General features: G+C 50.8%; 80 protein-coding genes, 2 tRNA genes and 2 riboswitches (1 of these 84 only partly in view). Of the genes, 44 read left to right on the top strand and 38 right to left on the bottom strand.

Annotation, left to right across the window (positions count from 1 at the left end; translation table 11 throughout):
- Positions 1-684, bottom strand: partial view of a D-2-hydroxyacid dehydrogenase gene (locus tag EKM91_RS01050; protein ID WP_125748381.1) — the 5' portion only. Its footprint begins 312 nt before the window's first position; only the first 684 of its 996 coding nucleotides appear in the window; it begins with the start codon at positions 682-684; its stop codon lies beyond the left edge, outside the window.
- Between the two features lie 206 nt (positions 685-890).
- On the opposite strand from EKM91_RS01050, the gene EKM91_RS01055 reads away from it, so the two are divergent.
- A complete protein-coding gene (locus EKM91_RS01055; RefSeq protein WP_125748384.1) occupies positions 891-1,949 on the top strand; it encodes a D-alanine--D-alanine ligase family protein in 1,059 nt (352 codons plus the stop codon).
- A 217-nt stretch (positions 1,950-2,166) separates the two neighbouring features.
- Here the strand turns inward: EKM91_RS01055 and EKM91_RS01060 are convergent, their stop codons facing one another.
- Positions 2,167-3,123, bottom strand: a complete 957-nt coding sequence (locus EKM91_RS01060; protein WP_125748387.1) for a WxLIP family cell surface protein — start codon at positions 3,121-3,123, stop codon at positions 2,167-2,169.
- 10 nt (positions 3,124-3,133) lie between these two features.
- Positions 3,134-3,778, bottom strand: coding sequence for a WxL domain-containing protein (locus EKM91_RS01065; RefSeq protein ID WP_125748391.1), 645 nt, complete (start codon positions 3,776-3,778; stop codon positions 3,134-3,136).
- A gap of 384 nt (positions 3,779-4,162) precedes the next feature.
- Between EKM91_RS01065 and EKM91_RS01070 the strand changes: the two genes are divergently transcribed.
- The gene (locus tag EKM91_RS01070) at positions 4,163-5,923 is read left to right on the top strand and encodes an ABC transporter ATP-binding protein (RefSeq protein ID WP_125748394.1); all 1,761 of its coding nucleotides are present in this window, start codon (positions 4,163-4,165) and stop codon (positions 5,921-5,923) included.
- Between the two features lie 70 nt (positions 5,924-5,993).
- Here the strand turns inward: EKM91_RS01070 and EKM91_RS01075 are convergent, their stop codons facing one another.
- The 8 genes from EKM91_RS01075 to EKM91_RS01110 all read right to left on the bottom strand — a co-directional run bounded on the left by EKM91_RS01075 (position 5,994) and on the right by EKM91_RS01110 (position 16,414).
- Positions 5,994-7,283, bottom strand: coding sequence for an adenylosuccinate synthase (locus tag EKM91_RS01075; protein ID WP_125748397.1), 1,290 nt, complete (start codon positions 7,281-7,283; stop codon positions 5,994-5,996).
- 192 nt (positions 7,284-7,475) lie between these two features.
- Entirely contained in the window at positions 7,476-8,633 is a 1,158-nt protein-coding gene (locus EKM91_RS01080) for a hypothetical protein (RefSeq protein ID WP_125748400.1), read from the bottom strand.
- A gap of 45 nt (positions 8,634-8,678) precedes the next feature.
- Positions 8,679-10,058: a replicative DNA helicase gene (gene dnaB, locus EKM91_RS01085; protein WP_125748403.1), complete on the bottom strand. Its 1,380-nt coding sequence runs from the start codon at positions 10,056-10,058 to the stop codon at positions 8,679-8,681.
- A 182-nt stretch (positions 10,059-10,240) separates the two neighbouring features.
- Complete coding sequence (gene rplI, locus EKM91_RS01090; protein ID WP_125748406.1) at positions 10,241-10,696, bottom strand: 50S ribosomal protein L9; 456 nt, start codon at positions 10,694-10,696, stop codon at positions 10,241-10,243.
- 15 nt (positions 10,697-10,711) lie between these two features.
- The gene (locus EKM91_RS01095) at positions 10,712-12,718 is read right to left on the bottom strand and encodes a DHH family phosphoesterase (protein WP_125748410.1); all 2,007 of its coding nucleotides are present in this window, start codon (positions 12,716-12,718) and stop codon (positions 10,712-10,714) included.
- Positions 12,719-12,949: 231 nt separating this feature from the next.
- Positions 12,950-14,014: an aspartate-semialdehyde dehydrogenase gene (locus EKM91_RS01100; RefSeq protein ID WP_125748413.1), complete on the bottom strand. Its 1,065-nt coding sequence runs from the start codon at positions 14,012-14,014 to the stop codon at positions 12,950-12,952.
- 26 nt (positions 14,015-14,040) lie between these two features.
- A complete protein-coding gene (gene dapF / locus EKM91_RS01105) occupies positions 14,041-15,036 on the bottom strand; it encodes a diaminopimelate epimerase (RefSeq protein WP_125748416.1) in 996 nt (331 codons plus the stop codon).
- A gap of 1 nt (position 15,037) precedes the next feature.
- A complete protein-coding gene (locus EKM91_RS01110) occupies positions 15,038-16,414 on the bottom strand; it encodes an aspartate kinase (RefSeq protein ID WP_125748419.1) in 1,377 nt (458 codons plus the stop codon).
- Between the two features lie 185 nt (positions 16,415-16,599).
- A riboswitch (Lysine riboswitch) is annotated at positions 16,600-16,777 on the top strand.
- A gap of 87 nt (positions 16,778-16,864) precedes the next feature.
- Here EKM91_RS01110 and lysA point away from each other — a divergent pair.
- Genes lysA through dapB form a run of 5 tightly spaced genes read left to right on the top strand, consistent with a single transcriptional unit; the run spans position 16,865 to position 21,726 of the window.
- Positions 16,865-18,154 carry a diaminopimelate decarboxylase gene (gene lysA, locus EKM91_RS01115; RefSeq protein WP_125748422.1) on the top strand — a complete coding sequence of 430 codons (1,290 nt, stop codon included), beginning with the start codon at positions 16,865-16,867 and terminating at the stop codon, positions 18,152-18,154.
- 22 nt (positions 18,155-18,176) lie between these two features.
- Positions 18,177-18,887 carry a 2,3,4,5-tetrahydropyridine-2,6-dicarboxylate N-acetyltransferase gene (gene dapD, locus EKM91_RS01120; protein ID WP_125748425.1) on the top strand — a complete coding sequence of 237 codons (711 nt, stop codon included), beginning with the start codon at positions 18,177-18,179 and terminating at the stop codon, positions 18,885-18,887.
- Between the two features lie 2 nt (positions 18,888-18,889).
- Positions 18,890-20,035, top strand: coding sequence for an N-acetyldiaminopimelate deacetylase (locus EKM91_RS01125; RefSeq protein WP_125748428.1), 1,146 nt, complete (start codon positions 18,890-18,892; stop codon positions 20,033-20,035).
- A gap of 22 nt (positions 20,036-20,057) precedes the next feature.
- Complete coding sequence (gene dapA, locus EKM91_RS01130) at positions 20,058-20,942, top strand: 4-hydroxy-tetrahydrodipicolinate synthase (RefSeq protein ID WP_125748431.1); 885 nt, start codon at positions 20,058-20,060, stop codon at positions 20,940-20,942.
- Between the two features lie 16 nt (positions 20,943-20,958).
- Positions 20,959-21,726 carry a 4-hydroxy-tetrahydrodipicolinate reductase gene (dapB, locus tag EKM91_RS01135; RefSeq protein WP_125748435.1) on the top strand — a complete coding sequence of 256 codons (768 nt, stop codon included), beginning with the start codon at positions 20,959-20,961 and terminating at the stop codon, positions 21,724-21,726.
- A gap of 81 nt (positions 21,727-21,807) precedes the next feature.
- Here dapB and EKM91_RS01140 read toward each other — a convergent pair whose 3' ends face one another.
- The gene (locus tag EKM91_RS01140; RefSeq protein WP_125748438.1) at positions 21,808-22,827 is read right to left on the bottom strand and encodes a sugar kinase; all 1,020 of its coding nucleotides are present in this window, start codon (positions 22,825-22,827) and stop codon (positions 21,808-21,810) included.
- A 148-nt stretch (positions 22,828-22,975) separates the two neighbouring features.
- Here EKM91_RS01140 and EKM91_RS01145 point away from each other — a divergent pair, with 148 nt between their 5' ends.
- The 3 genes from EKM91_RS01145 (at position 22,976) to EKM91_RS01155 (ending at position 25,620) form a co-directional block, all read left to right on the top strand.
- Positions 22,976-23,620: a bifunctional 4-hydroxy-2-oxoglutarate aldolase/2-dehydro-3-deoxy-phosphogluconate aldolase gene (locus EKM91_RS01145; RefSeq protein WP_125748441.1), complete on the top strand. Its 645-nt coding sequence runs from the start codon at positions 22,976-22,978 to the stop codon at positions 23,618-23,620.
- Between the two features lie 275 nt (positions 23,621-23,895).
- Positions 23,896-24,711 carry a 2-dehydro-3-deoxy-D-gluconate 5-dehydrogenase KduD gene (gene kduD / locus EKM91_RS01150; protein WP_379896413.1) on the top strand — a complete coding sequence of 272 codons (816 nt, stop codon included), beginning with the start codon at positions 23,896-23,898 and terminating at the stop codon, positions 24,709-24,711.
- A 153-nt stretch (positions 24,712-24,864) separates the two neighbouring features.
- Positions 24,865-25,620: an IclR family transcriptional regulator gene (locus tag EKM91_RS01155; protein WP_125748444.1), complete on the top strand. Its 756-nt coding sequence runs from the start codon at positions 24,865-24,867 to the stop codon at positions 25,618-25,620.
- A gap of 95 nt (positions 25,621-25,715) precedes the next feature.
- Here the strand turns inward: EKM91_RS01155 and EKM91_RS01160 are convergent, their stop codons facing one another.
- Both EKM91_RS01160 and EKM91_RS01165 read right to left on the bottom strand, forming a co-directional pair.
- The gene (locus EKM91_RS01160; RefSeq protein WP_125748447.1) at positions 25,716-26,693 is read right to left on the bottom strand and encodes a sugar kinase; all 978 of its coding nucleotides are present in this window, start codon (positions 26,691-26,693) and stop codon (positions 25,716-25,718) included.
- A gap of 189 nt (positions 26,694-26,882) precedes the next feature.
- The gene (locus tag EKM91_RS01165) at positions 26,883-27,872 is read right to left on the bottom strand and encodes a LacI family DNA-binding transcriptional regulator (protein WP_125748450.1); all 990 of its coding nucleotides are present in this window, start codon (positions 27,870-27,872) and stop codon (positions 26,883-26,885) included.
- A gap of 126 nt (positions 27,873-27,998) precedes the next feature.
- On the opposite strand from EKM91_RS01165, the gene EKM91_RS01170 reads away from it, so the two are divergent.
- The 3 genes from EKM91_RS01170 to EKM91_RS01180 all read left to right on the top strand — a co-directional run bounded on the left by EKM91_RS01170 (position 27,999) and on the right by EKM91_RS01180 (position 30,718).
- Entirely contained in the window at positions 27,999-28,451 is a 453-nt protein-coding gene (locus EKM91_RS01170; protein ID WP_125748453.1) for an NUDIX hydrolase, read from the top strand.
- Between the two features lie 219 nt (positions 28,452-28,670).
- On the top strand, positions 28,671-30,281 hold the full coding sequence (locus EKM91_RS01175) for an Nramp family divalent metal transporter (RefSeq protein WP_125748456.1): 1,611 nt from the start codon (positions 28,671-28,673) through the stop codon (positions 30,279-30,281).
- The gene (locus EKM91_RS01180) at positions 30,281-30,718 is read left to right on the top strand and encodes a universal stress protein (protein WP_125748459.1); all 438 of its coding nucleotides are present in this window, start codon (positions 30,281-30,283) and stop codon (positions 30,716-30,718) included. Before EKM91_RS01175 ends, EKM91_RS01180 begins: the two co-directional genes overlap by 1 nt.
- 99 nt (positions 30,719-30,817) lie before the next feature.
- Here the strand turns inward: EKM91_RS01180 and EKM91_RS01185 are convergent, their stop codons facing one another.
- Both EKM91_RS01185 and EKM91_RS01190 read right to left on the bottom strand, forming a co-directional pair.
- On the bottom strand, positions 30,818-31,372 hold the full coding sequence (locus EKM91_RS01185; RefSeq protein WP_125748462.1) for a ferritin-like domain-containing protein: 555 nt from the start codon (positions 31,370-31,372) through the stop codon (positions 30,818-30,820).
- 11 nt (positions 31,373-31,383) lie between these two features.
- Positions 31,384-31,614: a heavy-metal-associated domain-containing protein gene (locus tag EKM91_RS01190; RefSeq protein ID WP_125748466.1), complete on the bottom strand. Its 231-nt coding sequence runs from the start codon at positions 31,612-31,614 to the stop codon at positions 31,384-31,386.
- Positions 31,615-31,794: 180 nt separating this feature from the next.
- Between EKM91_RS01190 and EKM91_RS01195 the strand changes: the two genes are divergently transcribed.
- Both EKM91_RS01195 and EKM91_RS01200 read left to right on the top strand, forming a co-directional pair.
- Entirely contained in the window at positions 31,795-32,946 is a 1,152-nt protein-coding gene (locus EKM91_RS01195; RefSeq protein ID WP_125748469.1) for an aminotransferase class I/II-fold pyridoxal phosphate-dependent enzyme, read from the top strand.
- A 1,162-nt stretch (positions 32,947-34,108) separates the two neighbouring features.
- Positions 34,109-35,332: an MFS transporter gene (locus tag EKM91_RS01200; RefSeq protein ID WP_125748473.1), complete on the top strand. Its 1,224-nt coding sequence runs from the start codon at positions 34,109-34,111 to the stop codon at positions 35,330-35,332.
- Positions 35,333-35,379: 47 nt separating this feature from the next.
- On the opposite strand, the gene thiE is transcribed toward EKM91_RS01200, so the two are convergent.
- From thiE to thiM, 4 genes are read right to left on the bottom strand one after another with little or no spacing between them, the layout of a single operon-like run.
- Positions 35,380-36,027, bottom strand: coding sequence for a thiamine phosphate synthase (gene thiE / locus EKM91_RS01205; protein WP_125748476.1), 648 nt, complete (start codon positions 36,025-36,027; stop codon positions 35,380-35,382).
- Positions 36,002-37,165 carry a putative hydroxymethylpyrimidine transporter CytX gene (gene cytX / locus EKM91_RS01210; protein ID WP_125748479.1) on the bottom strand — a complete coding sequence of 388 codons (1,164 nt, stop codon included), beginning with the start codon at positions 37,163-37,165 and terminating at the stop codon, positions 36,002-36,004. The genes thiE and cytX overlap by 26 nt, the downstream gene beginning before the upstream one ends.
- Positions 37,155-37,976: a bifunctional hydroxymethylpyrimidine kinase/phosphomethylpyrimidine kinase gene (gene thiD, locus EKM91_RS01215; protein WP_125748483.1), complete on the bottom strand. Its 822-nt coding sequence runs from the start codon at positions 37,974-37,976 to the stop codon at positions 37,155-37,157. Before thiD ends, cytX begins: the two co-directional genes overlap by 11 nt.
- Before the next feature lie 23 nt (positions 37,977-37,999).
- Positions 38,000-38,803: a hydroxyethylthiazole kinase gene (thiM, locus tag EKM91_RS01220; protein ID WP_164508407.1), complete on the bottom strand. Its 804-nt coding sequence runs from the start codon at positions 38,801-38,803 to the stop codon at positions 38,000-38,002.
- Positions 38,804-38,878: 75 nt separating this feature from the next.
- Positions 38,879-38,984, bottom strand: a riboswitch (TPP riboswitch).
- Between the two features lie 90 nt (positions 38,985-39,074).
- On the opposite strand from thiM, the gene EKM91_RS01225 reads away from it, so the two are divergent.
- A complete protein-coding gene (locus EKM91_RS01225; protein WP_125748489.1) occupies positions 39,075-40,139 on the top strand; it encodes an Mbeg1-like protein in 1,065 nt (354 codons plus the stop codon).
- Between the two features lie 85 nt (positions 40,140-40,224).
- Positions 40,225-41,010 (top strand): sulfite exporter TauE/SafE family protein, encoded by a 786-nt coding sequence (locus EKM91_RS01230; protein WP_225419422.1) that lies wholly within the window; start codon positions 40,225-40,227, stop codon positions 41,008-41,010.
- Between the two features lie 23 nt (positions 41,011-41,033).
- On the opposite strand, the gene EKM91_RS01235 is transcribed toward EKM91_RS01230, so the two are convergent.
- Positions 41,034-41,528 carry a TetR/AcrR family transcriptional regulator gene (locus EKM91_RS01235; RefSeq protein ID WP_125748492.1) on the bottom strand — a complete coding sequence of 165 codons (495 nt, stop codon included), beginning with the start codon at positions 41,526-41,528 and terminating at the stop codon, positions 41,034-41,036.
- 130 nt (positions 41,529-41,658) lie between these two features.
- Here EKM91_RS01235 and EKM91_RS01240 point away from each other — a divergent pair, with 130 nt between their 5' ends.
- From EKM91_RS01240 to EKM91_RS01260, 5 genes are all read left to right on the top strand, one after another.
- Positions 41,659-42,126, top strand: coding sequence for a Dps family protein (locus EKM91_RS01240; RefSeq protein ID WP_125748495.1), 468 nt, complete (start codon positions 41,659-41,661; stop codon positions 42,124-42,126).
- A 193-nt stretch (positions 42,127-42,319) separates the two neighbouring features.
- The gene (locus EKM91_RS01245) at positions 42,320-43,309 is read left to right on the top strand and encodes a LacI family DNA-binding transcriptional regulator (protein WP_125748498.1); all 990 of its coding nucleotides are present in this window, start codon (positions 42,320-42,322) and stop codon (positions 43,307-43,309) included.
- Positions 43,310-43,327: 18 nt separating this feature from the next.
- Positions 43,328-44,491, top strand: coding sequence for a galactokinase (locus tag EKM91_RS01250; protein WP_125748501.1), 1,164 nt, complete (start codon positions 43,328-43,330; stop codon positions 44,489-44,491).
- Between the two features lie 38 nt (positions 44,492-44,529).
- Entirely contained in the window at positions 44,530-45,522 is a 993-nt protein-coding gene (gene galE / locus EKM91_RS01255) for a UDP-glucose 4-epimerase GalE (protein WP_125748504.1), read from the top strand.
- Positions 45,522-46,985 carry a UDP-glucose--hexose-1-phosphate uridylyltransferase gene (locus EKM91_RS01260; protein ID WP_125748507.1) on the top strand — a complete coding sequence of 488 codons (1,464 nt, stop codon included), beginning with the start codon at positions 45,522-45,524 and terminating at the stop codon, positions 46,983-46,985. Before galE ends, EKM91_RS01260 begins: the two co-directional genes overlap by 1 nt.
- 245 nt (positions 46,986-47,230) lie before the next feature.
- Here EKM91_RS01260 and rpsR read toward each other — a convergent pair whose 3' ends face one another.
- From rpsR to dnaA, 11 genes are all read right to left on the bottom strand, one after another.
- Positions 47,231-47,467, bottom strand: coding sequence for a 30S ribosomal protein S18 (gene rpsR, locus EKM91_RS01265; protein ID WP_057894633.1), 237 nt, complete (start codon positions 47,465-47,467; stop codon positions 47,231-47,233).
- Between the two features lie 27 nt (positions 47,468-47,494).
- The gene (gene ssb, locus EKM91_RS01270; protein ID WP_125748510.1) at positions 47,495-48,100 is read right to left on the bottom strand and encodes a single-stranded DNA-binding protein; all 606 of its coding nucleotides are present in this window, start codon (positions 48,098-48,100) and stop codon (positions 47,495-47,497) included.
- Positions 48,101-48,146: 46 nt separating this feature from the next.
- Entirely contained in the window at positions 48,147-48,443 is a 297-nt protein-coding gene (gene rpsF / locus EKM91_RS01275; RefSeq protein WP_125748513.1) for a 30S ribosomal protein S6, read from the bottom strand.
- Positions 48,444-48,627: 184 nt separating this feature from the next.
- On the bottom strand, positions 48,628-49,314 hold the full coding sequence (locus tag EKM91_RS01280) for an MgtC/SapB family protein (RefSeq protein WP_225419423.1): 687 nt from the start codon (positions 49,312-49,314) through the stop codon (positions 48,628-48,630).
- 78 nt (positions 49,315-49,392) lie between these two features.
- On the bottom strand, positions 49,393-51,993 hold the full coding sequence (gyrA, locus tag EKM91_RS01285) for a DNA gyrase subunit A (RefSeq protein WP_125748516.1): 2,601 nt from the start codon (positions 51,991-51,993) through the stop codon (positions 49,393-49,395).
- A 73-nt stretch (positions 51,994-52,066) separates the two neighbouring features.
- On the bottom strand, positions 52,067-54,028 hold the full coding sequence (gyrB, locus tag EKM91_RS01290; protein WP_125748519.1) for a DNA topoisomerase (ATP-hydrolyzing) subunit B: 1,962 nt from the start codon (positions 54,026-54,028) through the stop codon (positions 52,067-52,069).
- 33 nt (positions 54,029-54,061) lie between these two features.
- The gene (gene recF / locus EKM91_RS01295) at positions 54,062-55,180 is read right to left on the bottom strand and encodes a DNA replication/repair protein RecF (RefSeq protein ID WP_125748523.1); all 1,119 of its coding nucleotides are present in this window, start codon (positions 55,178-55,180) and stop codon (positions 54,062-54,064) included.
- Complete coding sequence (gene yaaA, locus EKM91_RS01300) at positions 55,177-55,395, bottom strand: S4 domain-containing protein YaaA (protein ID WP_125748526.1); 219 nt, start codon at positions 55,393-55,395, stop codon at positions 55,177-55,179. The genes recF and yaaA overlap by 4 nt, the downstream gene beginning before the upstream one ends.
- Before the next feature lie 193 nt (positions 55,396-55,588).
- On the bottom strand, positions 55,589-56,878 hold the full coding sequence (locus EKM91_RS01305; RefSeq protein ID WP_125748529.1) for a hypothetical protein: 1,290 nt from the start codon (positions 56,876-56,878) through the stop codon (positions 55,589-55,591).
- Between the two features lie 96 nt (positions 56,879-56,974).
- The gene (gene dnaN, locus EKM91_RS01310) at positions 56,975-58,114 is read right to left on the bottom strand and encodes a DNA polymerase III subunit beta (RefSeq protein ID WP_125748533.1); all 1,140 of its coding nucleotides are present in this window, start codon (positions 58,112-58,114) and stop codon (positions 56,975-56,977) included.
- A 175-nt stretch (positions 58,115-58,289) separates the two neighbouring features.
- Positions 58,290-59,645 (bottom strand): chromosomal replication initiator protein DnaA, encoded by a 1,356-nt coding sequence (gene dnaA / locus EKM91_RS01315; protein WP_125748536.1) that lies wholly within the window; start codon positions 59,643-59,645, stop codon positions 58,290-58,292.
- 613 nt (positions 59,646-60,258) lie between these two features.
- On the opposite strand from dnaA, the gene rpmH reads away from it, so the two are divergent.
- The 6 genes from rpmH to mnmG all read left to right on the top strand — a co-directional run bounded on the left by rpmH (position 60,259) and on the right by mnmG (position 66,008).
- Entirely contained in the window at positions 60,259-60,399 is a 141-nt protein-coding gene (rpmH, locus tag EKM91_RS01320; RefSeq protein WP_003568442.1) for a 50S ribosomal protein L34, read from the top strand.
- A 130-nt stretch (positions 60,400-60,529) separates the two neighbouring features.
- On the top strand, positions 60,530-60,886 hold the full coding sequence (rnpA, locus tag EKM91_RS01325; protein ID WP_164508408.1) for a ribonuclease P protein component: 357 nt from the start codon (positions 60,530-60,532) through the stop codon (positions 60,884-60,886).
- An 84-nt stretch (positions 60,887-60,970) separates the two neighbouring features.
- Positions 60,971-61,753, top strand: coding sequence for a YidC/Oxa1 family membrane protein insertase (locus EKM91_RS01330; RefSeq protein WP_125748623.1), 783 nt, complete (start codon positions 60,971-60,973; stop codon positions 61,751-61,753).
- Positions 61,754-61,816: 63 nt separating this feature from the next.
- Positions 61,817-62,527: an RNA-binding cell elongation regulator Jag/EloR gene (jag, locus tag EKM91_RS01335; RefSeq protein WP_125748542.1), complete on the top strand. Its 711-nt coding sequence runs from the start codon at positions 61,817-61,819 to the stop codon at positions 62,525-62,527.
- A 172-nt stretch (positions 62,528-62,699) separates the two neighbouring features.
- Positions 62,700-64,079 carry a tRNA uridine-5-carboxymethylaminomethyl(34) synthesis GTPase MnmE gene (mnmE, locus tag EKM91_RS01340; RefSeq protein ID WP_125748545.1) on the top strand — a complete coding sequence of 460 codons (1,380 nt, stop codon included), beginning with the start codon at positions 62,700-62,702 and terminating at the stop codon, positions 64,077-64,079.
- Between the two features lie 27 nt (positions 64,080-64,106).
- On the top strand, positions 64,107-66,008 hold the full coding sequence (gene mnmG, locus EKM91_RS01345) for a tRNA uridine-5-carboxymethylaminomethyl(34) synthesis enzyme MnmG (RefSeq protein ID WP_125748548.1): 1,902 nt from the start codon (positions 64,107-64,109) through the stop codon (positions 66,006-66,008).
- A 53-nt stretch (positions 66,009-66,061) separates the two neighbouring features.
- Here mnmG and EKM91_RS13755 read toward each other — a convergent pair whose 3' ends face one another.
- From EKM91_RS13755 to EKM91_RS01355, 3 genes are all read right to left on the bottom strand, one after another.
- A complete protein-coding gene (locus EKM91_RS13755) occupies positions 66,062-66,238 on the bottom strand; it encodes a hypothetical protein (protein ID WP_164508410.1) in 177 nt (58 codons plus the stop codon).
- A 3-nt stretch (positions 66,239-66,241) separates the two neighbouring features.
- Complete coding sequence (locus EKM91_RS01350; protein WP_125748551.1) at positions 66,242-66,502, bottom strand: hypothetical protein; 261 nt, start codon at positions 66,500-66,502, stop codon at positions 66,242-66,244.
- Between the two features lie 552 nt (positions 66,503-67,054).
- Entirely contained in the window at positions 67,055-67,762 is a 708-nt protein-coding gene (locus tag EKM91_RS01355) for a glucosamine-6-phosphate deaminase (protein ID WP_125748554.1), read from the bottom strand.
- 232 nt (positions 67,763-67,994) lie between these two features.
- On the opposite strand from EKM91_RS01355, the gene EKM91_RS01360 reads away from it, so the two are divergent.
- From EKM91_RS01360 to EKM91_RS01375, 4 genes are read left to right on the top strand one after another with little or no spacing between them, the layout of a single operon-like run.
- Positions 67,995-69,809 carry a PTS mannitol transporter subunit IIBC gene (locus EKM91_RS01360; protein WP_125748557.1) on the top strand — a complete coding sequence of 605 codons (1,815 nt, stop codon included), beginning with the start codon at positions 67,995-67,997 and terminating at the stop codon, positions 69,807-69,809.
- A gap of 24 nt (positions 69,810-69,833) precedes the next feature.
- Positions 69,834-71,891, top strand: coding sequence for a BglG family transcription antiterminator (locus EKM91_RS01365; RefSeq protein ID WP_125748560.1), 2,058 nt, complete (start codon positions 69,834-69,836; stop codon positions 71,889-71,891).
- A gap of 5 nt (positions 71,892-71,896) precedes the next feature.
- Complete coding sequence (locus EKM91_RS01370; RefSeq protein WP_125748563.1) at positions 71,897-72,340, top strand: PTS mannitol transporter subunit IIA; 444 nt, start codon at positions 71,897-71,899, stop codon at positions 72,338-72,340.
- A gap of 1 nt (position 72,341) precedes the next feature.
- Complete coding sequence (locus tag EKM91_RS01375; RefSeq protein ID WP_125748566.1) at positions 72,342-73,487, top strand: mannitol-1-phosphate 5-dehydrogenase; 1,146 nt, start codon at positions 72,342-72,344, stop codon at positions 73,485-73,487.
- 69 nt (positions 73,488-73,556) lie between these two features.
- Here the strand turns inward: EKM91_RS01375 and EKM91_RS01380 are convergent, their stop codons facing one another.
- Positions 73,557-74,504 carry an alpha/beta hydrolase gene (locus EKM91_RS01380; protein WP_125748569.1) on the bottom strand — a complete coding sequence of 316 codons (948 nt, stop codon included), beginning with the start codon at positions 74,502-74,504 and terminating at the stop codon, positions 73,557-73,559.
- A 4-nt stretch (positions 74,505-74,508) separates the two neighbouring features.
- Positions 74,509-75,303 (bottom strand): tyrosine-protein phosphatase, encoded by a 795-nt coding sequence (locus tag EKM91_RS01385; RefSeq protein WP_125748572.1) that lies wholly within the window; start codon positions 75,301-75,303, stop codon positions 74,509-74,511.
- A 114-nt stretch (positions 75,304-75,417) separates the two neighbouring features.
- Here EKM91_RS01385 and EKM91_RS01390 point away from each other — a divergent pair, with 114 nt between their 5' ends.
- The 3 genes from EKM91_RS01390 to EKM91_RS01400 all read left to right on the top strand — a co-directional run bounded on the left by EKM91_RS01390 (position 75,418) and on the right by EKM91_RS01400 (position 76,960).
- Positions 75,418-76,350 (top strand): ribose-phosphate diphosphokinase, encoded by a 933-nt coding sequence (locus EKM91_RS01390; RefSeq protein ID WP_125748576.1) that lies wholly within the window; start codon positions 75,418-75,420, stop codon positions 76,348-76,350.
- A gap of 105 nt (positions 76,351-76,455) precedes the next feature.
- Positions 76,456-76,528, top strand: a tRNA-Lys gene (locus EKM91_RS01395).
- Between the two features lie 243 nt (positions 76,529-76,771).
- Positions 76,772-76,960, top strand: a complete 189-nt coding sequence (locus EKM91_RS01400) for an ATP-binding cassette domain-containing protein (protein ID WP_238475768.1) — start codon at positions 76,772-76,774, stop codon at positions 76,958-76,960.
- 218 nt (positions 76,961-77,178) lie between these two features.
- Here EKM91_RS01400 and EKM91_RS01405 read toward each other — a convergent pair whose 3' ends face one another.
- Positions 77,179-77,724, bottom strand: coding sequence for a TIGR01440 family protein (locus EKM91_RS01405; protein WP_125748578.1), 546 nt, complete (start codon positions 77,722-77,724; stop codon positions 77,179-77,181).
- A gap of 299 nt (positions 77,725-78,023) precedes the next feature.
- Here EKM91_RS01405 and EKM91_RS01410 point away from each other — a divergent pair, with 299 nt between their 5' ends.
- From EKM91_RS01410 to EKM91_RS01445, 9 genes are all read left to right on the top strand, one after another.
- The gene (locus EKM91_RS01410) at positions 78,024-79,208 is read left to right on the top strand and encodes an Nramp family divalent metal transporter (RefSeq protein WP_225419424.1); all 1,185 of its coding nucleotides are present in this window, start codon (positions 78,024-78,026) and stop codon (positions 79,206-79,208) included.
- Between the two features lie 366 nt (positions 79,209-79,574).
- On the top strand, positions 79,575-80,522 hold the full coding sequence (locus EKM91_RS01415; RefSeq protein ID WP_125748581.1) for a dihydrodipicolinate synthase family protein: 948 nt from the start codon (positions 79,575-79,577) through the stop codon (positions 80,520-80,522).
- A gap of 170 nt (positions 80,523-80,692) precedes the next feature.
- Positions 80,693-81,691, top strand: coding sequence for a LacI family DNA-binding transcriptional regulator (locus EKM91_RS01420; RefSeq protein ID WP_125748584.1), 999 nt, complete (start codon positions 80,693-80,695; stop codon positions 81,689-81,691).
- Positions 81,692-81,781: 90 nt separating this feature from the next.
- Complete coding sequence (locus tag EKM91_RS01425) at positions 81,782-82,162, top strand: YxeA family protein (RefSeq protein ID WP_164508411.1); 381 nt, start codon at positions 81,782-81,784, stop codon at positions 82,160-82,162.
- A gap of 89 nt (positions 82,163-82,251) precedes the next feature.
- A tRNA-Lys gene (locus EKM91_RS01430) sits at positions 82,252-82,324 on the top strand.
- 92 nt (positions 82,325-82,416) lie between these two features.
- A complete protein-coding gene (locus EKM91_RS01435) occupies positions 82,417-82,992 on the top strand; it encodes a TetR/AcrR family transcriptional regulator (protein WP_125748591.1) in 576 nt (191 codons plus the stop codon).
- A 102-nt stretch (positions 82,993-83,094) separates the two neighbouring features.
- Positions 83,095-83,220, top strand: a complete 126-nt coding sequence (locus EKM91_RS14030) for a methanol dehydrogenase (RefSeq protein ID WP_191987978.1) — start codon at positions 83,095-83,097, stop codon at positions 83,218-83,220.
- A gap of 18 nt (positions 83,221-83,238) precedes the next feature.
- Positions 83,239-84,933, top strand: a complete 1,695-nt coding sequence (locus EKM91_RS01440; RefSeq protein WP_125748594.1) for an oleate hydratase — start codon at positions 83,239-83,241, stop codon at positions 84,931-84,933.
- Between the two features lie 261 nt (positions 84,934-85,194).
- Positions 85,195-90,863: MucBP domain-containing protein (locus EKM91_RS01445; protein ID WP_164508412.1), on the top strand; the 5,669-nt coding region annotated here is incomplete at its 3' end.

The raw sequence follows: 90,863 nt of genomic DNA on the forward strand, positions 1-90,863 counted from the left end.
CAGCGCATCGGATTTCATCTGTGCCAATGCTTGGGCGTCAATCAAATGCGTGTTGGCCGCGATCCCAGGTACATGCAAATCGATCACGTCGCTTTGTTGAAATAATTCCGGCAATGACACATAGGTGCCAGGCAGATCAGGCGCCGGGGTCGGGTGGGGATCATATATCAATACCCGCGCCCCAAAGCCCGCAAATAACTTGATCGCCGCGCGTCCGATCCGGCCGGCACCGATCACGCCAACGGTTTGTTGCGCGAGTTCGCGCCCAATGAAAGTTGTCGCCTTAGGATAATCTCCTGCACGCAAGGCGGCAGCCACCGCACCTAATTGACGCAGCAGATTCAAGGTCAACGTCACCGCAAACTCTGCGATCGCATTGGGCGAATAAGCCGGCGTGTTGGCGATCTTCACCCCGGCACGCGCCGCGGCTGCAAAATCAATATTATCAGTGCCAACATTGCGAATCGTCAAATACTTGATCCCCAACTGGCCCATCTTGGCGAACAATTGCGCTGAATAAGGCGTCGTCTGCAAGCAATTAAGGCCATCATAGCCAGCTGCCAAGGCGACCGTTTCAGCGTTCAATAATTCCGGCCGGATCGTTAATGCGATCGCATGCGTTTTTGCCCATTGGCGTAAATAGGGGATCTCATCGACCCGTGCACCAAACACCATTATTTTCATGATGACGCCTCCTCGTGATAAATGAATAGCTTCTGGTCTCAATAACTTTTAGCATACGTGTTGCCCACCGCAACTGCATGAAAAAAGGATTAAGGTTCATGAAGAACAACCGTTAAGATTTTTTGAAAGCGATTTCTTATTCTATCGTTTTCTCGTTGATGTGTGGTACACTTAAGGTTCTAAAAACTTACGGAGGTTTTATACCTATGAAGATTGTCGTTTTAGCTGGCGGGCGCAGCACCGAGCGAAACGTCTCTATCTCGAGTGGCTACCGACTCACCAACGCATTGCGTGAAAAGGGACACGACGCCACTTTTATTGATTTATTTTTAGGTTATGATCTGCACGGTGCCAAACCGGTGACCGCGTTTGATGATGCCAACACCAGCAAGAACCTGCTGATCTCAGACGCCGTGTTAACGGATGACGATATCAACGCCTTGCGCGGTGATGGCACCACGCAATTGTTCGGCCCTAACGTCTTAGCGATTTGCAAAGAAGCGGATATCGTCTTCCTCGGCTTGCACGGCGGCGATGGGGAAAACGGTAAAGTACAAGCTGTCTTGGATCTGAATAACATCAAATATACCGGCAGCGGGGCTACCGCTTCTGGGATCACAATGAATAAGGTCTACAGCAAAGAGATCATGTTGTATCACCAAATCAAAACAGCGGCCTTTGTTGAGATCACCAAAGATCAAGGCACCACTGGTCATCATCTTCCATTTGCTTATCCGGTCGTCTTGAAGCCGACTAGCGGCGGTTCTTCAGTCGGTACACATATCGTGCATGATGATGCCGAGTTGCAAAGCGGTTTGGTCGATGTCTTCCGCTTCGATAATTCGGCGATCATCGAAGAATTCATTCAAGGCCGGGAATTTTCCTTAGGCGTCGTCAACGGTCACGCCTATCCTGCCATTGAGATCAAAGTCCATGATGGTTGGTATGATTTCGAACACAAATTCCAAGAAGGATACACGGATTTTGTCACGCCGCCTGATGATCTTGACGATGCGATCCATGAAGAAATGAAGCGTGTTTCGATCCAAACGATGAATGTCTTAGGCATGCAAAATTATGGCCGAGTCGACTTCTTCACCAACGCGGACGGCGTGTGGGTGATCGAAGCCAACAACCTGCCTGGCATGACGCCGTTGTCACTGCTGCCGCAAGAAGCTGAAGCTGAAGGCGTCGCTTACGGTGATTTGGTCGAAGATATCGTCAACGGCAAATTAAAATTGTACGCAGATGGTATGAATAACTGATCCTGCTACCCGCATCGAAAACAGCGTCACAGTTCACCACGACTTGGTCGCTGATCTGTGACGCTGTTTTTGTTGACGAATGCGGCTGGACATGCGATACTACGGACGGTGCCAAACCACGGTGGAGGTACGCGATCGGCGCGAAAGCGTTCAGAAGGTCGCCGCACTTCACCACAAGAGACAGCCTTGCGCGGAACGCAAGGCTGTTTTTTTATGCCTAGCGACGCTGCCGCAACACACGATACCCCCAAATCAAGCTGCCGATCAAAACGATGCCCATAGCGATGATCCGCCAGTTGGCGAACGCCTTTGCTTGAATCGGCGGGAGCTTCTTTTTAGCCGCCTCCGGGACCAAAAGGCTTTGCTGCAGCTGCCAATGATACTGACCCGCTTGCGCTGTGATCACCACCTGATAACGTCCCGGCGCCAGTGTTTGTTTTAATGGCAGCTGCTCAGCCAAAACCGAATTCGGTGCCATGGCCAGTGCTTTGCTGGTCGTTTGCATGATCGTTTGTCCAGTGGCTTCTGCGCGCACTTGATTCTTCAACGTCAGCCCGCCAAACAGCCGCGGCGCCGAGTTTTCGATCCTAGCAACGATTTGTTGCGGCCCCAATTCGACGCTCGCCAGCTTTAACTTGGGGGCCACTAAAGTCGATGAAGTTTGCAATTGAACGGCAACGATCATGGCAAACTGCTCGACGATCACCAACCCGCTATCTGCCGTTTTTTCTTTTCCAGGTTCTTGTTGGACATAAATGGCGCCTAATAGCTGCCCGTCAAACCCGCTTGCAGGCGGGGTCACGTGAAAACTGACCGTTCGCGCTTGCCGCGGCTGGATAGTCAACGTTACCGGCGGCGAACCGATCTTAGTCAATCGTACCAGCCCTTTTTGTTTTGGCGGTGTTTGCGGATCATACCCGATCTGGCCATTGGTTTGCGTATACGCATCAGTCAGTTGCGCTTTAAGCCGCTGCGGCTGATCGGATCGATTAGCGATCACCACGGTTAGCGCCTGTTGTCGGCCTGGGGTGACGAGTAAATTGAAATAGCCAAGATTGCCGCCCAGTTGATTGGCCGTGAGTTGCGGCGTCACGGTAATCGCAGCGCCTGCCGCTGAAACTGGCAGCGGCCGCCACCACCATACCAAGAACAAAATCAGCCACCACTTGCGCATGCGTTCCTCCTTATGGCTGAGTCGCCTGCGGTGCAGCCGTCAGCGTCCAATCGATCGTGGCCTCGTAATTGCCGGCAAGGATCGTCACGTCTTGCGGTAACGTCAAGGCCGCTGCGGCGATCTTGGCGCTGGTCTGACCGCTGCCTTTACCTTGAGGTGCGGCTAACACAGTATTGGCGATACCGCTAAAGTTCTTTGAATCGATCGCCAGTGTCGCGGTATTATCACCCGTCACCGTGGCTTGCCCCAGCTGGATCGAATCGGCGATCAACTGTCGATCTGCGGCGCCAGTTAATTGAAACGCGCCTAATTTAGCCGTCACTTGCCACCCCGCATTGCTCCCGCGATAATCGTTCACCTGCAGTTGCGGCGTAAGTTCCCCTTGAGTCTTCAATGTTTTCGACCCGTTGATCAGCTCCTCCACCGATGCCCGCTCAAAATGCAGCACAGGCACCGCCACTAGCGCCAAGGTGCCACCTTCTAAGTCAAAATCGGCAACACTATTGGCCGTCGTTGCGTCACCATTCGCCGCCGCTCCCGCCCCAACCGTCGTTTGCTCTGGCGTGTCTTCATCAGCAGCGGCCACCGGTATTGTTGGACCAGCAGCTAATCCGGCGGCTAATGCCAGCAGCCACCAACCATTCCATTTCACCATTTCGTTCACTCCTTTGATCTGCGATCACTTAGAGGTGCTTTCGCCTCCGTTATATAAGTTTGCATTTTAGGATCAAACTCCTGGTTACTTTTAGTTAGGGTTGATTTATTCACTGGAACTGACTATACTGGGCGCGTTCAAATGTTAGGTTGACGATCAAGCCCTTAAATGACTGGCGATACTCAAGCACTGCTGACTGAACAAAATGGCATTACAGCCGCAATAATCGCCAAAAAACTCGCGCTGTGTCCCCGCTTGGTACCAGCGCTAGTCAAGAAACCGGCGGCTTAAAAAACAAGCGGGCTGGTCTTCAAGCAGCGCACCAATGGCAACCATCATGCCCCGCGGGTTAAGCGGGAGCCTTTTCGTCGTTAACGCACATTCATGAGAAAGAAGGTCAATGCCATGACATCACGGCCTACCCCTGCAAAATTTGACCTGAAAGCATTTATCCATTTGATCGCCAGTATTCATCCGCGTTATGGACAACTGGCTGCCGGCCTGGGGCTGGGCATCTTGGCCACAGCCGCGAACCTGTTGGTGCCTAAATTTGCCCAGACGTTGATCAATCAACTCAGCCACCAGCTAAATGTCACCCTTTTACTTGGCGTCGTGGGAATCTTTATCCTTAGTGCCGCCATCTCCGCAGGGTCAGGAACGATCCTAGGCTTTTTTGGTGAAGACGTGGTGGCCAGCCTTCGCCGCTTATTATGGGATAAGCTGCTGAAACTGCCCGTCAGCTATTTTGATGAGCGCAAGTCCGGTGAGATCTCCTCACGCTTGGTCAATGACTCCACGCAAGTCAAAGACCTGCTTGCCAATGGCTTTCCTAACGTCGTCACCAATCTGTTGCAGCTTTTTGGTGCATTAGGGTTAATGTTGATCATGGATTGGAAAATGACCGCCATCATGTTCGTCACCGTGCCTTTGATGATGCTGGTCATGATGCCCATCGGCAAGCGTGCGCGTCGCATCGGCCACGCCCGTCAAGATGCCTTGGCGGCTTTTAATGGCGAAGCCGGCGAGATCTTGAGTGAAGTCCGCTTGATGAAATCCTCTAACGCTGAAGCCCAAGAAACCAACGCTGGCCACGCCCAAATCAATACGCTTTACCAGATCGGCTTAAAAGAAGCCATTTATGATTCGATTGCCGGCCCAGTGATGAGCGGTGCCATGATGGCAGTGGTGATCGGCATCTTGGCTTATGGCGCCCATCGTGTGCTCACTGGCACGATGAGCATGGGGACCATGTTCAGTTTCTTGATGTATCTTTTTCAGATCATCGGTCCAGTCGGCAGTTTAGGGCGCTTCATGACGACAGTAGCCAAAACCAGCGGTGCCACCGAGCGGATCCAAGAACTGCTGGCAGAACCAGTCGAAGACTTGACGCATGGCGACGCCTTGCCGCTAGATGGGCAAATCCTATCCATGCAACATGTCGATTTTGCCTATGATGCCGGCAAGCCGGTTTTACAAGATGTGAATTTTGAAGCTCGGCCTAACTCTGTCGTGGCCTTTGTCGGCCCGTCTGGCGGCGGCAAATCGACTATTTTCAGCTTGCTGGAACGCTTTTATCCGCCCACTAAAGGCCAGATCTTGGTGGGGCATCAAGATAGTGCCGCGATCGCCTTAAAAGATTGGCGGCAACAGATCGGGTTGGTGTCACAAGATTCTGCCATCATGGCCGGGACGATTCGCTATAACCTGACTTATGGCCTCACTCGAGAATTCGCTGACGAGCAGCTTTGGCACGTTTTGAAACTGGCTTATGCCGAAGATTTTGTTCGTAAAATGCCGCAAGGACTGGATACGCAGGTAGGTGAACGCGGGGTAAAGGTCTCTGGCGGCCAAAGACAGCGCATCGCGATCGCCCGCGCTTTTTTACGCGACCCCAAGCTGTTGATGCTGGATGAAGCCACCGCCAGTCTTGATTCTGAATCGGAAATGATGGTCCAAAAAGCGCTGGAACAATTGATGCGCGGCCGCACGACTTTAGTCATCGCCCATCGCTTATCAACGATCGTTGGCGCAGACGATATCTATTTCGTCGAAAATGGCCATATTTCTGGCCACGGTCCACATGCGCAATTGGTCAAAAATCACGCGCTATACCGCGAATATGTCCACAATCAATTTGCAGCTTAACGCGCTTGTCATCAAAAAAGGGAAAAACCACCGCCGTGGTTTTTCCCTTTTTAGTCTGCGTTCAAACTGATTAAAACTTATCCCAGATATTGGCTAAGATATTGGTTTGGTCGCGGTCTGGGCCAACCGAGAAGGTCAACAAGTCGACCCCGATCAACTCAGCGATCCGCGATACATAGTTGCGAGCGGCTTCTGGCAAGTCTGCTAATGTCTTAGCCCCGGTGATATCCGTATCCCAGCCAGGCATTTCTTCATATACCGGCTGGCATTCAGCCAATTGCTTTAGCGATGCCGGGTAGTGATAAAGCTTCTCACCATTACGCTCATAGGCGGTACAGATTTTAACGGTTTTGAGTCCGGTCAACACATCAATGGAATTTAAGCACAGATCAGTGATCCCAGCGACCCGCCGCGCATGGCGTACGACGACGGCATCAAACCACCCGATGCGCCGTGGGCGGCCAGTAACGGTACCATATTCATGGCCGGCTTCGCGAATAAAATCACCATCTTCATCGAATAATTCTGTTGGGAATGGGCCATCACCGACCCGAGAGGTATAGGCTTTGGCAACGCCAACGACCCGATCGATCTTGCTGGCGCCAACACCGGCGCCGATAGTCACCCCACCGGCCGGATTGGAACTGGTAACAAAAGGATATGTCCCTTGATCGATATCCAGCATCACCCCTTGGGCCCCTTCAAACAACACATGCTCGCCAGCGTCGATCGCATCGTTTAAGACCACCGACGTGTCACAAACATACTGCTTGATCTGTTGCCCATAGGCATAATATTCATCGAAAATATCGTCAAACTGCATTGGTTGTGCACCGTACAACTTGGTGAATTGTTCATTCTTTTCCGCTAAATTAGCCCGCAAGCGTTCAGCAAAAATCTCTTTGTCTAACAAATCAGCGATCCGGATGCCGACGCGAGACGCCTTGTCCATATAAGCCGGGCCGATGCCGCGATTGGTCGTGCCGATCTTATTATCGCCTTTAGCCGCTTCTTGCAGCTTATCTAAGGCAATATGATATGGCAAGATCACATGCGCACGATCCGAGACCCGCAAGTTGTCGCCAGCGATCCCTTTTTCCTGCAAATAAGCCAATTCCTCAACTAAACTCTTCGGATTGACCACCACACCGTTGCCGATCACAGATAACTGATGCGGGTAGAGGATACCAGATGGGATCAAACGCAACTTATAGACCTGTCCGTCACTATGGATCGTATGGCCGGCATTGTCACCGCCTTGATACCGGCTGATGATCTTCGCCCCTTGACTAAGAAAATCTGTGATCTTCCCTTTGCCTTCATCGCCCCATTGGGTCCCAACAACTACGACTGTTCCCATGCCTATCGCTCCTTGGTGTGTCGGTTCACCCGACTATTGTACGGCGCTAACCGCCACTGGTTATTCTACCAAGTTGTCGCAACGGAAACAAGGCAAAACACGAATAATGTTTATAAATCGACATATCAAACTACAAAAACCCGAACAAAAAGTGTTCGGGTTTTTGATAGTTATTAAATTAACGAATGATTCTCAATCACGCTGCAACCGACGCTCTTGCAGATAGGCGTAAATATGCCCAAAGGCGATCTCTAAAACTTGCGTATTATCCACGGTAATTTGTTCGCCCGCTTCATCACCCACCAAGTTCAGCACAAAACTCGTTGCCGTCACCTGGGTAGGAAAGCCGAGAAAATGTTCTTCTTCGTCAGTGATCCGGATCCGGATCACCCGTTGAAACGCCGCGGCGGAACTGATGATCCCCGCGATCAAGTCATCTGAGCTATCAAATTCGCGATCAGCGTTTAAAACCGGCTGTTGCGTGAAGTGGTGTTGCCTATCCCACTGGGCATAATACGCGATCGTTTGCAGGTAATCACTAGCAGTGGTGAGACTTTGGATCGCCGGCAAGCGAATCGCCAAGTACCCGCCAAACTGTGCCGCCATATCCTTAAGGCTCAACACCACCACATCATCATGCAGCGCCTTGACCGTCCCGACGAAGAATTGATCATCATGCCCCTTGGGGATCACCGCCAACAATTGGTCAGCCACGCGCGCTTGCTCAAACACAGCCGCTAATTGGCCATCGTTTGGGACCAAGGCTGATTTGACGTGTTGTAGCTGCTTGCGCTGGGCGACCAGCGCCGTTTCTTGGCGCAGATCCAGCCCTTGAAATTCGATCACTAAAACATCTGAATTATCCACTTGCATCGTGCGCACGTCGGTATAGTTAAATTTGTTGAACACATTCAAAGTAAACTGATCGGGTGCGACCGCAGTAACTTGCCCTTCCAAATACGCATCGTCATCGGCTAAGATCACCATCACCATTTGCTGACTGGCTTGCACTTGGGTCACCAGCTGATGCAGCAAGTCTTTAGTCGCATCAAACTGCAACGCCTGTTCTTGCCCAGCAACCGTCAGAAAATGCTCTGCTTTAGCCACACCGATTCGAAATTGCATATCGTCAAGATCTGTCCCGGCAAATTCAACTTGGGCAATAGCGGCAAAATTGATCAACACGGCGCCATCTGCGATACCCGCGTCGTTATAAGTCGCCAAAATCACAGCGTTATTGCCTAACGCCTGCACATACCCGGTATAAAAATCATCCGTGTCTCGCTGATAAACGTTGATCAACAATTGTTCATTCAATGCGGTCATCAGACTCATCAATATGGCATCCAAGTTATCTAGCCACCTTTCATCGTGGTATATTTCCCAGGAAATAAATTATGGTTCGGGATGATATGCGATCGAACTAAATTTGTTATACGACTTTACGAACAAGAGTTTCACCGTGCCGCGTGCTCCGGAACGATTCTTTTCGATAATGACTTCGACTTCACCCACATCATTATCTTGTTCATCTTGCGGCGCGCCGCCATCATCGTCATCCCCGTCTTCATCGCGATAATAATCGTCACGGTATAAAAAGGCCACAATATCAGCATCTTGTTCGATCGAACCTGATTCACGGATATCAGATAGTACTGGCCGCTTATCTTGACGCTGCTCAACACCACGAGAAAGCTGCGACAATGCGACGACCGGACAACCTAATTCCTTGGCGAGCTTCTTTAACCCTCGAGAAATTGCGGAAACTTCTTGTTGGCGGTTTTCTTGGCCAGAGCCTTCGATCAGTTGTAAATAATCGATGATGACCAGCCCTAGATCTTGCTCTTGTTGCAGCTTCAAACACTGCGAGCGGATCTGTGCCATCCGCACTCCTGGCGTATCATCGATATAAATATTCGCTTTGCTCAAACTCCCCATGGCAACCATCAAATTCTGCCATTCTTCTTCGTTGAGCTGCCCGGTGCGCAAATGGTTGGCGTCGATGCTGCCTTCTGAACACAACATCCGGTTCACCAGCTGTTCAGCGCCCATTTCCAAACTGAACATTGCGACCGTTTTATCGGTTTTGGTCCCTACGTTTTGAGCGATGTTCAAAACAAAAGCCGTTTTCCCCACCGCAGGCCGCGCGGCTAAGATCACCAACTCCCCTTCGTGCAAGCCGGTGGTGATCTTATCTAAGTCCTTGAAGCCCGTTGGCAGCCCCGTGATCTCTTGATCATTTTGATAGAGTTTATCGATTTCTTCTAACGCCTGGTTCAAGACGTCTCTGATCGGACGAAACCCAGAGCGCTTAGTGGTGTCGGCGACTTGTAAGATCTCGTCAGAAGCCGTCTCCAACAACGCCGGTACGTCAGTTTGATCATCATACCCGCGCGCAGCAATATTTTCAGCCGTATCGATCAGCCGCCGCAACTGGGCTTTTTCCGCCACGATTTTGGCATAGTAAACCATGTTCGCCGCAGATGGCACTGCGTCGGCAAGTTCGATGACATAGCCGACACCGCCAATATCTTCGAGTTGATTGTGGCTTTGAAGATAGTCTTGAACGGTGACGACATCGATGCTGACTTCTTCTTCTTGCAAAGCCGTCATCGCACCATAAACTAAGCGATTGGCACGCATATAAAAGTCGTCTGCGGCAACGTACTCAGCCGCATCGACGAACTTCTTTGGATTCAAAAAAATACCGCCTAAAACGGCTTGTTCAGCTTCTTTGCTAAACGGCGGGGTCCGCCGAATCTGCTGATTATCCATGCTTTTGTGCTCCTTAATTCAACCGGTCGACATTCTTATCCAGTGTACTTTACGAATCCAAACTTGGCAAACTGACGCTTCGCCGAAATACAAAAGCGGCTTCGCATCGCCAGTTACACCGGTCATGATACGAAGCCACTTGTATGAAGGTTGGATAAAAAGATTTTTAAGGCGGTTTGAGATCAGCCTTGTGCCGTGATGTGCACGCGAATCGTCGCATCAACGCCTGGATATAAGCTGATCTTCACATTGCGATAGCCTAATGCCTTGATTGGCTCTGGCAAGTCGATCTTGCGCTTATCAACTTTGATCTGATATTGCTTTTCCAATGCTTGAGCGATTTGCTTGCTAGGGATCGACCCAAAAAGGCGAGAATCTTCGCCAGCTTTAGACTGGATCTGCACGACCGTTTGATCGTCTTCCAGCTGCGCTTTGACCGCCACTGCTGCGGCTTTGGCTTCGGCTTCTTTCTTTTCTTCAAGGCGTTGTTGCCCGCGCAAAGCACTCATGGCTTGTGCAGTCGCCGCTTTGGCCTTGCCGTTTTTGATCAAAAAGTTCTGAGCATAGCCGTCTGGAACGTCTTTGACCTCGCCGCGCTTGCCCTTACCGCGTACATCTTGTGTAAAGATAACTTTCATGATGGGTCCTTCTTTCTACTCGGAATCTTCTGTCGCGTCGATCGTTTTCAACAACATGTCTTTGGCCTCGGCAACGGTATGTCCTTGAATCTGTGTTGCAGCATTGCTGAGATGCCCGCCGCCGCCAAGCTCTTCCATGATGACTTGGACATTGATGTCGCCTAGCGATCGCGCAGAGATGCCGATACGCCCGTCGGGACGCCGCGTGATCACAAAACTCGCATCGATATCACTCAGCGATAATAATGTATCTGCCGCTTGTGCTGCGATCACGGGATCGTACGGGGTATCGTCTTCACCAGTACATAATGCCATATTCTCACTGATCATTTCAACGCTGTCGATCAGATGATTCTTTTGAATATAACTGGCGACGCTTTCTTTCAATAAGTTCTGGGCTAACAAACCATCAGCTCCAACCGAACGTAAGTAGCTGGCCGCATCGAAAGTCCGCGTCCCGGTACGTAATGAAAACGACTTGGTATCAACCGTGATCCCAGCCAACATCGCCGTCGCTTCCAGCTTATTGATCGAGCCGTTATTAGTTGGCTGATATTCAAACATCTCGGTGATCAACTCACAAGTCGAACTGGCATAAGGTTCGATATATACCAACATCGGGTTTTCTGGAAATTCTTCGCCACGCCGATGGTGATCGATGATCACGGTACGTGCGGCTAAGCGGTCGTATAATGCCGGCGCCGACGTGATCGACGGTTTCGAATGATCGACCATGACCAACAAGCTTTGGTCCGTTACTTGCGATAACGCCGCTTCTGGCGTCACGATCGAATTGGCGATTTCCGGATCTTGACCGACCCGACTCATCAATCGCTCCACATCAGAGTGCAAATGGTCTGGATCGACCACCACATAACAGTCTTTACCATTCATCTGCGCGATCCGGCGAATCCCTAACGCTGCCCCGATGGCATCCATATCTGGGCGCGAATGCCCGACCACAAATACTTTATCGGTTTGCTTGAATAACTCTTGCAAGGCTTGGGCGATCATCCGGGCACGGACGCGCGTGCGTTTGGCCATCGGATTGGTTTTACCGCCGTAAAAGCGTGCCTGTTCCCCTTTAGCCCGCACGACGACTTGATCGCCGCCGCGACCTAGCGCCAAGTCAAGATTAGATTGCGACGTGATCGCCAGTTGCGCCAAATTGGCATCCCCGTAAGCGATCCCCACGGATAACGTCAGCGGATAATTTTGTTTGGACGTTTCTTCTCGAATCGTATCCAAGATCTTAAACCGATCCGCCTCAACCACCTGCAACGCTTGCACATAAGCGACTAACAAGAAGCGATCATTGGCGATCCGGCGCACATACATCCCGTATTCATTCGCCCAATTGGTCAATTGATTGGTCACATAAGAATTCAGGTTAGTCACAGTTTGGTCATCAAGCGTTTGCGTGATCTCATCATAGTTGTCCAAGAATATTTGGCCGATCACGACACGTTCATTTTCTGCTTGGGCTTCGATCTTGGCATAGCGGGTAATGTCCATTAAGTAAGCGACACCGATGCTCTTTTGGATGATCATCTCAAATTGATGATCACCCCAAGTGATCGTTTGCGATTCGTTAGAATCTTGATTGGACGACACCAACTTCGCCAAATCGGCATCGATCGCACTCAGCGGTTGTCCTAACAGTTCAGCATCACCAAAATATTGCTGTAAATACGGATTCGCCCATTCAACGGTCAGGTCTTTATCATACAACAAGATCCCCACTGGCATCTTGATCAAGGCTTCTTGCTCACCACGCTTGATGCGATAAGCGAGATTGGAAATGTACTTGTTGGTATTTTTGGTAATTGCTTCTAGACCGTAGAAAATCGCGGCGACTAAACCGATCAAAAAAAGCAACATTAAGCCCGCCAGCCATGGGCGGATGAAACTGGCAACGATTATGTCGATAACGGCCAGTATCACCATAACACCGGCAACATACCGCAAGCGGTAGTCTTCCAAGAATGCCGGCAACTGGATCTTGGCTAGTAGTTTCTTCATCGTATACATTCGCTCGCTTTCGCATTGCGGAATCAGATTAACAAATTCTTAAGCTATTTTAGCATACTTCCCTCATCATCGCCGATTTCACAAAAATTTGCATCCGTCTGCTGGCAACGCCAGCAAAAAAAGCCTTGAGGCCATGATTCACAAATGAATCACGGCCTCAAGGCCTCATGTGACAGGCTAAAATCGCTTGCCGGCGCAGTCTTCAAGCGGTTCAGCTGCTGCTTACTTTGGCTGGATCAAGCCCATGTCATGCATGGTTTCAGCGATTTGCATACTGTTCCAAGCGGCGCCTTTCAACAAGTTGTCAGACACATTCCACATATGGAAGAACCCGGAATTTTCTTCATCAGGCCGGATCCGGCCGACAAAGACATCGCGCTTACCTTCAGCATTGGCTGGCTGTGGATAAACTTGATGCGCTGGGTCATCTTGGACAACGACCCCAGGGGCTTGGGCCAACACCGCGCGGATCGCATCGGCATCCGCATTGGCATCTGCAACTTCAAAATACACTTCTTCACCATGCGCGATCGGCACTGGGACCCGGACACAAGTGGCAGTGACCTTTAATTCGGGATCATCCATGTCGCCCATCATGATCTTCTTGGTTTCGTGGATCATCTTCCACTCTTCGTGGGAATAACCGTCGTCTTCAAACACATCGATTTGCGGCAAGGCATTAAACGCCATTTGGTAATGCTTTTTGTCCCCGCCAGTCGGTAAGATCTCAGGCGTTACCTTCGTCACGTCACCATCAAGATAAGCTTGTGCTTCTGCAAATAATTCATTCAACGCGCGCTGCCCGGCACCGGAAACGGCTTGATAAGTCGAAACCATCACCCGCTTCAAGCCAAATGCCTTGCGGATCGGCTCTAATGCCGTCACCATTTGGATCGTCGAGCAGTTAGGGTTGGCAATGATGCCATGATGCTGCCGTAATGCTTCTGGGTTAACTTCAGGAACGACTAATGGGATTTCGGGATCCATCCGAAATGCACTGGTATTGTCAACAACGATCGCTCCTGCTTTGACCGCACTAGGGGCAAACCGCTTGGAAACGGCTCCACCAGCAGAAAACAGCGCAATATCGACACCCGCAAATGAATCATCTGTGGTTTCTTCTACGGTCAATTCTTGATCACCGCACTTAACGGTTTTGCCGGCGGAGCGCTTGGAAGCCAAGGCCTTGACAGATGCGATCGGTAAAGGACTTTGGGCCACCATTGCTAACATCCGCGTGCCAACTGCACCAGTGGCCCCGACAACTGCTACGTGATATCCATTCATGCTTGATTTCCTCCTGAAAAAATGTGTTATACCGCGGCAACAATATCGCGATAAGGTAATTGTTCGACAAAATTGGTATACTGCGTGGTTTCGCCAGTTGGGGTACTGCTGGCCCCAGAGAATGTCCCTGCTTTTAAGCTGGCTTCTGGAATGCTGATCTGGTCTGTGACCGTCGCATTGCCGATCAATTCGATCCAATAGCGACCATCATCTTGATGGACGATCGTATTGACCATGCCGCCTGGGTTATACACCGTTAAGGGCACTGCTAAACTGGCCGCTTCCGGATGCGCCAAGACTAACGCCAAGCTTGTTGCCGACATTCCTGTGCCACACGCGTTGGTAAAACCAACCCCGCGTTCATAGGTGCGGGCAAAAATGGTATTGGGCCCTTCAATGGCAGCAAAGGTCACATTCACCCCTTCTGGGAAATATGGGTTCTGCGCGTTTAAACGCTCGCCTAATGCCCTTAGCGTATCGCTTTTAAGTTCACTTTCATCAACAAAGGCGATCAAGTGCGGATTAGGCACGGCCACCGCAGTAAATCGCAGTGTCGGATGCAATTGCGGCAATACCGTATCAATGATCTGTTCATGTCCCAATTGCGCAAAAGGCAAGTCTGCGGCCGCAAAGCTGACGGGTGAGATCTCTACGCCAAACGCAGGCACCCCTTCAGCAAATGCCGGCGCTTCGTGCACTTGCAAGCGCGCTTGCGCCGTTTGCACCGCAAAGCTTTTAGCCCCGGTTTTTTCGCTGAGATAACGGCTAACCGTCCGCAGCCCATTGCCGCACATCTTGGCAATAGAGCCATCTGCATTGATGACCGTCATCCGCCCGGCTGCAGCCGGATCGGCTGAAACCACTAACATGCCATCTGCGCCGCCTAACAGCCCGGTGTGCCGATCCGTGATGCGCTGGGTCAGGCGGGTCAGCGTCGCCAGTGGTAATGGCGCCGTCAGTGCCGTTTGATCAAGCAAGAAAAAATTGTTGTCCGATCCATGGACCTTGAATAATTCAGCCATACTATCCCTCCAATTGTTGATTGACTGGAATGAAGAATGCGTTATAGATCGCCCGCACAGCCGCATTGGCTTGTGTTTTGGACGTTCCCAACATTAACGAGATCTGGCTGGCGCCTTCGTTGATCATCGTCACATGCACATCAGCTGCCACTAATGGCTGCAAGACGCGTTGGATCAAACCGATGCGTTTGGCCATCCCTTCGCCAACGACCATGGTGATCGCATAATCATCGATCCATTGCAAGACATCTGGTTGCATCTTTTCTTGGATCTCTTGGCACAAGGTCGTTCGTAGTTCAGGCGTCAGCTGCCGGTTGTCGATAATGACCGTCAGATCGTCGATCCCACTGGGCATGTGTTCATAATTGATCCCATGATCGTAAAAAATCTGCAATAAGCGCAAAGTGAAGCCAACTTCTTTGTTCAGCAAGTAGCGGTGGAGATAAATGGCACTAAAATGATCAGAACTCACGATCCCGGTAACCGCGTGTTGAGGGGTGAAGCCGGTTTCTGGCACGATCATGGTCCCAGGATGATCCGGCTCATTGGTGTTTTTCAAATTGATCGGGATCTGCCCAGCAATGGCAGGTAAGATCGCTTCATCATGGAAAACCCCAAACCCGCCATACGAGAGTTCCCGCATTTCACGGTAGGTCATTTTTTCGATCGCCGCAGGATGGCGGACAACGCGCGGATCAGCGGCGAAGACCCCATCGACATCGGTAAAGTTTTCATACAAATCAGCGCCAAAGCCGCGCGCCAAGATCGCTCCAGTAATGTCGCTGCCGCCGCGAGAAAAGGTTGCGATCGCCCCATGATCGGTATACCCGTAAAAGCCAGGAACAACCAAGATCCCTGCTGGCCGTTGATAGGCATTGAGATGGGCATACGTGGCTGCTAACACTTCTGCATCATTGGGATCATCTGTCACCGTCAAGCCGATCAGCTTAGGTTCCCCATAAGTCGCCACACTGCCGCAAGCATTGAGCACCGCCGTTAGGAGATAGCCATTGAGTTTTTCGCCATGTGCTTTAAACGCCGCCATTTGGTGCGCTGAGTCGTTAAACGCTTCATGTTGAAGCTGGACGATTTCAGCTTCGATATGCGACATCACGGTGTCTGCTAATTCAAAATGTGTGGCGATCTCTTGATACCGCGCCACGATCGCAGCGATCGTGGCCGCAGGATCGATCCGGTTTTGCACCTGAGTCGCATAGGTGATCAATAAGTCGGTCACCTTTGTATCACCGTGGTCACGCTTGCCCGGCGCGCTGGTGACAACCACCTGACGCTCAGCATTGGCTTGCATGATCGCCACCACTTTTTCAAATTGATTGCCATCGGCCAAACTTGAACCGCCGAACTTGACTACACGCACGAGAATCGCCCCTTCATGAGTAAATGATGTGAGTTTTGTTATTTTGAGATGAAGTCTAGCACATATTATCGCTCAGGCAAAGCATGATTATCATGAATTTACTCGGATTTTCGCGGCATTATTAGTACGAAAAGAATTCACAAATAAAATTTGACGTACGTTCGTTTTTATTATAAACTCATGACAAATGAGATAGAGGTTGCGACCAACAAGAGTAACCCAGATGAGCAGTCCACGCTGTGTTGAGTCTGAGTGAAAGGGGCGGTCGCCGAAACGCTGACGCGGTGGAACGTCAGTTGTTGGGGTAAGTGCGAATAGCGCCTACACTGTCGCCGCAAATAGCGGCGGGGCGCTATCCAGACGATTCGACCCAAAATGGGACCCTTTTGTTTGGTAGCTGCCAAACAAAAGGGCCTTATTTTTTTATCACACTCAAAGGGAGTTAAGCTTATGTCTATTCAAACTAATGCAGCTGGTCACTTGACCATCGGCGGCGTCGATGCCTTGACGCTGGCGCAAGATTATCAAACGCCGCTTTACGTCTATGATGTTGAAGCGATCCGCAATCAGATCCGGGCCTTTAAGGCTGTTTTTGAAGCTCAAGCCGTGCCTTACGCGGTCAGCTATGCCAGCAAAGCATTCGCCACGATCGCAATGTATCAAGTGGCTGCACAAGAAGGCTGCCATGTCGATGTCGTTTCTGGCGGGGAGCTTTACACCGCTCAACAAGCTGATTTTCCTATGGCAGACGTTTCATTTCACGGCAACAATAAAAGCCGTGAAGAATTACAAACAGCCTTAAACGCCGGTGTCGGCACGATCATCGTGGATAACTTCTACGAGTTGCAATTACTCGGCGAACTGCTCGCCGCCACACCTGATCGTCATCAAGCGATCCTCTTGCGGGTCACCCCAGGGATCTCTGCACATACCCACGCTTACATCTCAACTGGTCAAGTCGACAGCAAGTTTGGCTTTGATGTTGATTCTGGCCAAGCACTGACCGCAGCACGCCAAGCCCTTAGCAATCCACAGCTTGACTTGCTGGGGATCCACGCCCACATTGGCAGCCAGATCTTTTCTGTCGCCGGATTTGAAGGGGTCACCACGAAGCTGTTGGCGATCTTGACGCAATGGCACGATGAGCTCGGCTTCGTCCCGCAAGTGTTGAATGTCGGCGGCGGCTTTGGGATCCGCTACACGAAAGAAGATACGCCGCTGCCAGCGGCTGACTTTGTTGAAGCGATCGTGACGACGCTCAAACAAGCCAAACTGCCATTTGCCTTGCCGGCGGTATGGATCGAACCTGGCCGCTCGATCGTCGGCCCTGCCGGCTATCAGCTTTACAGCGTCGGCAGCCGCAAAGATGTCCCTGGGCTGCGCCCCTTTGTCGCAGTAGACGGCGGGATGGGCGACAACATCCGCCCAGCGCTATATCAAGCCGAATACGAAGCCGTCAAGGCCGCTGAACCCACCGCTGCCGCGACAGAAGATGTCCGTTTAGTCGGCAAGTATTGCGAGTCTGGCGATATTTTGATCGATCACGCCCACTTGCCAAAAACCCAGCCTGGCGATATCGTCGCAGTGTTAGCGACCGGGGCTTATGGGTATTCAATGGCCTCCAACTACAACCGCAACCCGCGGCCAGCAGTGGTTTTTGTCGAAAATGGTCAAGCCAAACTCGTGGTTGCCCGCGAAACATACGCCGACTTGACCCAAAATGATCGTCCCTATATTTAATAAGGAAAGAAAGGAACTCACCATGCCAGAATTCACGACTCAAGATGTCATCAACACCATCGCCAACTCCAAGAAAACGACTCCGGTCAAAGTTTATCTCAAAGGCACCCTCAGCCAGTTGCAGTTCCCCGACACCGTCCATACCTTCTTACAAGCCACAGTCGGTACCGTCATCGGCGACTGGGCAGAGATCCAGCCGGTGCTTTCTGCCCACCAAGATGCCATCAACGATTCTTTCGTTGAAACCATCGGCCGCAATACCGGCGTGGCCTTACTGGATATTCGCCAAACTAACGCCCGGATCGAACCTGGCGCGGTGATCCGCGACCAAGTCGCCATTGGCGAAAATGCGGTGATCATGATGGGGGCAGTGATCAACATCGGCGCAGAAATCGGTGCCGATTCCATGATCGATATGGGCGCGGTGCTTGGCGGCCGAGCAAAAGTCGGCAAGCATTGCCATATCGGCGCCAATACGGTTTTAGCTGGGGTGATCGAACCAGCCAGTGCAGAACCTGTCCGCGTTGGTGACGGCGTCTTGATCGGCGCGAATGCAACCGTACTTGAAGGCGTCCAAATCGGCGCCGGTGCCGTCGTGGCAGCCGGGGCAGTGGTCGTTGAAGACGTGCCGGAAAATGCCGTGGTCGCCGGAGTCCCTGCCAAGGTGATCAAACTCGCCAATGACCAGACCCGTTCCAAGACGGCTTTGGTCGATGCTTTAAGGAAGCTGTAACCATGTTTAATCAAGCCGATTTGATCAAGATCCGCCGCCACCTCCACCAGATCCCTGAGCTGGCATTACATGAAACGCAAACGCATGCCTACTTGCAGCAAGTCGTCCAAAGCTTGCCGCAAACTTGGCTGACCATCAAGCAGCCAGCCGTGCTGCCTACTGCATTGCTCGTTAAGGTGCATGGCACCGCTGCAAAACGCGTGATCGGCTACCGGGCAGACATCGATGCCTTGCCGGTCACTGAAGCCACTGGCTTGCCTTTTAGTTCGACTCATCCCGGCGTCGCCCATGCATGCGGCCATGACATGCATATGACCGTTGCGTTAGGCGTCTTGAGTTATTTTGCCGAACACCAGCCGCAAGATGATCTGCTGTTTTTCTTCCAGCCTGCTGAAGAAGCAGAATATGGCGGCAAGCGCGCTTATGATGCTGGGGTGTTTACCGGCGATTGGCATGTCGATGAATTTTACGGCCTCCATGATCGCCCGGATCTGCCTGCTGGCGCGATCGGGTGCACCAATGGCACCTTGTTTGCCGGCACCACAGAGATCAACATTGATTTCATCGGCCAAGGCGGCCACGCTGCTTTCCCGCAAAATGCTAACGATGCCGTGGTCGCTGCCGCGTATTTTGTCACTCAAGTCCAAAGCATCATTTCTCGGAATGTGGCGCCAACAGATAGCGCCGTGATCACCTTAGGCAAGCTTCAAGCCGGAACGATCCGCAATGTGATCGCCGATCACGCGCGGATCGAAGGCACCTTACGCGGCTTCACCCAAGACGCGATCAGTTTCTTGCAACAACGCATTCGTACCGTTGCTCAAGGTGTGGCCACCAGCTGCGGCTGCCAAGTCGAAGTTGCGTTAAATCAAGGCGGTTATTACCCCGTTGAAAACGACCCCGCCTTGACCGCAGCGTTTATCGCGTATATGCAAGCTCAACCAGACGTTAACTTCATTGAAACCCCTGGGGTAATGACTGGTGAAGACTTCGGCTACTTATTAAATAAGATCCCTGGTACCATGTTCTGGTTAGGCGTCAACGATGACCACGAATTGCACTCCGCGCAGCTCAGCCCTGACGAAGCGGCATTAAGCCGCGGCGTTAAGGCGATCACCGGGTTTTTAGCCCACCGGATGCAGGCTTAATTTAAGAAAGAAGGCACTGCTTATGTTAGATGCAGAATTGATCACGGCGATCATCACGCCGTTTGATGCCAATGATGAAATTGATTATGCGGTGTTGGCCAATTTGACCGAGCACCTCTTACAAGCCGGCAGTGACGGGTTCGTCATCGGTGGCACCACTGGTGAAGGTCCTACCTTGTCGCAGGAAGAAAAGCTGACTTTGTTCACGCGCTTTGCTGACATCGTGCACGGCCGCGCCGTTGTGATCGCTAACGTTGGGAGCAATAATACCCGCCAAAGCGCTGCTTTAGCTGAACAAGTGAGTGCCATTGCTGGCGTTGACGGCTTGCTAGTGGTTGTGCCTTACTACAACAAGCCTGATCAATCCGGGATGATCGCCCACTTTACCGCCGTGGCCAACGCCGCCACCAAGCCGGTAGTGATCTATAATATTCCTGGCCGTACCGGTGTTGACATGCAAGTGGCGACGGTCGCAACTTTGGCCAAGCACCAAAACATCGTCGGCATCAAGCAATGCGGTGATTTGAATACCTTTGCCGCCATTGTTGATCAAACTCCGGCAGATTTCCATGTATGGACCGGCGAAGATGCCCAGTTCATCCAAGTGCAAACTTTAGGCGGCGCTGGGGTCATTTCCGTTGCCAGTCACTTATACGCCGACGAAATGGCGCATGCCCTGGCGGCGTTACGGGTTGGCGACTTAGCCACTACCGCACGTTTACAGCGGGCGCTATTGCCGAAGATGGCAGCATTGTTTGCTTGGCCTTCCCCAGCCCCGACCAAAGCGGCATTAAACGCCACTGGGTTTGCCGTTGGTGCACCGCGCCTGCCGTTGCTGCCACTGACGGATGAACAACAACAAACACTGATGTACCGGCTTCAATTGAAGACTGGCGCAGCCTTGTGATTTTAGGAGGATTTTCATGATCAATGTAATCGTCGCTGGTTTTCCTGGTGCCATGGGGCAAAAAGTCGTCAAGATGCTTGCCCAACATGACGATTTTAAGCTCACTGCAATTTTCAACCCACTGGTCACTGACACTGATCCGGCAAGCTACCAGCTCGCTTCAGATGTGCAGATCTTGACCGATTACGCTCAGATCCACCCAGGGCTCGCCGATGTTTGGGTCGACTTCACCACCCCAAAAGCAGTCGCTTCAAACATCACCGCCGCCTTGAACGCAGGGATCCATCCTGTGGTGGGGACTAGCGGCATGGCTGCCGACGATCAACAGCGCCTAGCCGCGTTAGCAAAAGCCAAGCACATTGGCGGGTTGATCGCGCCTAATTTTGGGATCTCTGCCGTCTTATTGATGCAATTTGCCGCGCAAGCCGCAAAATACTTCCCAGACGCGGAAGTGATCGAAATGCATCATGAAGATAAGTTAGACGCGCCTTCTGGTACTGCCAAAGCGACTGCTGAAATGATCGCCAAAGCGCGTGTCGCCCAACCGCAACCGACAACCGACGATCCGGCCCATGGTGAAAAAATTGCCGGGGTCCCAGTCCATGCCGTGCGCTTGCCTGGTTACGTGGCGCATGAACAAGTCTTGTTCGGTGCGCCTGGTGAAGCCTTGACCATTCGCCAAGACTCTTTTGATCGGGAAAGCTTCATGTCTGGCGTGGCCGTCGCGATCGCCAAAGTCCAAACCCTAGACACGCTAGTCATTGGCCTTGAGCATCTCTTATAATGGGTCCGGCGCCAGCAAAAAACGCCTTGAGCAACGATTCATTTTGAATCGACGCTCAAGGCGTTTTTGTGATGGCTCAAATCAACGGTTGACGCCGCCGGCACTGTGCATGGTCGCGCGAATGTCCGCATCCGAGATCAAATTCAAGTCGCCGCTGATGGTCAGTTTCAACGCACTGGCGGTGTCCGCGTAGTCGATCAAATCTTGCGGGTCAAATTCATGGATCAACCCGTGGACAAGTCCGGCACCAAACGCATCCCCAGAAGCAACGCCTTCATAGACGTGCATCTGATACACTGGGCCTTGATACGTTTGGCCGTTTTGCCAAAGTAACGCCGTGCACTGATGATCTTCCACCGAGTGAATGTTGCGCACGACGCTGGCGATCGTGTGGATATTCGGGTACTTTTGGGCGACTTTAGCCATCGCGGCTTTAAAGCTGTCGAGTTGATCGATCCCGGTGCGCATATCTCCATCAAAAGCCGGGATCCCTAAGCTGGCTTCAAAATCTTCATCATTAGCCAAGAAAACGTTGACGTAAGGCATGAGCTGGCTCATCACCTGTTGCGCTTTGGCTGGCGACCACATCTTGCCGCGGTAGTTGGCATCGACGACCACCGTGATGTGGTGCGCCTGGCAATATTTAACGGCATCAAGCATGGCTTGCGCGAGTTCATCTGATAACGCTGGGGTGATCCCAGAGAAGTAGAAATAATCTACCCCGGCAAACAAACTGTCCCAATCAAATTCTGCTGCTTGCGCCAAGGCAAAAGAACTGCCGGCACGGTCATAAACCACATTGGTGCTGCGAATAGAGGCCCCTTTTTCAAAGAAGTAGATCCCTAAGCGCGGGCCGCCCCATAATAGCTTCGTCGTATCAACGGCATATTGGCGCAGCGTGCCTGCGGCCATTTGCCCTAATGCGTTATTCGGTAACTTCGTCAAGTATTGTGCGTCATCGCCAAGCAACGCCAAGGAGACGGCGACATTGGCTTCAGAGCCACCATAATTGGCTTCGAAGGTGTTGGCTTGCAGGATGCGTTGATGGTCTTGCGGCTTCAGCCGCAGCATCATTTCCCCTACTGTCAAAACTTTTGTCATGGAGAATACCCCTTTTCATCTACGCCAGTAAGCGTTGTTATATTCAAGTACATTCTAACATATTTTGGGGTAAACGGTTTCCTCTTTTGAAAAAAAGTGTATAATGAAACTGTAAAAGTCTGTCATCACATCTTAAAGGAGTATCCACATGCAAAAAGTAGAAAACTTGTTGCGGTTGCAAAAAGCTGGCGTTGTCGCCGTTGTTCGTGACGACAATCCAGAAGGCGCTTTGAAACAAAGCGACGCTGTCATTGCCGGTGGCGTGACCGCTATCGAATTAACCTTCACTGTGCCGCAAGCCGACAAGGTGATCGCTGAATTGACGAAGAAATACGCTGATGACCAGTCAGTGATCATTGGTGCTGGGACAGTGCTTGACCCTGTAACGGCGCGCTTGGCGATCATGGCAGGCGCAGAATTCATCGTTAGCCCATCCTTTAACAAAGAAGTCGCCACGATCTGTAACTTATACGCGATCCCGTATACCCCAGGTTGCATGACGCCAACCGAGATCCAACGCGCTTTGGAAACCGGTTGCGATTTGATCAAGCTGTTCCCTGGCTCCGCAATGCACCCAGGGATGGTCAAGGCCGTCAAGGCCCCATTCCCACAATTATCGATCATGCCAACCGGCGGTGTTGCGCTGGATAACATGGCAGAATGGTTTGCCGCTGGCGTTTCCTTAGTCGGCGCCGGCTCTAACTTGACCGCAAAAGCCAAGACTGGCGACTATGCTGGGGTCACCGAAACTGCTAAGGCTTATAAAGCCGAACTTGATCGCATTCGCGGTTAATCAAGTTTGACGCATGCGTTACCTGCCAACCCTTCTGGTGGCGGGTAACGCTTTTTTTGATGCGGTCAGAATGTGGCGGCTGTCAGCGCGCTTGCCAGTCTCGGCGCCATGCGATTAGGGAAATTGTTTTCCAGAAATTTCACGAAAGCGCTTGATTTATCGGATGTGCAGGACTATATTAGAAACGTGATTTACTTGAAAGAAATAAAGTTTCTTTTTGAGAAATCAACTGCTGTTTACGCATTCAACAAATAAAGGAGAGACTCACATTGGTATTGAATCAATCTGCAGAAGAAATTAAGGCAAACGAAGCCGCTTTGGACCAGTTCAACATGGACTTCTTCAGCCTTAAAGGCAAAGTTGCGATCATCACTGGCGGGAACACTGGCTTAGGCCAAGGTTACGCAGTCGCATTGGCAGAAGCCGGCGCGGATATTTTCATCCCGACTTTTGGTCAAGACGAATGGGACAACACGCGTGAAATGATCGAAAAGCGCGGTCGCAAAGTCGAATTCATGGACGTCGACCTCACCCAAGCAGGGATCGCTGATAAAGTCATCGCCAAGGCCCTTGAATTATTTGGCCACATCGACATCTTGATCAACAACGCTGGGATGATCAAGCGCAACCCGATCCTTGAATCCAAAGATTCCGACTGGGACAAGGTGATCAACATCAACTTGAACGCCGTTTATCACATGTCCATGGCCGCTTCTAAGGAATTTGCTAAGCAAAAGTCTGGCAAGATCATCAACATCGGTTCCATGCTTTCCTTCCAAGGTGGCAAGTTCATTCCTTCTTACACCGCTTCTAAGCATGGCGTTGCCGGTTTGACCAAGTCCTTCGCTTCTGAAATGGGTGCTTATGGCGTCCAAGTCAATGCGATCGCACCTGGTTACATCAAGACTGCCAACACCGCACCGATCCGTGCTGACAAGCAGCGCAACGACGAGATTTTAGGCCGGATCCCTGCAGGCCACTGGGCAGAACCTTCCGAATTAATGGGCGTTGCGGTCTTCTTGGCTTCCAAGGCGGCTGATTATGTCAATGGTCACATCTTGGCTGTTGATGGCGGCTACTTAGTTCGTTAAACCTAACCATCCTTTCTTACGTCGAATCATCTGCAAATTTGAGCGTTTGCGAGCTCCTGGAATTCGTCCGGGAGCTTTTTTATTGCTCACGATCACCCCTCGGTGTATGATAGATGGTATAATTTCTATATCGTAAACGCAGGAGAAAGAAAAATGATTGACGAAAAGCTTTATGGTACGGCTTTGATCAAGGGGAAGGCCATTTTAGACTTCATCCTCGCTTGTGATCATGCCCCAACTTTGGCTGAGATCACCGCTGGCACCGCCGCATCCAAACCAACGACCTTAAAGTTACTAACGACCTTGTCCGCCTTGCAACTGGTTCGGCGCGAAGAAGTGGGTAAACGCTACTACCTCGGCACCCAAATGCTGAGTTATGGTGAAAAGGCCGCCGATTCATTCGACATCACGGCATTAGCCCGGCCATATCTGCAACAGTTGCGAGACGAAACCGGCGAAACGGTCAACCTAGGCGTCGTCAGTGACGGCCATATCGTGTTGATCGAAAAGCTCGAAACGCCGAATAGTATCAAGTTGCGGTCGGTGATCGGCGGGACGATGCATATGTATTCATCGGCAATGGGCAAGGCGATCTTAGCCGAGTATCAAGCGCCTTTGTTGAGCCAATATTTTGCCCATCATGAGCTGAAACATGTCACCGCGCACACCTTGACCACGCAAGCGGCTTTGCGCGCGGATCTAAAAACCGTGGCCCAAACTGGCGTTGGCATCGATGATGAAGAAACCGAACCGGGCGTCTTTTGTATTGGTGCAGCATTGAAACGCAATGCGCACATTATGGGGGCTTTTTCTGTGAGCTCACCCAAGTATCGCCTCACCCCTGAGCGCTGCGATGAATTTGTGCAGGCGATCTTGCACACGCAACAAGCCATCGAAAGTAAATTCTAACCACCGGTTGAGCGTTTAGACCATCACAAAAACGTCCGCAGACTGCGATCCATTCTTGGAATCGTCGTCTGCGGACGTTTTTATCTGGCCATGACTTAGTCAACGAGCTGATCGACTGAGCTGGCATTTGCTTGCATGAAGGCTGCCAAGGCCGCTGGTGTGGGATAGCCATCGTTATCGCCTGGGTGTTGCACCGCGATCGCCCCCACGGCGTTGGCCCGCTGTACAGCTTCTACCAGTGGCAAGTCGTCAAGGATGCCGGTCAACAAACCTAAAGCGAAGCCGTCACCAGCGCCAACCGTATCGACCACATGGTCAACATGAAAACCTGGAACCATAGTGGTTTGCCCGGCTTTAGTTTTGACCAATGCGCCTGCTGGGCCTAGTTTGACCACAACTGCTTGGCAATTTTTTCCTTGCGTCAGGTAAAAATCAGCGATTGCTTCCGGGTCACGCGTTTTGGCTAACTGTTCGCCTTCACCGATCCCTGGTAAAACGATCGTCGCTTCGCGAGCCAGCGCATTTAATGTGGTCACCATTGTCTCGTGATCCGGCCATAAGCTGGGCCGGATATTGGGATCAAACGTAAATGGGATGTGGTGGGCTTGCAGCATTAATATCAACTGCTGCACAGTGGCTAATGCCTGGTAGGAAATCGCCGGATATATCCCGGTCAAATGTGCCCAGCGCACCCCAGTCAAATCAACTTGCCGCAAACTCGTCGGCGTCATGTGTGCTGCGGCCGAGCCAGCGCGAAAATAAGCCGTCGCCGGGTCGCCATGGCTGACTTTATTCTTGAACTGCAACCCGGTCCAATGCGCCGGTGATTGCGTTAAATAATCGATCCCGACATGGTTGGCCTGCAGCTGCTCGCGAATAAAATCCCCAAACGCATCTTGGCCCACCTGCGACAAATATTGCACACTATGGCCCAATCTGGCTGTCCCGACTGCGACATTGACCTCTGCGCCTGCTAAATACTTTTGAAAATGCGTCGCGGTCGTAAGACTCTCATCTAGGTCTGTGGCAGCAAATAAGGTGATCGGCTCACCGATCGTTAGTAGTTCACTCATCGTATTAACCCGCCTTTCGCCGTAAGCGATTACATCTGTTTCAACGCCGACATCTCGACTCTACGGCAAGCCGAGAAGCGGTTGAAACATGAGAGAAATGATCGTTCGTACACGGATTGGGGAAATCGGTTTCCCCAATAACTTAACTATAAGGCGGCGACCCCATAAAGTCAACCGCCTTGCACTGTTCTATAACGATTCACGGATATGCACTTCCGCAGGGACTTCAGTACGCCCAACGAAAACTTCTTTGCCTGCGATCAATTGTTCCAGCCGCAGCGCGACTTCGCGACCGATCTTCTCCGGGTTTTGATTGACAACGGCCAGTGGCGGGTTCGCCAATTCCCCCCAATTCCAATCATCATACCCGCACAATCCCACTTGCTTTGGCACCGCGATCTGTTGTTGCTGCAGCCAGCGCAATGCCGCCATCAATAAGATCCCATTCGTGGCAAAAATCACTGACTTCATGCTTTGCGCAGCATCCAAAGCGGCCCGCAACCCAGACACATCATCTGCATCCTCAACTTCTAATAAGTTGATCGGGATATTGGCGCCGCGGCATACCGCGGCAAATGCGCGGTAACGCTCATACCGTACCGTCGCTTGATCCACCGGATGCGACAAGACGATGACATTTTGATACCCTTTTTCCAAGGCTGCTTGCGCCAACAATTTACCAGAAGCCGTGTCATTGGACGTCACGCAAGGAAACAACAGCGGCCGCAACAAGCGGTCGACTAACACGACAGGGACCCCAGCGTCCTTTAAAAATTGATAGCCGCTGGCATCTGGACGTGCCGGTTGCAAAATGATCCCGTCGACATTTTGCGACAGCAGGTTTTTGATCGCCACCGTTTCTTGTTGCGGATCTTCACCGCCATCAGCGATCAAAATCTGATCTTGCCGTGTGCGGGTGACACCAGAAATCCCCTTGATCAAAAAAGTCGAATAAACGTTAGACACATCCCCGACGACCACCCCGATTTGGTGAGAACGTTTGGATTTTAAAGCACTCGCATTATAATTTGGGACGTAGCCTAAGTCTGCGATCACCGCTTTGATCTTGCGGCGGGTCGCTAAAGACATCCGCTCAAAGCGACCATTCAAGTAGCGCGAAACTGTCGCCTTGGAAACGCCGGCGGCTTTTGCCACGTCATTGATTGTGTATTTTGCCATCTATGCTCCTCATTTCGCCATGTTGTTAATGTTATTGTACACTTAATGACCGCATTCTTGAAACCGGTATCCCAATTGCATCCCGCAAGCGCTTCCGGTACAGTGAAAACAGAAAGGAATGATTCGATGACTTATGGGTATATCAAACAATTACGGGCACTCGTTGGACACACCCCACTGATCCTCAACTGCACCGCTGGCATTTTAGTGAATGAACGCAAGGAAGTGTTATTGAATCTCCGCACCGACACCCGTAACTGGAGTTTACCCGGCGGCTATCTTGAATATGGCGAAACTTACGCCGACTGTTTAACGCGCGAATATAAAGAAGACAGCGGCTTAGACGTGAAAATCGTCCGCGAGCTGCACTTGTTTGATCGCGGCGAAACGCGCTACCCCAATGGTGATGTGGCGCAAACGATCGCCATGCTGTATTTGGTGCAGCCTGTCGGCGGGGCCCTATTGACCACCGCAACGGAGGAAACTTTGGCACTGAAATATTGGCCTTTTAACGCACTGCCGCCTTTATTGAATCAACAAAATGCCGATATGCTGGCTTTTGCTGCTGCCCATATTTAAGGATAAGGTTAGTCTGCCCTTAATCAATGGCGCTTAATAGCGGTGGAAATAAACTTAGCTGACACGAAACCCGTATCTGGGATTCGTGTTTTTTTATTGTATAAGCCTATATAAAGGTACGAATATAGGGAATAAAAGATTAGGTAGTGCTAATTTCCACTTTACTTATGGAAAAATTCGGGTACACTAAAAGTGTCATTTGAAAGGAGTGTGTTGACATTGAAAAACCAACAAAATGACCCTAAACGGCATAAACTGATCGAGTATGCCAATGGCCCGTCGCTGGAAGAGATCAACGGTACCGTTGAGGTGCCAAAAGACAAAGGGTTTTGGCGCACCTTATTGGCTTATTCGGGACCTGGCGCATTAGTCGCCGTCGGGTATATGGATCCTGGCAATTGGTCGACCAGCATCACTGGGGGCCAAAATTTCCAATACTTACTGATGTCTGTCATCTTGGTTTCCAGTTTAATCGCCATGCTATTGCAGTACATGGCGGCTAAACTGGGAATTGTCACCCAAATGGACCTCGCCCAAGCGATTCGCGCCCGGACGAGCAAGGCATTAGGCATCATTTTATGGATCATGACCGAATTTGCCATCATGGCGACGGATATCGCGGAAGTCATCGGCGCGGCTATTGCGTTATATCTGCTATTCAATATTCCCCTGGTCATCGCCGTTTTCATTACCGTTTTTGACGTCTTGCTCTTATTGCTGTTAACAAAAATCGGGTTCCGCAAGATCGAAGCGATCGTCGTTTGCCTGATCTTAGTGATCTTGCTGGTTTTCGTCTACCAAGTGGCGTTATCTGACCCAGACTGGGGCGGCGTGATCAAGGGCTTGATTCCTTCAGCCGCAACCATTGCCAGTCACCCGAGTGTCGCTGGGATGAACCCGCTTTCCGGAGCGCTAGGGATCATTGGCGCGACGGTGATGCCGCACAATTTGTATCTGCACTCGGCAATTTCACAAACACGCAAGATCGATCACAGCGATGATGATGCCGTGGCCCAAGCGGTGCGCTTTTCTGCTTGGGATTCTAACATCCAATTATCCTTAGCCTTCATCGTGAACTCGCTGCTTTTGATCATGGGAGTTGCCGTCTTCAAATCTGGCGCCGTGAAGGATCCTTCCTTCTTCGGCTTGTATGAGGCCCTCTCGAACACTTCAATGTTGTCTAATAGTGTGTTGATCGCTGTCGCTAAGTCTGGGGTACTTTCTGTCTTGTTTGCCGTCGCCTTGTTGGCCAGCGGGCAAAATTCGACCATCACTGGTACTTTGACTGGTCAAGTGATCATGGAAGGTTTCGTGCACATGCGCATGCCGTTATGGGCCCGGCGCTTGGTCACCCGGTTGATCTCGGTCATTCCGGTGTTGATCTGTGTGGCGTCAACTTCCCGCTTAAGCGTGATCGATCAACATACCGCTTTGAATAATTTAATGAATAATTCGCAGGTCTTCTTGGCCTTCGCCTTACCGTTTTCCATGTTGCCATTGTTATTGATGACCGATTCCAAAGCCGAAATGAGTGACCGCTTCAAAAATGTGCTCTGGGTCAAGATTTGCGGCTGGATCTCGGTGATCGGGTTGACTTATCTTAACTTGATCGGGCTGCCCGATTCTTTTGCCGGCTTCTTAGGTGATCATGCCTCTGCGGCGGAAATCAACATGGCGCATCTCGCCGCTTATGTCGCGATCGTGTTAGTCCTCGCCTTGCTGGCATGGTGTACGGTAGACTTATATCATGGGGATAAGCGCCTAGCACAGGCGCAAAAAGCCAGCGGTGCCACGCACGCAATGCCAACTTATGCAGGAGGACAAGACTGATGACGAGCAAAGATTACCAAAAGATATTAGTAGGGGTAGACGATTCAGCAGATGCGTTAGCGGCTTTTCGGTATGCGATCCATCGTGCCAAAGCTGACCATGCCGCATTGATCATCACCAGCATCCTGGAATCTGATGATTACTCCGTTTACCAAGCGTTGAACAAAGATTATGTCCATGGTGAACGCGCGGAGTTAGAACGCCATATTCAAGAATATCGCCACTTAGCCGAAAAAGCTGGGATCCAAGACGTGCGCGCTGTGATCGCAGAAGGCGACCCTGGTGAAACCATTGTTAAAACCCTGATCCCGAAATACCAACCGGATTTGTTGATCATCGGTGCTGAAGCCAAAAAAGGCCTCAAAAGACATTTTGGCAGCCAAGCGGCCTATATGGCCAAGTACGCCCCGATCTCTGTATTAGTCGTGCGCGAATAAGTGCGCTTTGCACGCAATCGAGCCAAAAACAGGCTTCAAGCACAATGGATCGTGCTTGAAGCCTGTTTTGATGTGAGTTCGATCAACTATTGACCAAACCTAATCGTCATCGTCGTCATCGTCTTCTTCAACTAAGCCTTCCCAAGCGGTCTTGCCTAAAAGCGCCTGCAATTGTCGAATGTTGCGATTGTTTGCGCCGCGCAGTTTCGTCAAGTAAGCCGCCATGGCTGGGCGTTCTTCTCGTTGTGCCAACTTGATCGCCCGATCGATGAACAGATTGGCAAAAGTCAGATCATGCGCCGTCGTATCGATCATCGTGTCTGCAGATTCATATTTCAATCGCGGTTCTTCTTCGATCTTCGTATACCGGGTATATTCATCGACTGTACTTGGCGGCAGTTGATTTTCGTCTAATAACACCGCACCCAACTCATCGATCTGCGCGCGATTTTGGGCGATCAGCGCTTGATAAAGGTGCTGCAACGCTAAAGTTTGTGGTCCTTTAACAAACCAGAGAATTTGATGATATTTGACATCCAGATACCACATATTCGCCACGATATGTCCGGTCATGGCCCCAGCGGTGGGCTTGTGATGGTCGAGATCGGCTTGCTTTACTTCTGCTTGATATTGCGCTTCAATCGTTTCATTCATTGGTTTTCCCCCTATAGATCCTTCACTTTGACTTTTTGGACTTCGTAGCCAAGTTTGGTGACGACGTCTGCTAATTGTTCTGCTGAGTTTTGACTGTCATCAAAATCTGCTTTCACTTTAGCAGCATTGAAGAGGACTTTAACATTTGCGACCCCTGGTTGCTGCTTAACTGCAGATTCGATTTTAGTCAAGCACGACGGGCAGGTCAGTGCATCTAGTTGTAAGGTAACTTTCTTCGTCATGATGATTCCTTCTTTCTCTTGTTTACAAATACAGTTTACGGCGGGCAGCCGCAATAGAACTTGACCTAAATCAAGTTTTTGACAAAAGGCTGATTTATTTTTTGCTGCGACGGCGGTCGATTTGACAAACCTAGCAGCAAAAGCCAAACTAAATGCAATCACAATCCAAAGGAGCGGCCTATGAACCCAGCTTTGAATCAAATTGCCATCAGTGGGATCCGGCGTTTCAATGACGCCGTCAACGGGATCCCTGACATGGTTCGCTTGACCCTTGGCGAACCTGACTTCAATACCCCTGAACATATCAAGTTAGCCGCGATCGAAGCGATCCAAGCTGATTTTTCCCATTACACTGCCAACGCCGGCGATCCCGAGTTGCGCGCTGCTGTAGCGGCCACTTGGCAAAGCAAATATAACCTAACTTATGATCCGGCTGACGAGATCTTGGTGACTGTCGGCGCAACTGAAGCGATCGCCATTGCGTTGCAAGGACTATGCGCTCCTGGAGATGCTGTTTTGGTCCCGGCTCCTGTTTATCCAGGCTATATTCCCTTGTTGACCCTGCATCAAGTGACTCCGATCATCATTGACACTCGTGCTAACGACTTCAGTTTGACGCCTGCAATGATCGACCAAGCGATCGCTGCCCACCCTGAAGCACACATCACCGGGATCATTTTGAACTATCCCAATAATCCTACCGGCATTACCTATCGTGAAGAGGCGTTGCGCCTTTTGGCCAGCGCTTGTGCCCGTCATGACCTGTTTATCTTAGCGGATGAGATCTATGCGGAATTAACTTATGGCCAAGCACACGTATCGATCGCGCGCTTCGCTCGTGATCGCACGGTGATCATTTCCGGATTATCCAAATCCCACGCCATGACCGGCTGGCGCATCGGCTTCTTATTAGCTCCTGCACCGATCACACAAGCCTTGAAGAAGATCCATCAATACACCGTCACTGCAGCCACGACCATCGCCCAGCGGGCTGGGATCGAAGCGCTGGTGAACGGGGCAGATGATGGTGCGAAGATGCGCGTGATCTACCAACAACGCCGAGATTTCCTCCTGAAGGCCCTCGCGGAGATCGGCTTTAGCGCCATTGCGCCTGAAGGGGCGTTTTATCTCTTTGCCAAACTGCCTGCACGCTTTGCCGCTGATAGTGCTGCATTTTGTACCGACTTGGCACATGCTGATCATTTAGCACTCATTCCCGGCTCCGCCTTTGGCCAAGCAGGCGAAGGCTATGTCCGCTTGAGCTATGCGGCCAGCGACGCACAATTACACGCTGCCATCACGCGACTGCGCCATTACGTTGCTACCCATTAACCGTCTAGGCCTGGATAACTTGCAGCGATCAAAAACAGCATATATATATATTATATTATTAATGGAAAAGTCTGGTTCCATTTTCATCGGCATTCCTATCCCCACAGGTTTGTAAAAACTTTGTAAAAGTAAGCAAAGTGGTTTACATCTGTGGGAAAAGATGGTATCTTGATCGAACGATCATGTGGCTGGGTATGGTGGTGCGCACTCCATAAGTTTTCCCAGACATCGACAGTGGGGCAGCCAGCCGGGGCAACCTGGGCCTCACACACGCTAAGGGGTACATCCCGAAGATGGCCTGGAAAGACTCGGGCAAGGGCGAGACACTGGCGTACCACCCTCAAAGCAGGATCAAACCTGCTAAGAGGTCCGCAACGGCCAAGCCCTGAGCGCAAACTCAGGCATCGTATCCCAACAAACCGCGGTCCGGCAACCGCGCCTTGCACCTAAAGGAATCGCCCGAGACACGTCAGCACACACTGGACGTGTCTTTGTCGTGAGAGCGTGACTAATCGCGGTTTTAGGTGAGTGTCTCAAGCAGCGTGGCGGGTTTCGGCGCAGCCGGAGCACGGCGCGATGTTTGAGACGCCTCACCGTTGCGATTAGGAGCGCGTTTATGTGAGAGCGTGACTAATCGCGCTTTTAGGGGTGTGGGTAAGGCAGCCTGGGTGCGTCGCGGCACGCGGCGTGACCGGGATGACTTACCTGCGACCCCGTTGCGATTAGGAGCGCTTTTAGATCAGAGTGTGACCCAAGGCGCACTTAGGGGTTCGGCTAATCGGGCGTGGCGGCAGTCGGCGCAGCCGGCGGACGACCGACCATTAGCACGCACCCCCGTTGCCTGGGTGAGCGCGTTTAGTCAAAGCGTGACGAATCGCGGTTTTGGGGGTGTAGGTAAGTGCATTTCGTCCCTTCACCCCGCTTACTGCGTTGAACGATCCGCTGCTTTCACAGCTTGCGCGATCAGCTATGAAAACTGATCCTATATGCGCTAGTGAGAATGAAAGCGACAATGCCCCACTTGAAAAAATGCTGGCAAAAAAACGCCTATCCATCAGGCTTTAACGCGACTATGGCAACCTTTTTGGTCCCTAGACTATTAACTGAGGTTGACAAGCGTGCCATAATAGTAGGATATGGAAATTACTAGGAGGCGAATCTGATGGATGACGCAACTCGGGCAAAAGGCCCGTGGAAGCGGAACTTATATGTGCTATGGTTTTGTACATTTGTCGCCGGTATCGCCTTTAGCGAGATTATGCCGTTTTTATCCTTATACGTTGGTGAAATGGGCGACTTCAGCAAGCAGCAATTGACGTTTTGGAGCGGCGCGATCTATGCGGTCACGTTCTTGATCACCGCGATCGTTTCTCCGTTATGGGGCAACTTAGCCGACCGCACGGGGCGCAAGGTGATGCTGATCCGAGCGAGTCTTGGGATCGCAGTAGCGATGCTGTTGATGGGCCTATCGACCAATGTTTGGGAATTATTTGCTTGTCGTTTTTTCCAAGGCTTCTTTTCCGGCTATATTCCTAACGCTCAAGCTTTAGTCGCGTCTCAGACGCCAAGAAAAAATGCCGGGGTCGCCTTGGGGACTTTAGTGACTGGATCGACTTCAGGGATGTTATTCGGTCCGATCGTCGGCGGCTTTTTAGCGCAAGTCTTCTCGATCCGCAATACCTTTTTCATTACTGCAGGCTTGTTGACCGTCGTTTGTTTGATGTCCGCCTTTATGGTTCAAGAGTCCTTTATCCCGATCCAAAAAAATCCCGACGCTCCCAAACAGCGTTTGTTGGATAAAATTGCCGATCCGAAGTTGATCATCATCTTATTGTGTTCGACCATGATCGTCCAAACTGGGAATGCGTCGATTTCGCCGATCATCAGCTTATACATCAAGGAATTGATGCACAACCACGGTGCGATCACCGTGGTTGCCGGCGTGATCGCCGCGCTCCCTGGGATCTCCAATATTTTAGCGGCGCCTCGGCTTGGTCGTTATGGCGACAAGCATGGCTCTGGCCGCGTATTGATCGGCTGTTACTTATTCGCGGTAGTCGTCTACTTCCCCCAAGGTTTCATTGGCAGTATCTTAGGACTGGGGATCTTGCGGCTGTTAGTCGGCGTTTCTGACGCTGGTTTATTCCCGACGATCCAGACCTTATTAACCAAAAACACCCCACCGGAAGTGACCAGCGCGATCTTTTCTTGGAATCAAAGCTTCCAGGCCTTAGGCAATATGTTCGGTGCCTTGATCGGTGGTGCTTTAGCCGGGTGGTTTGATTATAACGTGGTTTTCATTTCCACTGCGATGTTGCTCTTGATCAACTTCTTAGTCTTACGCTTTGCAGAACCGCAGTTATTGGCGCGGACCGATCGCGCTTGAACCTAAAAAATAACCCTGCCAAAATTTTGGCAGGGCTATTTTTGCGGCTAAAACGCCTTAGGGGATAATTGCGCCGATAATTGCGCTAATTGGGCCGCATGGGTCTGAATGTCAGCTTGATCAAAGAGCTCTGATACCAATGCCACCCCAACGATCCCGGTATGTTGCAACTGCAATAAGTTTTCAGCGTGAATGCCGCCAATAGCTACCACTGGGATCGTCACCGCTGCCGTGATCGCTTGCAAAGTCGCGATCGACACTGAGACGGCATCGGTTTTGGTGGCCGTCGGAAACACTGCGCCGACACCTAGATAGTCTGCGCCTGCAGCTTGAGCCGCTTGGGCTTGGGCAACAGTTTGAGCTGAGACCCCGACGATCTTGTTTGGTCCCCATTGCGCTTTGATCGCAGCCGCGTCTAAGTCCGCTTGCCCAACATGGATCCCATCAGCATCCACCGCTTGCGCGACTGCCAGATCATCATTGATCAAAAATGGGACTTGAAAAGTCTGACACACTTTTTTGATGGCGCAAGCTTCTGCGATAAAGTCTGCTTGGGCCATGTGTTTTTCTCGCAACTGGACCATTGAGACCCCGCCAGCAAGCGCTTTGGTGACACAATCAACTAATGTGCGGCCGGCTAACCAATGGCGATCCGTGACCGCATATAACTTAAGCTGTTGGGTCAAATTTGGCATGTTGTCGCCTCCAATTCACGAGCAAAGTCAAGATCGCCATGATCACGACTACCGGGAGCGTACTGCCCACCGGCGTCTCATGGGCCAAAAAGACGCGGTACAAGGCGACCCCGACGGCCCATAAGCCGAGATTGGGCCAATCCCAGTGGCCATGCGCGCGCTGGCCAAGAAAAAACGCCACGATCTGCACTACCGCCAGCGGCACGAAAATCGACGAGATCCAGTATAAAAAGTCGGCATACGCACTTTGCGGCACAAACACCGCCACCAGCGTCCCTAACACCGTCACTGCGATCGCCAGCCAACGGAGCGACTGGCCTAACAGCAATGCCGCACTGACCCCTGCTGAATAAACATCTAAAAACGTGGTGGTGATCGTCGATAAGATGATCACGATCAAAGCCACGATCCCGAGGCCAAACCCTTGCATCAAGCCGGCGATGGCGGTTTGTCCAGTGATCATCGCCCCGACTAACCCGATGCCAAACATCCAAATACTGGTTAAGTTATACACCCCAACACTGACGGCATTGGCTTTTTGCGGCGCCTGTGCTTGACTCGTATAATCCGCGATCAACGGCAGCCAAGACAGCGGCATCGCGATCGCCAATTCAATTGCCGCACCAAAACTCAACGCACCGCTGGCTGCAGGGTGTGCCGGCTGCATCAAAAATTTTCCCGTTAAGTAAAGTCCAGCGATCAATAACGCCAGCATCGCCACTTGGTTCATTCGGCCAAGCTCTTGCAACCCGATCGCCAGCCACACCACGGTGATCGCACCGATCACCACTGCCCAAAACCCTAACGATACCGGCAAGAACACTTGGCAAGCCTGCGCACCGGTTAAAACCATCACCGCCGTCCACCCTAACAGTTGCAGCACATTCAAACCGGCAAACCAGCGGCTGCCGTTTTGACCAAAAGTCAACGCAGTCGTCGCCATTGCAGGTAATCCTGTCGTTGCGCCGATCACCCCGCAGCCAAACATCAACAGCCCACCGATCACATGGCCCAACACAATGGCCAGCAAGCCTTTGGCCAACCCTAATGGCGCAAATAAAGTCCCGGATAAGATCTCAGCCAATGAGATCGCGGCTCCAAACCACAATAAGGCGTTGTCGCCAACACTAGTCTTCATCACGATCCTCCGGGTACGCCCAGTGATTCAACGGGCCATGACCATGACCGACCAAGATACCGTCAGTGATCGCTTTTTCCACATACGCTTTACCTGTCCGGATCGCACTTGGCAGTGAGCGCCCCTTCGCCAATTCAGCCGTAATGCATGCGGATAAGGTGTCTCCGGTGCCGTGCGTGCGCACAGTGTCCACGCGCCGCGCCGGCAGCCAAAAATCACTGCCGTCAGCTAATAAAACATAATCATTGGCACTATCGGCGTGGGTCAAATGCCCGCCTTTGACGATCACATTTTGCGCTCCGAGTGCTTGCAGGCGTTTGGCTGCAGTGCGCATCGCCGCTTGATCTGTGATCGTTAAGCCGCTCAATTTTTCTGCTTCAGGTAAATTCGGGGTGACCAAAGTCGCCAGCGGCAATAACTCATCTCGCACCACGGCGATCGCGTCTTCTGTCAACAAAGGCGCCCCGCCTTTAGCAATCATCACCGGATCCACCGTCAATGGGCCAAAATCATACCGCTTGAGGTTGTTGACCACCGCTTTGACCGTCGCCACATCAGCTAACATGCCGGTTTTGCACGCGCGGATCTGTAAATCAGCGGCTAACGACGCGAACTGCGCATCGATCATCGCCGTTGGTAACGCTAGCGATTGTTGAACGCCAAGCGTGTTTTGCGCGGTGATCGCCACTAATACGGTCGCGGCAAAGACATGGCGAGACTGGATCGTCTTTAAATCAGCTTGCATTCCTGCGCCGCCACCGCTATCCGAGCCTGCGATCGACAACGCTTGGGGAAATTGTTCTTCTGTCATCTTTGCACCTCTTATTCGATTGGCTAAGCTCTGCGGGCTTCTTCATAACGCGCTTGGGTGTTGAGTTGTTCCACATCCAAAGCCGCTAAGCGATCCAATAGCACCGACGCAAACGTTCCGCCTTGCGTCGCTTCCAAATGCGCCGCAGCCGCTTCACCAGCGACGCCTAACGTCACTGCCCCAAGCAATGCCGCATCAAATGGATCTTCGGCGATCCCAGCATAGGCCCCAATGATCGCAGACAAAAGATCCCCGGAACCGACAACCGCTGGTAACAGCGATGTTTCATTATACACAGTCGCCAGGTTGTGGCCTTGGGCGATGATATCCACTTTCCCGCTGACCACGACGGTACAGTTATAACGTTCGGCACACCGTTGCGCCAGCGTGGCCGGGCTAGTCGCATTGGCCCCAGCATCGATACCTTTGGCCTGGGTTTTGATCCCTGCCAAAAAGGCGATTTCACTGGCATTGCCGCGGATCACCGCGATCGGATAATCGCCTAATAGACGCTTGGCCGCCGCTGCTCGAAAGGCCGTAGCGCCGACTGCTACCGGGTCTAAAATGATCGGCTTGGCAAATTTTGTTGCGGCCTTGGCCAATGCCAGTACCATGGGCATATCAGATGCGTTGATCGTGCCAAGATTCAAGACTAGCGCATTGGCCGGAGTCATTAATTCACTGGCTTCTTCTTGCGCTAAGGTCATGATCGGTGACGCCCCTAATGCATTCAGCCCATTAGCCACAAACTGCGGCGTCACAAAATTAGCATAATTCACCACCAGCGGCTGTTGCGCCCGTAAGCGGGCAAAAAGTTCAGTATCCAACTCTATCACTCCTTCACCACGCACACTAAGCGGTCCCTAGACGCAAATAAGCGCCGCGAGAGTCCGCGACGCTTACCAAAAAAAGCGACACTTTCCTACGCAAGTTTGAACTTACAGGTTCGAAGGGATCGCGCCGATCATGCGCATCTCAGCTCCTATGGGAACACCCCTAGTGTACAATGAGTATTAAGTTGACCTCATGATAACACATCCCAAGCCGTAGTGAAAACGATTTACATCAACGTGCTTAAAATTGACTGGAGGCAAGCAAATGGCAAATTTACTCGATTATTTAGCCCAATATGGGGACCGGCCCTTTTCCAGTCGGCCCTTGACTATCGTAGACGCGGCGATTTTGGCGCAGCTTGCTTATTGCCCACTGCACGGCAGCGGCCAGCTGGCCAGCTTATCCCCGCAGCAACAAACGGCACTGGCAGCTGGCACTTGGGCACAAGCCGACAATCGCCGCTTGTTGGCGCAAGTCACTACCTGTCGCCGCTATCGCCAAGTTGCATGGTTAGCCCCAGTCGCGTTGAACGATCCGGCACAAGAACAAGCATTTTCAGCGATCACTTGGCAATTGGCGCCTGAATTATATTACTTAAGCTTTCGCGGCACGCGTGCCACGTTTGTCGATTGGAAGGAAGACTTCAACATGACCTTCCTCACCGCGATCCCGTCACAAACCGCAGCCAGCCGCTATTTTACCGACATCGCCGCAGCGTACCCTGGTGAATACTACCTCGGCGGCCACTCCAAAGGCGGTACCTTGGCAACCTACGCCGCCGTGCATGCTAAAGCGGCCTTGCAGCCAAAAATCCGCATGGCTTATAACTTTGATGGTCCTGGCCTGCAACAGCCCTTGCCGATGAACGGGCATTACCTCAAACTTGTACCGCAAAATTCATTGATCGGCATGATCTTAGACCCTACCCAAGATTTTGGCGTCGTGGCCAGCCAGGCATCCGGCATCCGGCAGCATGATCTGTTTACCTGGCAAACTCACCAAACAGACTTTGTTTATTTATCTGCCACTGACCGCTCCTCTCAACAGCTGCAAAAAATGCTCGCCAACTGGCTGGCGAGTCTGGATGATGCCACGAAACAACAAGCGTTAAATGCCGCTTATGCCGTGATCACCGCCACCCAAAAAGAAAGCTTCGCCGAGTTGCGGCGCACCCCGCTGACCACGACTAAAGCATTGCTGACTGGTTTGCGTCAGACGCAAGCAGCTGACCATGCCGCTTGGCGTGCTGTCTTGAACGCCTTGTTACACGCCTTGATCACGACTGCTTGGCGCCGTCAGGTTCCACGTGAAACAAGCCCGCATCATTAGCCCGATAAAAAGTGTGTCACTTTACCTGTCACAAACACTTGTATTCGCTTTCTGCGCGCGCTACGCTAAAAAGCATAATGCCAATATGTCGAGTAAAGAAGATGTTGTGATGACCTGGTTGACTTTTATGATTGTTTGTCCCCTCGTCGGCCTAGCTGGGTTCGTCGATGCGATCGCTGGCGGTGGCGGTTTGATCTCTTTGCCGGCTTATTTAATGACCGGCATCCCTGCCCACATGGCCATCGGGACGAATAAACTTTCTTCTGGTATGGGGACCTTAGTAGCCACAGCAGAATTTGCCCGCAGCGGCTATATTCGCATCAAGCTGGCGATCGTTGCAGTGGTTATGGCGATGCTTGGGGCCAATATCGGCTCCAACCTCGCCTTGCACCTTTCGGATCATTTTTTCCGCCTGCTGCTGTTGGCGATATTGCCGCTGACTGCGCTTTATTTACTCCTCCACCGGACCGCGTTGACTGCGCCAAGCGCCGTCGCACTGCCGCCGCTTAAAGCAGGCTTGGCAGTTGGGGCGATCGCTTTGTTGCTAGGCGCTTATGATGGGTTTTACGGCCCTGGCGCCGGGACGTTTTTACTGTTGGCCTTAACCGGCATCGCCCGCTTGCCGCTAAACACCGCAGCCGGCACAACAAAGGTGATCAACCTCACCACAAATTTGACCAGTTTAGTGGTCTTTTTGTGTAATGGCAAAGTTTATCTGCTATTAGGCCTGTCAGCAGGCTGCTTTTCGATTTTAGGCAACCATCTGGGCACGCGCTATTTTAAGCGTTTTGGCGGTCGCGGGGCACGTCCATTGATCTTATTGGTGTTGACCATCTTCTTTGCTAAAACAGTTTGGGATTTTTGCCACTAGTTATCATACAAACCGTATGATAACTAGTGGTTTTTAATTGTGTTGACGACCGCTTCAAATAGCGTGACCGCCGTTTCATCGCTGCCATGTTGTAATTGCCAGGTGATCGTTTGCACGGCGGCAGCCGCATATAAGCCTGCTTGATAAGGCGACGCTTTAGGCGTTTGGGTCATGAAGGCTTGGGCAAAATACGTCAGCCACTCTTGACTGAGGTCTCCGGCAGGATGATGCAGCGTCAATAATGCCAGCACCTTTTTAGCCTCTGGCTGCAACTGTAAGACGATCGGCTGTAAGTCATCGGTTAAGGAGCACTGCGTCACGGCAACCAAATAATAGCCGACCTGCCGGCCCAACCAGTCGGCTTTGTCTAAATAATATTGGTAAAATGTCGAGCGCGTGATTCCCGCTTCACGACAGATCCGCGCAACGGATGCCGTGGTCAGCTCGTGTTCAGCAATGAGGTGGTACATCGTGCGATCGATCGCAGCCGTCGTCCGCCGCGTTCTTAAATCTGTCATATCATCACTCCCTTGCCCTTTAGTCTACCCGCAAAGCGTCAATTTTGCTATGCTCGAATGCGACCTGCTATACTTGATGGGTAGTTAGTCAAAGGCCGCCGAAGATCCTTCGGCAAGGGAGGAATACGTGATGAAATATTCTGAAACTAAGACCATTTTGAACCAACTCGTCGCCGATCTGAGCCAAATGGCGACGGTGATCCACCAAACTCATTGGTATATGCGCGGTCCAGAATTCCTATTTTTACATCCCTTGATGGACGACTATATGGCAGAGATCAATGACCAGCTGGACGTGATCTCTGAGCGCTTGATCACCCTAGACGGCGCCCCTTATTCGACGCTGGAAGAATTTGCTCAACACACCGGGATCAAATCCGAATCTGGTGATTATGGCATGACCACTCCAGAACGTTTCGCGCGCTTGGCATCTGCTTATCGCTATCTGCAAGGCGTGTATGCAAAAGGCATCACGGTCGCTGGTGAAGAAGGCGACGATTCCACGCAAGACATCTTCACTGGGTTTCACACCGCCATCGAAAAACGTATCTGGATGCTTCAAGCCCAACGTGGCCACGCCCCAGAAATCGATGCTTAAGCTAAAATCCGCTTAACGCCGATCAGCTTCAAGCCCCAGCCTCAGATTCCAACGAATCTGAGGCTGGGGCTTTTTGGCAGCGCTTGGCAGCCAGGGGTTCAGGCGGGTCTTGACAGGTAAGTAAAATTTTAGTGCTTTTTAGTAAACTTTTCTGGATACCTATGGTAAACTAGCGGTGAAAACTTTGGAGGTGATGACGATCGCGACACTAAAAGACATTGCGCATCAAGCAGACGTCTCGATCGCGACGGTGTCTCGCGTCTTGAATGGCGATACCACATTATCCGTTAGTACCGCAACGCGTGAGCGGATCTTTGCGGCAGCTGAAGCCTTGAATTACACCAAACATCAACGGCTAACCACCCCGCCGGCAGGTACCATTGCGTTGTTTGCGTGGCATACGCAAGCGGATGAAACCACTGATCTATACTACCGCGCGATCCGCTGGGGCGTTGAAAATCAGCTGGCCCAAGCCGGTTTCACGTTGTTGCGGGTCTTTCCTGGTGATCCTTGGCCACAAAAGCAAACCATCAACGGCGCCATTGCTTTAGGGAAATACAGTCAAGCCCAATTAACGGCTTTTAAAACCTTGAAAGTCCCCCTTGTGGTGATCGATCAAGATGTCTTAAGCGCCGGTGTGACTTGTGTGGTTCCAGACTTTGCCACGCCGCTGCAAGCGATCGCCCAATATTTTATCGCTGAAAAACATCAGCGTATCGGCATGCTTGCCGGCCAAGAAAGCACCAGCGATGGCGAGGTGTTGCGCGATTTACGCCCCCTCTTATTTACCAGCGCGGTGGTCGCTGCTGGCGGCAAGCGTCCGGAGATCATGACCGGCGAGTTCACCACCGAAAGCGGCTATACCACCATGAAGCAAGCACTGACGACCATCCCCCAAGCAAAGTTTCCCACCGCTTGGTTCATTGCCAACGACACCATGGCGATCGGCGCGATCAAGGCATTACAAGAACATGGCCTCAAGGTGCCTGAGCAAATTCGGGTGATCGGCTTCAATGACTTGGCTGTCGGCCGCTATTTGACGCCGGCTTTAAGTACGGTCCATGTGGCCACGGCAGAAATGGGCCAAGCGGCGGTCCAACTATTAGGGACCTTGCTGGCCAACTCCTATACCCAACCGCTAAAACTGACGCTTGCCAGCACCTTAGTCTTACGTCAAAGCTAATTTGATCAGGAGGATATTATGGACAAACAAATCTTATTGAGCGGTTTCGCCCATCAATTCGGCCATGCGGCCACCGCGACCTTCTTTGCGCCTGGCCGCATCAACTTGATCGGTGAACACACCGATTACAATGGCGGCCATGTTTTCCCTTGTGCCATCAGTCTGGGGACTTATGCCGCGATCGCCAGCAATGAACAAGCGGCATTGCGCCTGTATTCGGCTAATTTTGCCGCTGCTGGTGTGATCACGCTTCCTTTGACCGCCTTAGCGCACGCCAAATCAGGCCGCTGGAGTGATTATTTTCAAGGTATGGCCCAGATCCTGCAACGGCATGGGGCGCAATTTGGGCATGGCTTAGATGTGTATATCCAAGGTGATCTGCCTAATGGGGCCGGGTTATCGTCTTCAGCATCGTTGGAGTTGCTGGCTGGCACGATTTTGAATACCACTTTTGATTTAGGTTTTAGCCGCTTAGACTTGATCAAGTTTGGCCAAAACGTTGAAAATGAGTATATCGGCGTCAACTCAGGGATCATGGATCAGTTTGCGATTGGCATGGGCCAAGTTGACCATGCCACCTTCATGGATACCAATACGCTAGCTTATGAGTCTGTACCGATCGCGTTAGGCGAGCACGTGATCTTGATCATGAACACCAACAAGCGGCGCGAATTGACCGACTCCAAATATAACGAACGCCGCAGTGAATGCGAAGCCGCCTTGGCACGGCTGCAAACTCAACTCGATATCCGCACGCTAGGCGATCTGGATGCGCAAACCTTCGATCAATATAGTTACTTGATTTATGATGCCACCTTGATTCGGCGCGCCCGCCATGCAGTCTTAGAAAACCAGCGCACCTTGCAAGCCGTCACGGCTTTAAAAGCAGGTGACTTAACCACCTTTTCCCATCTCGTTTCCGCTTCTGGGGTAAGCTTGGCGTATGATTATGAAGTCACCGGCAAAGAGCTGGATACCTTGGTCCAATCTGCCTTACAGCAGCCAGGCGTTTTAGGCGCCCGTATGACTGGGGCTGGGTTTGGCGGCTGCGCCATCGCGATCGTCGAAAAAGCCGCCGTGCCGGCTGTCAAAGCGGCTGTCGGGGCCATTTATGCCAAAACCATCGGCTATGCGGCAGACTTTTATGTCGCAGAAATCGCCGACGGTCCCAAACAACTCTAAACCCCAAACATCCCCCTATTTTGAAAGGAAGTTAAGCCATGACAATTGCTGTTCTCGGCGGGGCCGGGTATATCGGCTCACATACTGTTGCCCAACTCGTAAAAGCTGGTGAAGATGTGATCGTGCTTGATAACTTGATCACTGGCCATCGCCAAGCCGTCGCCAGTAAAGCGCGGTTTTATCAAGGCGATATTCGCGACTATCAATTTTTGAGCCAAGTCTTTACCCAAGAAAAAGTGACTGGGATCATTCACTTTGCCGCTTTTTCCATCGTCCCTGAATCGATGCAAGATCCCTTGAAATATTTCGATAACAATACCGGGGGCATGATCACGCTGTTGGAAGCGATGAAACAATTTGGTATTGATAAGATCGTCTTTTCCTCAACTGCTGCCACTTATGGCGAACCCCAACAAGTGCCGATCCACGAAGATGATCCGCAGATCCCGACGAATCCTTACGGGGAATCGAAATTAGCCATGGAAAAGATCATCAAGTGGGCCGATCAAGCTTATGGCATTCATTTCGTCGCCTTGCGCTACTTCAACGTGGCTGGTGCGATGCCAGATGGGACTATCGGCGAAGATCATCATCCGGAAACGCATTTGATCCCGATCATTTTACAAGCCGCCGCTGGCACCCGGGATAATTTACAGATCTTTGGCGATGACTATCCGACCAAAGATGGCACCAATGTCCGCGATTATGTGCATGTGGTCGATTTAGCCGATGCGCATATTTTGGCGATGCAATACCTGCAAGCCGGCAATCCTTCTGATGCCTTCAACCTTGGCTCAGCGACCGGATTTTCCAATCTTGAAATTTTGCATGCGGCGCGCCAAGTGACCGGCGAAGCGATCCCCGCCAAGATCGGGCCAAGGCGGCCAGGCGATCCAAGCACCTTGATTGCTGCCAGTGATAAAGCGCGCAAGGTCTTAGGGTGGCAACCGCATTTTGATGATGTTGAAGCCGTGATCAAAACCGCTTGGAACTGGCATCGGAGCCATCCAGAAGGGTATGGTGACCGGTAGTGAACGCTGTTTTGTCCCATGTTGATTATTGCTTGACACTTAATTCAGCTTTAACCCCAATGGATCGCGTCTACTTGACCAACCGCGTCTTAGCATTGGTCGGCGATGCTGCTTATGACTTACCGGCTAAAAGCACCCCCTTGGCGAATTTAGACGCTTTGATCCAATCAGCAGTCGATCACGGCGTTTGTGCCGACTTAGGCCCTGCGCGCCAAATTCTGGAAGCAGAATTGATGGCCCTTGGCACCCCCTTGCCGAGTCAAGCCAACGCCCATTTTTGGCAGCTTTACCAAGCATCACCTCAAACCGCCACAGACTGGTTTTTCGCCTTGTCGCAAGCGACTAACTATATTCAAACCCGGGCGATCGCCAAAAATATCGGCTTTACCACGCCGACAACGTATGGCGACTTGGAGATCACGATCAATCTTTCTAAGCCGGAAAAAGATCCCAAAGCGATCGCCCAAGCCGCCAAAGTGCCGCAAAGCGGTTATCCCGCTTGCCAGCTTTGCCTTGAAAACGAAGGTTACACCGGGCGGCTTGATTACCCTGCGCGCGCCAATCATCGCATCATTCGCTTCTCCTTGGCAGGCAAGACTTGGGGATTTCAATACTCCCCTTATGCTTACTTCAACGAGCACGCGATTTTTTTAGATTCGATCCATGAACCGATGCATATCAATGCCCAAACGTTCACCAACTTATTGGATCTGGTGACGTTGTTCCCACATTATTTCGTTGGCTCCAATGCAGATCTGCCGATCGTTGGCGGTTCAATGCTAGCCCATGAGCATTACCAAGGCGGCCGCCATCTTTTTGCCATGGCCAAAGCCAATGTGCAACAAGCGATCGCATTACCGGGTTATGCCCAAGTGCGAGCAGGCATCGTCCACTGGCCGATGAGCGTCTTGCGCCTGACGAGTTCTGACCGCGTCGCACTGGCGCAAGCAGCCGAGCACATCCGCGCAGTCTGGGCAGACTATGATGACTCAAGCGTTGACATTCGCGCTTACGCGGCAGATAAAACGCCGCATCACACCGTTACGCCGATCGCGCGGCGGGTTGGCCACGACTATCAGCTTGACTTGGTCTTGCGCGACAATCAAACTTCAGCGCAATACCCTGATGGTATCTTCCATCCGCATCAAGACGTCCAACACATCAAAAAAGAAAATATCGGCTTGATCGAAGTCATGGGCTTGGCGATCTTGCCGGCGCGCTTACGCACTGAACTCGCCGAGGTGCGCAAGTATTTGCTCGCACAGCCGAACCACATCGCCGCGATCCATCAGCCTTGGGCAAAACAGCTCAAGCACCAATATACTTGGACAAAAGCCAATGCCGAACAACAGCTTCATCAAGCGGTCGGCCAAGTCTTTGCGCGCGTCCTTGAAGATGCTGGCGTCTTCAAGCAAACTCCCGCCGGCCAAGCCGCATTTGCCCGCTTTTGTGCGGCACTATAGGGTGGCTTTATTAGCGCGTGACAAAATCGTCGGCTCACCGGCATCTTTTCTTCACATCCTGACGGTAATATTACCTTTATAGAAATGAGTTACCCCCTTATTTCTACCCCGCTTTATCATTAGCCAGGCAAGCTAGCTTGCCACCCCCTAAGTTTGACCCTACCCTTTTGCCACCCAGAAATGGGTGGTTTTTTGTGCAAAGCAAAAAAAGACCCGCCTAAAGGCGAGTCTTTTGAACCGGATGCTTAGTCTTCCGCAACGAAAGGCAGCAAGCCCATGATCCGGGCGCGCTTGATCGCAATGGTCAACTTACGTTGGTTCTTGGCGCTGGTGCCAGTCACACGACGAGGTAAGATCTTACCACGTTCGGAGACGAAGCGTTCCAACAAGTTTGTGTCTTTGTAATCGATATATTCGATATGGTTAGCGGCGATGAAGTCGACTTTGCGACGACGACGGCCACCACGGCGTTGTTGTGCCATGAATGTCACTCCTTTTCACTGGATTCTTTAGAATGGTAAGTCATCATCTGAAATATCGATCGGTTGGCCGTTATTAGCAAACGGATCGTTATTATTATTCGCGGCGTTATTGCCAGCGCCAAAGGACGGTTGACTGTTGTTGCCAGCCGCATTGTTGTCGCTGCCGCCGTTACTAGATGATGGCTGCGGGGCGGAGTTTTGATTCCCACCAAAATTATTCGCAGACGCCGGTTGTTGTCCGCCAAAATTGTTTTGGCCGCCGAAGTTTTGATTGTTCCCAGATGCTGGTTCCTGTGGACGTGCTTCCGTAACTGCACGTGATTCCAGCAAGGCAAAGTTTTCAACGACAACTTCGGTCACGTAAACCCGTTGGCCTTGGTTGTTTTCATAGTTCCGGACCTGTAAATGGCCCATTACGCCGATCATCGAACCTTTGCGCGTAAAATTACTGAGATTCTCAGCACTCTTACGCCAGATCACACAGTTAATGAAGTCCGTTTCGCGTTGCCCTTGAGCGTTCGTAAATTGTCGATCAACGGCAATTGTGAACGACCCAACAGCGGTACCGCTTTGGGTATAGCGCAACTCGACATCCCGCGTTAAGCGGCCCGTTAAAGATACACTATTGATCATCCCTCTAGCTCCCCTCTATAAAGCGAATGCTTTCGCTTGATACGAATTAGTCTTCGCGCTTAACGATCATGTGACGCAACATGTCGCCAGAGATCTTAGATAAGCGGTCGAATTCATTGATCGCAGCATCGTTTTCTGCAGTAACGTTCACAATGTGATACGTTCCTTCAGTATACTTAGCGATTTCATATGCGAACTTACGCTTTTGCCAATCCTTAGAATCAATGATGGTAGCACCATTATCCTTTAAAATATTGTCAAAACGTTCGACCAACGCTGCTTTGCCTTCTTCATCCATATCAGGACGGATGATGTAGGTAATTTCATACTTGGTTTCAGCCATTTGACGATTCACCTCCTTATGGACTTTGGCCAACGGTCACCCGCTGGCAAGGAGTCGATGGCCGAGACGGCCATATACTCACAAACTAGAATTCTATCATACCCCAAGCAATAACTCAACTGCTATCGACGCTGTCTTAGTGCGACAATCAAAAGATTACGGATAACTGACCGCTTTTTCCGCCTTACAAGCTGACAGTTTGGATCTGCATGATATTTTTATTCAGCGAGATATCTTCAATGATGTCAGGAAGATTTAGATCCCTGGGGACGGAGATCTCATAAATATTGACGTAAATCGATTCATCCGCATTTTGGGTCACACGGAAGTTGACGTCATTGACTTCGACATGATGGGTCTCAAAATAGTCCTGGATGAACTGCTTCGTTTCTAACTTATGCCGGTACTTGATCTCAATGCGCTTCATGGCATTAACGTGCACGATACGCTTCAAGAAAACCAACACCAAAATGATCGCTACGGTACTTGGCACCGCAATATCATAATCTCCCATGCCGATCGCTAAGCCTAGACCCGCTACCGCCCATAAGCTGGCGGCAGTCGTTAACCCGCGCACGGTGCGATGCTGGACCATGATCGTCCCAGCCCCTAAAAACCCAATGCCCGAAACGACTTGAGCGATCAACCGCGCATCATCAGCGCGCAAGACACCATTGAGCTTGGGATATTGCATCGCGGTATTCAACGCGTTAAAGCCGATCTCTTTTTGAACCAACGCAATGATGCATGCCCCTAAACAAACTAAGACATGGGTCTTCATCCCTGCCGGCCGGTTCTTATGTTCGCGATCATACCCGATCACTGCCGCTACTAAAATCGCCAAAGCCAAGCGCCCGACGATTTCTAACAAACTTAATTTAAACGTTTCTTGCTCACTCCTTTTTAAAACGAAAAACAGCCAAGGCAGGCCTTGGCTGTTTCCACAGTACTATTGGGCGTCATCATCGTCATCAGGTTGATCCGCTTGTGCGCGTCGCAGTAATTCATCGACTTGCGCATCCGCGTCCCCTGCTGGTGATTCGCCGCCGACTGAGGCCTCACCAGCGCCGTTAGCAGGCGTTGTTGCTGTGGCATCGGCATCTTCTGGATCTGGCGTTTGGGCTAGTTTAGCGACCGTGACGACCTTAGTGCCTTCATCGACTCGCATCAAGCGTACGCCTAAGGTGGCCCGACCAGTTTGAGAGACATTTTCGATGTTAAAGCGGATCATGACCCCGGCATCCGTTACTGCCATGATGTCTTCATCACCTAAGACGGTGGTAACGATTGCCAATGGACCGTTCTTTTCGGTGACATTAGCCGTCTTGATCCCTTTACCGCCGCGGCCTTTGATCGGATATTCTGCCGCTGCAGTGCGCTTACCATAACCTTTTTCCGAAACTACGAAGACTTCAGCATCTGGAGTCAACACATCTGCGCCAACAACATAGTCGCCTTCGCGCAGGCGAATACCGCGTACCCCGGTGGCACTGCGACCCATGCTGCGCACATCGGCTTCCTTGAAGGTCACAGAATAGCCGCTATGGGTCCCGATCAGCATCGTATCGTCACCGCTAGTCAAGATCACCCGACTGAGTTCGTCTTCATCTTTCATGTTCAACGCGATGAGCCCATTCTTGCGAATATTGAGGAACTCACTGACTGGCGTCCGCTTGACGACCCCATGTTTGGTCACGAAGAACAAGTACTTGCTGTCGACTTCGTCATCATCGTGATGGACGTTGATCACCGTTTGGACTTTTTCGTTATTGTCGACCCCTAACAAATTAATGATCGGAATGCCCTTTGCCGTCCGCCCATATTCTGGGATCTCATAACCCTTCGCGCGATAAACCTTGCCGGAATTCGTGAAGAATAACAACACGTCATGCGTCGATGTGGAGATCAAATGCTCCACGAAATCATCATCATGCACGCCGGTTCCTTGGATCCCGCGGCCGCCACGGTTTTGCGTCTTGAATTCATCAGCCGGCAAGCGCTTGACGTAACCGTTGTGGGTTAAGGTGATCACCACGGTTTCTTCTTCGATCAAGTCTTCGTCTTCAATATTCAAGTCTTCGCCAACCAGCAGCTCGGTGCGCCGCTTGTCCCCGAATTTGCGTTGAATATCCAACAATTCATCATAAATAATCTGGTGAACACGTTCTGGCTTGGCCAAAATATCCTTGTAGTCGGCAATGGCAGTGCGGATATCGCCTAATTCATTTTCGACTTTATCGCGTTCCAAACCAGTCAGACGCACCAGCCGCATGTCCAAAATAGCTTGGCTTTGCTTATCAGACAAGTCATACTTGTCCATCAAAACCACTTTAGCCTTATCACCCGTTTCACTTGAACGAATGATATTGATGATCGCGTCGATATGATCCAAGGCGATCTTCAAGCCTTCCAAGATATGTTCGCGGGCTTGGGCTTTTTTCAACTCGAATTGCGTCCGCCGCCGGATCACTTGCTCTTGATGCTGCAAATAATATTGCAAGATCGCCTTTAAGCTCAAGGTCTTAGGCGCACCATTAACGATGGCAACCATATTGAACGAAAAGCCGGTCTGCAGCGGCGTCAACTTGAATAAATTATTCAAGACCACGCTGGCAGACATATCACGGCGGATATCGATCGTGATCCGCATCCCATCGCGATCAGATTCGTCGTTAAGATCGGTGATCCCTTCGATCTTCTTTTCCCGGGCTAATTCAGCGATCCGCTCAACCAGCTTGGCTTTGTTGACCATATAGGGAATCTCGTTAACAATGATCCGTTCTTTACCGGATTTTTCAGTCACGATCTCGGTTTTAGCCCGGACGGTGATGGTCCCCTTACCGGTTTCATAAGCGCGCCGGATCCCAGACTTGCCCAGCACTAACGCGCCAGTAGGAAAATCTGGGCCTGGCAGCGCCGTCATCAAGTCGGCCGTCGTGGCTTCTGGATTATCCATCAAAATATGCAGTGCCGAGATCACTTCTGAAAGGTTATGCGGGGGAATATTGGTGGTCATCCCCACGGCGATCCCTGTGGCACCATTAACTAACAGGTTAGGAAAACGCGCCGGCAACACGACCGGTTCTTTTTCGGTGCCATCATAGTTGTCTTGATAATCGATGGTATCTTTGTTGATGTCGCGCAACATCTCCATCGTGATCTTGCTCATACGGGCTTCGGTGTACCGCATCGCGGCCGCCCCATCACCATCGACAGAGCCAAAGTTCCCGTGCCCGTCGACGAGCATGTAACGATAAGAGAAGTCTTGCGCCATTCGCACCATGCCTTCGTAAATCGAAGAATCCCCGTGTGGGTGGTATTTCCCCATCACATCCCCAACGATACGGGCAGATTTTTTATATGGTTTTTCTGGGGTGACCCCCAGTTCATTCATCCCATATAAGATCCGGCGTTGCACCGGCTTGAGGCCATCGCGTACATCAGGCAAAGCCCGCGCCACGATCACGCTCATCGCGTATTCGAGGAACGATGTCTTCATCGTTTGAGCCAGATTCACATTCGTAATACGGCTCTCTTGGCGATCATCCATTGACGGTATTGCTCCCTTCAAAAAATTCTATGCTGCACTTACCCCTAAATGCGGCTTGCTGCGCTGTGTGGATTTAAGCATCGATGTTTTTGGCGTCGACGTAGACAGCGTTGTCTTCGATAAATTTGCGGCGCGGTTCGACTTTATCGCCCATCAACATATCAAAAATGTTGTCTGCTTGTTCCGCATCTTCAGGCGATACCCGCAACAGTCGCCGCTTGTCTGGATCCATCGTCGTGTCCCACAATTGTGAGGCGTCCATTTCACCAAGCCCTTTGTACCGCTGAATCTCAGGTTTAGGACTCGGCTGCAAGCTGCCTAAAACTTCTTGCAGCTCTTCATCAGAATCGATATAGCGCATCATCTTCCCTTGGCGCACCCGATACAAAGGTGGTTGCGCGATATAAACGAAGCCCGCTTCCAACAATGGCCGCATATAACGATAGATCAAGGTCAACAATAGTGTCCGGATATGGGCGCCATCGACATCGGCATCAGTCATGATGATCAACTTGTGATACCGAGCCTTTTTCACGTCAAATTCTTCGCCAAAACCAGTCCCCATCGCAGTAAACAAGGTCCGAATTTCTTCATTGGCCAAGATCCGTTCCATGCTGGCCTTTTCAACGTTCAAGATTTTCCCACGAATCGGTAAGATCGCTTGGGTCAACCGTGAACGGCCGGTTTTCGCAGAACCACCGGCAGAATCCCCTTCGACGATGAACAATTCAGAAATCTCTGGGTCCTTGCTGGAGTTATCGGCTAACTTACCAGGCAAGTTAGAAATCTCTAATCCAGACTTCTTGCGGGTCACTTCCCGTGCACGCTTGGCAGCAGCGCGCGCTTTGCTGGCTAACAATGCCTTGTCAACGACTTGGCGCGCTTGGGCAGGGTGTTCCATCAAATATTTAGCAAAGTGTTCTGAAAAAGTCCGATCAGTGACGGTCCGAGCATCAGCATTGCCTAACTTAGTCTTGGTTTGCCCTTCAAACTGCGGATCGGGATGCTTGACCGAAACAACAGCGGTCATGCCTTCACGCACATCTTCACCGGATAAGCTTTCATCATTATCTTTAAGCTGACCTGACTTATGGGCATAATCATTGATCACCCGTGTCAAAGCTGTCTTAAAGCCGGTTTCATGTGTCCCACCTTCGTAGGTATGGATATTGTTGGCAAATGTCATCAAGTTTGTGTGGTAGTCATCGGTATATTGCAACGCCACTTCAACCGTGATGCCTTTTGCTTGTCCTTCAACATAGATGGGTTCTTCTAAGACTGGGGTCTTGCCTTTATCCAAGAAGGCCACGTATTCTTTGATGCCGCCTTCATAGTGGAAAACCAACTTCTCATGAGTTTCCGCCCGCTTATCGGTAAAGGTCAGCTTCAAGCCCTTGTTCAAAAAGGCCAGCTCACGGATCCGCTGCGTTAAGATCTTGTCATCATAGGTGGTGGTTTCAGTAAAGATATCCGGATCTGGGATAAAATGAACCTTCGTCCCATGCGCATGTGCCGGCGCTTCACCAATGACTTTCATCTTGGTTTTGACCTTGCCGCGGCTGAAGTCCATATAATAATATTTACCGCCATGGCTGACCGTCACATCCAAGCTGGTTGACAAAGCGTTGACTACTGATGCCCCAACCCCATGCAACCCGCCAGAGACTTTATAACCGCCGCCGCCGAATTTCCCACCCGCATGCAAGATGGTGAAAACTGTTTCCAGCGCTGGCAAGCCGGTTTGCCGTTGGATATCTACCGGGATCCCCCGGCCGTCATCAAACACAGTGACCGAATTGTCTGGTTCTACCGTGACGTCGATCGTCGAAGCAAAACCAGCTAAAGCCTCATCGATCCCGTTATCAATAATTTCCCACACCAAATGGTGCAGACCTTGGGTGCTAGTCGAGCCAATATACATCCCTGGCCGCTTACGCACGGCTTCGAGGCCTTCTAAGACTTGGATCTGGCTGGCATCATATTCAGCGGCTTTTTCTTCTTTGGCTTCTAACTGTGCCTCTTCTTTATCAGTCACGCATAGTTCCTCCTTGAACACGCAAGCCTAAGCTCACGCTTGTTTAGTTAATTGCCCATCGGCCACTCGAAATACCGTTGGGGTGTCGATGATCTCTTGAGCGATGCCATCTAGGCTCGTCGTCGTTAAAAACGTCTGGACCTTATTTTGAATGGCTTTAAGCAAGTGCGTTTGCCGATCATCATCTAGTTCAGATAACACATCATCAAGCAACAATACCGGGTATTCACCCGTTTGGGCCTTCATCAAATCGATTTCGGCTAATTTCACCGCCAAAGCGGTGGTGCGCTGTTGGCCTTGGCTCCCAAAATTCGCCACATTTTTGCCATTGACGATAAACGCCACATCGTCACGATGCGGCCCTACCAACGTCGTGCCTTGTTCCAGTTCGCGCTGGGCATGCTTTTGCAAAAGCTCACCCATTGCCGCGTAAGCTTGTTCAACATCCTCGCGCGCCGCTTGAGGCACTTGGCTTTGATATTGAAAGGTCAACTGTTCGCGCCCTTTGGTGATGTCCGTATGGATCTTAGCAGCAAACTCAGCCATCTGTTTCAACAACGCCGCGCGCCGCGCCACGATTTCAGCACCAGCAGCAGCCAGTTGGTCGCTTAAGACATCCAGCAAGACCATATCTTTGGCTTGATGATATTTGAGCTGTTTCAGATACGCGTTGCGCTGTTTGAGCGCAAATCGGTATTCACTTAAGGTCTGCAAATACTTCACGCTCATCTGGCCAAATTCCATATCGATGAAACGCCGCCGATTCGCAGGACTGCCTTTGACGATCGCTAAGTCTTCTGGCGCAAACAACACAACATTGAAATGCCCAACATACGTGGACAATTTCGACTGCTCAAGCTTGTTGTAGCGTGCCTTTTTGCCTTGGGTACTGATCACAAGCTCCAACTGGTTACTGCCAGTCTCACGCGTTACGCGGCCTGTGATCCGGGCAAAATCACTGCCAAAGCGAATCAATTCTTTGTCATTATTTGTCCGATGGCTCCGCGCTAACGCCAACACGTACACCGCTTCCAGCAGATTGGTCTTGCCTTGCGCATTCTCCCCGATCAAGATATTGATATGAGGAGAAAAATCGGTGTCCACCGCCGCATAATTTCGATAATTTTTGAGCGTCAGGTGTGCCAGCTTCATTCAGCTTGCGCAACCGCGACCTGCGTGCCATCAGGTAACGTTACCGAATCTCCGACTCGTAACTTGCGGCCCCGCCGCGTATCGGCTTCACCATTCACTAAAACCCGATTTTCGGCTAAAAACCACTTCGCGGCACCACCACTATCGATCACGCCGGCGTCTTTTAATAACTGTCCTAGCGTGATGTATTCAGTCGTGATCGTAACTGTTGCCATCTGTTGCCCACTCCCCTGCTGATTAGTCTAATACTACCTATATAGTATACCGTTTTTTCGCGTGGAACACAACGCGCTAAGGCATTTTTAGGCGTTCTCAGGGACTTTTACCTGATACCAGTCCCCTAGACGTCAAACCCTCTAAAAACCAAAAAAAGGCCAAATTTGAGCATTCAGCCGATTTTGCCATTTTTTATGGACCCATTATTGCCGTGAAACTGATAGTTGCCTGATAATGCCCCGCCAAAGCATCCACTTGTCGATACAACAGCCATTCAGTCTGTGTTAATGAATACGTTTGTGGTCCCTGCAGACGTATCGTCATCGGCGCTTGCGGCGTGACGGTTTGGCTTTCGGGTAATAACAATGCGGCAGCCAATTTGGCGCCTGCTGTGGTCGTCGGTGCTGTGATCGCGATGGTCAGCTGCCAATCTCCAGCTGGCAAGGTGATCTCTGGCAGCAGTGCCGGCAATTTAACGTCTTGGGTGATCAGATCAGCGATCGACACGTGTTGTGCCGGTAAGGTGCCGCTATAAAGGGTTGGTTTAGGCGCAGGTTCATAGTGATATTTGATGTTGTTGCTATAGATTGTCACCACGGCACCAGTCTCGTTATCGGTATAAACCAGCCTAACCATCAGTGTGCCGTCTTGCTGCCATGCGACCGGGACGTCCAGTTGCGGGACCTTACTAATAATTTGGCTCCGATTGCCGCTTGCACTGGCTATGAATTGCCAGGAATAAGTCAACGTCGTCCCAGGCTTAGGCTGATAATAATCGGCATCGATCGTTAAGGGCATACCTGCTTTTACGGTGACATCAGCCAGCCCAAAATATACTCTTGCGGGTTGATAATTAGGTAAGAAAACCGCACCTAATATTGTTATATCACGTGTGACAGGAGTTGCACTCGTCCCACTTGGAAAAGCAAATGGCCCGACTGGCCAAGATGCACCATTAACTGTTGGCGTTACAATTGGCATACTGAAGTGCCTACCCGCTTGATCGATCCACTCGACAGGCGTTAAAACATTATTGAATAAATGGTGTTGATCAATATTTGCATGCAAGCCAGTTGGCAAATATTCCAAGACATGGACGGTGATCGAATCCCGATAAACGACTGCTCCCCAAGTAAACTGCAACTCGACACGATAGTCTCCTGGCTTAGTAGGAACGAACGAATACACACCTTGATTAAAGGTTGAAGTCACTGATGCTAACTGATTTGCGGCATCATAAACAGCGATTTGGTCTTGACTTTCCTGTTGTTTCCGATCTGTTAACGGTATTGAACCAGGACCGGAATACATAAACAGCCCTTGCGTCTTCACTCCGACAGCCGCATACAACTCCTCTGGCGGATCAAAGATCATCCCGCCTTGTACGGGATCATAGCCAGCAAAAGTTTGCGCATGAACTGGCTGACCACGCCACACTAACCACCCTAACCACACCATTAGTACCAGCCGCCATCGTTTCATCACGCCTGCCTCCTCGGGTTTTTGTACCCAAAGATTTCGCAGGCAAAGAAAAAAGCCACCGTGAAGTGGCTTTTTTGGTGCGTCATGACGAATCGTTTAGAAGGTCCGTACTGGCGTGATCAGTTGAATGAAGTGTTCATGATCTTCAGATGGCACCAGCGTAAACGGCCGCAATGGTGCTGTAAACGCGATTTCGATCGCAGTTTGGCCAAATCCTTGCAGCGCATCTTTCATATAGTCTGGATTGAAGGAGATCTCAAGCGCTTCGCCTTCTAAGCGATTGAAGCTCAAGGCTTCTTCGACATTACCAACATCCGGTGAGTTGCCATAGATGGTAGCCGTTTGTGCTGCTGTGTCCAAGTTCAACCGCACGACGTTATTACTGCTTTCATGACTCAATAAGCTGGCCCGTTGGATCGCTGCCAATAAGGCGGGCGCATCAAATTCGATCCGTGTCGTGCTGGTAGTCGGGATCAAGCGGCTGGTGTCTGGATAGTTGCCTTCCAAAAGTCGAGAATAAAACGATGTTTGGCCAGCAACAAAAAGCACTTGGTTTTCAGCGAAACGAATCTCGACGTCATCGATATCGTCGGTCAATGTCCGGCTAAGTTCTGTCAGACTCTTGCCGGGAATAATCACATCATAGTGGGCATCTTTTGCCGCTGGCAGTTCAAGCGTCCGCTGGGCCAAGCGATGCGAGTCCGTCGCTACTGCGATCAATTGGCCAGCTTCAATGACTAAGTGCACCCCAGTCAAGATCGGCCGACTTTCTTGGGTGCTGACAGCGATCACGGTTTGATTGATCAACTGCTTGAGCACATCAGCAGGGATCGTTAATGGATCTGGATTCACGATTTCCGGTAGGCGCGGATAGTTGTTTGCGTCCAAGCCATTGATGGTGAATTCTGAAGAACCGCTAGTAATCAAGGTTTGGAAGTTATCTTGGACATCCACGGTCATCGTCGCTTCAGGCAGGCGCTTGACGATTTCGTTAAAAAAGCGTGCCGGCAAAACGATGCTGCCAGTGGATTCGATTTGCAGATCATTGGTTTCAGCATTGGCATCGATGCGGGCTTCGATCGAGATATCCGCATCACTGCCAGTTAAGACGAGTCCAGAATCGCTTAAGACCATTTTTAACCCGGTCAAGATCGGGATCGTGGTTTTGCTCGTGATGGCACGAGAAACGTCGTTGAGCGTTTTGATGAATGTAGAGCGCGTGATGGTGAATTTCATAGCTGACCTCCTGTGTCGGTGTGTCTATATATAATAATGCTTTTTAAGTAATAGTAGTAGGGCCTGTGGGAGCTGTGGAAAACTTCGTGAAACGCAAGCTGGCAACTTTTGCACCTGTGGATAAGTGGACGGGACAACTGCGGTAGTTATCCGCAGTTGTCCACAATGGCCAAAATCAGCCGCGATTCTTGAGCCGGTTTTTAAGTTCGATGACTTCAGCTTTTAACTGTTCATCTAAATTGAGCTGCTCGCTGATTTTTTCATGGGCATGGATCACGGTAGTATGATCTTTGCCGCCAAATTCTTGGCCGATCTTAGGCAAGGAATTATCGGTCATTTCCCGGGATAGATACATGGCGATCTGGCGCGGCATCACGATTTGTTTGACCCGCTTTTTGCCTTTGAGTTCGCTAACTGTGACTTGATAGTACTTGGCGACAACGGCTTGGATCTGCCCGATCGTTAAGGCAGCGTCTTTGTCGCTGAGCTTGAGACTCTTTAGCGCATCAGCGGCTAAACTGGTGGTGATATCGGAATGATTCATCGTGGCGTAAGCTTGCACGCGCACGAGTGCGCCTTCGAGTTCACGCACGTTGGAGTCGATTTGGCCGGCGATATAAGACAAGGTGTCGTCTGGGATGACCAGTTTTTCGGCGTCGGCTTTATTGCGTAAAATCGCGATCCGCGTTTCCAGATCTGGCGGGGTGATATCCACGGACAACCCCCATTTGAATCGTGAGACTAAGCGTTCTTGCAGCTTAGGGATCTCGTTGGGCAACCGATCGGAGGTTAAGACGATCTGCTTTTTATTCTCATATAACGCGTTGAAGGTATGGAAGAATTCCTCTTGCGTCGCTTCTTTATCGCCAAAAAACTGGATATCATCGACTAACAACAAATCGACGTTGCGATACTCTTGCCGAAATTGTTCTTGCTTCTTGGTTTGGATCGAGTTGATAAAATCGTTCGCAAACGCTTCGCTAGTCACATATTTGACATTGGCATTGGGCTTGTATTCAAGCAATTGATGCCCGATCGCCTGCATCAGATGCGTTTTACCCAACCCCACCCCGCCATAAAGAAACAGCGGATTATATAAAACGCCAGGTTCTTCTGAAACGACTAAGGCGGCGGCATGCGCCATTTGGTTGCCTTTACCGGTCACGAAGGTATCAAACGTATATTTACTGTTCAGGTGGGTCGTTTCTTTATATGTTGGCACTACTGGTTTAGGCGGTGTTGGCTCTGATTGCTCACCAAGCGCCAACGTTTCATCGGGTAATGCACCAGAGATCTCGATCACCGGACTGATTTCGAGATTGTTGTAGGCGTATGCCCATTCTACGACTTTAGTGGCGAGGTTTTTCTCCCAATAACTCTTGTGTAATTTTGAAGGCACCCCGATCGTCAGCGTGGAAGCAGTTAGCCGGATCGGCTTGGCATCTTTGATCCACGTATTGAATCCGACGGTCGTCAAACTGGTCCGAAATTGATCTTGTAAGTAGGCCCATAATTCATCGATAGTTGGCACCCTGAACCCTCCTTCCCCGAATCCTGTTGAACGGGATTCGGTCATGTCCCCCCAAGCGGGACCGACCATGCCTAGATGTATAAATATCCAATGAAAAAAAAGCCGCACCGCAGGCATGGTGTCGCGAAGTTTAGTTTAGCATTTTAAGGGAAAGTTTTCCACAGCCAGAACATTTTTCCACATAAATCGCAACCAGGGGATAACCTCACCCACAAGCTTGTCAAAAACTTTTCCACAAGCATCTGCACAAACACAATAGCAATAAGGAATAAGCTGACTTACCCACAGGGCGTCAGTGAAACAAAGCCCTATAGTGATGCGTGTTTCACACGTTATAAACAAGTTAAAAACAACTTGTGGATAAGTTGCTGACAAGGGTGTGAAACTCTTGATAACATGCGCACAGCTTGTGGATTGATGCGTGGAGACGAAACAGCCGGCGCACAACTTATGCACAGGTTTTGCGGATTTTCGCTGATTCTGTGGAAAAAACAAGGCCGGTAAATTTTATTGGGATGCTTGACGAATGACGCGGGAGTCCGTATAATGGGAAAATGTTTGATAAGTAAATACAGTTACTGAAAATAGTAATCAATAAGCAGGAGGTGCAACCATGACCACCAAACGGACTTTCCAACCTAAGAAACGTCATCGCGAACGCGTGCACGGCTTCATGAAGCGTATGAGCACGAAGAACGGCCGTAAAGTTTTAGCTCGTCGCCGCGCTAAGGGACGTAAAGTATTATCCGCCTAACACCCACTGACCGCGTCAGTGGTTTTTTTTTGCAACGCGGTAGTGACACTTACATAGGAAAAACACCGAATATAGGTGCACCAGCGAGATGCATCTTGTATACTTAAAACCAGATTGTGAGGGAGTATTCGTGCGTAAATCGTATCGCATCAAAAAGGAAGCCGAATTTCAAGATGTGTTTGATCACGGGCAGTCGGTGGCGAACCGTAATTTTGTGATCTATCATTTACGTCGTGACCAACCCCATTTTCGCGTCGGCATTTCGGTCGGTAAAAAAGTCGGCCATACCGCAGTCATGCGCAACCAGATCAAGCGTTATATTCGCCAAAGCTTGTTAGAGCTGAAGCCGCGAATCGACCCGCAGACCGATTTTTTGATCATCGCGCGTCATTCCGCCAACCAGTTGGATATGGTGGGGACCAAGAAGAACTTGATCCACGTCATGACATTAGCCGGGCTGTTAGCTGACGATGTTGACATCATCTAGGCAAGGATATCCTTGCAACACGAAAGAGGGATTTGTGTGAATAAGAGAACCGTGAAGCGGCTTGTTGCCGTGTTCGGGTTGCTGATGGTCGCGGGCGTTTTGGCGGCTTGCGGGCGCTCGACGGTAACGGCCAATAGTACCGGGGTCTGGGATCACTATGTCGTCTATAATGCCGCCCAGTTTATTTTATGGTTGGCGAAGTTCTTCGGCGGCAACGCTGGGATGGGGATCATCGTCTTCACCTTGTTGGTGCGGATCATTATCTTCCCATTAAGTTATGTTTCCTTGAAGAGTATGGGCAAGCAACAAGAATTGGCCCCGCAAATCAAGGTACTGCAAAAAAAATATCAGTCTAAAGATGCTGAGACTCAGCGCAAGCTGCAAGAAGAAACGCAAAAGCTTTATGCCGAAGCAGGGATCAATCCGATCATGGGTTGTTTACCGTTAGTGATCCAAATGCCGTTCCTGTTTGCATTGTATCAAGCGATCTATCGGACGGATGCTTTGAAGACTGGCCATTTCTTATGGTTGAACATGGCGCAGCCGGATCCTTATTGGATCATGCCGATCTTAGCGGCGATCTTCACGTTGTTGACCAGTCTGGTGTCGACAATGGCGCAACCGCAACGCAACAACATGAGTTGGATCATGGTTGCGATCTCGCCGATCATGATCTTGGTGATGGCGGCGCAATTCCCAAGTGCTTTAGCCATTTACTGGGTGGTCACCAACGCCTTTTCACTCGCTCAGACGTTCTTGATCCAAAATCCGTTCAAGATGAAACGCGAGCGTGAAGCCAAGCAACGGGCTGAAAAAGAACGCCAAAAGGCTAAGCGCAAAGCATATAAGCGTGCGTTGAAGAAGTAACCGTAAGACGCCAGCAGCCTGTGCTTCTGGCGCCTTTTTATCGTAATTATTTGGAGGGAAACCATGCCGACTTTTCAAGGCGCAACGATTCAAAAAGCGATCGATCTGGGCTTACAAACGCTAGGCGTTGCCCGCGATCAGGTCACTGTGGACGTGATCCAAGAAGGGAAAAAAGGGCTGTTTGGGATCGGGAAGAAAGCTGCGATCGTTAATTTGAACCCCTTAGTCGTCGAACCCGATCCGCAGCCGGCAGCTTCAAGTCAACCAAAACCGTCACATCACCGGGCCAAACACGTGACCGCTGGGCCAAAGCGCGATGATCAAACGGCGATCGCATTAGTGCAAAGCTATCTGGAAGACATTGTGCGCGAATTAGGGATCGCCGCGACGATCGAAAATGCGCGACATGGCGATCGGGTCTGGTTTGAGATCACAACGGATAAAGAAGCATTATTGATCGGCAAACATGGTAAGATCATCAACGCGATCCAATACTTAGCGCAAACCGAATTCAATCGCTTCGGCAAGTCAAAGTGGACGATCATGCTTAATGTTGGCGATTATCGCCAGCGCCGCGATGCGGCAGTCCGCCGCTTGGCAGGCAAAACAGCGCGGGAAGTGATCGCTCGAGGGGCGGCTGTATATTTGGATCCGATGCCGGCATTTGAACGCAAAGCGATCCATGGTGAATTAGCAGACAACGACTATGTTGACACCCATTCTGAAGGCGTCGATCCGCGCCGCTATGTGGTGATCACCCCTAAGCGGCATTAAGCGCGCCGATTACCGGCTTGACGAGGGTTTTGACAAGTCAGCGGGAATTGGCTAGAATGAACTCAACTTAATCGTGACGAAGTAGTCAAAGTGCTTTGTCCATTGACGCCGCCGGTATCGGCAGCGCAATGGGCGGTGCACTTTTTTTAATGGTTTGGAAAGGAAGATTATTGTGGCAACGACTATCACAGAATATGATACGATCGCGGCGATTTCGACGCCGCCTGGTGAAGGGGCGATCAGCATCGTGCGGTTGAGCGGCGAAGGGGCGATCAAAACCGCGCAACAACTGTTCAAAGGCAAAGACTTGACCCAAGTCCCAACGCATACCATCAATTACGGCCATATCCTTGATCCGGATAGCAAAGCGGTGGTGGATGAAGTGATGGTCAGTGTGCTGCGGGCGCCTAAGACGTACACCCGTGAAGACATGGTCGAGATCAACTGCCATGGCGGGATCGTTCCGACTAACCGCATCTTGCAATTATTATTAGGGTTAGGGGCGCGGTTGGCAGAACCGGGTGAATTTACCAAGCGGGCGTTTTTGAACGGCCGGGTGGATTTGACCCAAGCCGAGTCTGTCATGGACTTGATCCGTGCCAAGACGGATCGGGCGATGCAAGTCGCCGTTGATCAACTGGATGGCGATCTGAGGCGCTTGATCACGAATTTGCGCCAAGAGATCATAGAAGTCTTGGCCCAAGTCGAAGTGAATATCGACTATCCTGAGTATGATACGGACCAGATGACCACGCAGATGCTCCAAGAAAAAGCGCAGCAGGTCCTGGCAAAAGTCGATGAACTCTTGCAAACCGCCAGCCAAGGCAAGGTCTTGCGTGAAGGACTGGCCACGGCGATCGTGGGTCGCCCGAATGTAGGCAAGTCGAGCTTGTTGAATCATATGCTGCATGAAGATAAAGCAATCGTCACGGATGTCGCCGGGACGACACGCGATGTCTTGGAAGAATATGTCAACGTCCGCGGGGTACCGTTAAAATTGATCGATACCGCCGGGATCCGCGATACAGAAGATAAAGTCGAAAAAATCGGCGTTGAGCGCTCGCGCAAAGCGATCACCCAAGCCGATCTGATCTTATTGGTGATGGATGCCAGCCAGCCGCTGACGCCGGAAGATCAAGACTTGTTGGCGGCTACTGCAGATAAGCGGCGGTTAGTGATCTTGAATAAACAAGATCTGCCAGTGAAATTGACCTTAGGCGATACGATCGCAGAAGCAGACATTGTGCGTACGTCGATCACTACCGGCGCTGGGGTGGCGGCGTTAGATACTAAGATCGCCGATATCTTTGCTGGCGGGATCGACAACAGCCAGTCCACGGTGATGGTTTCCAATGCGCGCCAGATCGGGTTGCTGCGCCAGGCGAAAGCAAGCCTGAACAGCGTGTTAGCCGGGATCGCTGCTGGGATGCCGATCGATTTAGTACAGATCGACATGACGGCAGCGTGGGATAAACTCGGTGAGATCACCGGGGATGCGGCGCCAGATGAATTGATCACACAGCTGTTTTCGCAATTTTGTTTAGGTAAATAACATTTCCCAGGAAATAAAGGAGCGCTCATGCCAGAAGTACGTGAATATGAAGCAAGTCAATACGATGTCGTCGTGGTTGGTGCCGGTCATGCCGGTTGTGAAGCCGCATTATCAGCTGCGCGCATGGGGCAAAAGACCCTCTTGATCACGATCAGTTTAGAAATGCTGGCGTTCATGCCGTGCAACCCAAGTGTTGGCGGGCCGGCAAAAGGGATCGTGGTACGAGAAATCGATGCTTTAGGTGGCGAAATGGCCCGCAATATCGATAAGACGTATATCCAAATGCGGATGCTCAACACCGGCAAAGGCCCTGCTGTCCGCGCGTTACGGGCACAAGCAGACAAAGCCGCTTATCATCGAAGCATGAAGGCTGCCATTGAAGCAGAGCCTAATTTGGATCTGCGCCAAGGGTTGGTTGAACGGCTCATCGTCGAAGATGGTGTCTGCGTCGGTGTCGTCGCTGCCACAGGGGCACGTTATCGCGCTAAAAGCGTCGTTTTAACGGCCGGGACCTCTAGTCGTGGCAAGATCATCATCGGTGAGCTGATGTACTCTAGCGGGCCTAATAATAGCCTGCCAAGCATTCGGTTATCTGAGAACCTTGAAGCCAATGGATTCAAATTACGGCGTTTCAAAACCGGGACCCCACCGCGAGTATTGGGGCAGTCGATTGATTTTGACCAAACCGAAGAGCAGCCTGGCGATAAAACGCCAAATCATTTTTCTTTCATGACGCCAGATTCGGTTTATCTCAAGGATCAGCTTTCTTGCTGGATGACTTATACGAATGCTACGACTCACGATATTATTCGCCAAAATCTCGATCGTGCGCCGATGTTTTCTGGCGTGATCAAAGGGGTTGGTCCGCGGTATTGCCCATCGATCGAAGATAAAGTCGTGCGATTTGCTGACAAGCCGCGCCACCAACTGTTTCTTGAGCCGGAAGGCCGCGACACGGATGAGTATTATGTCGGCGATTTTTCCACCTCGATGCCAGAAGAAGTCCAACTGAAGATGCTGCACTCTGTCGCCGGCTTAGAGCATGCCGAATTGATGCGGCCAGGTTATGCGATCGAATACGATATCATCGAACCTTGGCAATTGACGGCGACATTGGAAACAAAGGTCGTTAAGAATTTGTTTACCGCAGGACAAATGAATGGGACCTCGGGATACGAAGAAGCCGCGGGGCAAGGATTGATCGCCGGGATCAACGCTGCTTTGCGTGCCGCTGGCCAGCCTGGCTTCACGCTCAAGCGTTCGGATGCCTATATTGGGGTCATGATCGATGACTTGGTCACCAAAGGCACCAACGAGCCGTATCGGCTGCTGACGAGCCGGGCAGAATACCGGTTGATCTTGCGCCATGATAATGCTGATTTGCGCTTGACGGAAATGGGCCATCAGCTTGGCTTGATCTCAGCTGAGCGCTATGCCCGATTCCAAGCGAAAAAAACCGCGATCGCCGCAGAACGGCAACGGTTGGAAACGACGCGTTTAAAGCCTAAAGACGTCAATCCTTGGCTGGCAGCGCATGGCGCACCAGACCTTAAAGATGGGGTTTTGGCGAGCGATTTCTTGAAGCGCCCAGAAGTGAGCTACGATGATTTGATGCAATTTGCACCGGCACCAGCACCTTTAGATCGCTATGTGATCGAAGAAGTGACGGTCCAGATCAAGTATGCTGGCTACATCGATAAAGAAATGCAAAGCATCGCGAAGTTGAAGCGGATGGAAAGCAAGCTGATCCCCCAAAATATCGATTACGACGCGATCAATGGGTTGGCCACCGAAGCTCGGCAAAAGCTGGTCAAGATCCAGCCAGAAACTTTGGCACAAGCCAGCCGTATTAGTGGGGTCAATCCTGCTGACATCGCAATTTTGTCCGTTTACATCGAACAAGGCCGAATCGCTAAAGTGCAGGCATAAGCCAGACAACACAAAAAACCGGACTAGTCAGCGACTAGTCCGGTTTTTTGTGTTTAGCGAACGATGAGGAGACTGATCAAGATCCCGATCAAAAAGACTCCCAAGATACCTTGTAAGGCGTATGTTTTACGGCTGCCTTGCTGCGTGCGCCATTCTTGGTAAATGATGATCCCAGTGACGACTAAAGCGGCGATCACCATGATCAAGAGCTTGATGACGAGACTATCCATGGCTTACACCTCCAAGTCGAAAAACGGGTTGAGCTGCTTTTGGATCGCATGGATCTGTAAGAGATCGATTTTTGGTAACAGCCGGTAAATAAAACCGGCAAAGGTATCACGATGGAACTTATAGTCCATCCGGCCGAGACGTTGGTCTTGTGCGTCGGGGTCATGCTGCCAAACTTCTAAATTATAAGGCGCATTGGGAATGATAGTGATATAAAAATGGTCGTCAAGCCAGACGACGGGTTGCACAGTTGATTGATCAAGCACAAGTACTAACCTCCAGTTATCTTATCCAAGTCCCGGCTTGATCCCAAGCCCGTATTTAGCGGTTCGGTCAAGCGAACGTTGCGATATCTATTATAGCAGAATTTGAACGGCCGCCAAATGTGATCCGCTTGTGAATGATGATTCACAAGCGTGCGATTGGCGGTTGCCTAGGGTTTGTGTTGTCAAGTCTATTTTCGCGAAAATATCGGTACTATCGGACATCGTTCAAGGCTTGACGGCGCCGCAAGCCGCTAAAAAAAATTTTTTCAAGTCGGGTCAGGCTTGAGTTTGTTTCACAAGTGCTGCCAAGATTGCCTGTGACTAGTATACGAACAAACGTTCTATACGTCAAGCGATTTTTGTGCATGCGGCATGCTTGAATTCATCGCCTCAATGGATTTCTTGGCGTTATTTAATGCGGAAGCAGCGCCGAATACTGGCCAAACTCCATGGGTCGATGGCACCGCAACAGTCAGCCGCTTTGTTTGATACAGATTTCACGAACACGCAAAAAAGCCACCAGTTTGGCAACCGGTGGCTTTTAACACTACATTACTTGCTTAACTTGCTAGCCGCAGCCTTGTCGATCAAAACGACAACGTCTGGGTGGTTTTGCAATACAGACGCTGGGACATGGTTGGTCACTGGGCCTTCGATCATGGCCTTAACGGCATCGGCCTTTTCTTCACCAAAAGCGAGTAATAAAATCTTCTTGCTCTTCATGATAGAAGCGATCCCCATGGAGTAAGCGAAGCGCGGCACGTCATCTTCTTTAGCAAAGAAGCGGGCGTTAGCGTCGATGGTGGATTGGGTCAATGGCACCTTGCGGGTTTGGGCATCGAATGGTGAGCCTGGTTCGTTGAAGCCGATGTGACCGTTGCGGCCGATCCCTAAGACTTGGATATCGATCGGATGATCAGCGATCACCTTGTTGTAACGCTTGGTTTCTGCATCTGGATCAGCAGCCAAGCCATTGGGTACGAAGGTTTCCTTGAAAGGCTTCGCGTCGAACAAGTGGCTTTGCATGAAGTAACGATAGCTTTGATCGTTATCTGGGGCCATGCCGACGTATTCATCCAAGTTGACAGAAGTCATGTTGGAGAAGTCAACGTCGCTTGCCACCATTGCCTTATACATTTCTACAGGAGTGCTGCCAGTGGCTAGACCCAAGGTCGTTGCCCCGTTATCCATTCCTTGCTTGATGATTTCAAATGCGGCTTTGCCTGCTTCAACATCGTTATCGAAAACTTTGACGTCCATTGAAAAATTCCTCCCTCTCTTGGTCTAGTCCAATATAACACCGGTCTAGTCCACTGTCAACTAACAAGACCGGCTTCTATAGAAGAATTTGCGATAAGAACAGTTTTCCGCGCGGTTTAGCACAGATTTTCGACTTTGGCACAGTCCAGTGTGCCAAAGCTACTTTTGCCAGCACCTCCAGCAACCGTTTACACTATATCATGTAATCGGATACAGAAAGGAGCGTTTAGCAATGGACGCACAAAGCAAACCAGCCAAGAAGGGTATCAAGTCCGCCATGCAATCATTCGGCACGAAGCTCTCTGGTATGGTCTTACCTAACATTGGCGCCTTCATCGCCTGGGGTTTGATCACCGCCATCTTCCTTAAAGATGGGTGGTACCCAAATGCCGAACTGGCAAAACTGATCGACCCAATGAAGACTTATTTACTGCCGCTTCTCATCGCCTATTCCGGTGGGGCAGCGATCGCTAGCCACCGTGGTGGGGTCGTTGGGGCCATCGCCACAATGGGGGTCATCGTTGGGACCACCGTTCCGATGTTCATCGGGGCGATGATCATGGGCCCGCTTGGCGGCTGGTGCATTAAAAAGTGGGACGATGCCGTTCAACCTAAGATCAAATCTGGGTTTGAAATGCTCGTCAACAACTTCTCCGCCGGGATCATCGGCATGCTTTTAGCTATTATTGGGTTCTTCTTGATGGGCCCGATCATCTCTGCATTTACCACGATCATGGCCGCTGGGGTCAATTGGATGATCAACCACAGCTTGCTGTGGCTGGCTAACATCTTCATTGAACCTGCCAAGATCTTGTTCTTAAACAACGCGATCAACCAAGGGATCCTGACGCCATTAGGGATCCAACAAGCCGCTGGGGCAGCTGGCAAGTCCATCCTGTTCCTGCTTGAACCAGATCCAGGTCCAGGGCTTGGGGTATTGTTAGCCTTTGCCTTGTTTGGTAAAGGGGCCGCTAAAGGTTCCGCACCGTCTGCGATCATCATCCACTTCTTTGGTGGGATCCACGAAATTTACTTCCCATATATCTTAATGAAACCAGCATTGTTCCTATCGGTTATCGCCGGTGGGGTCACTGGGACGACACTCTTTTCCATTTTGAACGTTGGGTTAAAGAGCTCTCCTTCTCCTGGTTCGATCATTTCCTTACTGTTAATGTCACCTAAAGATCCAATGAACTACCTTGGCTTGATCATTGGTGTCACCGGGGCCACGATCGTTTCCTTCTTGATCTCTTCTGTGATCTTGAAGCGTGATAAGTCCATCGATACAGATGCATTGGAAGCAAGCACTGCTAAGATGAACGCGATGAAGGCTGAAGCTAAAGGCCAAGATGTTGCGTCTGCCAAAGCGATCATGAACGATGTTAAAGGCGTTGATCATATCATCTTCGCTTGCGACGCCGGCATGGGTTCTTCTGCAATGGGGGCATCGATCCTTCGCGACAAGGTGAAAAAGGCTGGTTTAGACCTTTCTGTTACCAACACCGCGATTTCCAATTTACAAGATAAACCTGGGTTGTTAGTTGTGACCCAAGAAGAATTAGCTGATCGGGCTAAGAAGCAAACGCCAAATGCGATGCATGTGGCCGTATCCAACTTCTTGAACAGTCCAAAATATGATGAGATCATCGCCAGCTTGAAGACAGAAGCTGTCAGCGGCGGCAATGATGATGATGATGCTGCAGCAGCAGCCGCCGCACCAGCAGCAGTTGCAGTCCCTGAAGATACTAATGACAGCTTAGACTTTGACGCGGTCAAAGAGATCGTCTTCATGCATCACGATCAAAATGTTGGTTCTGCAACGATGGCCCAAGCGACCTTCCGCAGCGAATTGCACAAGTTAGGCAAGGAAATCACCGTTGAAAACCTCGCTGTTGGCGAAGTCAAAGACGATGCCAGTGTCATGATCGTCGCCTCTAAAGAAACTGCGCGGCGGATCAAGTTACAATTCGCCAATGTCCAAGTTTATGTCGTTGATGGTCTATTGAATGCGACGAATTATGATAAACTTATCTCGAAATTACATTAATAATAATGAAGAGAGATAGTTATCATGATCCTCACCAGCCGTGAACAGCAGATCATTAAGTTGCTTTTGACGCAGCCAGAAGGCGTTAGCCGCGATGAGTTGACTAAACAACTCAACGTCAGCCGCCGGACGATCTACCGCGAACTGTCACAACTCGAAAACGATATCCAAACGCTAGGATTGCAACTCACCAAAAGCCCTCATGGCGCCTACCAGATCCTAGGGGATGACGCGGCGTTGGATACTTTGCGCACCAACTTGACGCCGGATGCCCCGGATGTGGCGTTTGACCCATCGCAACGCCAAAACGCGTTGTTGATCCGGCTGTTGAATAGTCGCGTGCCGGTGACGATGAGTGACTTGGCTGAGGAGCTGGCCGTGAGTTTGACCACGATCAAGCAAGATCTCGACTTGATCACGCCGGCGTTGACGACTTCACATCTGGTCTTGAACCGGCGCAAAGCCACCGGCATTTGGGTCAGCGGTAATGAAGCCGACATCCGTCGCGTACTGGTAGGGATCTTCGCAAGCGCGTTGAATCCCTACTTGTTCTTTCAAGCGTTAAAAGGCGCAGCAGCGACCACTGCATTTGATCCGGTGACGAGCTATTTTTACCAACAGTTATCGCAAAACGAACTGCAAGCGGCCAATGCGGTGTTCACCAAAAGCAATAGCCTCACGACGTTTAGTGATAACCAGCGCAAGATGCTGTTGTTAACCGTGACGGTGCACGCCATGCGGGTGTTAGCCGGGTATCACGTCCCGTCGATCCGCAACTTTAATCAAGAGCGGTTGTTTCAAGATCAACAGTTGGCTTTGCAGTTTTTCGCCGAGATGAACACGGCGGTGCGCCAACAGGTGCGCGTCGGTGATTACCAGTTCTTGGCGATCCAGCTGAATGTGATCCGCGGCGGATTAGTCGGCGAGCGTGTCGACCAATTCGACTTGACGGTCAACTTGCAAGTGCAAGCCTTGATCCGTGCCGTTGAAGCACAAGTTGATTATCCGTTTTCGACCGATCACAAGCTGTATGCGGCGTTATTGGCACATGTGCAGCGCTCGACGGCGGGGACGCTGGCACCAGTGCTGGCCAATCCCGTGCTGGATCACTTGGCGATGGATTATCCCAAGTTGTACCAAGCCGTTAAAAATGCGGCAGATCAAGTCTTTGGAATCAATGCCTTTGTCGGCAATGAATTGGCTTATCTGGTGTTGTACTTTGCATCAAAGGTCAATGGCGGGGATGTTCAACTCGCCGCCAAGGTCTTGTTGATCACCAGCGACGGTCCAGGCACCGGTGGGCTGATCACGACCCGGCTAAAAGCCGCGGTGCCAATGATCCAAAGCGTAGACAGCGTACGGATCAGTGATCTCACCAACGTCGACTTCAGTCAATATGCGTTGATCTTATCGACGGAACAATTACCTGGGTTTGATCATCAATATCTGGTGATCAGTCCCTTGCTGCAAGATACTGAGTTGGCCGAGGTGCGCCGGCACTTAAAGCAAGCGCATCAGTCAGTGGCAAACGGCGAAGTCAAACATTCGCTGGATAAATCGGTGACCTTGTTTGAAACCTTAAAACAAACCGTTGATGCCGCTGCCGCCTTGCTGGATGGGTTTGAGACCTATGACGTCACAACGCCGGCAACGGATATCGGGCAGGCATTAGGCGAGCTCTTGATGATGATCCCCAAAGTCGTCACGAATGTTGAAGCAGTGTTATCAGCCTTGCTGAAACGCTTGGATCTGGCGCCGGTGGGAATCCCGCAAACGCATATGGCGTTGATCCATACTGCCAATACCGGGATCAGCAAACCATTTATTGGGATCTTTGATCTGAATACCCCCGTGGCACTTGCGGCGATGGATATGAAGACCATTAAACTCAGGCGGGTGGTGTTGCTGCTGACGCCGGCAAACACACCAGAATCGACGATGCAACTGCTGTCGGCAGTGTCTGGAATGATGGTGCAAGATGATATGCTGCTGCGGAATTTTGAAACTGGCAACTATAGTCAGATCTATCAATTGATCACAGAAGCTTTTCTAACTGAAATACAAAAAATCGATCGAAGGTGACTAGAATGAAGGCACTAGATGTCAAAACCATCGCGTTAGGTCAAAAGGCCAAAACGAAGGAAGAAGCGATTCGCCAAGTCGGCCAACTCTTAGTCGATAACGGTAACGTTGAGCCGGAATATATTGACTCGATGATCGCGCGTAATCGGGACGTGTCCGTGTACATGGGCAACTTCATCGCGATCCCGCATGGTCAAGAAGACGGTATGAAATATATCAAGAAAACAGGGATCGCGATCGCGCAATACCCGTGGGGCGTTGATTTTTCTGACGACCCAGCAGAAGAAAACTTGGTCACCGTGGTGTTCGGCATTGCCGGCTTGAACGGTGAACATTTACAGCTTTTGTCGCAGATCGCGCTATATTGCAGCGATGTTGAAAATGTCCAAAAACTTGCCGATGCCCAGTCGGCACAGGAAGTTATTAACTTATTGAAAGAGGTTGAGTAACGTGGAAGCAGTACATTTTGGTGCAGGTAATATTGGTCGCGGGTTCATTGGGGAAACGCTGGCTGCTAACGGCTTCAAGATCAATTTCGTCGATGTGAATGAAACCATCATCGACGCCTTGAACCAACGCGGTGAATATACGATCACCTTAGCCGCTCCTGGCGAAGGTAAGATCCATGTTGAAAACGTGGATGGGATCAACAACGGCAAGGATCCAGAGGCCGTTGTCAAAGCGATCGCGCAAGCCGATTTGGTCACCACCGCCATTGGCCCAAAGATCTTGCCGTTCATTGCCCCGCTGATCGCGCAAGGTATTGAAGCGCGCCAAGCTGCTGGTTCAAAGGCCCCGATCGATGTGGTCGCTTGCGAAAACATGATCGGCGGTTCCCAGTTCTTGAAGGAACAAGTTTATGACAAATTGGCCGACGGCGCCAAGGCGTATGCGGATGAATATATTGGCTTCCCTAACGCTGCGGTTGACCGGATCGTGCCGATCCAACACCATGATGATCCTTTGGCAGTCTCTGTTGAAGACTTCAAGGAATGGGTCATCGATGAAAGCCAAATGAAGAATGCGGCAGTTAAGTTGGATTCTGTCCACTATGTCCCAGACTTGGAACCATACATCGAACGCAAGCTGTTTTCTGTGAATACCGGTCATGCTACCACGGCTTATACCGGCAAGTACTTGGGTTACACCACGATCGGTGATGCGGTTAAGGATGAGAAGGTCTTGAAGCAGGCTGAAGGGGCTTTGGCAGAAACACGCAGCCTCTTGTTAGCAGAATTCAGCAACTTCACTGAAGACGACTTGGCCAAGTACCAAGCTTCTGTAGTCAACCGCTTCAAAAACCCGTATATCTCCGATGATATTTCTCGCGTTGCGCGCACTCCGATCCGCAAGCTGGGCTTCAACGAACGCTTCATTCGCCCGATCCGCGAACTCAAGGCGCATAATCTCAGCTACAAGACCTTGCTTGATACCGTGGGCATGATCTTCCGCTATGATGAACCTAACGATGATGAATCCGTTAAGTTGCAAGCACTCTTGAAGGAAAAGCCATTAGTTGACGTGATCAAAGAAGTCACCAGCTTGAAAGACGAAGATTTGATCGCTGAGATTAAAGCCAGCGTCGAAAGCAAGTAACCAAAATAAATCATTCCTACACGCAAACAGGCGTCCTCGTGAGAGGACGCCTGTTTCGTTTGCCTATGATCAAACTGATGCATGCATGGCACTGAAGTAAGGTTGGATGAATTTGGCGATGTGGTCGCGGTAGGCTTGCGGATCGACCCAGTAGCTTTCGGCGTGGATCGCGTTGGGCACCAGCCATAGTGCTTTAGGGCCGGCGCTGGCAGCAAAGTTTTGCTGACCCATCCAAGTCGGCACGTACACGTCTTTTTGCCCATGGATCACCAACAGCGGCCGCTGATTGCGGTGCAAGGCGGCTTCGACATCCACAGCACTGATGAAAAAGCCCAGCCGGCGGTAGTTGATAAAACTTGCTAGTGGCACTAATGGGCGCTTAGGCAGATGAAAAAGTTCGTGGATCAAGTAGGATAATTCATCATCTAAGCTGGTGTACCCACAATCTTCGACGATGGCTTTGACTTGTTGCGGCAACGTGGGTTCGCCAGCAACCAAGCTGACGGTGGCGCCGCCCATGCTGGTGCCAAACAACAACAGTTCGCAATCTGTACCGAGATAGTGCACCATTTTTTGCAGCCACTTGAGGTAATCTAGCCGGTCTAACCAGCCGAAACTGATATAAGTGCCATCAGATTGTCCATGGCCGCGGTCATCTGGCAAAAGTACGGAAAAGCCCAGATCGTAAAACATATGCGCGTAGTTGCTCATCGTGATGCCAGTGCCTTTGTACCCATGCCCGATGATCACCGCTTGCTTGCTATGAGGATGTTCCAGCCATAATGCGGCTAGATGCTGGTCATCTGCGGTATCAAGATGCCAGACAGCCGGCCGTTGCGATGCGACCCAATCGACATGGCGATAGTAATCAGTGGCGTATTTTTGCATGGCATCACTGGCATCAGGGACGTAGTTGATCCGCTTGAAGGCATAAGTGTAGAGTTTTTCTGCGGCAGCGAGGGTGCCGGCAGTCAATAATAGCGGCGCAGTCGCGCCGAAAAGTCGACTTTTTTTCAAATTATCAGTCCTTTGGTTCGGGGTCGTCAGTGAGGTAGAGTTGACGCAAGTCAGTGAGGTCACCTGCGGAAAAATGCAGCTGCTTTTGCAAGTAGTTTGGCCAGTCGCCATATTCTTTGGCGATCAGCCGGGAAACGGCATCATAGTTGCTGGTTTCAGCTTGGTGGGCGTTCATTTGGTTGACGAAATGATCAGCACCGTGGCGCAAGTCCGCTTGGGCCATTTGCTCAGGGGCTTCCAACACCAAATTCGTCAGCAAATAATCTTCACGCATGACCGGTGCGCTAACGCCAAGCGCACCTTGGATCATCATCGCGGCAATACCGGTGCGGTCTTTGCCGGCGGTGCAGTGAAATAATAAGCTGGTGTCTGGCTGGGTATTGCGCAATAACAGCGCGATCAGCTGCTGATAGGCGGCATTGGCGTGGCTATCTGTCAGCATTTGGCCATAGGTATTGGCCATTATGGTTTCAAGATCGTTGTCACCGCGGAGTTTATCCCGCAAGCGTTTGAACAAGCTTGGCCGGTCAACGAAAGGGTAAACGGGCAACTGTTGGTAGCGGATCGCTTGAGGGATCCGATCAGGGCGAGTTTGGGTCTCGTTGTCACTGCGAAAATCCACGTCGAAGCGGACGCCATAAGCGACCAATGCCTGGCCGTCAGCAGGTTCAAGATAGCCTAACGTGCCAGAGCGCAAAAGTTTGCGCCAAGCCAAATAGCGGCCGTCTTCGGTGGGATAGCCGCCGAGTTCGCGCAGATTGATCGCATGAGGAATGGGTAATAATCGTTCGGGTCGCATGCTAAAACCTCCATTGTTGCCCTCATTATACACGAATCTCGACCGTAAAATGTTTTCACACTGCCGTAAATTGCGTATAATAAAGGCATCATAAGTCAACAATAAGGAGAAATCATGGCGGGACTGAAACTATTTTCATTGAACGGGAACAAACCGTTGGCACAACGGATCGCAGCAGAGCTGGGGATGCCACTGTCACCAGCATCTGTGAAGCATTTTGCTGACGGGGAGATTCAGATCGACTTGGATGACTCTGTGCGTGGTGCAGACGTCTATGTGATCCAGCCGGTGTCTGACCCGGTCAACGAAAACTTCATGGAGTTAATGATCATGATCGATGCCTTGCGGCGAGCAAGTGCACATCATATCAATGTGGTCGTGCCTTATTATGGTTATGCACGGGCGGATCGCAAGGCCCGTTCGCGTGAACCGATCACGGCGAAGCTGGTGGCTAATCTCTTACAAATGGATGGCATCGACCGGATCGTGACCGTCGATCTGCACGCCGATCAGCTGCAAGGCTTCTTCGATGTTCCCGTTGATCACCTCAAGACGGTGGCCTTGTTTGGCCGGTATTTCCGCAATCTGAAGCTGGGTGCAGAAACCGTCGTGGTGGCGCCTGATCATAGCGGGACCAAGCATGCGCGGCAGTTGGCGGAGTTGTTAGGTTTGCCGATCGCGATTGTGGATAAGCGCGACGTGAATGGTGCTGCCGGGGTGATCGGGAATGTTACCGGCAAGCATGCGATCATCGTCGATGATATGATCGACACTGGAACGCGGGTCAGCGAGTCGGTTGGGGCCTTACAAGATGCTGGGGCAAAAGATATCTATGCGGCAGCCACGCATGCCGTTTTGTCGCGTGGCGCGGCGACACGGTTAGGCAAGCTGCCATTGAAGCAGATCGTGTTGACAGATACCATCGAAATGCCTGCTGAAAAGCGGCTGCCAAACATGCAGATCTTGTCTGTTGGGCCGATGATCGGCCAAGCGATCGAATTGATCGCGACGAATCAGTCGATCCACCCGCTGTTTGATCTGGATTAAAATGACCGCGAAAAACCGGCTGCGGCCGGTTTTTTTTGCCCAAAAGTCTTGCGTCAGTAGGGGTTGCATGCTATGATATTTAAGTCGTTAAGCGACATATCACATGGGTGGTTAGCTCAGCTGGCAGAGCAACGGACTCTTAATCCGTGGGTCCAGGGTTCGATCCCCTGACCACCCATCAGAGGTTTACCAAATAGGTGTTGATCGTGATTCATTTAGCGGTCAGCACCTATTTTTTGCGCTGAAGTTGCCTGCCTATTGGTGGTGCAGACAAAAACCCCAAGTCAACACTTGGGAAGCGGGACATTTCGAAGGTTGAAGGTGGACTGATCAACGATCGATCATCCCCTGGTACACGACCAAAGCGGAGTACCTGTTTAAAGCCGAGAACCTGCAGTTTGACCTAGGTCATTCATACGCCATCGTCGACCAGTCCGGCTCTGGCGAGACAACGATGGTTTCGCTATTAGCTGGGCTGGACACACCTAAGGCTGGCACGATCAAAATTGACGGCCAAGACATCACCGAGATCGGCTTGACCAACTACCGCCGGCGCAAAGTCAGCGTCGTTTTTCAGGCGTTTAATTTGTTCAACTACATGTCGCCTTAGAAAATCTGATGACTGCCATGGCCATCACCAAAGCGAAGCGTGCAGGTAATCAAGGCTGAATTGTAAGCTGATCAGCTATCGAGGCTGAGACACAACGCGGTTTTGTCATGGGTGTTGTTTTGCAGAATGCGGATAGACATGATGTCTTGGTCACATCAAAGACGCGATGGCAAAAAAGCAGGCGCAAACGCGCCTGCTTTTCGGTAGCTAATGAGCGGTTATTGGTATTGTGCACGTTGGCCGCCGATGTATTTAGGCCGTGAGCGCAATGCCGTGACATGGGCGCTGCCAAGTGTGTCAAGCGTGGGGCGAACAGGGACTTGCACGAACTTGACGTGCATGCCAATACTGGTGTCGCCGATATCGATACCGGCTTCAGCTTGGATGTGTTCCACCTCGACAGGTTCGTCAAAATGCTTAAAGGCCGCCATTGAACAAGATCCGCCGGCGTGTAAAGCCGGAACCACATTGACGATCTCATAGCCGCGCGCGATTGCCACGCGCCGCTCGAGCGCGCACGCTCGGTTGATGTGTTCGCAACCTTGAACGGCCAAGTCGATGCCTTGCGGACGCAACACGTCCAATAGTGTCGTCACGATCCAGTCGCCGACTTCAGGATTGGACGCCTTGCCGATCTTGCCGCCAACCACTTCGCTGGTGGTACAACCAAGCACAAATAAATCGCCTTGATGCAACTTGGCGGCGGCTAAGACGTCGTCGATGATTTGGTGCAACTGCGTTTGCAGCGTTTCTTTTGCAAGCATGTGATCACCTCTGCCGCTATTGTACCGCAGACAAGTGACCCGTACCAAAACTGCAACTTCTTGCAAGTTTGGGTGAATCAATTGTTCAACTCCGAGCATCGTGTTATAACACAGTAGAAAGCGCTTTCTTAATAGTGCTTGCAGGGTTGGCTGCCCGATAAGTTGGTTACTGACAGATCGCCACGATTCGTAGATCATGCAAACGAGAGGTGGCTAATGTCATGGACAAGACAAAGGTTATGAGGATTGCAAATGCACAAGAGACCCCGGTAAAAAGTTCGCGGTTACCATTACGACAGTTGATCAAGAAAATCGGACCCAGTATAATCCTTACCGGGATCGTATTAGGGCCAGGATCGATCACTACCGCAGCTATGTTAGGGTCTAGTTATGGTTATTCGATGTTGTGGTTGCTGTTGCCGATCGCGTTTATGGGCATTGCGTTTATGATGACGACGTATCGCGTCACCGTGATGACTGGGATGCCGACGATCGCTGCGATCCGCCATTATTATGGGAAGTGGCCGGCGATCTTAGTGGGGGTAACGACATTTTTATCCTGTCTCTTCTTTACGATCGGCAATATTTCTGGGACTGGTGCCGGTGTGAGTTTGATCTTTGGGATCGACTGGCGCTTAGGGGCCTTGATCATGATCGCGATCATGTTGTACTGCTATTTTTCTAAAGGCGTTTATGGCAAAGTGGAAAAAATCTCTGGCATCTGTGTGCTGGCGATGATCGCAGCGTTTTATGCGACGCTAGTGGCCACTGGCGGCCCGGATTGGGGCCAAGTCGGTCATGGGCTGACCACTTTTTCCGCGCCAGCCGGCAGTTTAGTGGCTGCGTTGGGCTTTATTGCCACGAGCTGCTCGATCACGGCCAGCATGTACGGGACGTATCTTGGCGGTGAGAAAAAATGGCGCAAAGAAGATTACTTCAATGGCGCAATGATCACCGATGCGGTTTCACACGTCTTTGAAGTGGTGTTGATCAGTGGCGCGATCGTCTTAGTCGGCGCCATCGTGTTGAACCCGATGCACGCCAAAATTGCCTCCAGCAGCGACTTGGCTGCGCTGATCAAACCTGTGATGGGGAATGCGGCGAACATCGTCATGGGGGTCGCATTATTAGGCGCTGGGTTTGCTGCATTGTTAGGCAACACCCAACGGGGCATGGTCTTTTTGAATGCCGGTTTTGGCAAGTCAACGGCGTTAGAGTCGCGCAGCATTCGCTATGGATCTTTGGGGATCTTGGTGGCAGCGGCGATCGTGGCCTTTCTTTATGGCGGCTCCCCAGTGCAGTTGATTTACATCGCCAACGTTGCGACTTCCATTTCGACGCCAGTCGCCGGCTTCTTCATTTGTTTATTGATCTTCCGCAAAGAAGTCAATCAAGAACAAGGCTATCGCCCACCACGGTTGTTGCAAGCCGCGATGGTAGTCAGTTATCTGTTCAATATTGTGTTGATCATTTTCGCATTTTGATTTTAGTGAGGCTCAGACACAAAGAGGTTTTAGCTTCAGACGCAAGCGCCTTGAGGCTGCGATTCGTTTTTTAGAATCGCGGTTTCAAGGCGTTTTTGTTGTTAGGCATGGGTTTGAATTCGGGCCCTGGTCTTTTTTTGATGTTATTCGCTGGTAAACCAAGGGGAGTTGCCAGGCACCAAAAGTTTTCTGCAAAGGATTGCAGAAAACCGGCGAAATGACCTGATAAAAACAACTTTATGCAGGTACTCGTCAAATCGTTGTATACGCTTTCTTTTGATGATATAAAATACTTGTCGATAGCGAAGGACATTCGCTTTCAGCGCGCGCATTCTATTTTAATCAATCAATGAGGAGTGAAGACTTATGAGTAAGACCAAAACTTTCAACACGATTTTCCCTGCGATCTCTGTCCCGTTCAATGCCGATGAGACGATCAATGAACCGTTGTTGCGTAAGTATGTGAAGTGGCTGGCTTCTTTTGATGAGATCCAAGGATTGGTTGCCAATGGGCATACCGGCGAAGTGACCGGCTTGACGCGCGCAGAACGCAAGCGTGTCGTTGAGATCTGTGCCGATGAAGTCGGCGATGAATTGACCATTGTGTCTGGGATCAACTGTGAAAACACCAATGGCGCCATCGCCATGGCCCGCGACGCCAAAGAAGCCGGTGCAGATGCGATCTTACTGATGCCGCCGCATATGTGGCTGCGGTTTGGGATGAACCCAGCAGCCCCATTCCAATTTGTCAAAGATGTGGCTGAAGGCGCGGATATCGATATCATTATTCACCTTTATCCTGCAACGACCAAAGCCTTTTATCCAGTGGAAACCCTGGCGAAGATGTATAACGAGATCGAGCATGTGAAGTGCATCAAGATGGGGACACGTGTCACTGCGATTTATGAACATGACATTCGCTACTTACGGGAAAACTGCCCAGGGATCTCTTTGATCACTTGCCATGATGAAACTTTGTGCACGTCTTGGTTCCCAAAGATGGATGGGGCCTTGATCGGGTTTGCCGGCTGCGTGCCAGAAATCATTACTGCCGCTTGGAAAGATTACAAAGCCAACGCCCCGATCGATACCTTGCGGGAACATGCGGATAAGATCTATTACATTTCTCAAGCGATTTATGGCGGCGGCCAACCTTCTGGCGAAGCCCATGCCCGCTTGAAAGAAGCCCTGGTACAACGGGGGATCTTTGATAATGGCTTAATGCGCAAACCAGTATTGCCATTAGATCAATCGCAAAAAGATTGGATCAAGGCTGGCCTTGAAAAGAGTGGTGTGGGTAAAGTGCAACTGTAGGTGATCTGTGCACCAACTTATCAATAGCCCAGGTATCTTACCTGATAAAACGACAGGCGCCCCAAACGGGGACTGTCGTTTTTGTTTGGTGATAATAGATAATCATTTAGAATACGTTTACAATAAGGAGTATAATAACGCCAAACGATTGGCGAAAGTGAGGCATTAACATGGCAACTTTGAAGGATGTGGCAGCGTTGGCCCACGTTGACGTGAGTACGGTTTCTCGGGCTTTGAACAATAAAGCTTACGTCCATCCAGAAACCAAACGACGGATCTTAAAAGCAGTCAAGCAACTGGGGTATGCCCCTAATTTGGTGGCAAAGAGTTTGCGGCAAGGTAAGCGGCATACGATCGGGGTGGTGGTACCGAGTATCAATATCTCGATTTTCGGTGAGATCGTCCAAGGGATGGAAGAACAAGCCCGCAATTTAGGCTATAGCATCTTGATCAGCAATACGATGGATGATCCTCAAATCGAGCGTGAATGCTTAGCACGGATGCGCACAGGTTTAGTGGATGGGATCGTGATCGCGTCGACCGGCGAGAACATGCGGTTGTTAGCCGATATTGCCAGTGAAAATATTGCGATCATCCAAATCGTTCGCAACCAAAGCCCACAATTTGATTGTGTCGCCGCCGACTATTATGAATGCGGGTATGAAGCGACCCAGTATTTAGTTAAGCTCGGTTGTCGCCATATCGGCTTGATCAATGGCCATGGGCACATTCGCCCGTATGAAGAGCGTTATCAAGGCTACAAAAAAGCGCTCGCCAAAGCGCATTTGCAAGAATACGTCGTTGCGGCGTCCAAAGACGGCAGTCAATATTTTGAAGATGGTTATCAAGCGACCAAGGAATTATTGAAGATGGTCCCCAGCCTTGACGCGATCATGGTGGCCACTGATCTGCAAGCACTCGGCGTGATCCGCGCAGTCAAAAAAGCGGGGTTAAGCGTGCCGGAAGATGTGCGCATCATCAGTTTGACCGGCCACCCGGTGGGGGCGACTTTGGAAACAGCGATGACGTCGATGCAAGTGCCATCGCGTGAAATGGGGGAATGTGCCACTAAGCTGATGATCGAAAGGATCGAAAGCGAAGACCATAGTGCCATCCGCCATCAACAGATCGTGTTCCAAACCATGTTGATGACGCGAGAAACGACGTGATGATTTGGGGCTAGAGACTGAGTGAAGGTCCACCGCTGGCGCCATGACGGTTCAAAAACCGCATGGGAAAATGTTAGCGGAGGGATGAAAATGAAAAAGATCATCAGTTTTTGTTTGATTGTGGGCCTAATGATCGGCGGCGGGTGCGTCGCAGCCAAATGGGCGACAGCCAATTCGGCTAGTGACGCCGCAGCGCTCGTGGATGCGATCAATCCGCTGGTCCCGACGCAAACCGTCTATGTCAAAACCTGTGCGCCACAGCAAGTAGATGCGCATGGGACTGCCACCTATCAGCAATCGGCGTATGCAGCCGACGGGCACACGCGGCCGATCGTTTTCACGGGGATGCGGGTACTCAAACAAGGTCATTATCTGGCGCTGACCACCAAAGGCGCTTATGTCAAAACTTATACTGAGGTGGCGAAGCGAGACATCCCCACTCCGGTATTAAATGTGATCGATCGGCATTGATCGTATTTCCCGGGAAATTATAAAAAAATATTGCATCCGCCTGGGCACTCATGATATACTTCTAGAGTTGTCAAAAGGCAATGCAGTATGGGTGGTTAGCTCAGCTGGCAGAGCAACGGACTCTTAATCCGTGGGTCCAGGGTTCGATCCCCTGACCACCCATCACAGTAACCGGCGCCCCTAATGGGGACGCCGGTTTTTTGTTTTATTGGTGTGGCGGTATAATTAAGCCAAAAAAGGAGCTGCGTTTGGTTATGCCTACCCCCAATACGAAACAAGTGCTTGCTGCGACTTTGAAACAGTTGATGAAAACCACCAGCCTTGATCACATCACCATTGATAAGCTAGCAGTTGCGGCGCATATCAACCGCAACACTTTCTATTATCACTTCGATGACATTCATTCGTTGTTGGCGTGGGTGTATGAACGCGACGTGGTGACTGCGTTGAAACAGCGCAGCGACATTCAGCATTGGCAAGCCGCTTATCAGCTGATGCTGACATATATTGCAGCGAACCAACAGTTGTGCTTGAACACCTTTCATTCCTTAAATCGTGATGTGTTAGATGACCTCTTATATCGCCATGCAGCAGAAATGGTGGATTTGGTCGTGACCAGTATCGATTCCCAGACGCCGATACGTGTACGGATGGCGATCACCGATTTTTATGGGTGGGCGATTACGGCGCAAGTGACGCAGTGGTTGGCGTCAGAGCTAGCAGAAACCCAGGAATCCATGATCCGCAAGGCGGAGTTGATGATGGACGGCACGCTTGCGCATATCATTGCGCGAGGCAAAACAGACCCGTATTTTGGTCGGCGCGAGTGAAGCCTCACGCTTTTTTTTGGACAAAAAGACGAGATTGACTAAAGCTTTCGTATGGATGACAGCGGTACCATAAACTTGGATCCAACGAAAGGAATGATAAAAATGAAGAAATTCCTAGTTTGTACAACCGTTGTGATCGGGATCGCAGCGGCAGCGGGTTATTATACCGCCAAAAAGATGGCGTTGTTTGTCACTGACGAACACGATTATGACGAGTTTGAGGCTTAATGATTTGGAGGCAGGCACATGATTAAACAAAAAGCGGTGATGATCGGGGCTGGCTTGGCCAATATGGCCGCGGCAGTGTACCTGATCCAAGAAGGCCATTGGGATGGATCAGCGATCACGTTTTATTCATTGGATGCACATGGCTCCAATGACGGCGCGGTGACCGCTGACACGACTGACGAGTATTGGAATCAGTTCCATCCATTGGCCAACACCAAAGGTTACGTGGCCCGTGGCGGGCGGATGCTGAATTACCGCACCTATGTGGATTTGATGGATCTGCTGAGCCGGATCCCGTCAGCGACTGAGCCGAACATGACGGCGGCTGAAGATACCTATGATTTTGACGCCAAGCACCCAACTTTTGACAAAGCCCGCTTGTTACAAGGCGGCAAAGGAATCCTTGATGCCGGTAAATTAGGCTTGGATAACAAAGATCGCCTGTTGTTGACGAAGTTGGTGATGATGCCGGACAGCGAAGAAGAGACGTTAGATAATGTGTCGATCGCAGCATATTTCAAAGAGTCTCCGCATATGTTCCAAACTAATTTCTGGTATATGTGGGAAACGACTTTTGCCTTTCGGACCCAAAGCTCGGCTCAGGAATTGCGCCGGTATATGCATATGATGATCTACGAATTCACGCAGATCGAACACCTGGTGGGGGTCAACCGGACGCGATATAACCAGTTTGAATCGATCATGCTGCCGCTGATCGATTATCTCAAAGCGCAAGGCGTTAAGATCATCTTAGACAAACGGGTGACTGCGATGCAGTTTAAGGATACGACCATGGGCGATGAGATCACGGTCACCGGCTTGACGATGCTCGATACGCAAACTGACGAAGAAGAACATGTATCGATCCCTGAAGATACTGCGGTGATCTTTACGAATGGGTCGATCACCGACTCGGCGACGCAAGGAGACATGGATCATGCGGCACCGGAAAACCCAGATTACGGCGCGGCAGCCGGCTTGTGGAAGCAAGTTGCCAGTCGATTTTATAACCTCGGCCACCCGGATAAGTTCTTTGCCGATCGCGATGCGTCAGAATGGATCTCGTTTACCTTGACGTCTAAAGATCATCTGCTGCTCAATGAGATTGCCCGCATCACGACACAAGTGCCAGGCAATGCCTTGAATTCATTTTTGTCCACGCAAGCGATCACGCCGTTGGGCCAACAAGATGTTAACATGTCGATCGTAGTGCACCATCAGCCGCATTTCACCACCCAAAAGCCGAATGAAACCGTATTGTGGGGATACTGCTTATATCCCCGGCGGCGCGGTGAATTTATCGATAAGCCTTATATTGCCATGACTGGCCGGGAAATGGCTGAAGAGCTGATCGGCCAATTGTCCAAGGTCGATCCCGGGCCGGTCAATATCATGACCAAAAAAGCGGCGATCATGGATGCAATCGTCAATAATATCCCGGTTTATATGCCATATGCTTCCGCATTGTTCAACAACCGTGCCAAGGCGGATCGGCCTAAAGTGATCCCGGCACATGCGACTAACCTCGCATTCACTGGGGAGTTTGTTGAGCAGCCTTTCCAAATGATTTTCACGGAACAATCCGCGGTGCGTTCTGGGGAGATTGCTGCTTATCATTTTGCCGGTATTCCAATGCGTAAATTAGTGAAAACACCGCGGTATGATAAGGATCTTAAGACTTTAGTCAAAGCCACTAAGAAAATGTTTTCATAGCTCAATAATGCCCCTGTAAGATGGTTCTAGGATCGTCTTGCAGGGCATTTTTTTTGCGACTGGGTGAGCGCACCGTTTTGTGGTGACAATATTTCATAATCTTAATATTAACTATTTCCCAAATAAAGTGCATAAGTGTTATCGCCTGGTTTATTTACACCAAATTGTACATAGGATTTTTATAAATGTTGAGTTATTTTATTTTTAATTATTTGTACAATTAAGGTAACAGTGATTGAAATCGTGTTTGGAGGAGATTTCATGGGAAAAAAGCAAATTAGGATCGGTACACAAAAGACGCGTTTTCGGATGTATAAAGCCAAGCATCAATGGGTAATCGCCGGTGCGACGGTGATCACCATGGCGGCGTTAGGATTTGCCAAGCCACAAGTGGCTAAAGCGGCGGCGCCAACACCAGATGAGCAAGAGGCAGTGACTGATGTCGCACCAACTACTAACAGCACCACTTTAAAAACAATCACTCGGACGATTCATTATGTTGACGCGACGGGGCAAACCATTGCGCCAGCGACGGTGCAAACTGCGCATTTTGCCTCAAACGACGCCGGTAAAACTTGGCAGCAAACGGATGACCAAGCTGGTTTTGCGGCAATCTCTTTGACTAGTATCAATGGCCTGACCCCTGATTCGGCGCAAGTGCCAGCAGCTGCAGTTACCGCTGATACAACCAACAGTGACGTGACCGTGCATTATTCATCGGCGGCACCGGCGCCAACGTCGACCACGCAGACAACGCCGACCCCCGCAACACCGGCGCCTGCCGCCGCACTGACCAATGACACAACGACGCCTGTTTCCGATTCAACTGCGGACACAACTGGCAAGACTGCCAGCGCTAATGATACGACTGCTACCCAAGCGACGCCAACGTCGACGACTCAAGCAGCACCTGCAGCAAAGCAGGTACCGATCGTGGGCTACAAGTCTTTGCATGGCACCGCAACCATGACTGTTAACAAACAAACCAGCATTGAAGAATCTTATAGCCGCCTGACCGGGTCTTCGATCACCAAGCCTGATACTGGGACTAAGGATAAAGACACTTTGTCGATCGCAGCCGCTAACTTAGTCAAAGGGGATACCTTGGTGATCACGCTGCCTAACTTTAAGGCGTTCGACTCCACGCCTAATTTGACAGGTGCGACAAAAGCGCAACAAGGCAACGTCGTGACCTATACGGTGACGGCAGATTCGTTGACGACCGTTGGTTTTGATATGCAGATCAAAGCGGCAAATTGGCCGGATAAGACCAAATTGGTTTATCAAGACAATGCAACAGTGGCTGTCGATGGTAACATTACCGGGCAAGTGGCCATGAAAGCCACCTATCGCTTGGCGGATTTTGGCGACTATAAATTGTTGAAACAGTCAAACACCGGTGATTATGCGGGTACTAGCGGTCTGCACAGCAACGTTCAAGTTGGCGATGATTTTGTGCGCGGTGTCGATATCAGTTATGAATATGGGCTCACCACGGCGGATTATAAGCATCTCACGATCACTGTGCCGGTACCGGCGACTTACCAATTGGATGAGGCACTCACACAGCAGTTCAATATCCCGCGGACGCCTAGTTTTAATTATGGTGATGATCAAAATTCTGTTTGGCAAGTGACCCAAGCAGCAGTGGGCGCACCAGTCGTAATGACGCTTGATATGGCGGCATCACCAGCAACAGCACGAATCGATCGGGCTGTCTATTTTGCCGGTAAGTTTGTCAGCGGTGACGGGCTGCAAACGGCATCGGCGCCTGCTTCAGTAGATGGTGCGACGCTTTATGGGGATATCAAAGGCACGTTTGACACCTTCAAAGAAACCATCGTCAGTGGGACACCAGTCGATTATCAGCTCAACGACGTCGTAACCAATTATGTGGGACCAACAGATGTCGGGACCTATAATGTCATGGACTCTTCGTGGTTGTTGATGAATGTAACTAAAGCGACGAAAGACCCGGTCAATGTGACCTTCAAGGTGCCGGCAAATATGATCGGTACTGGGGTGAAAATTGCCAGCAATAGCGCTGCAGATGCAATCTATGGCTTGGCGGCGACCTTAACGGCTTATGACGCCAGTGGAACAGTGGTCGGTACGACTGCTTTGAGCAGTCTGGCGCGTGACAGCAGTGGTAATTATGTATGGGTCCCAGAAACTAATGCGACGATCGCTAGTTTTACTGTGAACTTCACGTCATTGCCGAACACGTCTTATTCACAAATCAAATTAGCCCCGATTTTAGCGGTAGCAACGGCACCTAATGGCACGCAGACCTATACGATCCCGACAACATCTGAAATTGGCACGACGGTGAAGAATATCTTGAATTATCAAGTCAACGTCACTGATTCACATGCCATTGTGAAGGGGACGCCTCACTTGGATGCGCCGAATATCAATATCTACCAAGCCGGCGGGACATTGAATGCTGCATTTGGTGGCGGGGCCTTCGGGTTTTATCCATTCGATAATGGCAACCAAACGACTTATGTGATCTTGGATCAAGCGTCGGTTTACTTCATACCATTGCTAGATCACGCGACCTTTGTTTCCATCGATAAATTTGCGGACAATGCTACTGAAGTGACGGTTAATGGACATCGGTATCTGCGCATCGACGTACCGGCTGGTTATGGGGTCAATACGTCTAAAAATGGTAAGTACAACACCAATCCAACTCTTAGTCCTATCAAAATCAACATGATTGCAAATGCAGACGTTACGCCGGATACCCAGATCAAGATGGGGGATGCCACACAAGAACCAGTATTCATGGGTATTAGTGACGGTAATATTGATGAAGCGACTTGGCAAGCTTATGGTGGCCGGATCTGGACACTTGACGAAGTTCGCGCGGCTGGTTATGGCGATATTGCTGACTCACTGGCTGCCGCAGGCTTTACCAAGGCGTATTTAGACCGGACTGCCCGGCAAGGCAACCTATCTAGTGGCAAGGGCTATCCAATCACTGCCCCAACTGAGTTGATGCTCAGCACTGGGGTGAAGGCTGATAGCGAAGACACTTATGTTAGCGGTGATGACCAAACCGCCAGCTTCTATCCTGACGCTGACGAGTTGACAGGGACGATCCGTGAATATATCTATAACGGCGGGACTAACAATCAGCTCGATTATCACGGCTTGATCACTTTGCCTAAGAAAGCCGATGGGGATGCTTATTCACTAGCGCTCACTGGCCCTATCACTGTGCCAGCAGGTGTCAGTGTGCAATACAGTACGCAAAAGATCACCGGGACTGCTGGCCAAGCGCTGTCTGATGCGCAACTTGCGACCTTCGCCGATGGCAGTACGATCAGTGATTGGACGACGGTCAAGAGTGTGCTATTCATCGTGCCAACGCTTGCAAATAAGGGTTCTGTCAATGTTGAAATGCCGATCAAGGTGATGGATAACTCAAGTGATGCAGCTACCGCCCAGGCAACGGCATTCAACTACACTAAAGCACAAGATGGGATGATCCTTGGTGCCCAAACAACCGCTTTGAATACACGGGTGGCACCATCTCAACGGGTCATCACGATTAAGTACCAAGATATTGATGAGAATACGTTAGCGGCTGATCGGACGGTGAAAGCTGACGCGGGGACTCATCTGACTATTAAGCCGCTGATGATCACCGGCTACAAGACGCCAGTCGCAGATATTGATTATACTGTCACGCCAGTTGCTGCTCAAACAGTGATCTTCACCTATGTGCAAACGAAGATGAATGTCACGGTCAACTTTATCAATGTGCTGACCGGCACAGCTGCCAAAGGCCCAGTGCAGCTCACCGGTTATATCGGCGATCCCTTACCGCTCACGGAAGATACGTATACTCAAATCACCGGTTACACGGCCATGCCCGATAATGCGAAGGCCTATACGATCTCAACGGCGCAAGTGCAAAATATTAATTTGTACTTCACGCCGCAATCCATGCCTTTTACCGTAAATTTTGTCGAAGATAGTAATCATGCGCACGTGTTGGCACCGGCCCAGACACTGACTGGGATCGTCGGGTATCAGTATCCGGTGGTTGCAGCAACAGTTAGCGGCTACACGCCGACTAAGGCTAGCGACAACTTGACGCTAACGGCGACTCAAAATCAGTACACCTTCTACTACAAAGCAGATCCGCAAACCTTAACACTTAAGTTTGTGGATACGAATGATCAACCTTTGCATGCTGATATGACAGTCAATACGACCACTAACGCAAAGCCTGATCTGAAAGCCGTCGTTAATACAGTGACGATTCCAGGCTATACCCGCCAAACACCTGATGATGCGCTCAATGTTACTACGACAGTCGACAGTAAAGGTAAACTCGTTAACCCGGTAATCAAGGTCGTTTATCAAGCCGCACCGATCACGATCAAGGTTCATTATGTTGATAATTTGTCAGGCCAAGATATCGTCACACCTGATGAGATCACCAAGAATTATGGTGAGGCATTTACCGCCACAGCCAAAACGTATACGCCAGGAGCCCCAGAAAATATGCGGTTTGCCGGCTACACGCTGATGGATACCGATCCAAGTGTTTCTGGCACGATGGCTGAAGATACCGCTGATATCACGTTCCATTATCAGGCTAATGTGCAAGTCGGCGAAACTGATAAAACCGCGTTAGTCGTCGATTATGTCGATGCAGCCACGGGGACCTCGTTACAAGACGCACACACAGATTCAGGTAAGCCAGGGGAGACGTTTACCGTCACTGCCCCGACTTTTGACGGGTATTCCTTGAGTGGTAATGAGACAGTTACTGACACTTATCAAGGTAGTTTGATGCATATTACCTTTAATTACCTTCCAACTCAGATGACCCAAAAGAGTACCTTGACGGTCCACTATATTAACGCGGTGACTGGGGAGAAGATGCAAGCCGATAAGGTCACCACTGGCGCGCAAGGGACTGCCTTCACAGAGACGGCGCCAGCAATGTTTGCCGGATATTGGCTGCAAGGTGATAGCACCGTTAGCGGGACTTACCAAGGCAGCGCAATGTCGCTGACCTTCAATTATTTGCCAGCCGGTGAAGTGGTTGATGATGCAGCCACACCAGCAACGTTGACGGTCCACTATGTCAACGTAGTGACTGGCGATCCGATCCAGGCGGACAAAGTCACAACTGGTGATCAAGGCACTGCCTTTACAGAGACGGCACCGACAATTGCCGGGTATCGCCTGCAAGGTGATAGCTCGGTCAGCGGGACTTACGTCGGCAACGAGAAGACGTTAACGTTCAGTTATTTGCCAGATGGTCAAGTGGTTGATGATACAGCCACACCAGCAACATTGACGGTCCACTATGTCAACGTAGTGACTGGTGATCCGATCCAGGCGGACAAAGTCACAACTGGTGATCAAGGCACTGCCTTTACAGAGACGGCACCGGCAATTGCCGGTTATCGATTGCAAGGGGATAGCTCGGTCAGCGGGACTTACGTCGGCAACGAGAAGACGTTAACGTTCAGTTATTTGCCAGATGGTCAAGTGGTTGATGACACTGAAATTCCAACAACGTTGACGGTTCACTATGTCAACGTGTTAACGGGCGATCCGATCCAGGCGGACAAAGTCACAACTGGTGCTCAAGGTACTGCCTTTACAGAGACGGCACCGACAATTGCCGGTTACAGAATCCAAGGTGAGGACACTGCCAGCGGGACATACGTCGGCAACGAGAAGACGTTAACGTTTAGCTATTTACCAGATGGTCAAGTGGTTGATGATACAGCCACGCCAACAACGTTGACGGTCCATTATGTCAACGCAGTGACTGGCGATTCGATCCAGGCGGACAAGGTCACAACTGGTGCTCAAGGGACTGCCTTTACGGAAACGGCACCGGCAATTGCCGGTTATCGCCTGCAAGGGGATAGCTCTGTCAGCGGGACATACGT

Source organism: Lacticaseibacillus baoqingensis (genome assembly GCF_003946165.1).
GTDB lineage: Bacteria > Bacillota > Bacilli > Lactobacillales > Lactobacillaceae > Lacticaseibacillus > Lacticaseibacillus baoqingensis.

Coding starts and splice junctions, on each gene's coding strand:
- EKM91_RS01440 (WP_125748594.1), top strand. CDS start 83,239: ATGATTAAACAAAAAGCGGTGATGATCGGGGCTGGCTTGGCCAATATG.
- EKM91_RS01165 (WP_125748450.1), bottom strand. CDS start 27,872: ATGGCAAAATACACAATCAATGACGTGGCAAAAGCCGCCGGCGTTTCC.
- rpsF (WP_125748513.1), bottom strand. CDS start 48,443: ATGGCTGAAACCAAGTATGAAATTACCTACATCATCCGTCCTGATATG.
- EKM91_RS01195 (WP_125748469.1), top strand. CDS start 31,795: ATGAACCCAGCTTTGAATCAAATTGCCATCAGTGGGATCCGGCGTTTC.
- EKM91_RS01170 (WP_125748453.1), top strand. CDS start 27,999: ATGACTTATGGGTATATCAAACAATTACGGGCACTCGTTGGACACACC.
- EKM91_RS01180 (WP_125748459.1), top strand. CDS start 30,281: ATGACGAGCAAAGATTACCAAAAGATATTAGTAGGGGTAGACGATTCA.
- rpmH (WP_003568442.1), top strand. CDS start 60,259: ATGACCACCAAACGGACTTTCCAACCTAAGAAACGTCATCGCGAACGC.
- yaaA (WP_125748526.1), bottom strand. CDS start 55,395: ATGGCAACAGTTACGATCACGACTGAATACATCACGCTAGGACAGTTA.
- EKM91_RS01390 (WP_125748576.1), top strand. CDS start 75,418: ATGGCGGGACTGAAACTATTTTCATTGAACGGGAACAAACCGTTGGCA.
- thiD (WP_125748483.1), bottom strand. CDS start 37,976: ATGACAGAAGAACAATTTCCCCAAGCGTTGTCGATCGCAGGCTCGGAT.
- EKM91_RS01065 (WP_125748391.1), bottom strand. CDS start 3,778: ATGGTGAAATGGAATGGTTGGTGGCTGCTGGCATTAGCCGCCGGATTA.
- EKM91_RS01240 (WP_125748495.1), top strand. CDS start 41,659: ATGAAATATTCTGAAACTAAGACCATTTTGAACCAACTCGTCGCCGAT.
- thiE (WP_125748476.1), bottom strand. CDS start 36,027: ATGCCAAATTTGACCCAACAGCTTAAGTTATATGCGGTCACGGATCGC.
- EKM91_RS01125 (WP_125748428.1), top strand. CDS start 18,890: ATGTTTAATCAAGCCGATTTGATCAAGATCCGCCGCCACCTCCACCAG.
- EKM91_RS01095 (WP_125748410.1), bottom strand. CDS start 12,718: ATGAAGAAACTACTAGCCAAGATCCAGTTGCCGGCATTCTTGGAAGAC.
- mnmG (WP_125748548.1), top strand. CDS start 64,107: ATGCCAGAAGTACGTGAATATGAAGCAAGTCAATACGATGTCGTCGTG.
- EKM91_RS01235 (WP_125748492.1), bottom strand. CDS start 41,528: ATGACAGATTTAAGAACGCGGCGGACGACGGCTGCGATCGATCGCACG.
- EKM91_RS01420 (WP_125748584.1), top strand. CDS start 80,693: ATGGCAACTTTGAAGGATGTGGCAGCGTTGGCCCACGTTGACGTGAGT.
- dapB (WP_125748435.1), top strand. CDS start 20,959: ATGATCAATGTAATCGTCGCTGGTTTTCCTGGTGCCATGGGGCAAAAA.
- EKM91_RS01360 (WP_125748557.1), top strand. CDS start 67,995: ATGGACGCACAAAGCAAACCAGCCAAGAAGGGTATCAAGTCCGCCATG.
- jag (WP_125748542.1), top strand. CDS start 61,817: ATGCCGACTTTTCAAGGCGCAACGATTCAAAAAGCGATCGATCTGGGC.
- EKM91_RS01055 (WP_125748384.1), top strand. CDS start 891: ATGAAGATTGTCGTTTTAGCTGGCGGGCGCAGCACCGAGCGAAACGTC.
- EKM91_RS01070 (WP_125748394.1), top strand. CDS start 4,163: ATGAGAAAGAAGGTCAATGCCATGACATCACGGCCTACCCCTGCAAAA.
- rplI (WP_125748406.1), bottom strand. CDS start 10,696: ATGAAAGTTATCTTTACACAAGATGTACGCGGTAAGGGCAAGCGCGGC.
- EKM91_RS01185 (WP_125748462.1), bottom strand. CDS start 31,372: ATGAATGAAACGATTGAAGCGCAATATCAAGCAGAAGTAAAGCAAGCC.
- EKM91_RS01370 (WP_125748563.1), top strand. CDS start 71,897: ATGAAGGCACTAGATGTCAAAACCATCGCGTTAGGTCAAAAGGCCAAA.
- EKM91_RS01075 (WP_125748397.1), bottom strand. CDS start 7,283: ATGGGAACAGTCGTAGTTGTTGGGACCCAATGGGGCGATGAAGGCAAA.
- EKM91_RS01330 (WP_125748623.1), top strand. CDS start 60,971: ATGGTCGCGGGCGTTTTGGCGGCTTGCGGGCGCTCGACGGTAACGGCC.
- dapA (WP_125748431.1), top strand. CDS start 20,058: ATGTTAGATGCAGAATTGATCACGGCGATCATCACGCCGTTTGATGCC.
- EKM91_RS01225 (WP_125748489.1), top strand. CDS start 39,075: ATGGCAAATTTACTCGATTATTTAGCCCAATATGGGGACCGGCCCTTT.
- dapF (WP_125748416.1), bottom strand. CDS start 15,036: ATGGCTGAATTATTCAAGGTCCATGGATCGGACAACAATTTTTTCTTG.
- EKM91_RS01355 (WP_125748554.1), bottom strand. CDS start 67,762: ATGGACGTCAAAGTTTTCGATAACGATGTTGAAGCAGGCAAAGCCGCA.
- rpsR (WP_057894633.1), bottom strand. CDS start 47,467: ATGGCACAACAACGCCGTGGTGGCCGTCGTCGTCGCAAAGTCGACTTC.
- EKM91_RS01100 (WP_125748413.1), bottom strand. CDS start 14,014: ATGAATGGATATCACGTAGCAGTTGTCGGGGCCACTGGTGCAGTTGGC.
- dapD (WP_125748425.1), top strand. CDS start 18,177: ATGCCAGAATTCACGACTCAAGATGTCATCAACACCATCGCCAACTCC.
- EKM91_RS01230 (WP_225419422.1), top strand. CDS start 40,225: ATGTCGAGTAAAGAAGATGTTGTGATGACCTGGTTGACTTTTATGATT.
- EKM91_RS14030 (WP_191987978.1), top strand. CDS start 83,095: ATGAAGAAATTCCTAGTTTGTACAACCGTTGTGATCGGGATCGCAGCG.
- EKM91_RS01435 (WP_125748591.1), top strand. CDS start 82,417: ATGCCTACCCCCAATACGAAACAAGTGCTTGCTGCGACTTTGAAACAG.
- gyrA (WP_125748516.1), bottom strand. CDS start 51,993: ATGGATGATCGCCAAGAGAGCCGTATTACGAATGTGAATCTGGCTCAA.
- EKM91_RS01405 (WP_125748578.1), bottom strand. CDS start 77,724: ATGCTTGCAAAAGAAACGCTGCAAACGCAGTTGCACCAAATCATCGAC.
- ssb (WP_125748510.1), bottom strand. CDS start 48,100: ATGATCAATAGTGTATCTTTAACGGGCCGCTTAACGCGGGATGTCGAG.
- EKM91_RS01365 (WP_125748560.1), top strand. CDS start 69,834: ATGATCCTCACCAGCCGTGAACAGCAGATCATTAAGTTGCTTTTGACG.
- EKM91_RS01060 (WP_125748387.1), bottom strand. CDS start 3,123: ATGCGCAAGTGGTGGCTGATTTTGTTCTTGGTATGGTGGTGGCGGCCG.
- EKM91_RS01140 (WP_125748438.1), bottom strand. CDS start 22,827: ATGACAAAAGTTTTGACAGTAGGGGAAATGATGCTGCGGCTGAAGCCG.
- recF (WP_125748523.1), bottom strand. CDS start 55,180: ATGAAGCTGGCACACCTGACGCTCAAAAATTATCGAAATTATGCGGCG.
- EKM91_RS01190 (WP_125748466.1), bottom strand. CDS start 31,614: ATGACGAAGAAAGTTACCTTACAACTAGATGCACTGACCTGCCCGTCG.
- EKM91_RS01245 (WP_125748498.1), top strand. CDS start 42,320: ATGACGATCGCGACACTAAAAGACATTGCGCATCAAGCAGACGTCTCG.
- EKM91_RS01155 (WP_125748444.1), top strand. CDS start 24,865: ATGATTGACGAAAAGCTTTATGGTACGGCTTTGATCAAGGGGAAGGCC.
- dnaB (WP_125748403.1), bottom strand. CDS start 10,058: ATGGATAATCAGCAGATTCGGCGGACCCCGCCGTTTAGCAAAGAAGCT.
- EKM91_RS01200 (WP_125748473.1), top strand. CDS start 34,109: ATGGATGACGCAACTCGGGCAAAAGGCCCGTGGAAGCGGAACTTATAT.
- cytX (WP_125748479.1), bottom strand. CDS start 37,165: ATGAAGACTAGTGTTGGCGACAACGCCTTATTGTGGTTTGGAGCCGCG.
- EKM91_RS01145 (WP_125748441.1), top strand. CDS start 22,976: ATGCAAAAAGTAGAAAACTTGTTGCGGTTGCAAAAAGCTGGCGTTGTC.
- EKM91_RS01305 (WP_125748529.1), bottom strand. CDS start 56,878: ATGAAACGATGGCGGCTGGTACTAATGGTGTGGTTAGGGTGGTTAGTG.
- EKM91_RS01250 (WP_125748501.1), top strand. CDS start 43,328: ATGGACAAACAAATCTTATTGAGCGGTTTCGCCCATCAATTCGGCCAT.
- galE (WP_125748504.1), top strand. CDS start 44,530: ATGACAATTGCTGTTCTCGGCGGGGCCGGGTATATCGGCTCACATACT.
- EKM91_RS13755 (WP_164508410.1), bottom strand. CDS start 66,238: ATGGATAGTCTCGTCATCAAGCTCTTGATCATGGTGATCGCCGCTTTA.
- lysA (WP_125748422.1), top strand. CDS start 16,865: ATGTCTATTCAAACTAATGCAGCTGGTCACTTGACCATCGGCGGCGTC.
- dnaN (WP_125748533.1), bottom strand. CDS start 58,114: ATGAAATTCACCATCACGCGCTCTACATTCATCAAAACGCTCAACGAC.
- EKM91_RS01425 (WP_164508411.1), top strand. CDS start 81,782: ATGAAAAAGATCATCAGTTTTTGTTTGATTGTGGGCCTAATGATCGGC.
- EKM91_RS01160 (WP_125748447.1), bottom strand. CDS start 26,693: ATGAGTGAACTACTAACGATCGGTGAGCCGATCACCTTATTTGCTGCC.
- EKM91_RS01415 (WP_125748581.1), top strand. CDS start 79,575: ATGAGTAAGACCAAAACTTTCAACACGATTTTCCCTGCGATCTCTGTC.
- EKM91_RS01385 (WP_125748572.1), bottom strand. CDS start 75,303: ATGCGACCCGAACGATTATTACCCATTCCTCATGCGATCAATCTGCGC.